Raw genomic sequence first — 115,343 nt, 5'->3', positions numbered from 1 at the left:
GCCCGCCCCCGGCAAAAACTAGCGTTGATCAATATATTTAGTAATGTGGGTTTTGTTTCATGCCCTCATTCTTATTCCCTCTAAATTCTTCAATTGGAATTGGGAAGGCATATGTAGCATCTGTTGGCTTCATGGTTACAGCGCCTAATGCATTTACTACATCGGCCGGTTCACGGGTAATGTCGAGGTTATGGCGACGTAAGTCAAAGAAGCGGTGCCCTTCAAATGCTAATTCCTTGAAGCGTTCATTCAACAAAGCCGTTATAAAATCAGGCTTGTTGTTATAGTTTATAGCTGTATAACCATTAATTCTAGCTGCGCGGAGGTTATTCAAGGTAGTATTCGCCAAATCCAATTGGTTATTTTCTGCATACGCTTCAGCCAAAATCAAATACATCTCCCCTGTGCGGAAAGTAATGATATCCGATAAGTTATAAATGCTGGAAGCATCCGTTAAATCGCCTTCGTATTTTGATACCAAGTAAGGAGCTGCTCCTGTTCCCGAATTACCACTAGGGCGGATATAGGTACTAAAGCGAACGTCGTTTGTTTTATCGAACTTATTGAGCAATTCGTACGAAGGTGTATATAATTTATATCCTTGGATTTCGCTGTAGATATTACCGATGAAATCGGGCGAGTTGGCCGTTTGTGCAATTCTCCAGAACACTTCACTATTTACACGTTCTTTGTAGCTGGTGAATATCTTCTTGAAATCTGTTTTGCTGGCTAATGGCTCTTTCCCAATGGCTTCTTTAGCGTAGGTAATTGCATCGGCCCAGTTTTTCTCATACAATGCAATACGGGCACGCATCGCACTAATAGTTGGCAAGGTTATGCGAGATTTATCAGAAAAATCTGCCGGTATTAAGTCAGCAGCTTTCTGTAAATCCTCTTTGGCGTAGGCTATAACTTGTTCAAATTTATCGCGTGCAGGGCTGCTAATTTTCGATTCAAACATATAAGGCACACCCATTTTTCCGGCAGCATATGCTTCACCGAAGTAGCGCAATAATTCGAAATGACAATAGGCTCTTAATGCATGTAATTCACCTTCATATTGTAACTTCAATTCTTGTTCATGCGCTTTTACAGGCACATTATTAATCGCTGCCAAGGTACGGTTCACACGGTCAATTACACGGTATAAATCACCCCATAAAGTAGTGATGGTGGAGGAGGTTGGATCGTACTGCCAGCGGTAAGTTGCTACATAACGACCTACCGTGTTTTCATTTGGCAATGTACATTCGTCACTCGCCAAGGAAACGGCACGTACCGTGGTAAAATTCAATTGTTCATAAGCTCCGATTACCCCCATGTTAATGTCGGGAATGTTGCGGTAAGCTTTGGAAGCATCGATGTTATCGATCGGGTTTAAGTCCAATTGTTTCGTACAAGCGCTTTGAGAAAAAAGTGCTGCTGATAATACAACCGGTAAAATATATCTATGTAAGTTTTGCGTCTTCATTGTTGTGTCGGATTAGAAGTTAATGTTTAAACCGGCTGTGTAGGTACGTGGGTTCGGGAAGTCGAACATGGCTTCACCATTATCATCTTCTGGGTCGAAACCTTTCCATTTCGTCCACGTATACAGGTTCTGACCTTGTACAAATACATGTACATCTTTCACAAACTTTAATTTCTGCACGATATGCGCTGGTAAGTGATAGCCGATATTGATGTTTCTTAAGCGGATATAAGAAGCATCTTGGATATCGCGGCTGGTGAATCTACGGGCAGCAGTAATAGCCGGTAAAATTGCGTCTTCACCTGGTTTCTTCCAACGGTTGTACAACATGCGCGTACTTTGGTTACCGGAAATGAAGCTCGGGTTTTCGTTGTAGTAATCTTCGTTGTTATAACGGTACGTTTTGTTCGCGTAAGAGAATAACGCGTTTAAATAGATGCCTTTGTAAGAAAGCCCTGTATTGAAACCACCTGTTAATGGCGGAATATAAGAACCGAAGCCTGTTGTAGCTAATGAATAGAAGGAATAGCTTTTGGTAATTGTTTTACCATCCATTTCATAGTACAATGGATCGCCGTTGTTTTTGTCTACCCCAGCCCATCTTGGTGCATAGTGTGTACCCAACGGTAAACCTACTTTTACGATTTCTGTAGTACCTCTTTCAAATTCACCCGATTCACCTAAATCAGTTACTTCGTTCTTGTTGTACGCCAGGTTGAAGCCGAGGGTCCAGGTGAAATCTTTCGTTTTGATCACATCACCTTGTACATCGGCTTCAATACCACGGTTACGTACAGCACCCGAGTTCAGCAATACAGTACCGAAACCGGATGTAAGCGAAATGGGTTGTTCTAAAAATAAACCAGACGTTGTTTTATTATATACATCCGTTACGATTCTAACGCGCGAGTTAAACGCCGCGAAATCGAAACCTATATTGAATTCTTTTGCATATTCCCAATCGTACAGGTTATTGCCCGGTTGATCCGCCCCTAAACCCGGTAAGCCATTATAACTATTCAAACCGTAAGTAGCTTGGTAACCGTAAGCCGCATTGAATGGGCTCGCAGTAGTACCATAACTTGCCCTGAAACGTAAATCATTCAACCAATCAATGTCAGCCAAAAACGCTTCACGTTTCGCTTCCCATCCTAAACCTACCGAGTAGAAAGGATGCCAACGGTTATTTGCAGGAACAGTAGAAGAACCATCATAACGGAAGCTGGCATTCAAGGTATAACGACTATCAAATGTATATCTACCCACTAACATGTAAGAAGCCAAGGCACGTTTTTCACGGGCACCCGATAAATCGGCGATGTATGGGTTATCGCTTGTACCTGGCGTAATACCAGCTGGGGTTTCTGGTAACCTTTCGTCGATACCATACCCTGTATAATTAAATGCACGGTAATTGCTTTTGTTGAACTCATAGAAACCACTTACTTCTACATCATGACGGTTAATCGTTTTCGCGTAAGTAATGCCGCTGGTAGTGATATAAGAGAAGTTCCTACGTACTCCTTCTCCAAAGCTACCTTTATTACCATTATCTACGTTATCACCGGAATAAGTGCCCGGTTTTATGAAACGTTGATCCAAATTCTCCCGGAAGTCTAAACCTAAGCGGGTTTTGATGGTGAATCCTTTTCCTAAGTTGTAAGCTAAACCACCGGCTAAAATGCCTTTTAATTGGTTGTTTGTATTCGTTCTATTCAACAAACCCTCCAAAGCTGTAGCACCCTCTTGATCACCGAAAGCACCGTAATCGCTGGCATTATTCGGTAAAATCATCGTTCCGTCGCCTGCGTATGGATATTCATATGGTAAAGCGTACATGGTAGAAGCAACGGGGTTATTGATTCTACTGCTACCTTCTCTTTCGATAAAGCTAGAAGAGGCGTAACCTAATGTCATATTAATGTTCGCAGTGAAGCGGCCATAATTGAGGTCGAGGTTATTCTTCATTGTATAGCGTTCGAGGCCGCTACGCATTACAATACCGTCTTGCTTGTAGTAATTGATAGAAGAATAGAAACGAACGTTATCGTTACCACCGCTGAGGCTAATTTGTTGTTCTGTGAACTTGCCATGGCGGAGAAGGATATCTTTCCAGTCTACATTGAGCTTGCTGATACTATCGAGCATAAAGTCGTACCGTGCCAGCTCGCTAGCGGAAAGACCTGCGTTATCGGGATTATTGCGGTTGTATTTCCAACCTGGGCCAATGGTTTGACCGGTTTCTCTACCGATTTCCTCTTCAAATTGTAAGCGTTGCGCGGTATTCATCATCGTAGTACGAGAATTGGTCATTTTCGCTACGCCGTATTGAGAATTGTATTGTACACTTAACTTACCGCTTTTACCTTTTTTTGTAGTGACTACAATTACCCCGTTCGCGCCGCGAGAGCCATATAATGCTTTAGAAGAAGCATCTTTCAGTACTGTCATGCTTTCAATATCGGCAGGGTTCAACGCTTGTAAATAGCCCGATTCAATCGGCACACCATCAATTACATACAATACGCTAGAGTTACCATTTATTGTACCTACACCGCGTAATGTAACATTGGCACTAGTACCTGGTTGACCGCTACCACTCGATACCACCAAGCCCGGTACGCGACCTTGCAAGATTTGATCGAAAGTAGCCATTGGCACTTGGGTAATTTTATCGGAGCCCACTACGGCAGCAGCGCTGGTAGAACGGTTCCTTGTATAATTTGTATAACCCGTTACCGTTACGCTGTTCAATGTTTTCACATCCAACTGTAAGGTTACGTTTACTACATTCCTATTATTAATCGCTACTTGTTGCTTTACATAGCCCACCAAGGAGAACTCCAAGCTGCTAACATTTGCCGGTACGTCGATAGTGTACTGCCCGTTTTCATCCGAAATAGTACCCACGGAAGCGCCTAGAGCACGGATAGCTACGCCCGGTAAACTTTCATTATCGGCACCGGTAACACGACCTTTCACCGTTAATGCCGCCTTTGCAGCAGCAGCTTGACCCGCGTAAATCACCACCAAATTATCGTCTTTTACCTCGTATGCTAGGTTCGTTCCTACGAACGCCTGTTCTAGCACTGCTTGTAAAGAAGCATTTTGCGCAGCAACATTTACCAATTTGCCCGCCGGTAGCGTTTCGTTATGGTATACGAAACGGTAATTCGTTTGCTTCTGCAAAGCCTTCAATACCTGCTGTATAGAAGCTTCACGGAGCGATAGGTTGATATTTTGTGCGTGGCCGGTTGTGGCATAAACCTGCATGCACATGACCAATAGCAGCAGCGATGTTAATTTCATAGTGAGAAGTAATTTCCTGGCCGGCGGAACATAAAATGCCTGGCCCAAAAACGCAATTTTTAGCATAAATTTGGACGGGTTTGGTAAATGAATATATAAGCGCATTAGGCTGAACCTAACGATAGAGCAGTGTTCGCAGCACTGCTCTTTATTTTGGTTGACTATATACCTTAATTACTTACTGATGACGATTTCGTTGTTTTTGATATTGAATGTGAACGGATACGACAATTGCAATGCTTGCAAGGCTTTCACAACAGTTTCACTTTCAAACGTGCCAGAATAACGGTATGATTTCACCGACTCGTCTTCAAACTTAACGGGGATGCCGTACCATTTTTCCAACTTCAATGCAATCTTTTCCAGTGGCTCGTTTTCGATCTCCAACCTACTGCGAAGCCAAGTTAATTCTTGCTTCTTCGTGTCGCTGTTCGATCTTTTCACTGTTTCTTCTAGTGGTTTGGTTGATGTCGAATTGCCGACGATCATACTTTGATACGGTTGGTCGAGGATTTCATGTTTTCCTTCTCCCCCGTTTAAAGTAACGCTCACCTTGCCTTTAAGCAGCATGGTTTCCGTTGATAATTCTTTTGGGTATGCCCTAATATTGAACGTGGTACCCAGCACCGTTACCCGCGTAGCAGCGGTTTGTACAACGAAAGGTTTACCCGCATCATGTTGTACATCGAAAAAAGCTTCCCCAGCCAGTGATACTTCTCGATGTTGAGCGTTAAACCCTTCGTGCAATGTTAAAGTGCTGTGATCCCTAAGTATAATCACCGACCCGTCTGGCAAAATCACTGTTTTGCGAGGCGTAATACCGGAGGCATATACTTGTGATGCAATAGCAGGTGTAATATTTTGTTGTAATGGTGTGTGACGAAAGTATTGCCAAGCAGCGATTAACAAACAAATCGAAGCGGCGATACTTGTTGTATATAAGAGGAGTTTTTTAGTAGATGGTTTGGATGGAACGGGCATGCCCGTTTCCCCGGTGGCAAATAGGCGCGATTGTAACTGTTCGTGTTCAATAATCCCATCGCGCAATTGTTGCAATTGTTCGTAACCATTCCCTTGGCGTGCACTTAAAATCAATACCAAGGCCTTCGCCTCTACCATATTCGTTTGCAGGGTTGGGTTATGGCGAGCAAGATCCTCCCAATAAGCCATCACCTCGGCGCTAGCGCCCAAACAATATTGTTGGAAAGATTCGTTACATACCAAGTCGGTTACATCGTACGACTGCAAATTCATGATCCTGGGAATAGTTTATACTATATAGACGGTGAATCCTTCCCGATTTCCTAAGAAAATGTGAAAAATATTTTATTTCAAGATTTTTCGGAGCTGCTTAATAGCGTCATACACTGTATTGTAGGCCGTTTTGATAGTTTGTGTAGTTTGTTCGGCAATTTGCTCATAGCTCATGCCTTCGAAGAATTTGAGGCGGATAAGTTCTTTTTGGCGGGGACTTAATTGCTCTAAAGCCAAGTGAAGTTTTTGTTTCAACTCTTCATCTTGCTGTACATTAATAATGATTTCTTCGTAGGAAAGTTCTTTCCGGGGAATCTCTTCCGAGAACTGTTCGTGGGCGGCATCCATTTTAGAGCGGTAAGCCAACTCATCTAGTAATTGGCGGCGGAGGCAAGTAAATAGGTAAGAACGAACTTGCTGCACATCGGGAAGGGATTGACGTTTATCCCAGAGCATGAGAAACAATTGGTTAATACAATCTTTCACCAACTCATCATCTCCACATATTTTCAGTCCAAAACGAACCAAGTGAAAATATGTATTGGAATGCAAAGCAAACAGCGCTTGTTTATCGCCGGTTCTTGCGGAATTCCAGTAAACGCGGATGTCGTCGTCATGCAACATGCCCCCAAGTTAAAAACCTTGCGTTACATTTTCAACATTGAGGGCAAAAAAACACTTATTTTATATGTTGTGCAATGGCTTGGTAGAGAGAATCATAATCGTATTCTCCCCTATAAATAGTACCATTTATGAAGAAAGTGGGTGTACCATTCACACCACTACGTACACCATTTTCAAAATCTGCTTCAATCTTCTTTCCTAAAGAAGGGTTATGTAAATCGCGTTCGAAAGCTTCTACATCTAAACCAATTTCATCGGCAAATTCGAAGAAAACATCGCGGCTAAGGCGGCTTTGGTTTTCATAGATAATATCGTGCATAGCCCAGAAACCGTTTTGCTTAGCAGCAGTCTCAGCAGCCATGGCCGCAATTACGGCAAATTCGTGGGCATTAGAGAGCGGGAAATTGCGGAAAACGAACTTTAATTGGTCATCAAATTCGGCTTGCAATTTTTTAATTATAGGGTATGCTGCACCGCAATACGGGCATTGGTAATCGCCGTATTCAACTAGTTCTACCGGCGCATTGGGGTTACCTTGGATGTGATCTCCTTTCCCTACGGGAGGTGTTAATTGGTGTGTCATGGTTTGTTGGATGGTTTATTTTGATGTTGAAACTTGTTGCAAATTCTCGAGTGCGCCGATAATACCGTCGGCACCGGGATTAATGGCCATCGGCGATTGGTAACTCCAGGCAATAACCCCTTCTTTATCAATCACGAATAAGGCGCGCTCGCACTCTCCTTCTTCCTCGTTATATACACCGTATTGTTTTGCTACGGCACCTTTCGGCTCGAAATCAGACAATAAATTAAAATGGAATTTCCGTTCTTGTGCAAAGGCCATGTGGCACCATTTACTATCTACAGAAATACCTAAAAGAATGGCATTATATTGATCGAACATATGCAGGATTTCGTTGTAGAGACTCATTTGGTCGCTACAAACAGGACTCCAATCGGCTGGATAGAAAGCAAGTATAACATTTTTGCCTTTCAGATCGCCTAGCTTTACCTTTTGATCGGGGGTAGCGTACAAAGCGAACTCGGGCGCTTTAGTGCCTTTTTCTAACATCATGATTCCAATTTTTTAAGTTAAACAAGTAAGTGTAGAACTTGGTTGTTCGGAGTCCTGTTGGGGATCAAACAAGGGATGCTGGAGAGAAAATAAGAGTCAATACTGTAGCGGGTTATAGACGACTTGTTAAAAATATTTTTCTTACAATGAAAAAAGAAAAAGATATTAGAGCCCGAAAAATAATTCAGGTTGTTTTATTTTTTTGCTAAAATTTTTAGTTTTATATTGCCAACATATTGGAAACCTAAATTATTCATCCTTGAACCTTACAGAAGAACAAGTATTAGCCTTAGCGCCCGATGAATCTTCTAAAAAATCGGGCAAAGAGTTAGCCAACGCAGCCAAGTGGGTAAGTCGAGGAACTTACCAACAAGCACTTTGGGGTGAATGTAAAGGTAGCGGCTCTAAGCCGTACCAAACGCAGATCGACACAGCACAACTTTCTTTTAAATGTTCTTGTCCTAGTCGTAAATTCCCATGTAAACATGGCTTGGGATTGATGATCTTGTATACCCGTGATCAAACGGGCTTTCAACAAGAAGTAGGTCCTGACTGGGTGCAAGCTTGGTTAGGGAAACGTGCAGAAACAGCCGAAAAGAAGGCCGCTAAAGTTGACAAACCGGTAGATGAAGCCGCGCAAGCGAAACGATTACATGCACGTCATGCCAAGGTGACCCAGGGTGCAGAAGAATTGATGTTGTGGATGAAGGATATTTTGCGCAATGGTATATTAACAGTGCCAGAAAAGCCATATACCTTTTGGGAGAATATGCGTAAACGAATGGTGGATGCACAAGCCAATGGCTTAGCCAACATGGTGCAGCAACTAGAAAATACGCCGTTTTACCAGGAAGGATGGCAAACGGTATTCTTGCAGCAAATGGTTGACATATACCTATTGCTACAAGGATACAAAAACATCGAGCAATTATCGCCGGCCTTTCAATCGGATGTATTGGCGCGCATTGGGTTTACACAATCCCAAGACGAATTAAAGAATATGCCAGGCGTGGAAGACGATTGGCTAGTATTAGCCAAAACCTGCACGGAAGATGGAAATATTACCACCGAGCGTTTTTGGTTACGGGGTGTGAATACAGGGCAATATGCCATGGTATTAAACTTCATCGTACGTGGGCAGGTTAACAGCATGTTATTAGCCCCCGGTGCCTTTATACATGCGGAATTGGTGTTCTACCCTTCTGTATTACCATTGCGGGCGATTGTTAAATCGCATACAGCCCTCCACAGAGAATTACCGATCAAAGGCGTACAAACTTGGATGGATGTAGCCATGGCACAAACACAGGCACGTGAGCAATATCCATTTAGCCAAGAAGCGGCATTTGTGGTAGAAGCACTAACGCCGTTGCAATTCAACAACGAGTGGTGGTTGCGCGATCAAAATTCGAACTTAATGCGTATTCCATCCTATTTCTCGGCACAATGGCATTTACTGGCCTTGAGTGGCGGATTGCCTTTAAAGATGGCGGTGGTAGGAAAAGAAGATACATATTTGCCCTTGGGGGTTTGGCATCAAGATAAATACATTACCGTATAATGCAACATTGGAACAACCTCGTACAAACCGCGATGTTGGGAACAGGCAAGAAAACCATTTCAGACACAGACGTTCCTTCCGCCTTACAAGCAGCCAACACGCTTGTATTGCAAACATCCTCTCTTGATAAAGAAGAACAATTCTTGCAAGTTTCAGCTTTAGCATTGAACTACAAGCAAGCCGGGGTACAGCCTCTGCATAAAGAAAATATACTCGTTACCATTGCACCTTCGGAAACATTGCCGTACAGCAATGCTGCCAGCAGCACTGCTTTAACGTATGTGCTACATGATCAAACAGTGGCTTTGCTGCGCTATTGGTTAGAGAAGTGTAAGGCTGCGAATGCCATCATTCCTTTAGTACACCTTGCAGGTGTATTAGAAGAAGGTAAACAACATAAAAGTATTCGTTCATTGGTGCGAGCCACTGCCGGTAATAGGGCGAAGTGGTTAGCGGAAATGAATACCGATTGGAGTTATATCTTGAAGGAAGAAACAACCAGTTGGGATGACGCTTCTTTAGATGACAGGGTAGCCTTAATTGCGGCCTTACATAAAGAAAAGCCGGAAGAAGCCATTCTTCTTCTACAAAGTACTTGGAAGGGAGAAGATGCCAATTCGAAATTCAACTTATTGCAAGCGCTCGATTCGTCGTTACATGCTTGCGATGTGGAGTTTATTACCGCTGCTTTGCAAGAAAAAAGTAAGAAAGTAAAAGAACTGGCATCGGAATATTTATTACGCATCCCATCTAGCCCCAATATCCAGCGCATCGTATCACTTATTACGAAATGCTTCACACTAAGCAGCGATGGTAAGAAAATAAATATCGCGCTAACAGATGAAGTAATTCAAGCACTAGTTGAAACAGGCCAAAAAGTATCTACCGATCCCAAAGATCATTTCTACATGATCGAAGCGCTCTTACGCATGACGCCACCTGTGGAATTGAGTAATTACTTACAGGTAACGCCTACCCGTTTACTAGAACTCATAGAAAAACACGCGCACAGCAGCACTTACAAGCAAGCCATCCAGGATGCACTAGATACTTTCTATGATGCTACTTGGTTCGAAGCCGTAGCAACGTTCTTCCCTCATAAGTTCTATGAAGAGATGCTCACTATATACGATAAGCCTACATTCGATGCTTATGTGCTCCCCTTCTTACGCAAGCAATTAACAAATGATATGCCTAGGCTTGTGCGCTTTATGAGTGATGTATATCCTTACGAGTGGAGCCAAGCCATGGGCGAAGAAATATTAAAATACACCAGCAAAAACGGGTATGAATACAATACTCCGTATTATGCCAACGCGATTGATAAGATCCCGGCTTCGCTGGTACCTTATATCGCGCAATTAGAACCTACAGATAATTACGGCGGCTACTACTGGAAAAATGTAGCTGTAAAACTACAGAGCCTGTTATCGCGCAAACAAAAAATTAACGAAGCTTTTCACCAATAATTCATTCATTATTATGTCAACTGTTTTACGTCAACATGCCGAAGATTTATTCGCGCAAGAATTAGAAGAATTAAGGAAACAAGATAGCGATAAACGTCCGCCTAACTGGAAATTATCGCCGCAATCCGTTGTTACTTACTTAGTGGGTGGCAAGTTGAAAAATGGATTTGAAGTAACACCTAAATATATCGGTAACAGGCGCCTAATGGAAATCGCCGTTGCCACATTAACAACCGACCGTGCCTTATTATTATATGGTTTACCGGGTACTGCTAAAAGCTGGGTAAGTGAACACTTAGCAGCAGGTATTGCCGGCGACTCGGCCATGATTGTTCAAGGTACCGCAGGTACGAGTGAAGAGGCAATTCGGTATGGCTGGAACTATGCACGTTTGCTAGCGGAAGGCCCTTCTGAAAAAGCCTTGGTTGAAACACCGGTGATGCGTGCCATGAAAGAAGGTAAAATTGTGCGTATTGAAGAATTGACGAGAATTGGTGCCGATGTACAAGATACCCTCATTACCATGTTATCTGAAAAAACATTACCGATCCCGGAATTAAATATTGAAGTTCAAGCAGTAAAAGGCTTCAACGTAATAGCTACAGCCAATAACCGCGATAAAGGTGTAAATGAATTATCCAGCGCTTTGAAACGCAGGTTCAATACCGTGATTCTTCCTGTGCCTAATAGCATGGAAGAGGAAATTGATATCGTTAAACGCCGGGTAGAAAGCTTTGAAAAAGTAATGGAATTACCGGTAGAGAAACCGGCATTGCAAGAAATTCGCCGAATTGTTACCATGTTCCGCGAATTGAGAAGCGGTGCAACCTTAGATGGTAAAACGAAAATCAAAGTACCAACCGGTACATTAAGTACAGCTGAAGCGATCTCCGTGGTGAATAACGGTTTGGCAATGGCTGCTTACTTTGGTGATGGCCAGTTAAATGCGGCTGACTTAGCAGCAGGTATCGTAGGGGCGGTTGTAAAAGATCCTATTCAAGACAAGGTAGTTTGGCAAGAATACTTAGAAACAGTGGTGAAACCACGGGAAGATTGGAAAGATATTTACAGGGCTTGCAAGGACTTAGCCATTTAAACCTTAGCCAATGATTCATATACTAGGAATAAGGCACCATGGCCCGGGATCTGCGCGGCACGTGGCGAACTTTCTATCGAAAGTGAAGCCTGATATTGTATTGGTTGAAGGCCCTCCAGAAGCGGATGAACTATTGCAATGGGTGAATCACACCGATATGCAACCACCCGTGGCATTGCTACTACACCAAAGCGATGAACCGCAGAAAGCGGTATTCTACCCTTTTGCTGAGTTCTCACCGGAATGGCAAGCCATGCGTTATGCACGCGAGCACAATATACATGTGCGCTTTATGGATTTGCCCGTTGCACATAGTTTCGCTTTAGACAACGAACCTGCAACAACCGCGCAAGAAGCTGAAGTAGAAGCAGTACATGGAGCAGCGCCCACAACAGCAATAAACGAATTACCCAACCTCGATATACCTTTCAAACGCAACCCCATGCAACACTTAGCTTCAGCCGCAGGCTTTGAAGACGAAGAAGCATGGTGGGAACACATGGTTGAATACCGCCTGGATAATACAGAAGTATTCGAAGCCATTCAAGAAGGGGTACATGCCCTACGCGAAGACCTTCCCTTACCGGAAGTAAAACGTGAACTCCTCCGCGAAGCACATATGAGAAAAGTGATTCGACAAGCAGAAAAGGAGATGTTCCAAAATATCGCCGTTATCTGCGGTGCTTGGCATGCTCCTGCACTTTCGAATATGCCCAAACAAAAAGAAGACAACGATTTGTTGAAGGGCCTTCCAAAAGTAAAAATTGAATGCACTTGGATTCCATGGACTTACGGCCGCCTTTCGTATGATAGTGGCTACGGTGCCGGTATCCCTTCGCCAGGATGGTACGAACATAATTGGAAGTACCCTACGGATGATGGCACCCGTTGGATGGCAAAAGTAGCATCGCTTTTCCGCGAAAAAGGCATGGATACTTCCGTGGCACACGTAATGGAAGCAGTACGCTTAGCCGATGCACTAGCGGCCTTACGTGGATTATCGCGTCCTGGTTTGGAAGAGTTGAACGAAGCAACGCTTAGTGTTTTGTGTAATGGCGACGATATCATGATGCAACTCTTACATAAAGAGTTAATTGTACAAGATATAATTGGTCAAGTACCCATTGATATTCCCAAACCACCTTTACAACTCGACATCGAGAAAACACAAAAACGTCTACGCCTCCCGGCATCTGCCGATTGGAAAGATTACACCTTCGATCTACGTAAAGACACGGATTTAGAACGAAGCATATTCTTACACCGTTTGTTGTTGCTCGGTATCAATTGGGCTCACCCAACAGGTGTTAACAGCAAAGGTACCTTTAAAGAATCGTGGCGTTTACAGTGGGACCCAAACATGACCATCGAGATCATCGAAAAAGGTAGTTGGGGTAATACGGTAGAAAGTGCTACCAGCAAATATGTAGTACATCTTGCCAATACGAGTGCTACCTTACCCGTTATTTGCCAGCTATTGGAAAAAGCATTACCCGCCGCGCTGCATGAAAGCGTAGACGTACTTATGCAACAACTCAATAACTTAGCAGCAGCCTCGGGCGATGTGATGCAACTGATGGAAACCATTCCAACATTGGTGAGTATTTCCCGCTACGGCAACGTTCGCAAAACCGATGCCGCGATGGTTTCCAGCTTATTGCAAGGCATGATGACCCGCATTTGCATTAGCTTACCGCAAGCTTGTACGGCATTGAATGAAGAAGCAGCCAACGCGATGATCGATTTATTCTTCGGGATGAATGATGCTGCGAATACACTACAACAAGCTGATATTCTAGCAGCATGGCAAGCTACTTTACAACAGGTAGCCCACAACCTAAATAGTTCACCGGTTATTGCTGGGTATGCTACACGCTTACTCTCCGATTATAAAATTTTGGCGGACGAAACACTCGTACAACATTTCCATTTTGCCATGAGTACAGCTACAGCACCAGCTGTTGCAGCCGCCTGGTTAGAAGGTTTCTTACGAGGCAGTGGTACGATCTTGTTGTTAGATGAAGCGTTATGGTCGGTAGTGAACAATTGGGTAGCGACCTTGGATGAAGACACCTTCTTACAAGTACTCCCCCTCCTACGCCGGAGCTTTGCCCACTATACCCAACCAGAACGCCGGAAGTTAGGAGAGAAAGCCAAAAGCGGCCCATCTACCGGTAAAACTGTGCGTATGCCATCGGAAGAAACGATTGATGAAGCCCGTGCTATGCGCGGTATTCCTGTGGTGATGCAATTATTGGGATTACCTTTAAATACCCCTGGACATGCAGAATGAACAACATCTCCGTAAATGGCGCTTGATACTCGGTGGCGATGCTAACGATGGCACAGGTGTACAATTAGCGGATACAGATACTAAGATAGATCATACATTAAGCGCCTTGTACGATTCGCAACGACAAGGTGGCTTAGGCGCTTCCTCGCCTAACGTAGCACGTTGGCTAGGTGATATTCGCCAATTTTTCCCCACTAGCGTAGTACAAGTGATGCAACAGGATGCGTTAAAACGTTTGAATTTAACGCAAATGCTGTTTGAAAAAGAAATGTTGGAAACGGTAGAAGCAGATGTACACTTAGTAGCTACTTTGATGTCGTTGAGCCGCGTAATTCCTAATAAAACAAAGGAAACGGCACGGAACGTAGTACGTAAAGTGGTAGACGAGTTGTTGAAGAAACTTTCTCAACCTACACAGCAGGCGATCACCGGTAGCTTGAATAGGTCGACTGTTAACAGGCGTCCTAAGCACAATGAAATCAACTGGCCCTTAACGATCAAGAAGAACTTAAAACACTACCAAACCGAATACAAAACCATTATCCCTGAAACTCGCTTAGGCTTTGGCCGTAAACGCAGCGCTTTAAAAGACGTTGTATTGTGCTTAGACCAAAGTGGTTCTATGGGTACTTCAGTGGTATATAGCGGTATTTTCGGGGCTGTGATGGCTTCTATCCCGGCAATTAAAACGAAAATGGTCGTGTTTGATACAGCAGTTGTTGACCTTACGGAAGACTTAACCGATCCTGTTGAGTTGCTGTTTGGTGTACAACTAGGCGGTGGTACTGATATTGATAAAGCATTGGGTTATTGCCAACAAATCATTAACCGACCTACGGATACTGTAATGGTATTGATCACGGATTTATATGAAGGTGGTAATGAATTGCAAATGCGGAAGAAATTCGTGGACCTAGTAGCAGCCGGTGTGCAAGTAGTCGTATTACTTGCCTTGAATGATGATGGCGCACCTTCGTATGATCATGACAATGCTAGGTTCTTGGCTGATTTGGGCATACCTGTGTTTGCTTGTACGCCCGATAAATTCCCCGACTTAATGGCGGCAGCTTTATCAAAGCAAGACATTGGGATGTGGGCAGCGAAAGAAGAACTTGTTGTTAAAAAATAGCGAACTAAAAGTTGCAGTGAGTGACACAAGCGGTGCCGAAAAGAGGTAATCCGCTTGTGTCGCCACTACTTCTCGCTCGTTTTCACATGTATTTTAGGCAATGAAATATTGAACTTCAACGATAAAAGGCGAATGGCGATAATGATAATGCAACAGATGATTTCCGCGAAATTCTCGAGACGATCGCTAGCGCGTAGGAAGAAGTAGATGCTGCCGCCGATAATACAAGCAAGTGCATAGATTTCTTTATGAAAGAGTAAAGGTTTGTCGCCCGCGAGTACATCCCTAATAACACCTCCGAAAGTGCCGGTAATGGTACCTAGGGCAATGCAAATCATTTCGTTGAAGTGGAATTGCATGCCTTTGTGAATGCCGATAATAGTAAAAATGGCAAGGCCAACGCTATCGAAAAATGTTACCCAACGCTCGAAGCGTTTCATGAGGTTGAAAAAAACAGTGGCTAAGAAGAAAGCTAAAAAGATGGTATAGATCACGTTATTATCTCGCATCCAAGCAACAGAACCTTGCCCAATTAATAAATCCCGGATCGTTCCCCCTCCTATGGCTGTTACGAATGCCAACACTAGTATCCCAAATAAATCATACTCTTTTTCAATCGCTTTCATCACACCCGATACAGCAAACGCAAAGGTGCCGAGTAGGTTCAGCGATTCGAACAGGCTAAATTGCATGCTTGTTTTTTTGTTATAACAACGGAAGTCGTACAGTGTTGACAAATTTTAATTGCCTAAATTGCGTGTTCAATCATGTGATATGAAAGATTTCAAACAATATTTTACTATTCCAGCACCGCCTGAAGAGTTGTATGTAGCCTTAACCAATCCTGTAACGATTCGTTTATGGTCGGGAGAAGTAGCGGAGATGAGTACAGAGCCGGGCAGCGAGTTCTCGTTATGGGAAGGCAGCATTGCCGGGGTGAATCTTGCTTTCGAAGAAAACAAGAAGATCGTGCAGGAATGGGATTTCGGGGATCAAGAAGAAGCGTCGATCGTTACATTGACCTTGCATACAGATAAAAAAGGTACTTCATTAGAAGTAAAACACACGAATATCCCGGATGAGGATTATGATGCAATTGTGTACGGCTGGAAGCATACGTATATAGCATCCTTATTGGAATTTTACCAAGATTAAGATATGTTACAAAGGCACTGGTCATGAAACTAGTGCCTTTGTTTTTTATATGATATTGATACACCGTTTCTTACCACCCCAAGGTTTCAACCCTCACTACCCCTATTACTTGTCTTCCTCTTAAAAGCTTTTTCACTTCAATAGTACATACTCATGTATTGAATGAAAGAGATATTAGCCAATAACTATAGCCAACATCAAATATCACTCCCGGGTACCTTCCAACCGGATTCTTTTGCCCAAGCGTTTGCACCTTCCATGATAATATCAAAAACAGGGTCTTTGATATCTACGTACCCATCGGGGTCATTGGGGAAGGCACGAGATAAGCGTACTTTAAACTCGCCGTAAGCATTTGCCACCCTAGGATGTTGGCGAAGGTAATCGCGGATAAGTAGCGCATATCTTTGGTTAAAGCGGCCATTTTCGCGCACATGAATGTTGGCTCTTGGTTCGGCATAGCGAAAGAACATTTTTTGTAGTTCTTCGTTAGGGATATCGGTACCAGGTGGCCGGTGATCGGATAGGTTAACCGGCGAAATAAGTGCCCCAGCTTCGGCCAGGCGTTCGGCGATATTGGGATGGAGTGTATCAACAGTTACCTGGATGTCGATAATGGCTTTGGCTTGTAAGCCTGGTATGCTAGTAGACCCAATATGGTGAATGGCCACCGCGTAGGTACCCAATGCTGCTTTTAATTGCTTACCTAATGCTTGGAATTGCAAAGGCCATTCTTCTTGGTAAGGTACTATTTCTACTTTCATACGGCGTTTACTAAGATTTAATACTGAAACCGTTAAAATTACCACAAAAAACATGCAAGTACTTGACCAATGGTTTTGTACAACAAGAAATTATTCCTAGTTTTAGGTCAACATTGTATTACAATCACTTGTAGCAATGTTTATGGTACATTCCCGTCAATTATCCGCACTTGTTATGATGTGCCTCCTAAAGCGAGGTATTTGCTTATTGTTAATAATCGTTCATTGTCTACAAACTTGGTGGCTTAAAATTTGGTGATATAAAAATAGTATCTATATTTGCACTGTAATTAAAATAATTACAGTATCCTTGTAGAAAGGGAACCTTATATCTAGCCATTGATAAGCGTTGCAGTTTTTACGAGTACAATTATTAAACTACATTATACTAATCAACAGTACATATCCAATTAAATCAGATAACAACTACAACATGAAACGTATCGCCCTTTTAGCAGCAGGCTTATTGGCATTCTCTGCAGGTGCATTTGCACAAAACTGGACTTTAGACAAAGCTCACTCAAGACTTGGCTTTAGTATCGTTCACAACTCTATCAGCAACTTTGAAGGTAACTTCAAGAAGTTCGACATCAAATTGACTTCTTCTAAAGAAGATTTCAGCGATGCGGTGGTAGAATTGAAAGCAGAAGCTGCTAGCATCAACACTGACAACGAGCGTAGAGATGGTCACTTACAAAATGCTGATTTCTTTGATGCTCCACAGTTCCCTGATGTAATTTTCAAAAGCACATCTTTCAAGAAAACTGGTAAAAACACGTACAAAATCAGTGGCGATTTAACTTTCCACGGTGTTACTAAACCAGTTACGTTGGATGGTGTTTTAAATGGTGTAATTACACCTAAACAAAAAACTTTAGCAGGTTTCACTGTAAAAGGTAAAATCAAACGTTCTGACTTTAACTTCGCTTCTGGTATGCCAGCTAACATGTTGAGCGACGAGATCGAAGTAGTAGCAAACGCAGAATTTTCTAAAGACTAATTAGTATATGAAAAAACTAACTTTCATATTAGCAACACTGCTCGCATCTGCGGCAGTGTTTGCTTTTGCTTTCACTACCGAGTGGAAAGTAGGCCCGAAATACAACATCGCGTTTTCAGCGGGCGAAGTAAGTGGTATCTTTAAAACCTTCACCGGTTCTTTATTCTTCGATGATAAAGACTTGGCAGGTTCTAAGTTCAACGTTAGTATTGATGTGAATTCCATCAATACCGGTAACGGCTTACAAAACAAGCACGCGAAAGATGTAGATTGGTTCGATGCTGCAAAATATCCTACCATTACTTTCGCTTCTAAGAAATTTGCAAAAACCGGTGCAGGTTACACCGTAACAGGTGATTTAACTTTGCACGGTGTGAAAAAAGAAATCAGCATTCCATTCACATTTGCTAACAACACGTTCGCGGGTACTTTCCAAGTTAACCGCAACGATTATAAAGTTGGTAAACCTGGTGGTGATGTTGAAGACATCGTTAAATTAACCGTTTCCGTTCCGGTGGTTAAAAAATAAGCAATATGTTCGTACGACTTTTATCGTTGGGTGCGATCTCTGGTGCATTAGCAGGTGTAGCTTCATTAGTATATCAAAAAGTATATACTGATTCTTTGGGCTACGACTTTTCAGCGATCGTTTCAACGCCTAAAATTATGATGACCTGCGTAGCAGCCGGTATCGTTGCTTCGATTGGTTTCTGGGCATTGCACAAATTATTGAAAAGTAACACTGAAATTGTTTTCAATTTAATTTTTACAATCCTTTCATTTGCAAGCATCTTAGGTCCTTTCAAAACGAAATTACCTTTAGACGTAGAAATGCCAGAGCTATTCGTAGGTTTAACTATTCCAATGCACTTCTTCCCTGTGCTGGGATGGCTCACACTAAGACCATTATTTATCAAGTCGAAGGATCTATAATCCTCGCTTGACACATTATAAAAAGGGCTTTCATTATTGGAAGCTCTTTTTTTATGCGGTTATATGACGACGATTGCGCAAATCGGTGTTTATAGATAAGACAGGAAATATCCCAGTAAGGTCACATGCCTTGAAGAATATGCATAAAAATACCCCCAATCCTTTATAACGCTATGGTTTATAATTAATTACAAGGGTCGGGCCTAGCTATTTTTTACTTAAATACTTGTATTTCAATTAATTAATATGAGGGGGGATAGGCTTAGGATAGGCTCGAGATAGGCTTAGGATAGGCTTTAGATAGGGTGGAGATAGGCTTAGGATAGGCTCAAGATAGGGTAAAGTTATAAAAAGGATAGGCTTTGGTGGAAGATGATATAACCTGGTATTATTAATGGGCCTATTTACATAGGGTAAGTCCACATATTACAAAGAATTCTACTAAAACAACAAGGGCTTCCATGGGGATGTACCCTTGAAAGCCCTATAAAACTATTTCAACGAATCGTTATTACTTCGCGATATCTACTGCGATGGCAGCATTACGCCAAACTTTTTTGTATTCTTTACCAGCGATCTCACCGGTTTCGTCGCCCATTTTAGAAGCTTCGATCATGTAAGTGCCGGCCCAAATTGGGGTGAAGGTAGCTACGCCGTTTGCATCGGTTACCACTTCCCTATTCCAACCACTGGGTGAGAATACAGCAATTTGAATACCTGCAGCCGGTTTACCTTGGAAGGTAGCTTTCAATTGCATGGGTTGGTTAGCTTTTTGCGCCACTTGTGCAGGGGCAACGGTTAACTCACCCGTAAGGTTCGCTACTGAAGGTTTGCCTACGTTTACGATCGCGTAGGTATTGAATTGATATTTTGTTTCGCCACCCAAGTCTTTTGCATCTTGGGAAATAGCTAATGTATATTGACCATCAGTTGTAGGTGTAAAAGTTGCTTCAAAATGTTCGCCCACTTGGGTTACTGTCAACTTTGTTTTTTCATTATCCGGGCCTGTTAACCACAAAGTGAACTCTTTCACGTTTGAATACCAATCCGCTACCTTCTCAGGGTTGTGCTCGGAATATTCACCATAAAATACTTTCACAGTTTGTGCTTTACCTTTTGTTCCTTGTCCCGCTGTTTCAATCCATAACATATGCGCGAAACTCGTGCTGCATGTTAGTAAGAAAGCGGCCATTAGTAATAATCTTGATTTCATGTCGTGTGTTTACGCTTTTAGATGAAAAGGATAGGCGAAATTAGCCCCACGCGACTTCAATCATTTGTGTATTCGGGAAATATATTTGTGTATTTGGGAAATAAAAAACGTGTAAACGGTACAAGTACCATTTACACGCTACACTTTACTGAACTTTATATGAAGAAGCAATTTTATGCCAGTTGCTCGAAGGCTTGTTGTAAGTCGGCTTTAATATCATCGATATGTTCGATGCCTAAAGATATCCTCAACAGCCCAGGTTCCACACCGGCCGCACGTTGTTCTGCTTCACTTAATTGCTGGTGTGTAGTAGTAGCTGGATGAATGATCAGTGTTTTAGCATCGCCTACATTGGCCAAGTGGTAGATGAGCTTTAAAGAATCGACCAACTTATCTGCCGCTTCTTTGCCGCCCTTGATTTTGAAGGAAAGCACACCGCCAAAACCTTTCTTCAGGTACTTCTTCGCTAATTCGTGGTAACGACTGCTCGGCAAGCCAGGGTAATTCACAGAGCTAACTTGTGGATGTTGCTCTAACCATTGTGCTAAGCTTAATGCGTTTTCTACGGTGCGTTGCACGCGGAGCGACAAAGTTTCCAAGCCTTGCAAGAAGTAGAATGCGTTCTGCGGTGCTAATGCTGGGCCCCAAGTTCTTAAACCCGCTACCCTCGCACGTATAATAAAGGCGATGTTGCCAAATGGGCCATCGGTACCGAAAATCTCCCAGAACTTCATGCCGTGATACGCCTCGTCTGGTTCAGTGAACTGTTTGAATTTACCATTACCCCAGTTGTAATTACCACCGTCGACAATTACACCGCCGATGCTATTCCCATGGCCACCGATCCATTTAGTAGCCGATTCTACTACAACGTTGGCGCCATGTTCTAATGGGCGGAATAAGTAACCACCCGCACCAAATGTGTTATCTACAATCAATGGCAGGTCGTGTTCCTTGGCAATAGCGGCAATTTTCTCAAAATCGGCAATGGCAAAACCTGGGTTGCCGATGGTTTCGAGATAAATTGCTTTCGTGTTCTCGTCGATTTGCGGGATAATATTCGCTGGATCGTCGAAATTCACGAAGCGGGCTTCTACGCCGATGCGTTTGAAGCTTACCTTGAATTGGTTATAGGAACCACCGTATAAGTAGGATGAAGTAACGAAGTTGTCGCCCGGCAATAAGATATTATGCAAAGCAATGAATTGTGCTGCTTGACCAGAGGCCACAGCCAACGCCCCTACGCCACCTTCAAGGGCCGCGATACGTTTTTCGAATACATCGGTGGTAGGGTTCATGATACGCGTATAGATGTTTCCGAATTGTTTCAATTGGAATAAATCCGCTGCGTGATCAGCATTATCGAAAGTATAGGATGATGTTTGATAAATGGGCACTGCTGCGGCATGGGTTGAAGAATCGGGCTCATAACCGGCGTGCACTTGCAAGGTTTCAAAATTTAAGGGCTTGTTTGACATACAGGATTCTATTTGCTTGTTATTATTACCCTACAATTTAGATAGACTTTATAGGAATACAAAATAAAAGAACGACTTTACCTGAAATTTTTACAATTACCTCCTAACCAGTTAAAATAATATTATTTAGATATATCGTATTCCGATGTAAGAAAAAATCACTAATTTGCCTCTTTGCCGCGCAGTATCTATCAACGAACGAATAAACTATAGGACGGACGACCAACTTTACGCAAACGGCAGTATTGCTTTCATTCCCAGTGTTTTTCCCAAGATTATTAAAGTATTTAGCCACGTATATGAGTATGAACTTTACATTAAATCTATGTAAACCCGTTCCTCGCATCTATTCACCAATGTACTTTTGCGCCCGGATATGGAGTTAAAGGCAGTGAATATCAATATCGAGATCAATCAACAAACATTTAAGGCTTTGTATGATGAGTATTTTACACTTTGTTGTAGATATGCTTACGCATTCCTGAATGATTATGAAGCTGCGCGAGACGTAACTTCAGAAGTATTCTGCGATATTTGGAAGCAACGCCAACAAATTAGGATTACGGAAAGCACGAAGAATTATTTACTTGTTTCCGTAAGAAGGCAATGTAAACGGCATGCCGATAAACGTGATCGCCAAGACGAACTTAAACAACACTACGACACAGGTTCATCTTCCACCCATCAACCTTTAGAGAATCTAACCAGCAAAGAGGCCACTGAAAAATTCAACCTTCTGCTGCAGAAACTCGATCCCGTTAAGAAAGAAATCATCGACGCACGCCTTCTCGGCCTTTCTTACAAGGAAATCGCAGCTTTGCTTAACATAACTGTTCGCAAAGTTGAATACAACATGAATGCCGCCATCAAAGAATTACAAGAAGAGGCCGTAAATATGAAGGTTTCTCACCACGAAATTTATATGGTCGTTAGCAGCTTCATGCTCCTACTCTCCGATCAAATTGACCTTATTACAGGTTTTTAATACCCTATTTCAACATCTCCCCCCTCGCTACGTCTCCGCTAGCCAAATGGCCTTATTATACCTGCTGCATTCCTCAAAATGGCCCTACGCCTACCTCCCACCAAAAATATTTAAATATTTTTCGCTTGTTATAACATCTTTCAACACACACCAAACCCTTACCCAATAAGGCTTACACGTATTTCACCTTTCAAAATAACACTACTTAACATTCAGATAACATTGGACAACGTGTTTTTTTCCGTGTTGCTGCCTCCTATAGTATAAAAGGCACAACAAGTGAACGCGAACATTCTATTTAAACATATCAACGGCGAATGCGATGCCGCAGAAAAAGAAATGGTGACGGCATGGCTCGACGCTTCTGCCCGTAACCGGGAAATTTACGCCACCTTGCGTGCGCGTAAACAAGCGTTAGAATTTTCGCCCGTAAGTGATTGGGAAAGAATGCAACGCATGATGCAAACCGAAGAAGAGATGGCTGCACCTGCTGAAGAATGGTTAGCAGAAACCCCGCGCCGCACAAAATTCTGGCGCGCAGCTGCCGTTGCCGCGTCGTTGGTGGGCCTCACCACTTCCGGCATGTTCTTCTGGAACCGTCAACAAGCCACCGCGTACACGCCTTCTTTTGTAACCATCAATACCGATCAATCAACCAAAAAGAAGCTCACCCTCCCGGATGGGTCTACCGTTTGGTTATTATATAATTCCACGCTCCGCTATGATAGTCTTGCGCTCAGTAAAAACGAACGTAAGATGTTTTTAGAAGGAGAAGCTTTCTTCGATGTAGTACAAGCTCCTAGCGCTCCTTTCTCGGTTCATATCCAAGATATGGACGTAAACGTACTGGGTACTTCGTTTAAGGTAAAAAGCAGGCCAGGCATGACACAAGAAGTGGCCGTTGCCAGTGGGAAAATCAGCGTTTCTACGCCAGCATTAAAAGTTCAACTTTCGCCGACTCAACGCATTCAATATGCGAACGGCCGTTCGTCCATCGACACACTTTCTATTGATGCTATTACCGCCGTGCGCGAAAACAAGTTAGTGTTTGAAAATGCTTCAATCGCTACCATTGCCAAGCACATCGCAGAGTGGTATAATATGAAAGTAGTGATAAAATCGTCCTCTTCCCGTCCACTCTCTTTTACAGGCTCTATTGCAGATGATGGTGTTTACAAAGTATTAGATGGCCTAAGCTTTTTAGCAGGGTTCGACTACAAAGTAAAAGACAGCACCATTTTCATTCTTCCAAAACCTTAATGCAACAATAAAACTAACACTGAAACAAATGAAAAAAATCGTTAGTGGATTTTGCGGCGTGTTGCTTGCCTTGCAAGTAACGGCACAATCGAACTCCCCTATTGCCACTTTCAGTAAGAAGGATCTTACGATGAAAGAAATTGTGGAAAGTTTACAACGCAAAGAGAAATTGGCTGTCATGTACGACGTGAGTGCCATTAATCCAAACGCTGTTGTGCACCTGCCTTCGCAAAAACTTTCGCTCGATCAATTAATGAAGGTCTTGGGCGACCAAACCGGCTTGGATGTAAAGTTGGTGAACAACAGTCTTTACATCAAGAAAAAAGAACAAGCTGCTCCAGTAGCTGCCGCTCAACAACAAGAAAAAATCAAGGTTAGCGGTATTGTAAAATCAAAAGACGATAACAGTACGGTACCGGGTGCCAGCATTACTGCCGATGGTAAAGTGGTGGGCGTATCTGGTCCTGACGGTTCATTTAGCGTGAACGTGTTGAAAGGTGCTACGTTAGAGTTCAAAGCTATTGGCTTGAACCCAACGAAATACCAAGTAACCGGTGCTCAAAATGATGTAAGTATCAGTCTTTCTACAAACGTAACACAATTGAACAGTGTTGTTGTTACTGCATTAGGTATTAAACGTGACGAAAAAGCTTTGGGTTATGCCGTAACGAAAATGGGTACGGAAGATTTCACCGACGCGGTTAGTAATAACTGGACGAACTCGCTTTCTGGTAAGGTAGCGGGTGTTAACATCACACGCTCTGGTGCGGGCCCTGCGGGTTCAAACAAGATCGTTTTACGTGGTGTGAACTCTTTATCTGGTACAAGTGAAGCGTTGATCGTTGTGGATGGTGTGATTTTGAACGGTGGTAGTGGTCGTTCTACCGGTACAGGTAGCGGCTCGTACTTAGATGCAGAATCACCGACCGATTTCGGTAACAGTATCAACGATTTGAATCCTGAGGATTTTGAAAACGTGACCATTTTGAAAGGTCCGGGTGCGAGTGCATTGTATGGTGCACGTGGTGCAAACGGTGCGATCATCATCACCACTAAAAATGGTAAAAACTATAAAAAAGGGTTGGGTGTAACGGTGAATTCAAACGCTGCTTTGGATATGATTAACCGTTGGCCTGATTACCAATATGAATATGGCCAAGGTGCTACCGGTCAAGATGGTTGGTACTCTTACGGTGCTACAGAAGATGGTGCCAGCACTAGAAGCACGAGCTCTGCATGGGGCCCGAAATTCGATGGTCAATCTTATTATCAATACGACCCAACTACGCGTACAGCCGGTACTAGCCGCACGCCTTGGGTGCCTTATAAAAACAACCGTAAAGACTTCTTCGAAACTGGTCAAACCTATACCAATACAGTTACTGTAGAAGGTAGCAGCGAGAAAACCAGTTCTAGGATTTCTTTCACGAACTTGAATAATACTTGGATTGTGCCAAATACGGGTTACAAACGTACAACCGTGGCATTATCGGTGAACCACAAAATTTCGGATAAGCTCCAGATCGCTACAAAGGTGAACTATGCAAATAAGAAGAGCGACAACTTGCCTTCTGTAGGTTATAATAACCAAACGATCATGTACTTCATCCGTGGTATGGTGCCGAACGCGAACATCGATTGGTTCAGGGATTATTGGGTACCGGGTAAAGAACAACAAGAACAAACCCGCCCATTCTCTAGCTTACTCGATAACCCATTCTTGCAAGCTTATGAAATGTTGAATAGCATGAATAGGCACGGTGTAGTGGGTAACGTATCTGCTACTTACAATTTCACCAAGAACTTTAGCTTGTTGGTTCGTACATCGCTCGATTTCGCTAGCGAAAGCCGCGCACAACAACGTCCTAAAGGCACACAGAAGTTCGTAGATGGTATGTACCGTACACAAAACATCAACAACCGCGAAAGCAATAGTGATTTCTTATTCCGTTATAATACGAAGTTCTTGAAAGACTTCACATTTGATGGTTCTTTCGGTGGTAGCCGTATGGCCAATAACTACGATAAGCAAGAATTAAGAGCCGATAAATTGCGTGTACCAGGTGATTACTCTTTCAGTAACGCGAAAAATGGTGTAGTTGCTTATCCTTATCTCTCTAAATATGCTGTAAACAGTGTATACGGTATGGGTGCATTTAGCTACAAAAACTGGTTGTTCTTCGATTTCACGATGCGTAACGACTGGACAAGTACCTTAGCTACTCCACAAAACAAAGACCGTGTTTCATTCTTCTATGATTCTTACAACCTAGCAGTAGCATTGAACGAGGTGATCAAAATGCCAAAAGCTATCAATTATTGGAAAGTACGTGCATCGGTAGCAACAGTAGGTAGCGGTGGTACATGGCCATATTTAACAGCGTATGTATATGATCCGCAACAAGCCTATAACTCAGGTTTAGCGAATCCTGCAAACGTAGCCAACCCGTTCCTCACACCAGAAAAAACAAGAAGTTATGAAGCCGGTACGGAATTACGCATGTTTGATAACCGCGTAACAGCCGATGTGAGTGTTTATCGCAACAACAGTACCAACCAAATTATTCCGTCTGCTCCAATCGATCCAGCTTCTGGTTATAGAGGTGCTGTATTGAACGCAGGTGAAATCCAAAACAATGGTGTGGAAGTAGCGTTGAGCGGTGTAATCATTAAAAGAAACAAACAAAACCCAGTAGGTTGGAAAACGAATGGAACATTCGCTACGAACAGGGGTAAAGTAATTTCTTTGGCAGAAGGTTTATCAACGCACGTTATGTCGAGTGGCCCACGTGGCACCATGGAAGCACGTCCAGGTGGCTATGTAGGTGATTTATACGGTATTGGTTACCAACGTAACGAAGAAGGTAAAATCATTTATGAAAATGGCTTACCGAAATGGACTGAATCGCCGATTTTGGTGGGTAATACTACTCCTAGGTACAGAGCTGGTTGGGGTAACGAAATTTCTTACAAACAGTTTAGGTTGAACTTCTTATTCGATAGCCAATTCGGCGGTGTGGGTTATTCTTTAACGCATGCAGTATTAGCAGAAGAGGGTAAGTTGAAGAAAACAATCCCAGGCCGTTACAATGGTATCATTGGTGATGGTGTGGTGGTGAATAAAGACGGTTCTTATAGCCCGAACACACAAATTGTAACCGACATTCAAAGTTTCTACAGTGCACACTACAACCGCGAAAACGTAGAAGCGAATACATTCAAAACCGACTTCATCAAATTGCGTGAGTTGAGATTGGATTATTCATTCAAACCAGCAACATTAAAAGCATTGCGTTTACAACGTGCAACGATCGGTTTGTACGGTCGTGATTTATTCATGATCACAAAATGGCCTGCATTCGATCCAGAATTCGGTTCATTAAACAGCGACAACACTGTAGTAGCAGGCTTCGAAGTAGGTCAATTCCCATCTACACGTACCCTCGGTGCTAACTTAACTGTATCATTCTAAAAATGACGTCAACAATGAAAAAACTCAGCATATTAGCACTTTCTGCATTTGCCATGACGACTATCGGCTTGGTGAGTTGCACGAAAGACTTTGTAGAAACAAATACCAATAAAAACGGGGCCTCATCGGCGCAGCCAGAGTCGTTGGTTACACCGGCCTTAATCAAAGTATTACAAGCGAATCAAACGCGTGCACTTCGATTAACAAACGAATTAATGCAAGTACACGTAACCAATATCAATACCGACGAAATTCACCGTTATATCATTCGTCCGAACGAATCGGAATACATGTGGAGCAACTGGTATACTCAACGCACGAACTTCCTCGACATCTACAAAGGTGGTGCGTTAGTGGGTAATAAAACATGGATGGGTATTGGCCGTATTTTGGACGTGTGGGTAATGAGTTTGATCACTGACTTATATGGTGATGTACCTTATACAGAAGCCAACAACGGTAAAGAAGGTAACTTCCAACCGAAATTCGATAAGCAATCAGACATCTATCCCGACCTTTTCAAGAAATTGGAAGAAGCGAACGAATTATTAACAGCGAAACAAGCCGTAACTGATAGTACATTAGAAATGCTGTACAATGGTAATGCCGATCGTTGGAGAAAATTCGGTAACAGTTTGTACTTGCGTTTATTACTTCGAGCTTCTAAGAAAGACGAGGTAGCTATTGCAGCTAAAATGCAAGAAATTGTTTCCACACCTGCTAAATACCCAATCTTCAACGATAACAGCGAGTCTGCGATCTTTAAATTCACAGTAGTAGCACCGTACGTTACGGCGTTCAATACGTACCGTGAATACGATTTCAATGGTGATAATAGCTTATGTTCTTACTTCATCAACAACTTGAAAGAATGGGAAGATCCGCGTATCGACAAGTGGGCGGTAAAAGTTAGCGGTGAGTACCAAGGTTTAGCCAGTGGTTACGAGCCTACTAACGCTCCTACTGCACGCCTTTCTTACTACAATAAAAACTTGATGAACGAGCCAATGATGGGTAACATTATTAACTACCCAGAATTGCAATTCATCTTGGCAGAAGCAGCCTTAAAAGGGTATATCACCGGCGATGCTAAATCTTACTACGAGAAAGGTGTAGCTAGCGCGATTACATTATGGGGTTTAACTGTTCCTACCAACTACTTAACGCATGAAGGTATTAACTGGACAGAAGCAACGAACGACAACGAGAAAATGGAGAAAATCCATGTACAGAAGTATTACACGTTGTTCTTCACCGACTTCCAACAATACCACGAGTACCGCAGAACTGGCTTCCCGGTTATGCCGATTGGCCCTGGTGTACAGAACAACAAAATCATGCCTACCCGTTTCCGTTACCCGATCACCGTTCAATCATTAAACGCTACTAACTACAAGAAAGCAGTAGCTGAAATGGGTGGCCCGGATGATATGTTAACGAAAGTGTGGTGGAATAAATAATCAAATTATAAAATCGATTCTCTAAATATAACTTGAGATGAAAAAGATATTTTTAGGTGCTTTAATGGCGATGACGGCTTTAACGGCTTGCTTGAAAGAAGATACCAACTTCTCGAAAGGCACCCCTAGCCCCTATATTTCAATTGAAGTATTACGCCAGCAATATAAAAACGCCGACCTCGAATTAAACTCCCAAGCCCTTATTAACGCTACGTACATCCGTGGTGTAGTAATTTCTGACACAACGGGTAAAAACTTACCGGTGGGCCAGTTCATCTTGGAAGACGATTCTAAATTAACCTTGCGTGGTATTAGCGTAGTATTGGAAAACAATGCTCCTGTAAACGTTAGCTTTGGCGACTCTGTTGTAGTGAAAGTTTTAGGCGCTAAAATGATCAACAACAAAGGTGCTTTGCAGGTGGTGAATGTGAAGAAAGAAGACGTACGTTACGTAGCAAAAGCTAGCCGTATTCCTTCTTACAGCATTTCTTTATCGGCATTGGTGAAAGACTTTGCGAAATACGAAAACACTTTGGTATCGTTGAACGCGGATATTATCCCTGGCGATAAAAATAACCCTTTGTATAGCAAACAAGGTCATTTAACCGACGGTTCCGATTCTTCCGTTGTATTGTACACCTACCCAGGTGCAACCTTCGCGGATAAAACAGTACCGGTGAGTGCTACGTTTGTAGGTATCCCGAACTTCGCCAATGCCAATAGCACTGTACGCGACAGTACAGCGACTAAGCATTTCTTATTAAGAACTTTGAATGATGTGAAATTCCCATCAGGCAAATTGTACGATAAGTTCGCGGAAGATTTTGAATCTCCAGATGCTTCTGCCAAAGGTTCTTACCCTTCTGCAGCCATTGACTTAAAAACCGGTAACTGGACATTAAACCAAGCGATTTTGGCCAATACAAAAGATCGCGACAGGTTTAACCCGGCAGGTAAACAATGTATTCGTATGCAACAGAACTTGAACTATGATGGGCATGTGCAAATGAACTTTGATTTACCAAATGGTGCCTCTAAGGTGACATTGTCGTACGGTGCATATTACACAGATGCTAGCAGCTCTTGGGTACTAGAAGCATCTACCGATAAAGGTGCAACTTGGTCACGCGTAAGCGACGTTTACAAAGATGCGAGCGCTACAGCTAAGATTGCTACCATTATGTTGAACATCCAAACACCGGTACGTTTCAGGGTAACGAAATTGGGCTTAGGTACAACAAACGGTGGTACCATTTTGAATGGTCGTTTGAGCATTGAAGACATTGCGGTATACGAAAGAATTCCAGAGTAACATTTACATAACAATATCGTAACGGGCACCTAGTTGCCCGTTATGTATTTTTACTAACACTTATAGCTGCACGAAAAACAGGATAAACCCTTTATTTATCAACATGGAAAGACGTCATTTTCTAAGAAACCTAGGCTTACTTTCAGCCGTAACCAGCCTCCCGGCTGTGCCATTATTGGCCAACGACAAAACGGGTAATACCTTCACTACAGTAGGTGTAAAAGGTAGAGTAACGGCAAAAGGCAAAGGATTGGCTAACGTTGTGATGAGCGACGGGTACAGTATTGCTATCACTGATAAAAACGGTAATTACACGATCAATACCCACCACGATGCGGAATACGTATTTATTTCATTACCTAGTGGTTATGAAATTCCGAACGAACATGGTTTGGCGCGTTTCTATACGTTGATCAATAAAAAAAGCGCTAGTCAAACTTACAATGTTGAGTTGAAAGCGATGGAGAACGGCGACCATAAACATGCGTTTGTTGTATGGGCCGATCCGCAGATTTGGGATAAAGCAGACGGTAATGAACTTGTTCGTACTTCAGCTCCAGATACACGCGAAGAAATTAAAAACCTCGGCGGCGTGCCTACCTTCGGTATCGGTTGCGGCGACTTGGTGTTCGATAAATTCGATTTATTCGACGATTACAATAAAGCGGTTGAAGTAACAGGCGTTCCCTTCTTCCAAGTAATCGGCAACCACGATATGGACGGCAAAACGGCTCGTTCAGACGATCAATCACAAAACAAATTCAAATCATTATACGGTCCTACTTACTACTCGTTCAACCGAGGTAAGGTGCATTACATTATGCTCGATGATGTGTTCTTCTTGGGCAGCAATAAGCATTATGTAGGCTACCTTAATGAACAGCAATTGGCTTGGATTGAGAAAGATTTGAGTACTGTTCCTCATGGTAGCATGGTAATTGTTTCGATGCACATTCCAACAAATACAGGAGCAGCTCGTCGTAAAGGTGCGAAAGAAGATAGCCCTGGTGGAACGGTAGCGAACCGCGAGTACTTGTACAAAATGTTGAAACCGTATAAAGTGCATATCATGAGTGGTCATACCCATTGGAATGAAAACTGGGAGAAAGACAACATCATGGAGCACAACCATGGTACGTTGTGTGGTGCGTGGTGGTGCGGCCCTTGTGGCGATGGTGCCCCTGCCGGTTACGGTGTGTACGAAGTAGATGGTGATAACATTACTTGGTACTACAAATCGGTAGGTAAAACTAAAAATCACCAAATCAAGATCCATGCAAAGGGCAGTATCCCGGAAAAACCAAATGCCGTGGTTGCCAACGTATGGAACTATGATGCGAAATGGAAGGTTGAATGGTTTGAAGATGGCGTAGCAAAAGGCGAGATGACACAATACACCGGTTTCGATCCAGAAACAGTGGCATTGTACAAAGGCGACCAATTGCCGGCGAAACACAAATGGGCTGAACCAATTAAAACGGATCACTTGTATTTGGCAGAACCAAGTGCAAATGCGAAGACTGTAAAGGTGAAAGCAACCGACCGTTTCGGTAATATTTTCGAAGAAGTATTGTCAATATAAACGAGAACTAAATACTGGATATGACGCCGTGGATGTTTATCCGCGGCTTTTTTTGGGTAGTTAAAGCCCATTTTGGGCCTGATCTAAAAGTAGCTAATATTCTGCTCATTTCCGATCGATCACATACAAACCACCTAAACAAAACTAGGGGTTATATGTTGTATAAATACGACCGCTCATTTCTTGCGGCTCTCCTTCCTTAGCATAACAATATTAGGCGCACACTCTTCACACAAATTATTGTATTCACCCATGGCAAACACTCGTTGTATTGCCCTCATTCGTTATTCTTATGAAGCAGCGTCCATTATTTGCTTGGTTGAAAGAAAATTGGTTTTCCTACCCTTGTTATGCATTAAAAATAGCCTTGTTTGTAGGTTGTTTTGTAATCGCTTGGGGCCTGCAAACCCAACATGCAAACGCACAGTTGAAAGGCACCCATGTGTTAGGCGATATGGGTTTACAATCGGGCACCCAAGCTCCACCTTCTGTGGGAGGAGCAGTAGTACTGTATGATTACCATACTTCAAAATTCATCAATGGGAACGGCGATAAAATATCGGCGGAAAGTATTAATATGTTCTTGTTGGGATTGGGTGGTAGTGTTGTTACCAATCAAAAAATACTAAGTGGCAATTACGGTGCTTCCGTGCTGGTTGGGTTTGCTTCTAGCAAGTTGGAAGGTAACCTTGTAACCACCAAATCTTCATTAGCTTTTACAGATTTGTATGTGCAGCCTATTCAATTGGGATGGAAAACCAAGCAAGCAGATTTCACAGCCGGTTACGCCCTTTACATACCCACTGGTAAATATGAACTAGGTGGCGATGATAACGCCGGTATTGGTATGTGGACCAACGAATTCTCTGCAGGTAGTACCGTTTACTTCGACAAAAAGAAAGCATGGAATTTCTCGGCTCTCTTCTCATATGCCATCAACAGCAAAAAGAAAAACACCGGCAATAACGATATCCACGCCGGTAACTTGTTTACAATAGAAGGTGGGGCCGGTAAAACATGGTACAAACCCGTACAAGGCACCCCACTTCCCATGATTATTAATGCGGGCTTAGTCTACTACATGCAATACAAAACTACGACTGATAAAATGACGATCCCAGCCATCAGCTCCAGTCAATTCGATTTAGCCAATAAAGACCATATTTACGGCTTGGGTGCAGAGGCCAACATTTTTATTCCCAAAATTCGATCTACCATAGTAGTTAGATGGATTAGCGAATTGGGTGCCAGCAACCGTACACAGGGGAATTCATTCTTCGTTACCCTAGCGCCATTTACAAAATTCTTAACGCCTAAAAAAGCTGGTTAAAAGGCATTTTACACCATCAGTCGATTAAAACATACATATTTCTCCATTTCTTTACCGCAATGGAAGAAACTTAATTGTTTACAGCCTGGCTATCTACTTAATGCTTCATATACACCATATTCAACGATATCCAAGTTTCTCCGTTCACCACAATGGTAGCCATCTTATTTGGATTGAACACAAACCCTACTTTCTCATAGCATTTAATAGCGGCGGTATTCCAATCGTATACATTTAATTCCACAGCTTGTAATTGTAAATCTTCTACCGCATAGGCTACTAATGCAGAGATAAGCGCTTGCCCAATACCTTTACCGCGTAAGGTTGTATCGCCAATTACAACACGGCATATTTTTCCTGTATTGTCTTCTGTTTTGTAGATTTCGGCATGGCCAATTACAGTATGTGAAGTAGTATCGATTACTTTAAAAGCATGGCGATTGGGGTCGGCTATGTATGTAACGAGTTGGGCTGTGTTTAATGGATGGGTGAATAGTGGGCCTGCTACTTGTACCAGTAATTCCTCGGTATCCAACCAAGCGATTAACCTATTGAAATCAATTTCTTCAAATGGTGCTAATTGTATCATGTAATTGTTTTAATATGCCAATGAGGATATGAAAGGGTATCCCCAATCCGCCACTATGCAAGTGAAAGTTGATATTAAAACAATTACATGAAATAAAATAGGGAAACTTCGCCCAGCATACATCCAAGGCGAAAGCTTAATTATCTAGTCCTCAAATTTGGGTAATCCTAATCGAATACGAAGGGCTTCCAGCATTTCTCGTTCACTTTGTAGTTTACCCGTAGGGTTCACCAACATTTTCTTGTTACTAGCTTTACGGGATAAGGCTTTCAATTCTTCTACCGTTACTTTAGGATATACTTTACAAATTTGCATGGCGTTCAATTTTCCACCATTAATGGTATACTCCCTGCCATGTTCTATCTTAAGAAATGCAATTCCGATAGATACAAACAAATGGCGCGTCTCATTGGGTGCTAGCTTTGCTTCAAATTTATAGGTATCCGTCTTTACAGTATCCATTTTTATAGCAGGAGACGTTGAAAAAAAACTAGTTGTTTGATGCCCATCAAAATCAATCGCGCACACGGCTACTAATAACTTAAAGTGCGTTGATTGTTTATGTTTATTTATTGTGTTGATGGTTAGAAAAGAAGGGATATCTACAGTTACCATTCCTTTCTTACGGTCTGCCTCAATTGTATATGGCGCTTTGCACGAACGACGTAATAATGCTTTCTCATTGAAATCGAAAGTTTCTAATAACGTTACGTCGCCTGCTTCTACTGTACGCTCGCCTGGATCATGTATTACATCGGCTTTCAACACCGCTACCAATTGACTAGAAAATCGACGGAACATCGTCGTATCTTTTACAAAGGCTATAATATCAGCGAATGCTCCGCGTACTGCTGCAGCTGTTTTGGCTACTTGGCTAAATTCTTTGCGATGAGTACGGATTTTTTCGCTGTCGGGGACCTTTTTCTTCGCGGATTTTGGAGGTTTGTTAGAGAAGGCTTCATAGTTCAATAACACCTGGGCAAGTAGCTCCCAATCGAGTTTAACAACTTTTTTCATGTGGATGAAATATTTACGGGTTTTGTAAAGGTTAACAGTTTGAAGATAAGTATTTTTCACTAAAAAAGAGCAATAAAAAGTGCTTTTTTTCACCGTTTATTTTGCCCAGGTGGCTGATTATCAATAAAGAATTTTAGGCGTATCAACAGCCTATATACAACAAAAAAAGAGCCACCCAATAAGGCAGCTCTACCATGTTATTTCGACCACCTTTCTTAGGCTGGATCTATATATTTACTCATTTCTTCATCAATTCCTTTGCGAAGGTCCATTAGGCGTTTAGCATACGCCTCCATAGCAATTTCTTCCTCGGTAACAGGACTGAATTTAGGTACATGTACCGGCTTACCCTGGTCGTCGACGGCTACAAACACGATGACACAATGCGTGGTTTTATTGCGCTGCTGTTGCTTGGGATTACCCGCGTAAACGTCGATGGCTACGTGCATGCTCGTAGTACCTGTGTAAATAACGCGCGCTTCCACATCAATAAGTTCGCCGATGGAAATAGGTTTATAGAAGCGGATACCGCCAACATATACCGTAACGGCATATTGTCCACTCCAATTTACAGCGCACACATACCCTGCTTGGTCAATCCATTTCATCACGGAACCACCGTGTACTTTACCGCCAAAATTTACATGACCCGGTTCTGCCAGGAAGCGGAGGTTAATGCCATTATCCGTTTTGTTTTCCATAGAATAAATATAATCAATCTTCTTGCTCAACCAATATGCAATCATTTGCGTATATACAAGCATAACGCTATGTAGACCATGCAGTCACTCTTTCTCTTTCATCCCGAAAGGCACTTCCCTATTTTACACTTACACCGGGTATCGGATGCTGTGCATTGGACGAGGCAAGCCATGTCGGCCATTATTTATATTAAAACGGGGCAATGTCGTTGTTTTACCCAATTCAGCGAATACCACGTTACTGCGCCTGCATTCTTGTTTTTCTCGCCTTACCAAGCGCATGAAATCATGTTACAACCACGCTGTACAGGGCAAGCTATTTACTTTCACCAAGATTTCTTTTGTATCGACGATCATGTAGATACCTATCCATGCAATGGAACGCTCTTCAATAATATCTACGATAAACCTTTGTTGCAATTGCCACAGGTTTCTGTAGGAACAGTCGATGAATATTTTCAACACCTCCGCGACGACCTTCGGCTACTAGATGAAACGCAAAAAATGCACCTCAGCTTAGAGCATTTTAAATTCCTGCTGTTGCTGCTTATCCGTGCTAAGCAAATGCAACCGGTGCATACTGTACACCCAGCTATTGAGCGTTTACACCAATTGATCGATACCCATTATTTAGAATGGCACACACCCGGCCAATACGCAGCTGCGCTTGGTTTGAATGTGAAATCGCTATCGAAATTAGTCGCCAATAAATTAGGCAAATCGCCTACATCGTTGATCAAAGAAAAGTTAGTGATGGAAGCGCAACGGGTATTAAGACATACCACCAAGCCAGTACAGGAAGTAGCGGCAATGACGGGATTCCATGGGGCAGACAGCTTTGGGAAGTTATTTAGAAAACATACGGGTATTACACCGTTGAAATACAGGCAGGCTTTAACGAAAGCATTGGCATAAAAGAAGAATACCATACTCCCGGGCTAAGTATCACAGGAGTACGGTATTCATACCTATATATCTTGATCATTAATCTTTCCGCAAATTCTGAATGGGGTTGGCCCATGCTGCTTTAATAGCTTGAAAACTCACTGTTACCAATGCAATTAACAAGGCGAATAAACCCGCGAAGAAGAAAACAGTCCAGTTGATGTGTACTTTATATTGATAATCGCTTAACCAGCGATGCATGGCAAACCAAGCAATGGGCGTTGCCACTAAGATGGCAATGAATACGAGTTTCACAAAATCTAGCGACAACAGTTTTGCAATATTCATCTCCGAAGCCCCTAATACTTTCCGTACACCAATTTCCTTCACACGGCTAGCCGCTACGAAAGCCGACAAACCAAACAAGCCTAAACAAGAAATAAAGATCGATAAGCCCGCGAAGATGGCAGCTAAGGTTTGTGTATGCTGTTCGCTATAAAACCTCCGCGCATACGCTTGGTCAACAAATTGGAATTCGAATGGATAGTCGGGGTTCACTTCACTAAAAATGGCTGCTGTTTTAGCCAAGTTAGTAGCCGTACTTTGATCGGGGTTGAAACGGATATGCATAGCACCAAAATTAGCACTAGGTCCAAACACTACTACGGGTGGTACTTTACTATAAGGCGAACCTTGGATATAATCTTTTACCACCCCTACTACTTTGTAATGTTTCGTACGATCGTAAGAAAGTATCTCTGCACCAATTGGTTGTTCAAATCCCATCACAGCGGCAGCTGTTTCATTCAGCATTACCGCTAAACTGTCGGATGGGTGAAGGTTAATGTTAATATCACGACCAGCTATTAACTTCATACCCGTGGTAGTAACCATGTCGGCTTCTGTACTGTATGTAGAGATGGCCATATTGGTATCTTGTGGCGTGGCAGAAAACCAACGTAAGCCCCATGTTTTACTGAAATCTTCCGTAATACCATAAGCGTTTTTAGAAACGGCGGTAGCAATACCACTGCTCAGTAATCGTTGTTTCAATAACGCGTACTTTTGTCCAATTTCGCCTTTAAAAGGCACGTAAATCAAATCGTTCTTCGCATACCCTAATTCGCGTTGTTGGGCGAAATTGATTTGATTTCTTACAACAATCGTAGCAATGATCAGCACCACGGCAAATGTAAATTGTGTAACCACCAAAATCTTCCGCGGTGAAAACATCGTACGGGCATTCTTAAACCTTTTTTGGAAGATAGAAATGGGTTTGAATGACGCTAAATAGAAGGCTGGGTAACTTCCTGCCAATACACCTGTAAACAAGGTAAAGGCTATGAAAAAGATATAAAACCAAAGATTATCCAGCGGAATGCTTAATTGTACGCCTACTAGGTTGTTGAAAGCCGGGAGTACAAATTGCGCTAGTATTAATGCCAAAGCACCTGCAATGGTTGCCGTAACGGTTGATTCTATGATGAATTGACCAATCAAATATTCCCTACCTGCGCCTACTACTTTTCGAACCCCCACTTCTTTCGCCCGTTTATCGCTACTAGCTGTACTGAGGTTCATAAAGTTGATGCATGCAATGAACAGGATAAACCCGGCAATGATAGCAAACAAACGTACTGTTTCGATGCGCCCACCACTGGGCTGCCCATTTTCGAACTTGGTATAGAGATGCCACTTTTTTAAAGGATATAGGAAATGCGTCCATACATCTGCCCTGTTGGCATGGCGTTGTGTGAGATCTTTAATGCGTGCATCTACTTCGGATGCCGGCACATTGGGTTTTAATAATACAAAGGTGCTAACGTTATTCGACAACCACGAATTATTACTCCAGCCAAGTTGCTGTAAGTAGGTCCATGGTAACAAGTATTCGAATTGAAAACGGGTGTTTACCGGTGGATCGTTCAATACGGCCGATACGGTGAAGATATCTGACTGGTTAAGCTTGATGTGCTTCCCAACAGCGTTTGTATTACCAAAGAGTTTCTTTGCCAATGTAGCCGTTACCACAATATTGCGACTATCCTTCAACGGTTCTAGTCCTCCCATGATAGCAGGGAAACTAAACATCGATAAGAAGCCAGGATCAACAAAACTACCATTCACATTCGTAAAACCCTTCTCACCTACAGATAATAAAATGCTGCTTACTTCTGCATAGCGAGCAGTAATTTCAACGCCGGGTACCTCCTGCTCCATAGCCGGCCCCACGTTCTCCCCCGATGCCGTTATCGTGGAAAGATTACCATCTACCTTGTTCTCACCATACACCTCGTATAAACGAGCCTGGTTAGCATGGAAACGATCGTACGACAGCTCGTTGTAAATCCATAAAAGTATGATCAATGCCCCGGCCATCCCGATCATTAAACCCAGGATGTTAATCACCGAAAACATCTTCCCCTTTACAAGGTTACGTAGCGCTATTTTGAAGTAATTTATCAGCATATCTTCCCGGCTCCAAAACAAATGCCTAAAAAATATCATTTATAAATCAAGTGATTTGATATTATCATTAGACAGTATGTGTTCGAAAACGGTCACATAATGTTCAGAAATAAAACAAAAAGGCCGTCGCTACTAAGTAGCAACGGCCTTCATATTTAATTATAAGTACAGGTTCGATTAAAACCTGGCTTACAATGGGCAATTCTGATGATAATCAATCAATTCAATAGGTGTATGCTCGATCTCGAAACCTTGGTAAGTACGAAATATTTCATCCAGTACTTCCTCTACTTCTTCCACTTCGTTTAATCTTACGAGGCGGCTTTTAAACTCTTTAATATTGGGTAATCCTTTCAAATAATTCGCATAACGGCCACGCATTTCGTTGATCCCAACACGCTGGTTTTGCCATTTAATAGCACCGTGTAAATGCTGCTTACATACAGCTACACGCTCTGCTACCGTAGGCCCGGGTAAAACTTCGCCCGTTTGTACAAAATGCTTGATTTCACGGAAAATCCATGGGTAACCAATAGCAGCACGACCAATCATTACTCCATCTACCCCGTAACGGTTCTTATACTCCAAGGCTTTTTGCGGGCTATCGATATCCCCGTTCCCGAAAATAGGTATCTTGATGCGCGGGTTGTTCTTCACCTTGCCAATCAAAGTCCAATCGGCTTCGCCTTTATACATTTGGCTGCGCGTTCTACCGTGAATAGCCAATGCTTTAATCCCAACGTCTTGTAAACGTTCGGCTACTTCTTCGATATTTTTAGAATCTTCGTCCCAACCAAGGCGGGTTTTAACGGTAACAGGGAGGTTCGTGGCTTTCACACAGGCAGCGGTTAGGCGTACCATTAAATCAATATCTTTCAACACACCTGCCCCGGCACCGGCACCGGCTACCTTTTTAACAGGGCAACCGAAGTTGATATCCAGTAAATCGGGGTTGGTTACTTCTACAATTTTCGACGCCATGGCAAGACTATCCTCGTCGCCCCCGAATATTTGAATACCCACTGGGCGTTCATATTCGAAGATATCGAGCTTCCTACGGCAGTTGATGGCATCGCGGATAAGACCTTCACTGGAAATAAACTCCGTGTACATCAAATCAGCTCCATTTTCTTTACAAATGGCACGGAATGGCGGATCACTTACATCCTCCATAGGAGCCAGCAATAAGGGGAAGTCGGGCAACGATATTTTGTCGATCTGTACCAATACGAAAATTTTAGGGGGCAAAATTACACTAAAATGGGCTTGCTTGCGTGTAAAGAATGGAAAATGACGTTTATAACATAAAAAAGCCCGCTATAGTGATGGAAGCACTTATTCGGGATATTGTACCTATATCCTGTATATAGGGGGAATATATCTAGTACATTGGGAAAACATTGGAAGAACATTAGGAGAACATTAGACTAACATTAGGAGATATTATAATTGCGCTTCACCCTACACATAAAACATATTATTTCAATCACTTACAAAAATTTATGACGCTGCAGGCGCACTTCCTTTTTTTTTCATAGTTGCCATACTGCCCATTAAGTAATAGAAAACGTTCCAGTTATAAAAAAGGGACCACCTAGCGGCAGTCCCCATCTTCCTAAAAACTACTGTAATCAACGTTTTAGAAGTACTTCTTAACCAGTGCTTTAAAACGTTTATCATCTTTAATTCCAGCAATCAATTTATCCTTACGCACAGCCGAATATTTCAATTTACCCGAAGCGAATGCTTTTTCAAACCAGGTCAACGATTGATCTGTATTGCTTTTTTGTAACAAGGCTACGGCCATGTTATATTGCATTTGTGCATTGGTGGCATCCCCGCTCAGCACCATTTCAAAACATTTAATGGCATTATCGGCGTCGCCGGTTTGTAAGTAAGCCGTACCAATTTCCTCGCGGAAAGTGCTGAAACTATCTGCTGCAGATGCGTTTTCTACGGCTAAATAATCCGCTAATGCTTCTTTGTAATTCGCTAAAGCGGCATGGTTCACTGCACGGTAATAATGTGCATTGTTGGTAACCAACTTCGTGGAATCTTTTTTCAAGGCATTGGTATACGCATTGATGGCTTTTTCGGGTTGATTTCTCAATCGGTACACATCGCCCAAGGTATAATGCCAAGTACAATTGGCGGCATTGATTTCTAGGGATTTATTGATGTCGCTTTCCGCATCACTGAGTTGCGCCAGTTTCAAGTAACTATGTCCACGGTTGAAATAGGCTTCTGCAAAAAGCTTGTCCTTTTTCAGCGATTCTTTGAAATTACTGAGCGCGGTTTCGAAGTTCCCCAAGGCGAAATAGGATTTACCCATATTGTTGTATAAGTCGGCCAGCACTTTATCGTCGAGCGTGGTTTTACTTGTTTTCGCGGTGGTTAAACATTGTGTATAGCTTGCGGCCGCAGGTTCGTACTGTTGCAAGATTAAGTGCGCATCGCCTTTTGTTTTGTAGGTGATGGCAATTGTACTATTGGCTTTGATAGCGTCTTCCAAATCTTTCACGGCCGTAGCGTGTTCCGCTTTATAGATATAGGCCCATGCACGTTTGTAACTTGCTTCGTAATACGTAGATTGATGCGCTAAGGCTTCTGTGAAGTTCTCAATAGCTTTATCGTACGATTGCAAGGCTAAATAAGCTTCGCCACGGTAATAATGATACAAAGCGGGTTGTGGGTCGATGATAATTGTTTGATTGAATTTTTCGAGCGCTTTATCGTATTGCTTCGTGGTGAAGTTTTGCACTCCCACCTCGTAATACCTAGCTGCCATGGCGGCCATATCTTTAATAGCCGCGCTATCTACTTTAAAGTACCGTGCTTTGGCAAAATCTTGCCCCGTAGCATTGATATCATTCAATTTTTCGTGTGCTAAACCGCGGTGGTAATAGCTAGGTGCTTGGGTACTATCAATTTTAAGTACGGTGGTATATTGTTCAATCGCGTCTTTATAATCGCCGAGGTTGAATTGTAATAGGCCCTTTTTGTGGTAGGCATCCGTATAATACGGGTTTACAGCAATGGCTTTGTCATAATCTTCCAATGCTGCTTTGGGTGTATTGGTGATGATGTGCAATTCTGCCACGCGGATATAAATACCTGGATCGCTTTTATCGATGGTAGTATAAATACGGTAATCGGTTAGTGCTTTGAAGTATTCTTTATTCCGGGCATATAAATCGGCACGCAAGCGAATGGCTTGCAGGTTGTTGTTATCGAGGTCGATAGATTTACTGTAATCTTTTACGGCGCTTTTATATTCGTTGAGTTTATCGTAACATTTAGCGCGCCCGAGGAAGTAATCGGAGTTTTTATCGTCTTTTTTAATAACGCGATCATAATCCCGTTGTGCTTCTTTGTACAATCCCGCGTTGTATTTTTCTTCTAACTCGGTTACTATACGGAGTTTTGCCGTAACGAGGCGGATGCGTTCTTCCAAGTTGCTTGCTTCTGTGGGTTTCTTGGCAAGCGCATTCGTATAGTATTCCTTCGCTGCTTCGTACTGGCGATTCATTTCTGCCAGTTTTGCTTTCTCTACGAATTGTTTGAACAACTCTTCATTCGTTACCGATACTTGGTCGATCAGCTTACGAATTTGGTTGAGCTTGATTTTGGGGTATAACTCATAGGGCTTTAATTCCGCGGCTTCGCTAAATGCTTTGAGGGCATTGGCATAATCCGTTTTGCTCAAATCCTGGTCACCTTTTTCGATGAGTTTATTGTATGCTTGTAATTCAGCATTGTACGCTTGAATTTGCTTTGCCCGCTCCTTCTCTTTCAATTCTTCTGCAAAGGAAACGGTGGTAGTAGCGGTAGCTTCGCCACCGGCGGTATTGTTTGTTGCTACTGCTTGCCCTCCTTCTTCCATGGCCAAAGCAATATCATTCTTTACATCATTTGCAGTGTCGTTAGGCGAATAAAACCCAATCCGCACAATGTGCAAGCTCCATTTATTATTTTCTTTATCAACGCGTACCTCTGCCATACGGTTGTTGGCAACATACGGCGCATCAATCGCATTGTTTTTATTCGAGAATTGCGCGGTGAAATACACCTTTAAATACAAGTAATCCGCCATTTTCAAGTTGGATACCCGCATGTTGGTGAAGGCAATCGACGAGGTATCGCTTTTCTTGTACAGCAAATCCAAATCGTTCAAGTATTTCTCAATACTATTCTCCTTCGCATTTTCACTACCGTGGTGATTAGGATCAATATCATCTTCTACGATGACTGTCGAACTTAAAAATATACGGTTCCGGGCACCGGAATGGGAATTGAAGATCATGTCTTTCGTTTCCTTTAAATCAGTTTCCGTATTGGTGATAACGTTCATTAAATCTTTGAACTCGTTCACCATGAGCTCGGCCTTGTACCCGATCTCTGCCGCGTCTTTGATAGTTACTTTCTCTTGCGCCGCCAAACTGATGGGTAGGCATAGCAGTAGTAGCAATCTTTTCTTCATAATCTAGTTTTAACCTTGGAAATGTATGTTCGTATGGAATGGATGTTATAATTTGAACTTGATGACTTGCTCGTGCTCTGCATCCAGGATGTACACGGCTTTTCCATATACTTCTATATTGCCATGGATTTGATCGAGCATCACGATCATTTTCCCCGACGGGCGATCACGCATTAATACGCCTCCACTCGTAGACACCAGCAAGTGCCCGTCTTCCGTTTCTGCTAAGCCATCGATTTCGAGGTTAAGGGCATAGGTATCTTTCGTTTTGTAGTTCGCATCTAAATGCAACACCATGCCGCCACCTCCTATGTACATATCGCCGCTTTGCCCGCGTGTAAAGGCTGTAATGGGATATTTAGATTGAAACACAGGACTCGAATATCCCGCGCTTTTACTGTACGACCATAAACCAAACACACCATTCTCCTCCCCGCTTAACAACCAATAGTTCGTTGAAAAATCGTACACTTTGAAGAAACGGCCGTCTAAGCTGTCAACCAAGCTAAGGTCGCCCGTAGCAATACTGAGCTTACTGAGGTACGACCGAGTTTTACTGCCCGACAATAAGGCGATACTAGAATCGGCATGACTATAACTTAACGAATGCAACCCTGTAAACACAGGTGGCACCAGCCATTCATCGAGCCCACTAATAAACACCCCGTTGTTCAAGGCTACACAAGGCACAGCATGCGGCAACAGGGTAAAACCTGTGATCCAGTTCTTCTCTTTCAGTACTTCCTTCGGGATGGGCATCGCCGTGGCGGTAATTTTTGTTTGGGCTTGCGTGTTTAGTAAGCACAAACAAAGCAGGCTAGCGATTATTATTTTGAAGGTTGTCATACCAGTTTTTTAAAGTGTAAATTTTCTTTGCCAGCTTCCCTACTACGGGTAAGTTTTGTACGAACGTTACTTCGTATTGACGGAAAGCTTCCTCCATGCGGGCCGATTTTTCTTCATCGGAATAGCTTTCGTTGAAGAACATATCGAGGTTGTACGTGGCGAGTTTGGTAACATTATCGCCGTTGTTGATAATGAATTCCAAGTTGTCGGCATATCCCTGTGCCGATGGAAAGAACCTTGTAATGCGCGAGCTCCAAGAGGTAAGCTCTGGGAACTGTTTCGTTACAATAGATTTCGCATATTCCTTTAAGAAGCCTTTCGGGTCTTGCGAGAAGCTGTATGCATCGGCAACATTAGAAGCCCGGCCACCCCATTTTTTCAAGAAGGCGTTGTCGGACTCTTTCATCTTTTCGATCATGCTGCTGTAAATATCTTTTCGATCGTAGATAGTGCTACCGAATGGTTCATCGCCTAAGCTGCGGATATCGCGGTTGGGTGGTGCTATTGATTCATAGAAGTCTTTTACCTTTTCGTAGGTTCGGCGGAAGCCATCCATAACACTGGATTCCGGATCGAAGTCGTCGGCAGAAATAGGTTTAGTACCTGTTTGTGCATAGCCGCTGCTTGGGAGGTTTTGCACGCCGCCGTTGTAGCGTGCATCGGTGGCATCGATCTGTCCTTTCATCTTAGAGATGTTATCTTTCATCCGGTTGCCTGCTTCTTGGAATTGGTTGGCGATCATACCGCCCAATTCTTGTGTACTGCGTAACATTTCTGCTTGTGCAGCACGCCGATCGGCTTCTTGCTTGGCTTTCCATTCATCAAGCAAACGTTGTTTCTCGGCTTCATCACGTTGCTTCTTCGCTTCTGCGGCTGCCGCTGCGTTAGCCAAATCTTGGTTTCTTTTATCGATCGCAGCTTGTTGATCGCGTAATTGTCGATCACGATCTTCTTGCAACTTCCTTTCGCGTTCTTTATTAGCGTTGGCAATAGAGGTATTACAACTTTCTGTTTGACTTTCTATTTGCTTTTTAAGACTGTTGTAACTATTCAAATAGGTTTGGTGTTTACGATCCATTTGTTCTTGCGAAGCAGGTACCGCCACCCCTTTTACATTGGCTAAGTGCTTGGTGAAGCCTTCTGTTTTATCTAGTTCCGTTTTACTGGAATTACATTTACTACAGTATAGCCCATTCTTCATATCTCTTTTGATCTGCTCGTAGTCGTCATTGAGATCACTGATTTTTTTACTCAGCGCATCTAACTTCGCTTGGCAATTGGCGCGAATGGTAGCTGCATCCTGTTGTGCTTGGGCAGCGAAAGCAAGTAGTAGCAGCGGGAAAAACATCCAACTAAACTTCATCTGCAATAATTTAAAAGTTAGCCTTCATTTTATCCGTTATGGCAATGCCACGGGCTTCCGAAGCAATGATTTGGGATTCCATGATGGTGACGTGTGTATAGATTTCGGAGATACTGCGTTGAACAGTGGCTTTGTCGCGTGCAGTATAGAACTTAGTTAGTAGGGCTTGCATCTTGGGTTTGTCTTTTGCAAAACGCTCCAATACCGGTTTTACCAAATGTGGTTTGAAGTACAGGTAAAACGCAATTTCCCTTCCAAGGAAAGCAGTAGCCATATCTGTTTCACCACCGTCGTTAATGGTGAAAGAACGGGTATCGATCTTATCTTCAATGCCCATGTAAGCATCGGCCAACATAGTGCTGGCGTCTTCCGCGGCGGTTAACGATTCATTCAAAGTATTCGCTGCGTTTTCAACAAAAGCCATAGAAGTAGCCCCGCCATCGTCGACACCGGCTGTAGCTACTGCACCTGCAGTATTTAATAGTGCCACGAAGAAACCGGTTCTTTTCGTAGCGCGAATTTCCCTTGCTTGGTCTTCTGCCTTCGTACTAACTGAACGAATTTGTTGGATACCCGAATAGTATTTACTCCGTTCGGTACGTGCTTCTGCAGATTGCAAGAATGCTTTATTCAAATCGGCCCCCAAACTAAACATAGCGGCTAGGTGCGGGCGATTTTGTTGTTGACTGTAAATATGATGAATACGGGTATACGCTCTTTCCTTTAACAAGCCTCTTTCGTAAGGGCTTGCCAATAACGAGCAACTACCCTGCAAGGAAGCGAAATACAAATTGAGTGCTGCACCCGTTTCTTTCTTCTCTTCGAGTTGGTAAGCACACGACAAATAAGTTAAAGGTGCCCCTAACCACCTCGAAATTGGGAACACTACTTGTCGTACCGTTTTCTTGAGGTTCCAAGGCACGTCGCTATTCCGGAAGAAGAACAAACTCTCTTCGCGGATATTTGTATAACTACCGTATACCTCTTTTGCATTGAGGTAGGCATGGTTGTCTTTGTAGAACTTCATCACGGCATAGGTTCTAAACGTATCAACCAGCATACTGTGCGGCACACGGTTTTCTACAGTGCCGGGTAACATGTTCACGATATTTCTTTCATGGAACTTGTATTGCCCACCTTCCGACACCGGTGCATTTTTGCGTTTAGGGATATATTCTTCGGTTTCAAAGTAAGCCCGTAGTTCTTTGTTCACGGCCGACCAATCGTCGTACACAACAAACTCTTTCACCTTCTTCCCGCTCTTGTATAATTTGAAACGCGATTTGGAGCCATTGAAAACACCTGTAATGGCGTAGTGATTGTTATATGGGTAATCTTGTAATACTGGCGTAAGGGTATCATCTTCATGGCGGTAACAACTGCTTTTGAGAATTTCCATGAGGGCCACGCTGCGCGATAACCCCGAAGCAGAATCAATTACAGCACCTACGGCGATGTACGTTTTCGGCTTATTGGTAATTGTTACGCCGGAAAGATTTTTCGTAGAAATGGGTTTCTCTTTCTTCGGTTCTTTTTCCTTTTTCTTCTTCTCTTCTTTCGTAGGCGTAACCGCCGCCAAGTCGCCGGTTACGGGCGCAGGAATGGGCTTCTCTTGCTTTGTAGGTTCGGCAGCTTTCGCTACCAATACAGGTGTAGGCGGCAATAAAGGATTGTATTTCTCTATATACCCGCTGGCATATTGTACTACTGAAACCGAATCGAGCAAGAACTCCGTTACGCGTTCATCTTCTCCATTATTCAACCTTGCGAGTAAGCTATTATCTAATATCTCGGCGATTTTACACGTTACTTTTCTGCCACTTACCAAAACAATGGTATCGGGTTCATCACCTTTAAACACATCGGTAAACCCGTTGGCATATGCAATGGCACGGATATCCTTGATGTTAATTAACACCAAGGTATCGTTTCCAATGGGTGGAAATGGGCGGAACAGTACATCTTCATCAGAAACTTCCAATGTTTTGCCTGTAACGAAACGACCGTTTTTCAAACGGATCGTATCTTGTGCCTGCGCCTGTACTTGTTGTACAGCTAAGCAGGCAAACAGGATCAATAAGAACTGTAGCAATATCTTTTTATAGTTCATGGTATAGTTTGCGCTTGTACGCTGCTTTTTGGGGATCATTCGCTTTTTCTAAATAACTAATCAACCAACCTGCATTATGCGAGGGGCGATCGAAATATTCCACGGTAAATAACCAGCCGGGTAATTGTAAAAAGTGATACCGCACTTTCTTCACTTGCTGTAATACGAGTTCTTTCTTTTGGGCGGCTTTCAATACACTCGTTACGATTTGTTTCTGCAAGCAGGCACTATCTACATAATCGGGCAAATACTGTGGTTCGTCGAATGCTTTAGCAATGCCAATAAAGCCGGTAGCATGACTAATAGGGTTTAGGAACTTCCTTGTGCTGCGCTTGCTATGGGTAAGCGAATCGGGCACTACGGTTACACCGGGGGCATATACATTCGTAATCATCCATTTCATACCACCTGTAGTATCTTTTTCGATATTCAACAACAGGGTAATGTCGAGCGGTTTGCCTTTATAGAGAAATTGACATTGCACATCGGCGTACCAATCTTGGCTGTCGAATGCTGCAAATTGTGGTTTGGCGGTATCGAGTACTTGTTGCATGAAGGCTTGTATGGTACTAGCTTCCCAGGTATTCCGGTTGCGGTCGAACAAGCTGGCTACAAGGGATTTCCTTGTAGGAACAATGCCCTTTTCTTTCTTGATATAATCTTTGATTAATGCATTCGGTACATCGTTAAACCGTTCGAAGAACTCGTCGATTTGTTTTACTTCGTAAGCAAAAGCGGCATCGCGGGAACTACCCGTTGCGTCGAACACCTGGCTTTTAAGCATGCCAATATTCATTAACCACATGGCGATGGTTAGCATTGCAATTTTTCTCATAGTCGAATTATCCTTTAGTCACCACTACCCCGATATCGGATAGCAATACATCCCATGCAGTAATATTTTTTCCTTCGATGCTTTTATTATAGGTTTTGAGCACTACCTCTACGTTCTTACGGGTAACATCGCTATACACCACGTTCTTATCCATGTAACCTCGGAATACTTGTTCGAACGTAATAATACCGTAGTAGTTACCGTCGGGTCCTTTCTTCAATTTGGATACGTACTGGATGTTTGTCCATTCGATATCTACTTTATCGTATTTAATAAGTTTGATACGCTTTAAATATTCGCGGATTTTATAGCGGGTGGCGCCTGCTTTTCCTTTCACGGAGGTTTCTACGGAAGCGTCTTCGTTTACAAAGAGGTTCACCGCTTGATCGATGGCTTTGTTAGCATCTTGCCAATCGGCATTTTTATCGCAGAGCATTTTGAGGTAGATATTGAGATCTTCCGTTTTTTGCAAAGCTTTGCGTTCGTATTCATTGAAGGATACTTCACCGAGGCCGTCTACGAATTCCGATGTACCTCTTTGTGCAGCAGTTGTAGGTTTGTTATTTTCTTTTTCTGCGGGTACCGGTTTGGGCACTTCGGGGCTGGGAGCTTTAGGCGCCGGTTTGGTATAGGCGATATCTAATGTTTGTGTATTGGCCGGTTGTGCCGGGGGCATGAACATTTTATCCATTAAACCACCGAGGATGTTCGCGGCCGTGGTGGCATCGGCGAAGAGTTTATGTTGACCGGATTGGAGTAATAGCAATACGGTGTTTGACTTATCAATTTTCTGGTCGCCGTTGGGGGTTTTTAGATAGATGGATTGATCATCTTCTTTGGCGAGTTGGCCTGTTAGGATTTCACCTGCTTTCGTTACTACACGATCGCTTTTAACGGGTGATGGTTTATTGCTGATGAAATCGTTTACAGCAGTTTGGTTCCCTGTTTCCAACGCGGGAACAGCAATAAAGCGCCCTGTGCTATTAAAAGCAAGGAGTACTTTATTCTTGGCGACGGTGTAAACGGGCCCGGGGTTTGCTGGATTCTTGAACTTGATTTTATCGGCCGTAATTTCGGCCACTGTACCATCTTTCACTTCTGAAGCGAAATAAATTTTGTCTTGCGCCGCTACAGAAACGGTGCTACCGATAGCCAACAGTAAAAATACAAAGGCTGTACGAGGCTTTCGCAGGTGCTTATATTCCATAATAACAGGGATCTTAGTCCGGGGATGTAAAAGTGTTTTCGTTACTGCTTAGAATTTAAAAATTGTTCAAAAATACCCGGGGTACGAGGCGGGGCAAATACCTAAAACTAGGTAATTTTAAAGGGCGTGTATGCTGTACACTTCGTTAGGACTACCCACTTTTTAATACTTTATTCACACAAATTTGTTAAACTAAAGTAAAATATAGCTTAAATACTATTCGGGTTTAATAGTTTTCCTGCCTTACCTTTGCCCCCGCATTAACAATATTGCTCATCAAACAACTAAAGAAATGTTTTCCCTGAAGGATAAACTTCTTTTTGCAGTATGCTTGTTACCGGTGCTTGCATCGGCACAAACGCAAAACAAACAATTAGATCCTGTTACCGTTACGGCAACGATACAACCTACCACCAGTTCTCGTACCGGCAGAAACTTGGTGATCATCAAAGGCGAAGAAATTGCCAAATTACCTGTTCACTCGCTCGATGAACTCTTGCGCTATGTACCGGGTTTAGAAATCCAAGCACGCGGCCCTATGGGTGCACAAAGCGATTTCGTAGTACGCGGCGGAACTTTCCAACAAGTACTCGTTATTATCGACGGTATGCGTGTAAACGACCCGAACACAGGTCACTTCAATAGCTATATTCCTGTTACACCGGGCGAAATTGAAAGAATCGAGGTATTGAAAGGTGCTTCTTCTGCTATTTATGGTTCTGAAGCTGTGGGTGGTGTTATTCATATCATTACAAAAGCATTTGCTACCAATAGCGGCAAAGCCCAACAAAGCTATAATGCCAGTCTTACGGGTGGCGCCTATGGCCTCGTGAACGGCAGTGGAAGCGCTTACTACAATAATGGCAAAACAGCGATTAGCGCCGGGGTGTTAAGCAACAATGCCGATGGTCAACCACAACGAGGTACCAATGGTTTCTTGCACTTAAACACCTTCTCATTATCCGCTTCTCACCAAATCAACGAAAACTGGCAAGTAGCGGCTCGTTCTAGCTACGATACACGCAACTTCGCGGCCCAAGGTTTCTACACAACATTTGCTTCGGATACAGCCAGCGAAAACGTAAATACTTTGTGGAACCAAGTACAAATTAGCTACGAGAAAGGTAGAGATCGTTTTAGTTTCCGTGCAGGTTACAAAACAGTAGACGATACGTACAAGTACAACCCGTCTTCTTCCGCTAACTTGTCGACCTCTAAATTATGGCAGATCCTTAGCACCTACGAACATGGTGTTACACAACGTGGTAGCATGATTGTAGGCGTTCAATATCAAAATAAAAGCATTGCTTCTAACGACCGTGGCAACCATACCCTTAACCAAGCAGCAGCTTTCGTGGGTTGGAACCAAACAATTGGTGAACACTTTACATTAAATCCTGCTTTACGCTTGGATTGGAATGAAGGAGGTGGCTATGAATTGGTACCGCAAATGAACGTTTCTTACCGCCAAGAATGGTTCCAATTGAGAGCTAGTGCCGGTAAAACGATCCGCGACGCCGATTTCACAGAGCGTTATAATAACTACAATAAGCCAACTGTTGCCAGCGGCAGAATTGGTAACCCTAACCTCACAGCCGAACATTCGTTCAGCTACGAAGGTGGTGCCGATTTCTTTATTGGTCAGCATATTAAAATCAGTACCTCCGTATTCCGTCGCCAGCAAAGCGATTTGATCGACTGGGTAACTACACCATACGCCAACATGCCACGTAAAGACAACCTCGTAGCAGGTGGTACGTATGCCTTGGCGAAAAACATTTCCAAAGTAAACACGACCGGTTTTGAAGGCGATATCCAGTACATTCACCCATTAGCGAACAAGCACAAGATTGTATTGAATGCCGGTGTGGTGTGGATGGATACTGAAAGCAGCGAAGGTGTTACTTCTTTCTACATTTCGTCGCATGCGCGTGTACTCACGAACTTCTCGGCCGAGTACCAAGCACCACGTTGGAACGTGTCGATTAACGGTTTATACAAAAAGCGTAATCCACAATCGGCGGCGGCTATTAAAGCTTACGTAAGCGACGATTACTTTGTAAGCAACGTGAAAGCATCCTACTTCATCATTAAAGATCGTTTATCGATCTTCGGAGAAGTGGATAATATATTCGATCGCAATTACCAAGATTTGTTAGGCGCACAAATGCCAGGCAGGTGGGTAATGGGTGGCGCTCGTTTCAGCTTTTCAAAATAGTAAGTAACTATATATTATTACAACACCCCATCTCGCAGGTACGCAAGATGGGGTGTTTTGTTTTTATATGATATGTAAGGACAAGCTGTTTATTTCTCCCCGAGATAGTTACCTTGCCCATCGAACAGCAAGCGTTTCGTTGCCTTATTAGCACTGGCAATTTTCACTTCCCAGCGGGAACTGATTTCTTGTGGTTCGATGATACGTTTTACTTTGTCTTTTACTGGGCGCCAGCCTTGGTAATTATCACCAATATACTTATTAATGCTTGCCGGTAGGCGCATATTGGTAGCGGTTTCATTCGCACGTACCAAGTTGCCGTTACGATCATACACTGCTTCAATATCAACGGTTTTACCCGTCATAGATAAATAGTAATAATCGTCGTTTGGCGACATGGGATTTTGTTCATCAATCTGCCAATCCTTTTTGTATACAGAGGTAGGCAGTTTCATGATTTGTTTGAGGTTTGCGGAAGGGAACTTCTTTTTGTAAGCGTCTATTACTTCCTTCGGCAATTGCTCTTTGTTAATACGTGTCGCTTCCAGGATGGTTGTTTGTTCTTGGGCGTGCAAGCTGGTGGTGCCAGCGAATAAAACAAAGAGTACAGCGGCGAGTGTGCATTTCAATAGTTTCATAACTGATAATTAAGATGTTTAACACTGAATGTTATGGGTGATTAAATAGCTATCCTACCTAGGTTTATTTCGTTTTCCCGATGGGGATGCCAACGCCTACCAGTATTTGCTGGTGTTTGCCGGTGAGCCCTGCATTGTCTTTATAAAAATTCATAAGTCCCAAATTGTACGTAGCGTTCAAGCGCATACCATGTCCTTTCATGAGGGTGTATTGTACATCAAATGAAAGGCCTACATCGATTCGCTTGATGTAGTCTTTTGTTTTCACTTGGTATGATAATGTACCGTTCTCGTCGTCTTTTTTATAGGTGTCTTTTGCTGTTGTACGAGCCGCTAATTGCGGTCCGAAGGCAATACCCCAGCTCGGCGTAATGTTATAGCGAATCATGGGCATTACATCGAGGTACGTTACTCTTCTATCGATATCTGTGCCTATTAGGTTTGAATCTAAAGGCGCGATGAGCTTGTTATCGTAATTCATTTCATTGGCGCCTTTCGGTTGTTTCATCACGATGTTCAATACCAAATCCCATTTCTCTTGCAACCTATAATTTGTGTAAGCACCAATAGCTAAGCCATAACGGGGTACTTGCCCATCTCCTTCCGTGATCCAGCTACCGGAGGCACCGAGGTAAATACCTACGCGTAAGCGTGTATTGGTAATTTTTCCACCGAAAACCAAGGCGATCAATGCTTGTGATTGTGCCGTGTATGTCAATAAACATAACAGGCAGCAACAAATAAGTTTCTTCATAATACAGCGTGTAAAATTATTTTGACCATCCATTACCGAATTGAACATAAAATGCAAATTGCTCGGGCCCACGCGCCACATCTACACCTGTATACAAGCCTAGTTTACGGGCTAGTAAATACCGAATACCAGTTCCATAATTGTACACCCATTCTGCTTCACCAAAATCGCTGTACTCGTTAAATGCCTTTGCTGTACCGCCAAAGAAAATAAGACTCCACCGGCGCCAAGCATTCCAACGTTGTTCTGTTTCTACGAGTAAGTTTGTTTTTCCTTGGTAACGGCCCTTCGGTACGCCTCTTAAATCGATGGAAGGCAGTAAATAAAAAGGTGCATCTCCAATTACTTGTTGCATATCTGCCCTAAACCCGCACACCCATTTTTTGGAAAACGGGATGTACTGATAGGCAAACGGGTTGAGATGGACGTAATTGAAATCACTACCTAAGTATTGGGTTGACCAATTGGCCAAGAAGTGGAACTTCGTGCCTTTATTGGGCGTGAATATATTATCACGTGAATCGTATTGAATAACGGCACCAATAATGCTACTGAGGTTATCGAATTCTTTGGGTGAAAACAGGGAATCGAGCTTTGTGTCGTTTCGAAGTTTTGCTTTGGTTTTCGAGAAGAAATATTGGCCACCCAGGTGCCAATTGGAATAGCCGATTCTTTTTGTACCTCTTAGAAAAACGGGGATCATTTTCAAATTCACTTCTATTTCTCTTTCCTTCTCCAGTACCGTTCGATAATAACTAATATTGATATTGGTATACCCCAATAAAACCGTATATCGCAAGTTCCATCGATCGAAGTTAGCACTACGTGCAGCACCCACTGCCCAGGAACCATTAGCGGTATACATACCCATTACGCCGGTCATATTCGGCATGGGAGGAGCCATATTTTTATGTGCAGCGTTTGCGGCTGTAGGTTTCCTAGGACTAATAAACACGGGCATCAAAGCAGCACCATAACCAATGGCCGGTTCTGTAATAGGAATTGGTACCGGCACAAAACCATGTGCATCTATCACCCAATCGCTCAAATCAAAGGCACCATCTAAGGAGTCTTTGAAACTCATTTTATGTTTTTGCGCCGACACCATTAGCCAACAAGTACATAACATTGTAATTAGGACACATCGTTTCTTCATACTGAAAGGCGAACGGATTAGTGTTTCACAACAGGCAGTAATTTCCTGCTGCTTTCTAACTCTTTAATAAATGGTAAATCATTCTGTACATACAGGCGCGAAACGCTTTCCAAGTAGTTATCTAATTGGAAGAACTTAGCGGCCCTGCTGCTGCCGAGCAATTTGGCCATACGTTTGTAGTAGCGTAATTGAATGGCGGCGTACTCTTTGTCGTTGTTCAGTAATTGTCGTGTTAAGGAAAACATCTTTTCTTCTTCAATCGAAGAATACATGTTGTTATAAAGTTTTAAAAGTGCTATTCGTTCGATCAACCACGGTCTTTTTTCTGTTTCGTAAGCAATGATTTCATCTATGAATTTGCTTTGTTCAGTAGGTGTGATGTCGAGGTAATCACTCATTAATAACTCGCGTGTTTTCCCGAAGATGGTAAAAACTAAATCAGGTTCGGGGGAAGGGGCGTATGTGCTGCCGGACGCATCTTGCGCAGAAACGGGTATAACACCGGTGAGTGCCAAGGCCATAACTAATAAGAAGCGATACTTCATACATTTTCAATTTAAAAGGTCTAACAAAACTTTACTCCAATACTTCAAAAACAGTTGACTTACGCGAGCCACACAGTTTTCTAAGGGTTATACAATATGCCTTTAAAACGATGAAAAGCTTGCAGCGTGGGAACACGCTGCAATTGCCATAATTACAATCCTATATTATGAAAAAAAATCTCCAATTATTGTAGGTCGCTCTACCTTGAAAACGATAAACAAATAAGCTACCAGCGCGCTGTTTATACGAAATCCAATTGATGAAACATACCTGTCGGAATACAAAATACTGTGTGTAAATAGTGCTTATTTACAGAGGTTGAGTGACCTATTTTGTTATACTTAGAAGTGAATGTTAGAGCAGCGATGGGGCGGCTTCTACTTTCATACAACATTCGATTGCTATAAAGGTTGACAGCTTCTTGGAAATTCATTGAAAAAAAAAAATTTCAACCTTGGTTGAACAAAATAAAACAACCCTTGTTGTTTTGATTAACGAGCACAAGATTAAAGATTTGACGCACGACTAAGACTCGACCCCCTAAGCATCTATTTCACATTTAGCATCATCAATTCATCGGTATTTATTTAACTGATAGGCTTGCCTAATAAGGTAGGTTCCGTATTACACGCCGGATTCCTTTCATAGCATATGCTTTGATTACACGGTGCGTTAACGCGAAGCATAGTATCCATTGACAATAAATATATCGCTATGAAAAGATGTACTACACTACTACTCTCCTTGTCCCTACTATTGCTGCTGGGAGCCTGTAGAAAGACGCCCGACCTCGACAAACTCTCCGGTAATTTCGTTGTACAAACGGATAAAGCGCCAGGGGTGGCTTTTACAGATTACAAGACTTATTACATCTCCGATACAATGGCGTACATCTCTACTGATCCAAAGGATTCGATTTTGGTAGATGATAATGCAAAAGCCATCGTCAGCCAAATTAAGTCGAACATGGCCGCCATGGGTTACACCTTTGTAGCGAGAGATAAAAACCCGGACCTTGGTATTAATACATTAGCCGTGAAGAACGTGAATGTAGGCGTTGTTTACCCCGGTTGGTGGTGGGGATACCCAGGATATTGGGATCCTTGGTATTGGGGATGGTATTACCCGTATTACTATCCATGGTCGGTGGCATATTCTGTTACTACAGGTAGCGTAATTGCCGAACTGATTGACTTAAAACATGTGAACGAACAACAGAAACTACAAGTTGTTTGGACCATGTCGCTCAACGGGGCATTAGGCAGTTCAGCCTCTACGAACTTACAAAGGGCACTGAATGGAATTGACCAAGCCTTTGTACAGTCACCTTATTTGAAAACGAACTAATGCTCACCTAAAAACTTTACCATGAAAAAGACGTTCCTCATAGCAGCTGTTGCTTTGTTTAGTTGGGGTGCAGCATCCGCACAAGAATATACTTCCAACTTAAACCCGCGTACGAGCGGCCTTAATAATATGTTTGGTTTATCTTGGGAGATAGCCATTCCCACTAATAACGATTTCTTAGATAAAACCAGCCTTAGGGGTGGTAAGGTAGAATACCGGCATTTTCTACCAGGCAAGCCTATTTCCTTTGGTGCTTCATTGGGATGGCAATCCTACGAGCAGTATATACCAACACAAACGATTACTTACGATAATGGCAACAAAGCAATTACAACGGATATGGATCGCGTGATTTATACTGTACCCATTGCTGCCATTGGTCACTACTACTTTAACTACGGCAAAACAGCCATGCCTTACCTTGGCGTGGGTGTGGGTGCGCAGTATAGTGAGCAAACAATTTATTACAACATTTTTGAAACGAATGAGAACACTTGGGGCTTTCTAGTACGTCCTGAAATTGGGGTACTCATTCGTCCGGGTCAAGCAAACTGGGGCATTTTAGCAGGTGCATCTTATTCATTTGCTACGAATAAAAACTCCTTGTTTGATCAAAGCAACCTTAAAAACGTGTCGTTCAATATAGGATTGTTCTTAACGAACTAACATCCACACAAGGCACAAAGATTTTGATGAGTGCTAATTTGTTTATGCTTAGGAACGCCGCCTCTTTTTCAAGATGGCGGCTTTTCTGTTCGCAAATGAGATTGTTTGATATACAACTGTACGTTTGCTAACTATGATCCATCTATTACCTATCTCATGATTTATTCTTCAAACTGCTTCACCACTTAGCTGCCAGTTCTTTACCCAGGTATGATGATTGTTTTCCATTTCAATCACCAACATTTTTTGCTTTCCCTCTTGTCGACTATTCCTTTACGCTTTCCCTTATGCTATCGCTTGTTTCTTAGCTTGCTTATCGCCTTTGTATGTTTCCATTTGTAGCGATGCCTATTGTGCATTCTTGCTCGTTTTGTATTGCTTGTATCCTTACCCCATTCGAAGGTAGGAAGCCTACCTGATGTAGCAAAATACCGTGCCGGAATATGCCGGTTTTAACCGCTTTTGACCGCTTTTTGCCGGATTGTGCCGAATAATGCCGCTTTATGCCGCTTTCTGCCGGAAAGTGCCGGAATGTGCCGGTTTTTGCCAATTACTGCAATTTTAAAGCATAATAAAGATGCAGTCCCAGTAAGGATTTCAGCAAAAAAATGTCGACAAAAGGCTTACTTACCCCTTGAAAACACTGGGAAAAGTGGTTAAAATGTCGGGAAAGTGTCGGCAAAAGGCTTACTAAATATCGACAAACACTGGGAACTTGTCGGTGAAGAGTCGGTAGAGAGTCGGTGAGTACTTGGTGAATAGTCGGTAACGCATCGGTGAAGAAGTGATAAGTAGTTGTTCATTAATGGGGATAGTGTTGCGCAAAAGAAACCCCGGTTAGGAAACTAACCGGGGTATTGTCAACCAAACTATAAATCATGCTTATTTATCGTGCAGGCAAGCTGCTCATTACTTTTGCTACTGCTTTTGGAATGGCTGTATCAGGATCTTTAACGGGGCCATCAATCTGGCTGTTGCCAATGCCTTCCCATAACAATTCTCTTTTAGCGCGATCCACTACGTCGATGATTAAGGAACCATCGATGTATTTATCTACGTTAAAAGTGGTATTGCTGCTAGCCATACCCATACCTCCACCCCAGTAATAAGGGCGATAGAAACCACCGTAACCAAAGTAGTCGGTGTTCGCGGTAACGCTTTGACCTTCTTTAGCAATGGTGTTTGCATTCACTAACAGATCGGCCGATGAAGTATCATTTACTTGGGTGTAACCTTTGGCGTTCATTTGTGCAATCACAGCATTCGTGATACGATCGCGGTTCAACTGGCTAATCATGCCTTTACCAGTGTAAATCGCGTAGGTTTTGTAGTTGCTGAAGCTGACGTTCTTATTTACATCAGACGAAACCTTCAGCGTGGGGCCGCATGCCATGATCACGAGCATAAGTCCCAAGCATAAGATCATTATACGTTTCATAAACTTTGATTTTTTAGATATGTAAATAGATATTCTCCTTTACCAAGTATAGCCTACGCCTAGCACCACTCCATAATCCAATGTTGCCGCATTCACATCGATAGGTTTGCTATCGTAGTTTGAATAAAATTGTGCTGTTATCGACAAATGCTTTACCAATTTCCAAGTAGCGCTTAGGGTTAAATCGTCGCGGATACGACCAGCAATAGCTGTACTGAAATACAAGGAATTGGAAGCCGATATACGCAAGCTGGGTGTACCTAATTGTAAATAATAGTATTGCAAGTAAACCGGTATTTCTAAGCCATTCTTTTGCCGCGTAGTAACCGTATCGGATGTCGAAGATTCCAACTGGTAGTTCACGCCAACCGCTCCCCGGAAATCGTTGCGTCGGTTCTTGATCAAAATAGGCCCCACTCCTGTAGCAGCTTGCACACGCGCAGATACACCGAGTTCTGTGATACGTTGGTATTGTACTTGTGTAACACTAAACCACTTTCTCAAAAATTCAATATAACCACCCAATGCAGCGTCTGCTTTTTCGATGCCCTTGAATTCTTGATCGATCGTGTAGATGATTTCACCAGATAATGCGTATGTCCATAACCGGGTATTGTAGCGAATATCATGACTTCCATTTACACGACCTATATCACTGCTTTTTGTGTAGCTGTAACCGAGACTCACTGTTCCTGTTAAGCGTCTCCAGAAGCGATGATCGAGATCGCGTAGATTGTCGATATCTTTAATCAGCATGTTAAAAGAACTATCGGCGGTATGTACGGTTACCATGCCGGGTTCATCACTGAAATCCAACACGCCGTAAAACCTATTATTGTATACATCTTCTATTGCGTAAAGTTTCCGCCTTACCCGGAGCTGCTTGATGTTCCGTAGTTTGATCGTTATATCATCACTAATCGCATCTGCATCAATCTCCAATTCCCCCATTTGCACATTCTTTACATGGCCTACGAGTTTATCATCATTGTAAAAGATCACCACGTCGGGCTCTCCCGGGAAAGTTTGCTGCGCTTGGGTTTGCGAATACGTAATACACAGCATTAACAGGAGTAATGCCAGGTATTTTACCATCGCCAACGGTAGTTCGTGGATAATAAACCCGACTTTCGACCGCCTAGGAAACCAAACTCCGCACGTATTTGCCAACGTTGATTAAATTGAAATTGTCCGCCTACCAATAAACTCCATTTGGAGGTCGCTTCTTTCTTCAACGAATAGTTCACTGTTAAGTCGGTTGCAACACCATTAAATCGATCGTACAAAGCTTGCGCGATTTGCTTGGTAACTACTTTTTGTGCCGGTGTTAAATCTTGATACCAATCTTCTACCTCATCTTTAATCGCTTGTAATTTATCTTCAGGAATATTGTGTTTTAAATCTCCGATATAAATAGAACCCTCTGTTGTTCTGTTTACAAAGAACCCAGTTGTGCCCACCCATACAGTAATGGTTTGATCTTTCTTATTAGGGAACATAAAATTGTATCCCAAACGGGGCGTAATCATCCATGTTTTTACTTTGCCTTCAATTTTGTCCATGGATGTCCAAGTGTGGTTAATATCGTTAATAGATACAATACCGTGGTAACCGCCTGCAATTGTGGTACCGAGGCCATATGTATATCCTTTAAAATCGGCAGTTGTACTAAATTGTATAGGCTCTACTACATTCACATGGGTTTTCGCCCATACACCGCCCAATATGCCATATACATTCAAAAAAGGTAATACCCATAAATCTAGCCGTGTATTAACAGATTGCAGGGTGGCTTTTACTTCACCAAATTTGATAAAATCGAATGGTACGGGTTCTTGGTCATTGAATCCAACTTTTAGGTCGGAAATATTGATCAACTGGGAACCGATGTATGGATTCAAGCCTACGCCTACTGGGTAAGGAATATTGAAACCACGTTTTTTCACCTTATCTCCCCAAATAGGAAAGCGCCATGGGTACCCCGAATTTTTCACACTATCCAGGTAGACGGAATCCTTGCGGGGCAGCTTGTTACCGGCACCGGCTTGGGCGTGTACATCCATCGAAAAAACGATGCAGAGAAGCGATATAAAGAATACCTGTTTAACCATTTTCGTAATTGAATAGTGAAATAGAGGTAGGGTGTGAACACCCTACCGATCATAACTATTTGCCAACTATAAAACCAATGCTTATGGTAAAAAGGATTAAGCGTTGATGCTAAAATTGTAAAAAATGCAGGGCGAGAACGCCCCGCAGTATTCATCGCCTATAGATTACACGCCTATAGTATTGTAAAGGCGGTGATGCTTACAGGTAATGAATCACGACAGCGGGTAAAACGTTTCACTGTTTCACTTTGTCCAAATTATGGCTGTACAATTCTAGCATATATAAACTTTAATATTTTTTATCAACAAGCGTGTAAATGCGTGTAATGATCTGTGAAATCAATCACTCCTTATTCAATGGCAGAAAAACGGCCCGGCCTGCATGATACAGCCATTACTGTCATTGATTCTCCGAACCGCTTCTGCCGTAATCTAAGCGTTGTATCTATGAAAGGCGATGCAATTGATGCTGTTTGCTCAATTGAAAACGTCACTGTGTATGAACAATGCTTAGGTGTACAGTGAAGCAACGTAATGTTTATTAATTAGCGTTTATTAATTAGCCGAAGCAGTTTGTTGGGTTTTACTTAATTCGTCGATGAAGGGTAATTGATTTTGAATAGAAGATTTTACTTCGTTTTGGATATAGCTTTCCAATTGTAAAAACTTCGCTGCATTCCTTGCTCCTACAGCTTTTGCTATTTTATGGAAATACTTTTTATGCAGCATATCGTATTCCACATCGTTATTAATCGTACGCTCTGCCAAATCGGTAATGCGATCGTCGTTTAGGTCGTTATAATTTTGCGCATACTCTTGTAAGATCTTGATGCGGTTACCGGCTAGCTTTTGACGATCTTTCTCGTAGGCATCGTATACGGGCCAGAAAGCTTTGCTTTGATTATCATCTAGGGCCATGTATTTCGTGATAATTTCTTTCTTGTCTTTCCCCCACACAGCTTGTACGATTTTTAGATCGTCATTATTCACTTGTGCATGTAGTGCCGAAGGAAGGAGCCATAATAGGAAGAGGCCTGCGAGCGTCATCTTTTTCATAGTAGATATTTGAGATTATCGTGTTTCGAATTAGAAAAGATGATGTGCGGCTAATTGATGTGCTTATGCGAAGGAGTGGGTTTTATGGCGGGGCTTATGTTACCCGGCTTGCAAATACTAACAAGGTTGACCAATGATTGTTGCGAAAAATGAAAATATTTTTTTGCCAACTATGAAACACTTAATTTGCATATAGCATCATTCCTAAGCATAATCGAGCATCTCATCGCACCCAGCGAATATTATTACCATGTAAACATCTCGATTATGCAATACATACAACACTTTCCCCTATTGCTTTTCAGCTAGTATTCAGTTTGTGCTTGCACAAATGATTTCACCATTTTCTCATCCTACAAAAAACTCTTCGCATATGAAATGGAACATCTATGTATTACTACTCATATTGTTGGTAGCCTGTAAAAATAATCCCAGTCCCAAAGGCACTACCGTACTAGAAGAAAATGAAGCGTTGGCAAATATTGATACAGTATTATCTGGCTGGAATGAAAGTACTGCCCGCACAAAAATTATGCAGTTTATTGATGCCGTAACCGATCCTAATGATCCCAATTATGTGAAACCTGCCGATCGCATTGCCGTATTCGATAATGATGGTACACTATGGTCGGAACACCCGTTTTACTTCCAAGGTTATTTCGCTTTAGATCGTATTAAATCGCTCGCCCCGCAAAACCCCAACTGGCAAAACGAACAGCCATTTAAAGGTATCTTAACAGGCGATATGGCCGCTGTACAAGCCGCCGGGGAAAAGGGTATTGTAGAAGTAATGATGGCTTCTCATGCCGGTATGACCACCGACCAGTTCGAACAAATTGTTACCCAATGGATCGACACAGCGAAACATCCTACCAAGCAAGTACCGTATACACAACTCACCTTCAAACCCATGAAAGAACTGGTGAAGTATTTACAGCAACACCAATTCAAATGCTACATTGTTTCGGGTGGTGGCATTGATTTTATGCGGCCGTGGACATATAAAACATACGGTATTCCCAAATCAAACGTAGTAGGCAGTTCTCTCAAACTAGTTTTCGAAATGCGGAATGACACACCGGTATTGATTCGCCAAGCCGCGGTCGATTTTATTGATGATGGACCCGGTAAACCGGTAGGCATTGCGAAATTCATTGGGAAGAAGCCTATTGCAGCCTTTGGTAATTCCGATGGCGATTTACAAATGTTACAATATACTACTGTTGGCGAACCAGGCTTGCGTTTAGGTGTTATTATCCATCATACAGATGCAGAACGAGAATGGGCATACGATCGCAACACCGCTGTAGGCAAGTTAGATAAAGCATTAGACGAAGCTCCTAAGCGTGGTTGGGTTGTGGTAGATATGAAAAACGATTGGAAAACTATTTACTAAAAAAGTATTGCCATGTTTAAAATCACCGCGCTACTGGCTATATGCACAGTAGCTTTACACGCCTGTCAAACAAATGCAACGACCAAACAAGCACCCGTAGACGCCGCGGCTGCGGCTGTTGCGCCTACTCCACCTCCGAATGCTACGCAAAACATGGCATGGATTGAAGGGGGTGAATTTACAATGGGCACAGATGATAAATCTTCTTACGAACCCGAAAGGCCCGCACATCCTGTTAAAGTACATGGCTTTTACATGGACACGACAGAGGTGACCAACAAACAATTCAAAACATTCGTAGAAGCAACCGGTTACGTCACTATTGCGGAACGCAAGCCCGATTGGGAAGAATTGAAAAAGCAATTACCTCCTGGTACACCCAAACCAGCCGATGAATTGCTAGTACCGGGTTCACTCGTTTTCTCTCCCCCCTCCACCCCCGTTTCCACCGACGATATTTCACAATGGTGGCAATGGACGCCGGGGGCAGATTGGCAACATCCTAAAGGCCCCGGTAGTACACTCGACGGGCTATGGGATCACCCGGTAGTACATGTTGCCTACGACGATGCTATGGCGTATGCTAAATGGGCCGGTAAACGCTTACCTACAGAAGCTGAATGGGAATTTGCTGCGCGAGGCGGTTTAGTAGAGAAACGGTATGCTTGGGGCGATCAATTCAAACCACACAATCGCTTTATGGCCAATACATACCAAGGTAGTTTCCCTTATAGAAATACGGCCGACGATGGTTACAAAGGCACTGCCCCTGTAGCGATTTATCCACCTAATAACTACGGTTTATACGATATGATTGGCAATGTATGGGAATGGACATCGGATTATTTTGATGCGGATGCATATAAGCATATTGATAAAAAAGTAATGCAAGACAACCCGCAAGGTCCTTCAGCCACCCATACCGCTAATATGTACGCGATTGAACGGGTAACAAAAGGTGGCTCGTTTTTATGCGCGGAAGATTATTGTGTAAACTACCGACCTAGCGCCAGGCGAGGCACGGCCTACGATTCGGGGGCTTCGCATATTGGGTTTAGATGTGTAAAAGATAAAGAATAGACATAAAAAAACGTCCCTAGTAAATAGGGACGTTTTTCTTTACCGAAATATAATTGATACATCAACTATGCTAAAAAACGAAGATCAACACACCTCTCAATCCAAAATCAGCCTTCGACTCGCGCGGTCCTAATACCGGTATCCTAGGGCCTACTGCAAACTGGATGGGTTGCTTTCCCAACTTTGTAACACCCGAAGCAGTAGGATTTAAGAAGGCGGTGGTGTTTTTATGTTGCCAATCGAACGTCATTTCTGCATTTACACCTACCCCTGCTCCTGTTGGCCAGTTATGCGTATAAAAAGGTTGAGCGAATAACTGGTTTACGGCGCTACGATTTTCATCACCGGCATACGACCAAATTTGGTTTGCTAAAAAGCCAACTGTATTAGCTTTTCCTTGTTTGAGCAATAACACGGTAGGACCAGCACCCCATTTCTTCGTGGAGAGGGCGGCTTGGGTTCCTGTAGGAATCAACAATGCCGGGCCAACACCCCAGATGAAACCGTTTTTCGGGTTAGCGGGTGCAAAGAATGCACTCACCGTGGCGTCACTGAGCCCGAATTGGTGTTCTCCTTGTCCTGTAATGTTATATTGATCGATGATCGGTAAAATATACCGGGTGATTAAATTCAGTGATTTGGATAATTTGATGGGAATGACCGGCTGAAAATTAAGCGTGTATTTAGAGCCTTCTAGTGGACCGATTCCCCAATCGACGTTGTTCTGAAAAGGGACGCTAATTAAGCTAGCGACCGGGTTGGCGAGTTTATTCGCCAGTTCTTGTGCACTACTCTTACTTTGTTCTTGTTGTGCAAATACATGCTGCGATGCTAGTAGAACTAATCCGCTAGTGAATAATCTTAGGACTTTCATACAAAGGATTTTAATCGAATAAAACCAAGGTTTTTGAAGGTCCTAATTTGTGCTAGTGCTTAGATATGGCGTATGATTGAATTGTATAACGAGGGAATGGTTCAAAAAGTTCACCGTATGTGCAGTTAAAAATTCATTATTTTCATCGCTCGAAAATATTTTGCGAGGAATTTGTTATGTCGACTGTACAATTTAGAAGCATAGAACCTGCCGACAATCCGGCGTTGGCGCACATTATCCGGTCTGTTTTAATAGAGCACAACGCCGCCAAACAGGGTACGGCCTTTTCCGACCCGGAAACGGATTTTATTTATGAGCAATACCAATCGCCGGGGGCACATTATTTTGTTGCCGTTGTAGGAGGCCAGGTTGCCGGTGGTGCCGGTATAAACGTGTTGCAGGGTGAAGGTGATGGCAAAGTATGTGAATTGCAGAAAGTGTTTTTGCTGCCCACTTACCGGGGCATGGGTATAGCACGGCAAGCGATTGAGCGCTGTTTAGCCTTTGCAAAAGCGCAGGGGTATACACATTGTTATTTAGAAACTTTACCGGAATTGGCGAATGCCATTGGTATATATGAGAAGTTTGGGTTTGCCTATTTACCCGGGCCTATGGGCAACACCGGGCATAATGGCTGTGATATTTGGATGATCAAGGAATTGTAGCAATACTACCGTTGCGTGAGCTCTACTTGGCGGCCGTCGAGATCTTCTACGATGGCCGAATAGCCCCAAGGAAGGTGTTTGGGACCTTGCACAATGGTGCGTCCTTTTATGACCAGCTGTTTCACGAGTTCATCGAGATTGGAGACAAAGAACCCCAACCGTGTAGACTTATCGACTTGCATATTGGGCAACAAAGGGTGAATTTGGAAGAATGGGTTTGACTTGGAAGCGTAATGAAGCGCTCCATTCCCATGTTGACGATATTCAAGTTGCAACCCAAGCTGCGTATAAAACGTAGCTTGTGCATGCAGTTGATTCGTTCGAAGTACAATGTACTGTAATTGGATCATAAAGGTTATTGCAAGCGGTTAACAACGAGCGTGAATTCGGATAATTCCTCCATTGGATATTCGCCATCTAAAGCAAAAATCTCCAACATATCAATTATTCCATCTGTAATAAATAAAATCGCGCTCGCCCCCATTGGCAATAATGGCGACGTAATTGTTACCCCTTCCAACGCTCCACTCTCCGCCTTAAACGCTTCGGCCTCTTCTTCATGCGAAAAGTTTACGAATACGCCTACGCCTGTATAATCTGTTTCTTCTTCCGTAATAAAAGGCAATTGCGCCTTTAATAAATCCTTGTCGGCACTTTCAGCAATCAATGCATCTAAAACCTTGGCTATAAAAATTGAATTGACCATAAGTATACTTAATCCATCCTTTAAATTGCCTGCAAAATACAACGCAACCTCGTTACCCACAAATTACCATAAAAATTTCCGTTTCACCATGTGATAATTGCCGGCGGCGGTGTTTTATTAAGAGTTAACATCCTATTGTGTTACTTTCTTTGCTTCTCCAAAGAAAGTAACCAAAGAAAGGAGGACCAACGGCCAATTCACTTCGTGGCCGTTGGATCGGGGCTGTGATTTGGCTTTAGTGCTACTGTGGTGAAGGACGGTGGTTCTTTGTTTGGCGCGTTATGTTTGGGTATATTTTGTTGCAACGCTATGTTTAATGTTGCAAATAACCCAAGTATGCGTACCCATCAAAACAAGCTGTAGCAGTACAATGCCCGGCAGCACAGTACCCCCACCGCCCCATCAAAGAACCGATAAAACGCGCACGCAGTTCACTGCGCGTTTTTCGCCTTTCTTTGGTTACTTTCTTTGGCGAGCAAAGAAAGTAACACCATGTGGTACACCACATCTGTAAAAAATACCATTGAAGAGTTATATAACACAATTATAATTATGTTAATCACTGTACCTTTGTTCTATCATGCAAAAAGGAAAAAAGACCATACCTGTATACGATATCTGCGCTTTAAATGGTGCTGATTACTTACTGGGTTCTGTAGCGGCGGAGCCGTTTGCTAAATATGTGGCGGATCATCCTACTTTGCATTGGCCGCATCGGCATTCTTTTTACCATATGGTACTTTTTACCGAGGGTAAAGGACACTTTACGATCGACTTTGAACGATTTGAAGTGAAACCGGGTACCATATATTGTATGGCGCCGGCACAGGTGCATGGATGGGAATTTGAAGGGAACGTGGATGGATACGTGGTGAATTTTTCGGAAGACTTCTTTCGTCATTACTTAGTAGATGCAGATTATTTGGAAAGGTTTCCTTTTTTTAATGGGAATGCACAAGATGGTGTTTTGCAACTTTCAGTTGCGGGAGCTAAACAAATAGCGCAGGTGTTTGAACAAGTGATAGCAGAAGTACATAGCAAAAATGTGCTGGGAATCGATTTGATCAGGAGTTACTTGCAAACGTTGTTTGCTTTGTTAGGGAGAGAAGCTTTTACAGTGAAAGGTTATCATCCCCTACAACATCAAAACCAAGTGGTGGTAGAAAACTTTAGGAAGTTGGTGAACAGGCATTACCAGCAATACAAATTGCCGAAAGATTATGCTTCCTTGTTGTATATCACGCCAAACCATTTGAATGCATTGTGCAAAGAAGCATTAGGCAAATCGGCCGGCGAGGTAATTCGTGACCGTGTATTGATTGAAGCAAAACGATTATTGGTGAATGCAGATGAAAGTATTTCGGAGATCGCCTACCAATTGAATTTTATTGACAATTCGTACTTTACGAAGTTCTTCAAGAAATATACCGGCATCACACCGGAAACATTTAAAAAACAATTCGACACAAAAAAATAACAAGATATGGCTACGCCTAAGGAAGATAGAAAGCCCAGCTTTTTATATGTATTCAAGAATAAATGTCCCCGCTGTCGCCGTGGTGACATGTTCAAAAATAAGAACCCTTACAACCTGCGTAAAATGATGCAGATGAATGATAAGTGTGAAGTGTGTAAGCAACCGTTTGATATTGAAGTAGGATTTTACTTTGGCGCCAGTTACGTAGCATACGCGATGACGGTGGCCATGAGTGTGGCAACGTTTATTGCATACTGGGTGTTCTTTGGATTCGACTTATACGATAACAGCATTATTTACTGGTTAATCGTGAACGCAGTGGTATTGCTTATTATGCAACCACTATTTATGCGTTTAGCACGAGCTATATGGTTGAGCTTTTTCGTACGCTACAACAAGAACTACAAAACAGAACCTCCGAAAGATACAGGTAGAACGAATGCAGATTTACAGAATGCTTGGTAACAAGCGCGGAGCTATGTAAAAGCATCTCTTACGGGATGCTTTTTTATGTGCATGAAACATGTAAGCATAAAGGGTGTAACAAAAAGTAACAAGCAAAAAAAAGGCCTTTGAAAATTGCTTCTCAAAGGCCTTTTATAATATTAAGATGGGTTAGTAAGCTGAAGAAAAAAGAACAAAAATAATTAGGTCATTTTTCTCAAACGCTAAGTTACCAAAATAAAATTGAAAACAAAGTGTTTTTTTATAATGATTTTTTTTCGTGTGATCTGTATGCGTTAAAGTATACTTGCATTGTTACCAACGATTGTATTCATTCCACCAATTATCAACCATACACTACCAACTATTTCCTCCATCATCTAACATCATCATCAAGAAAAAATATTTAAAATAACGTTCGCTTTACTTTGAATTTACCAGTGACTCCACTCGTTCCAATTTGTTGACCAACCATGTTGAACTGCCCGCTGGGCGCCACTGTAAAGGTACCTTCCACATAACCACTTACCTCTCCCATATCAGTAACTGTTACGCCACCACCACTTGCTTTCACTTCATTATCTTTCGGATTTTCGAGATAGAAAGAACCATACACCGAACTTCTTCCGGCAGGGAAATATTCAAACATCGTATTAAACCCGCCGTTGCCTTTTAATTGGTAAGCATGTGTACCTACACCTCCATTCCAATGTAAATTGATTTGCTCTCCTGTTTCATCTACTATATGCGCCACTGCATAATGCCCTTCTTTCAATTTTCCAACGTGGCATTCTAATAAGCGTTTTGACCCGTTAACGGTGAACTCGATATAATTCTCGTTCAACACGGTTATATGCGATAATAAAAACACTTGTGCGCTTGTAACATTCAACTGTAAACTAACTGTTACCGGGTTTTGATTCGGTGGGTTGTTGGGTGCTAAGTAAGTAGCATTCGAACTACCGGGCGCCGATTCTAATACACCAGCACCATTGAGGTCCCATTTCTTGATGTACTTGCTTTCGAGTGGCTTCTGTTTACCTACAGGAATACCCGGTTTGCCTGGTGGCACTAATGGTACTAATAATCCACTGGCGTCGATAGCTACGGGTAAAACTCGTACGGCTTTAATGGCAGCTTGTTCCTTTACACCAATTGTTTTTTGTTGAGGCGTTAGGTACATCCACAGCATCAGGGTCCAATCGGAGAAATGCGTGGTTTGTACTTGTATCGTTTTATTGGTGGTGTTGATTTGTGAAGCGCCTACATATTGCCAAATGTTACGGTCGTCCTGGTAAGCTACACCCAAAGCTTTCGTATAAGTACCAGCGTTTACTATGTTCTCATATTTGAACGATACCGTAACCGGTTGTTTAAATACTTCGCCGTGTGGTAATAAACGGTAAGCAGTACCTAAGCCGCCGGGATTTGTATTTTGAATGGGGGTTATTGAAACTTCCGTTGCTGCTGTAAGGGCACCTGCCGGGATATTGATATTAACGAGGCCATCGGTAGTAGATAGTGTACCACCTGCAGGGCCTATCACCTTGGAAATTTTATCCCCGGTAGTGGCGCCTTTGGTTGTTACCAAGGAATCTTCTACAGTGGGAAAATTGGGTGTATTGGGATCGGCCGGGGTTTTAGTACAGGCAGTGAGTAAGTAGGTAGTAAATAGTATGATATATTTCAGCATATCAAAAACACGACTTTGCATGGCGATAGAATTTTTATTGCAAAGTTATGAGGAGGCAAAGGGCTGGAGGTCAGTACGTAACGGGATTTATTATAGTCAGTAGAAACACGTAATAAAAAATCCACCGCAGCTACTACACCACGATGGATTTTATTGATCTATCAACTAAAACAACATTTATTATTCACCGCCCATGCCGCCACCATTGCCAAAGCCGCTATCTTCATGTCCTTTCTTAAACTCCAGTTTACCGAACTTGTAACTGAAGCTAATACCGAACGAGTTATATGGCACTTCCCGGGTATTGATGGCAACGTAGTTCGTTGTACGAACGGTAGACGTTTGTTTGTAATACGGTGTGAACGGGTTAGTGGCCGTTAAACCAATACTCGCTTTTTTATCCCAGAACTGTTTGCGCATACCAAAGGTGTAGGATAAATATTGCGGCTGGCGACCTTGTACATTTTGCGATGCAGCACGGTAGAACCCAAAGGCTTCGAAAATCAAATCTTTCGGCAATTGGTACGAAGCGTTCATATTGAAGCGCGTGTCGATACCCGTTGTTACCTGTGATGCTTCCAAGATATTTACTGATCTACGGCTGGAAACGAAAACATTCGAGCGGAGGTTCAACTTACCAATTGGTACATTACCCGATAAAGTAAGCCCTACTCTCCTTTCTTCCCCAATATTCAAACGAGTGGAAACAGATACATCGTGGTAGGTACTATCGCCCACGGTATAGGTAGCATAGAAGTTCGTGTAATCCTTCATATCGTCCTGGTTGAAACGGGCAAATACGCCCACGTAAACGTTGCCACCTTTATTGAAGGAACGATTGTACCCCAATTCCATATTATTGCCAATTTCAGGTTTTAATAAAGGATTACCGGTAGAAAAGTTGTACGGGTCGCGCATATTCACGAAAGGATTGATTTCGCGGTAATCGGGTCTTTCAATTCTACGGCTATATGCGAGTTTCACACCTTGGGTTTCATTGATCTTGTACGCGAATACGATCGATGGTACCAACGAGTTATAGGCAGGAATACTTGTATTCGGGAAATCGATTTTCGTATCGGTATGTTCGAAACGGGCACCGGCTTTAACATCCAAGAAATTAAACAAGTTGAATGCACCTGATACATAACCGGCGTAGATATTGCGTTTATAATGAATATTGTACGATTGGGTGTTATCGAGTACATAATCGTTGCTGGTTGTATTGAGCGTGAATACATCTGCTTCGGAATTGATCGATTGTAAGATTGTTTTCACACCAGTTTCGAGAACGAACTTTTCGCCGATGGGTTGCGTGTAATCGATACTTATATTATGTTCGAGATCGATACCGGGGTTTTCGCTGCGTGAACCAATGTATGGATTGGCAGCATTGTTATAGGTTTGTTGTTGCGCATAGTTGCTGAACGGGGTGCCGTAGCTGGCGCTATAGATCACATTTAACTCTTGGTCTTTCTTCTCGAAGGTTTTCTTATAATTCAAATTCCAGTCTAACGATTGCATCCTGAATTTACTACGGCTATTGCGTTCGCTACCTTGTTCTGATAGTAAATCGCCCTTGGCATCGTAGAGGGATTGTAACTGCTTGGTGATGCCTTCGTTATTGCTACCGAAGGAATTATAGCCAATGTTACCGTTGATGTTATCGTGCTTCGTCATACTCCAATCGAAACCTAGTCCTCCTTGGTATCCACTGCGCTGCATATTGCTATAGCCATCTTGCACCAAGCGTGTAGCAGTTTGATCGTTGGGATTTGTAGTAGTACGATCGTTCTTAGAAGGTGTACGAGACGTTAATTGGGCATTACCACTAAAGTAAGCGTTCATACCAAAATCGCCTTTGCGCATATTCAAATTCACAGAACCATTTTCTAACCTTGTACCGGCAGAAAGATTCACAGAGCCATTCACCCCTTGCAAACGGTTATCTTTTAAAATGATATTGATAATACCGCCAGTACCTTGTGCATCGTACTTCGCACCGGGATTGGTAATGGCTTCAATACTTTTAATTTGGCTAGCAGGAATGGCTGCGAGTGCATCGGCGAGGCTGTTACCGAAAATACTGGAAGGTTTACCGTTAATTAAGAAGCGAACATTGCTGTTGCCTTGTAACTCTACGTTACCATCGGCATCTACGGTTACTTGTGGTACTTTCTTCAATACATCAATCGCTACCCCACCTTGGGCGGTGATATCGTTTTGTGCGTTATATACAATTTTATCAATCTTATTTTCTACGATCGGCGCTTTCCCTGTAATGGTCACGGACTGTAATTGTTGTTGCGATGAATGCATGAATATATTATTCAAATTCACCGCTTTGACGGTAGCACTTACGACTACATTAGTAACAATTTCTTTTTTATATCCCATGAAATCGACATTGATTTCATATGTACCGAAAGGAATGTTCTTCACTTCGAACGCACCTTTTTCATCGGCAATGGCGCCATTTACAATCTTTTGCGTGGCCTTATCTTTCACCGTAACAGTTGCATACGGAACGGCAGCCTTTGTAACGCCGTCTACGATTTTACCCCAAATTCTTGTATTGTTCGCTTGCCCGAAACCCGCAAGTGTACACAATACAAGTAATGTTGCACATAATATTCCTTTCATGTGCACAATATTGTGATTCGAAAGGTAAGATCAAATGCAGCATTTATAAGCGGTCATATTCATCGATTAACAAATACTCTACTAAAAAACTAGACTTTTACAAATAGTGTTGTATGTTTGCAAGGTTTTTTTGTTACAACAAAAGTGCATTACAAACGTAATTATAACTGTGATCCCGCCCTATAGCGGGTTAAGGCCATTAAGAAAAAGCTCATATGCTAAAAAAATCCATCGCGCTACTACAACAAGAAGCGGCCGAACAAGGCGGATCTTCTTTGAAACGGAGTTTAGGTGCCATTAACTTGATTGCCATAGGCATTGGGGTAATTATTGGTGCCGGCTTATTCTCTTTAACAGGCATTGCCGCGGCGAATAATGCCGGGCCTGCTGTTACCTTATCTTTTATTATTGCTGCCGTGGGATGTGCCTTTAGTGCACTTTGTTATGCTGAATTTGCATCGATGGTGCCGGTAGCGGGTAGTGCATATACGTATGCGTATGCCACGCTGGGCGAGTTATTTGCATGGATCATCGGTTGGGATTTAGTATTGGAATACTCTGTTGGTGCTGCTACTGTGGGCATTAGTTGGAGTCAATACCTGGTTAAGTTCCTCGACAAATTCAACATTCACCTACCTCCACAAATTATTCAATCGCCGTTCGAGAGTATGAATATGGCAGATGGTTCCGTGGTACATGGTATTATTAATTTACCGGCGGTATTAATTATTGCTTGTATTACTTCTATTATCATTCGCGGCACGAAAGGCTCTGCTTTCTTCAATATGATTGTGGTGATGTTGAAGGTAGGCGTTGTGTTGGTGTTTATTGCATTGGGTTGGAATTATATTAACCCCGAGAACTATCACCCATACATTCCTGCTAATACAGGTACATTCGGCGAGTTTGGTTGGAGTGGTATTTTCCGTGGTGCAGGGGTTATTTTCTTTGTGTTTATCGGTTTCGACATTGTAGCTACCATGGCACAAGAAACGAAGAACCCGCAACGGAATATGCCTATCGGCATTTTGGGTAGCTTAATAATTTGTACGATCTTATTCGTTTTATTCGGCTATGTGATGACGGGCCTCGCTAATTATACCGAGTTCAAAAATAGTGCAGCACCAGTGGCCGTAGCGATTGCAAATACGCCTTATGAATGGCTGGCACAAGCGGTAATTATTGCCATTTTAATAGGTTATACCAGCGTTATTCTAGTAGATTTACTTGGTCAATCCCGCGTATTCTATAGCATGAGTAAAGACGGTTTATTACCGAAAATCTTCTCGCAACTGCACCCTACCTTCAATACACCTTCCAAATCGAACATGGTACTATGTATTTTCATTAGTCTATTCGCCGGCTTGGTTCCCATTAGCGTGGTAGGTGAAATGACGAGCATTGGTACCCTTTTAGCTTTCGTGATGGTATGTTTGGGTGTACTTATTCTCCGCAAACAACAACCGAACACCCCTCGCCCATTTAAAACGCCCTTTGTACCAGTTGTTCCTATTCTAGGTATTGTTACCTGCCTCATTATGATGGTTTCGCTGCCTTTGGATACCTGGATTCGACTGTTCGTATGGTTGGCTTTGGGATTTATTATCTACTTCTGCTACGGTAAAAAGCATAGCCGCTTGCGGAAATCGCTAGAGAAGAAATAGGTCATTTTGCTGTAATGGACTGATATTCACGTTCGTAGACAGCATCCACTCTGTAACGCAAAGTATCAAAAGCTTGTAAGTGATTGAAATTGATGTGATTGAATAGTGCGGAGATAGGCCTGGGATAGGCTTAGGATAGGGTCGAGATAGGCTTTAGATAGGCTCGAGATAGGGTGAGGATAGGCTGGAGATAGGGTGAGGATAGGAAATGATATGTATACCATATAGCAAAGAGGCTTCTCTCTACGTGTAGAGAGAAGCCTCTTTTATTGTACTTTATTGTGAACTAAATGAATAAGACTTTAATAAGGGTGAATAAAATGAATTAATTTTATTAACTTATTGATCTTAAATATATTTACAGTTAACTAATATTTAGGAGATTAATCAAACCTCATATTGAGCCCGATGGAACAGCTTAGCATTCAGAATTTTGGAGGAATAAAGTCGATGACTTTTGAATTTAAGTCAATTAATATTCTAATTGGGCCACAAGGTTCGGGGAAGAGTATCACTGCTAAATTGTTCTATTTTTTTAAGTCAACCTTCACTGATATTTCTACAAACATTCTATTTGAGAATAATATAGAAGAATTTAAGAAGCTCCAGACCCAAAAGTTTATTCAATATTTCCCAAAAGATACTTGGCCAAAGGATAGTTTTAAAATTACCTATACTTTAAACGATATCATAATTATTGTTGAAAATAATGATGGAGGATTTTTAATCAGTTATTCTAATAAAATTGATATTATATATGCCAAGTATTACAACGCGTTTAAAGAGCAATTTGATAATGATATAATTCCAAGAACCATAAAATGGAGACAACAAATAGCCGCACAAGTTAATCGTGATATAAAACGTGAACTATCATGCAATTATTTATTTAATCAATATTTCATTCCTGCTGGAAGAAGCTTCTTCTCAAACTTACAGCATAGTATGTTTTCATTTATAAAGAGCAATTCCTCAATAGATCCTTTTTTAGTTGAATTTGGAGCTGTTTATGAAGGTATCAAAGAAACGTTTAGAATGGATCCAAGTCCAGGTACACCTGATTCAAGATTTATAGAGATTTGTACAAGTATATTAAATGGTGAGTACTCTAGAGCAGATGATAAAGACTATTTAGTACATAAAGACAATAGACGTGTTAATCTCCTAAATGCTTCTTCTGGTCAGCAAGAAACACTTCCTTTGCTAATATTTATAAATGCACTTTATCATTGGCCCATTGAATCGACAACCTTATATATAGAAGAACCTGAAGCACATTTACCACCAATGGCCCAAAAAGCTATTGTGCAATTATTAGCAAGAACTTACAATAATTTTGATAATGAATTCCAAATTATCATTACCACTCATAGCCCATACATCCTGGCTTCCTTTAACAACTTATTAGAAGCTGGACGTTTAACCAAAGATAAACCAGGACAGGCTGCATCCATTGCAGCTATTGTTCCTACAGATGAACAGCTAGATCCTGCCCTAGTTGCGGCTTACTCATTGCAAAATGGGGAAATGGAATCATTAATCGACCCAGATTCCCAATTAATCAAACAAACCATTTTAGATGATGTCTCCAACGAGATAGCCAACGAATTTGGGAAACTTTTGGATATAGAATTCAATGATGAAAAATTGTAAGGAAACCTCAAACAACAAAGTTTTTACCTTTACCGAACGCCAAAGCAAGTTAACACTACTCAACAAAGACGAGGTATCCTCTACGAAGGTCCATGTCGATGGCTGTGCAATTAGTGATAACGGGGTAAAATGTGATTATCTACACCTTGTAGAAGATAAAAACCTGGAGATTTACATAGAATTGAAGGGGCAAGATCTACGGCAAGCTATGAAGCAAATTGAAAGAACCATTAGCATACTGGGGAGTAAAAAGCAGCAGCAAAAGCTGAAAAGCTATATTATTTGCTCTAGAAGCCCTTTGGCTTCTACTGAAATCCAACAGTACGACCGTACTTTCAGAAAGCATTATAATTGCCAGTTGATTATTAAGTCTAGTCCATTTACAGATTCATACTAGCTACCATATTCCATATAGCAAACAGGCTTCTACCACGGTAGAAGCCTGTTTTATTGTACTTATATCTCATTACCGATCTCTATTCCTACCCAATTCATTCGGGTAGTACGTATGTACTGGTTCACTTTGCCAGAACTGTTTGGAATTTATATCCAATGCCGAAATCTTTCCCCGGAAAGCGGCGCCGGTATCTACGTTCCATACGATATTGGCGTTCATGGGTTCGTTTACATCGTAGTTGGTGGTGGGGGTATGACCAATGAAGATTTCTTTGTACAGTTTTAAGCGTTTGGGATAGAATACGCTGTCTTCCGGGATGTTTCGATCGAACGACAAGGCCAATTCCCATAAGGTGCGATCCCAGCTGTAGTTGCTGCTGTAATGCTCTTTATGTGGGCCGTGCATGGAGGAAAAACCGGCATGTATGAATAAACGGTTCTCGTCGTCGATGTAGAAATTGCGCATGTGTTGGAAAAACGCTAGGTGCTCTTGTCTTTCTTCCGTGGAGATGTACATATAGCTTTGCAGGGTTTCTGCGCCGCCGTTGAAGGTCCAAATTTCGTTGGGCAATTCGCCGTTTAGCCATCCTAAGCACCAGGTATCGTGGTTGCCGCGGATGAAAATACTGTTGTATTGCTTTTCAAAGGCAATTAAATAGCGAATTACTTGCGCGGATTGTGACCAACCATCCACATAATCTCCTAAGAAAATAAACTTATCATCTATTGTAGGTTGTACTTTTTTCATTAAGTCTTCTAGCGCTTTCAACCCGCCGTGTATATCTCCGAAAACGATTGTTCTTCCCATATGCTACTAATGTAAATAATGATCGGCAATTTTCATACCTAATCGATATAAGTGCTGGGTACAGCATCGGTAAGCCATACGCCGTTGGCCGACAAATAAAATGCATGCCCATCGCGGAACATATCGCCGCTACGGATGCTTAACACTACCGGTGCTCCCCTACGCGAGCCTACGTTGGTGGCAGTTTGGCGATCAACGCTGAGATGCACGTGTTGACGGTTGCCTTTGATCAAACCTTGTGCTCGAATGGATGCCATGAATTTATCTACGGTGCCATGATAGAGGAATTCGGGTGGTGTTACGGGTACGAGTTGGAGATCGATCTCGATACTGTGGCCTTGGCTGGCACGGATTTTTGATTTGTCGTCGTTAAATGCGAAACGCTTTTTGTCGTTCGTGTCTACAATTTCTACCAGGTCATCAAACGTGAAGGGATTTTCGTTGGCGGACTTTTGTAGGAGTTCTTGTACATCGGCCCAGCCTGCTTCGTCGAGTTGTAATCCTATGGCGCCGGGGTTGTGCCGTAGGATATAACTGAGGAACTTGCTAGTGCCTTTCGTTCTGTTCTTGTCCATAATACTTGCAAAAGTACGAGAAAAATCATTGTTATGTCAAATATCCGCACATTCCGACATTGGTAAGCCATTCTCCCGTTTGGGTGAGATGGGCTGCTGATATTTGTATTGTGAACAATCAAACGAATATGATGTGCGAGTTTAATCATTGGTATTATGAAGATGACGGTTACGTAGTACAGTGCATTCATTGCGGTACCTTTCAAATTGGTTTTGAGAGTACCTTGTTAACCTTATCACACAGCGAGTATGCGGCCTTCAAGCGAATGGTCGACGCAAATGTATTGAATTTGAAACCTGCTTGCGAAGCGCATAGGAAATCTATTGTATTGCCTACACCTTCGTACCATGTACACCTAATGCTCAGCGAAAATGAATTATTGTCGTTGCATAACATGTTAGAACTAACTGACACGGCTATGCAAACAGTAGCAATGCTTAAATTATTCTATCCATAAAACCCTATCTCCCGCCCTGTATTTTGGCAGGGCGGTACGGTACAGTACATCACGCAAAATATATAAATTGATTCCCCCGTTAACCCCAATTTAACTTCACCTTAAGAGGTGGATGTTTGTAGCGCCTTTACAAGTTTACAAGGAACTGCATAAAAAAATACGGCCACAAATAGAGAAATAATTTCGCCTGCTGGTGATAATTGGATAAATTTATCATCGTTATTCTAAAGCAAGGTGTTATGTTAATTCTGGAAGTATTATTCATCGTTTTCGGTATGTGCCTCTTAGTTACGGCAGTAGGATTTCGAAAAACGGTATGGTTTGTTAGCGTAGGGTATGCTTTCTCTTTTGTAGCTGTAAGCGCGGCCTTCTGCCTAAGTTTTTACCAGCAATTACATTGGTACAATTGGTTTCAAATAGCAGGTATTCTCGCTTGGGGACTACGGTTAGGACTCTTTATTGTTCGACGGGAGCGGAATGAAAGTTACCATCAACTTGTATCAGACCTTACTTCCAAAGCGCAAAACATTCCTTTACAAGCGAAGATCGGGGTTTGGGTAAGTGTAAGTGTTACTTATACTTGTATGTTTGCCCCCGTTGTATTTGCTACGCAAACGAAGTTTACACTGGGCATGTGGCTAAGCCCGGTTGTGTATACGGGGTTATTTATCATGTACCTCGGTTTATTTATTGAAAGCATTGCCGATTTCCAGAAGTCGTATTATAAACGCAGCAACCCGGAAGAGTTTGTGCAAAAGGGCTTGTTTAGCTGGGTGCGTTACCCGAATTACTTTGGTGAATTATTGGTATGGGTGGGTAGTTTTATTGTAGGCTTTCCATTCTATCAAACATGGTGGCAATGGCTTATTGTGGCTTTTGGAATGATCAGTATTTTCGGGGTGATGATTAGTAGTACGGTTCGGTTGGAGCGGAAGCAATTTATTCGTCACCGTGGGAAGAAGTCATACCAAGACTATATAAAATCTGTTCCTATATTATTTCCCGGCTTACCTATTTACTCGTTACAGCATTTGAAAGAAGAACCAGAAGTATAAAAATAAGGCACCATGCAAATCATTATCCGAGAAGAAACACCGCAGGATGTAAGCGAGATATACAAAATCAATGAAATAGCATTCGGGCAACCCAATGAAGCGAAGCTGGTAGATAAACTCCGGCAATCTGATGCTTGGATACCCGGCTTATCGTTGGTAGCGCAAATTGGCGATCAAGTTGTTGGTCATATATTATTCACCCGCATCCAGATAAAAGATGGCGATGCTTCGCATGAAAGCCTGGCATTAGCGCCCATGGCTGTGTTACCCACGCATCAATTACAAGGTGTAGGTGGTGCATTAATTAAAGAAGGTACAAGGAAAGCGCGTCAACTAGGCTTTCAAAGTATCGTGGTAGTAGGCCATGCAAATTATTACCCGAAATATGGGTTTGCACCTGCAGCCAATTGGCATATAGATACCCATTATAAAGTTCCGTCGGAAGCATTTATGGCTTTGGCTTTACAACCAAATGGCTTAAATAATGTTAGAGGTACTGTGGTATATCCCGCCGCATTCGACGAAGTGTAAAAACAAGAACCATGCAATACATTGCCCCGCGATTTATATTACGGTATATCTTGTTGACCGTACTCTTTATGTTGATCTTTTACTACATCAAGCCCTTATACTTGGTGAATGGAGGTCCTTGCACCGGCCCGATCGACGTACATCCAAGCGAAAGTTATGGTCATTTCTTTGATGCAGCCTATGTTATCAAAGCCAAAAACGCGTGTTATATACTCCCCCGTTTTTACTATACTTACTTCATCGTAGACCTAATATTCCCTTTACTGTATACAGCCCTATTTGCCAGCGCTGTAAAAACATTAGAACACCCGGGTGTACAGAAAACCTTGTTCTTTTTCTTACTTATAGGCATGGGATTCGATTATTTGGAGAACTTCAGCTTTGCTATTTTCTTACAACTACGTAGTAATAGCTTAGCGGGATTCGTAGCAGCCTGTTCTACGTTCAAAACGGTTTTCTATGTAATGAACAGCCTTGTGTGCATGGTATTAATCCTCCGTTATTTTGCGACCCGTATCTTTGGGAAAAGACAAACGAATTCCCGACATTTGCGCCGTTAAAACATTCTGTGCAAGAAATTATATATTGATATGGGTTGGAAGTTCCATGTAGTGGTTATAGAGAAAAAAGACAACATCACAATAGCTGCTGTTGCCGAGGTTTTGGGATGGACATTAGTAGAATCAGCACCTCCTACTCCGTTCCTCGACACCCTTTTTTCCAAAGACAAATACATCGGCGAATGGAATAACTACATCTACATCGTGCATAACGAACTTCCTGTTGCCTTCTTTCAAGCCCATCCTTCAAGTATAGAAACCACCTTTCAACAGCAGTTCCCCCATACGGAAATAGCTGCCCTTGCCCTTAATAGCACCATTGACTTATACGGTTTCCACCTCAGTAAAATGGGCCGCCGCCTGCGTGTAAAACACGGGGCCGACTTACAAGTATTCATCAACGAAGGCGCTTTATTATTAGAAGAAATGGAAGTCATGAACACCCACATCCTCTCCCCTGAAGAACTGGAAGAAATGCAAGAAGACTGGTCGAGAGAAGAACTCGCTCATATCATTGACCAAGAACGCAGCATTAAAACGGTGATGCAACTAACGAAACGTTACTTCGAAAAACCCATAGATACATTGGGTAGCTTGGTGGAGAAGATTAGCATGCAAGCGCATCAATAAATCTAGCTAGATCGAATACTTTATTCATCCATCCCTTCCAGGTTGGATTTACCATCTTGTGTTTTACTGCTGGTAGCTACCATTTTATTAATTGTATCGATTTCATCTTTGGTGAAGAAACGCCATTTACCCACCGGGAGGTCTTTCAAAGTCATATTCATTATACGCGTGCGTTTTAAGGTTTCTACTTTGTAGCCGAGGGCCTCGCACATTCTTCTAATTTGGCGGTTAAGGCCTTGCGTGAGGATAATGCGGAAGCGCCTGTCGCCTTCTTGTTGCACGAAGCATTTTTGGGTAACGGTACCTAGAATTTTCACGCCGCTGCGCATGGCTTTGATAAATTCTAGCGTAATGGGTTGGTCTACGGTAACAATATATTCCTTCTCGTGCTGGTTACCGGCGCGGAGAATTTTATTAACGATATCGCCATCATTCGTGAGGAAAATCAAACCTTCAGATAGCTTATCGAGGCGGCCGATGGGGAAGATCCTTGTTTTGAAGTTGACGTAATCGATGATATTGGTTTTATCTTTTAGATCCGTTGTACAAGTGATGCCTTTCGGTTTATTGAGGGCGATATAGGTAGATTCTTTTCTCTTTTTCTTTAAAGGCTCTCCATCTATTTCTACCACGTCGCCAGGCCCCACACGGTTTCCTTTCAAAGCCACGTTATCGTTAATAGTAACACGACCTTGATCGATATACTTATCAGCTTCTCTCCTGCTGCAAAATCCTGTTTCGCTAATATATTTATTGATACTGATATCCATATTTCCGCAATTCCTTGCAAAACTACTTCAATTACAAATGCTTTCAAAACAGGCGATTGTCGGGATAATCTTTTACTTTTGCCAGGCTAACTAACTCATACGAATTTTTATTAATATTTCAAAATGGATCAACACGCTGTTTATTGGTCGAGTAATATTAAGTTCTTGCGGAAGCGGAAGAATTTAACACAACTCCAATTAGCGAGCTTACTGGGTTTCACCCGTACAAAAATCTCGGCCCATGAAGGCGGCAAAACGAAAAACCCACGACTGGAAGACATCGTAGCCGTATCAAAAAGTTTCAACATCAGCATCGACCACCTATTGCTTACCGATTTATCGGCTTTACCGGCAGAAGAAGTGTTCAAAATCGAAACAGCCACTACAATTGACATTAGCGGCCAGAAAATCCGCGTGTTGCCCATTACGGTAAATGATGCGAACGAGGAGAACATGGAATTTGTACCTGCGAAAGCTAAAGCCGGTTACCGTACTGGGTTTAGTGACCCGGAATTTATTACCAACTTGCCGAAGTTTTCACTCCCTGGTTTACCGAAAGATAAAACCATCCGTATGTTCCCCGTGAGCGGCGATTCTATGTTGCCGATACCGGATGGTAGTCATGTAATTGGACAATATGTGGATGATTGGTTGCATTTGAAGAACAACACTGCGTGTATTCTTGTACTGAAAGGTGGTGAAGAGGATATTATCTTCAAATTGGTGGAGAATAGGGTGAAGAAAGACGGTACGCTTGTATTATCGTCGTTGAATGAATTATACGAACCCTATGCCGTGAATGTGCACGAGGTGCTGGAAATTTGGAAATTTATTGGTTATGTAAGTCGTGAAATGCCTGCACTAAGTGCTTAATACGTAGAAGTACCGGCTATGTAAAGTCCATGTAAACACTGGTTCATGGAAGATTATAGCGAAATATATTTGTGTATCGAACTATGCATTCAGCATACAGTACGAATTACACATAACAGCAAGATGAACATCAAAACGGGCTATTTTTCAATGGCCCGTCTTATTTTACAAGGAAATCGTCGATTGGGTTTGACATTTACAAAGGCGTTGTGTATTTTGTAGCACGCTCCACCACCTGACAGTAAATTGCCATCCCAACCATATGAATAGAATTGTAGGCATATTATTTAGTATGCTGTTGTTATGTCAACAGTTGAACGCCCAATTACAAACTCCTTATATCCTTAACGGTACTGCTACGCAGAATACGTGTAATTGTTATACCCTTACCCAGGATCAATCCAATTCCAGCGGCACGGTATGGAACAAAACGAAGATCGACCTTACGCAATCATTCAATTATGTATTTGAAGTGAACCTTGGTTGTAAGGATGAAAGTGGTGCTGATGGTATTGGTTTCATTCTTCAAACACAAGGCACTAACCTTGGGGCTACTGGGCAGGGTTTGGGTTTTAAGGGTATTAGTCCTTCTTTGGGTGTGTTGATAGATACTTGGCAAAACTCGGACGAGTCGGACCCTTCGTACGATCATTTGGCGATACAGCAGAATGGGTTATCGAACCATTCGGATGTGAATGGCAATTTAGCAGGGCCGGTACAAGTGATAGATGGGGTGGATAATATTGAAGATTGTAAATGGCATTTGCTACGCGTGGAATGGGATGCACCTACTACTACGTTAATTGTAAGTGTTGACCAAGTAGAAAGATTGCGGATTCAAAAAGATCTTGTTACGGATATATTTTACGGAGATCCTAACGTGTATTGGGGTTTTGGTGGATCAACCGGAGGTTCATCTAACAAACAACAATTTTGCGCGGCTTTACATCCGGCCTTTAGTTTTAACAGCGCACAAATTTTATGTGAGGGTACACCTGTGCAATTCTATAATGCCAGCAGTTCTTTTGGATCTATTACCCGTTATTGGTGGGATTTGGGAGATGGTACCATTACTACTGATCCTGTTCCTGCTTTGCATCAATACCCGGGCGCCGGTAAATACCCAGTGAAAATGGTGATTGAAGACAATAGTGGATGCGTGTCGGATACCATGCGTACAGATGTAACTATTAGTTCCTACCCTGTTGTAGACTTCGGGCCGAGTGTTTTATGTGAAGGCACCTTGTTCCAAATGCAAGATTTAACGAAAGTGGCCGTAGGTGATTTGGGTACCTACCATTGGGATTTTAATAATGGAGAAACAGCGCTGAGTAGAAACGCGGTGGCACCCTATACGGCATTAGGATTTTACCAAATCAACTTACAAGTAACTACGTTACAGGGCTGTACGAGTCAAACAACCAAAACAGTACAAGTAGCCCCTACACCAGTTATACAAGCATTAGCAAGGAATACTTGTTTTGGTGACCAGAGTGAATTTACCGGTGTGAATTTAACGCCAACTATTCCCATTAGTAGCTGGAATTGGGAATTAGGGAACGGCGCTTCCATAATGGGGCAACATATGAATTACACGTATCCAGCCTATGGAAAATACACCGCTACCTTACGTGCTGCCAGTGATTTGGGTTGTGCTGCAAAACCTGTTACATCTACCTTCGACATTATCTCGCTTCGTTTAACCGCCACTAGTGACACAACGGTGGCCATGTTCCAACCCTTACAATTACAATCACATGCTTTTGGTAATAATGTACAATATACGTGGCAACCATCGATGGGGCTTAATGACGCTACTATTCCCAACCCAGTAGCGAGTTTGCAAGCCGATCAAATTTACCGCATCATCGTTACCACACCAGAGGGTTGTCGTGAAGAAGACGAAATAAAAGTGAAAGTATATGCTGGACCGGAGTTTTATGTGCCTAATGCTTTTACACCCAATAATGATGGTAGGAATGATATTTTCAAAGTAATTGCACCCGGGGTACCAGCCTTAGATTATTTCAGAATTTGGAATCGTTGGGGACAGGAAATTTTCTATACGAAAGATTTACGTGTTGGCTGGGACGGCACCATTAAAGGTATGCCTGCAGATGCGGGGAATTACATTTGGATGGTACAAGGGAAAGACTACACAGGGCGTACATTTTCGAGAAAGGGCACCATTTTGCTGTTACGTTAGTTGATGGGAACGATTGCGTAAATAAATCCTTCATCAACCACAAATATCCACTTCATTCATGGTAAATTGTTCTCGTTCCACGAAACGCTTGCTATGAAAATTCTCATCGCGCTTATATGCTGCTTATTGCCTTTTGCGGGCATGAGTCAAACGACCTACCCTGCCACCATTACTGTTGCGCAGGATGGCTCGGGTGATTATACAAGTATTCAATCAGCCATCAATAGTATGCGCGCTTATTCACCAACACCGGTGCAAGTATTTATAAAAAATGGTGTGTATACAGAAAAGATAATTGTGCATGCCTGGGTAACGAATGTGACATTTATTGGTGAAAACAGCGATAGCACTATCATTTCTTTCAGCGATCATACAGGTAAGCAATATGGACAAGATTCAGCAGTGATGCATACCTTTCTTACCGCTACTTGTTGGGTACAAGGGAATGATATTCGCATGGAAAACTTATGTATTGAAAATACAGCCGGGCGAGTTGGACAAGCAGTGGCGTTGCAAGTAGACGGAGATCGATTTGTAATGCACAATTGTCGACTACTGGGTAACCAAGATACGCTGTTAACCGCTAACGATCGAAGTCGCCAGTACTTCAAAAACTGCTATATCACAGGTACTACAGATTTTATATTTGGGCCGGCTACCGTTGTTTTCCAATCCTGCACTATTCACAGTAAGAACGATTCTTACATAACGGCAGCATCGGGCCTAGCGAACCAACGATTTGGGATGGTATTTTTCGATTGCCGGTTTACAGCCGATGAGCAAGTAAAGAAGGTATACCTTGGCAGGCCGTGGCGGGCCTATGCAAAAGTGGCGATTATTCGTTGCCATTTGGGTGCACATATAAGGCAGGAAGGTTGGCATAATTGGAATAATGTAGGCAATGAACGAACTGCCTATTATGCCGAATATGGTAATACTGGACCAGGTGCCGCCGTAGATAAGCGTGTAAGATGGAGTAAGCAATTGAATAAGCGTGCATTGCGCAATTACACATTGACTCGAATTTTTGAAAATTGGATACCATGAGAAACTGGATATATATCATATGCTTGTTTAGCTGTACGAACCAACTTCAAGCACAAATCTACCCTCGCGATACATCCTTTACTATCGCTGCTACATTACAGAAGGAATTAAAGAAATTTCCATTTATCAGCGTAGCAACAGAAAAGCTGGCTGCTAACATTGTTTGCTATCCAAATTTAACATACGCTACAACACAACATCGTTCTTTAACAGCCGATATATTTGCCCCAACGCTAAGATCGGAATACCCAGCAGTTGTACTCATTCACGGAGGTGGCTGGCGATCGGGCGATAAAACACAAATGCATACAATGGCAACTACATTGGCGAAGAATGGGTTTGTGGGGATTTGCGTGGAATACCGGTTATCGCCGGAGGCAGCATTTCCTGCCGGTGTGCGTGATATTAAACGTTGTATTCGTTGGGTAAAAAGCAGGGCTAAGGAATTCCGTATTGATACAAGCAAGATGACAGTATTGGGCTGCTCATCGGGTGGTCAAATGGCAGCATTAATAGCGACGACCAATTTTGACCCATTCTTTGATGATCGTTTGTTGCTTGGTATGCCTTCGTCTCATATACAGGCGGCGATTGATATAGATGGCATATTGGCGTTTAAACATCCTCTTTCTGCTGAAGGAGCTGTTGCGGCGCAATGGTTGGGTGGAACTTACGAGGAGAAGCCGGCGAATTGGGTACTAGCATCCCCCCTTACACATGTCAATCAACATACAGCTCCTACCCTTTTCATCAACAGTGATATGCCCCGCTTTCATGCCGGGCGAGATGAGTACATGGATACGCTACACCGTTACCATATTCCCACGGAAGCAATTACTTTAAATGGAACGCCCCATACATTTTGGTTTTTCCATCCTTGGTACAACGATGTAATGCAGTATGTGATGCGATTCTTACGCAACACATTCCAGTTAAAAAACTAATCTAACCATCCACATAACACGGAAAGCACTGCCACGCGACAAATCGTGGTTGCGCCGTATACCGTATAATCCTTCTAAGCCTGTCGTGAAATACTTATTAATGGCATAAATACCATTTAAACTTACATAGTGACTTAGCTTAAAGGCGGTAGCCACTTCTGTTGGCTGGCGTAGGCCTAAATAGCTATATACCACGGTCGACGACCACCTGCGATCCCAAATTACGCTTCCAGCCAAATATCCACCGTAATACATCACGCGCTCTAATGTGGAATCATTCACAGGTAACGCTTCTAAACCTAGGCCAGAAAAATCGTTGATAGCGCCTTGCGTTCCTTTACCAATAGTAGCAAAAAGGTTTAAGGTGCCTTTTTTCTCAAACTTCTGGTAAAAAGATGTAGCTAATCCCCAACCATAGAGCGATTTGGAGAAGGAGTAGGCAGAATCGGTGTACTTAATTTTCTTATAGATTAGCGAGGCTACTAGGTAACCATTGTTGATTTTATATTTCGGTTTTAACACGAATTCCGGCAAACCTGGATTTACCACTTTAGCGCCGGGCAAGGGTGTGTAATCGGGTTTGGGCTCTTCGGCAGCAAGAATCAATTGCCAGCGGCGGTTGATATTTTTCGTCCACCTTACCTGGGCCACCCGGGAAGCTGGCATTGAATTAGGGCCTTCTAAATCGATGGTATTGGGGGCCGAGGCAACATCCCCGAAATTGGTCCATGTTTGACCGAAAAGCCAGTCGCCCCAATTCACATACGCGTGCCGCAGGCGGAAATTCGGGCGTTCGTCGCCATTGGCGAAAAAGTCGCCTTCAATGAAGGCCGTTAGGGGCTTTTTCGTGTGTGGATATTTCAGGTTGAAAGCGATCCTGGATTGGTTGGCCGAAAAGTGGGTACGGCTAAAACGTGCTGTTCCTTTTGTTTCGGTGGGAATGGCGGAAGTGATGAAGAGGTCGTTATCGAAAACCGAGTTATAATCGAAATAGAGTACGGATTGTACGAAGCCTTGGATTTTCAGTTCAACGAAATCTGTTACTACGGTAGGTTTGGCAGATGGTTGATAACTGGAATCGAACATACTATTACGTTTCAGTGAATCGAATTCACTTTGCGCTTGTGTTTGTAATGACCATAGTAATCCCATCAGCAATAAAATCCGGCGTATAATCATGCATTCAAAAGGTTCATAGCAATTAATCCTAGCACAACAAAATAAGTATGGGGAAAGTTGTGGGTCATAAAACGGGGCTATTCGGCAGCAAAATAGGCCGTCCAAGGCAATATGTTCTTTGTACACAATAGGACTCATTTTTTGCGTAAAAAACTTAACCTTTTCTTCATTTAAATGTTTATAAAAAGGGAGTTAAAAGATCAGCATATGCCCACTGACCGGTTGCTTGTTTTCCGGCAGGATATTTAAGATTTATGAAAACATATTTCCGTTTATTATCGTTTGCCAAGCCAATAACACGCTATGCCATACCGTATATAATTTTCACCTTGTTTTCCATCTTATTCGGAGCGTTAAATCTTGCTTTACTGGCGCCTTTGCTAACAACTTTATTCCAGTCGCAAGAAACGCAAGCAGTATTGGTAAAACCGGCGAATTCGTTCGATTTATTTCGAACTATGCAGTATTACAGTAGTGTATCGATGGCCAAGTTTGGGCTACAGCGCACGTTGGAGTATGTGTGCCTAACTATTTTATGCTCGGTATTATTGGGGAATATTTTCCGCTATTTATCGGAACGTACGATGGAGAATTTGCGTATTCAAACCTTGTTGAATTTACGTAGAACGGTATTTAATAACGTAATGGATCTTCCACTCTCCTATTTCAACAACGAACGAAAAGGCGATATCATGGCGAAGATTTCTTCGGACGTGCAGGTGGTGCAATATACCGTGACGGGTACTTTACAAGTAATTTTTAAGGAACCGGTTACACTGCTTACTTATTTGGTTATGCTGTTTATTATTTCCTATAAACTCACCTTGGTGTCGATGTTGATTATTCCATTATCGGCCTTTGTAATTAGTAGAATTGTAAAGAAATTGAAGAAACAGGCCATGGAATCGCATTGGTCGTATGGAAATATGTTGAGTTACTTGGAGGAAGCGCTATCTGGGATAAAAATTATCAAAGCATTTAATGCTACTACCTTCATCAAGCAGCGGTTTAATAAAGAGAACGAAACGTATTCTAATATTATTCGGAACATGGCAAAGCGGCAGCAATTGGCATCGCCGGTATCGGAGTTTCTAGGGATTGCCATGGTATCGGGCATAGTGCTGTATGGAGGGTCGTTGGTGGTGGCGAAAGATGGCGGCTTGAGTGCTGCGGCATTTATTGCATATATCGCCTTGTTTAGTCAAATTATGCGGCCGGCCAAAGCAATTTCCGATTCGTTTAGCAATATCCATAACGGGATTGCGGCGGGAGAAAGAGTATTGGATTTAATTGACGAAAAACCGGGTATTGTTGATCGCCCGGGTGCTGCTACTAAAACTTCGTTTGAAGAAGAGATGCAGCTTGAAAACGTTAGTTTCCAGTATAAGGAGAAATGGGTATTACAGCGGGTAAACCTTTCCATTGTAAAGGGGCAAACCGTGGCGTTAGTGGGCCCTTCTGGAGCTGGAAAATCTACCTTAATGGATTTACTACCCCGTTTTATTGAGCCCCAGGAAGGGCGTATTACCATTGATGGGCAGGATATTCAAACCGTGACCATGGAATCGTTACGATCGCTGATGGGGATTGTTACCCAAGATGCCATCTTGTTCAACGATACGATATTCAACAATATCGCTTTCGGCAAAACGGGTATATCGCGTGAAAGTGTAGAAGCGGCGGCGCGGATTGCCAATGCACACGAGTTTATAATGGCAACGGAAAAAGGATACGACACGAATATTGGAGATAAAGGCGGCAAACTATCTGGGGGCCAGCGCCAACGTATTTGTATTGCCCGGGCTGTATTAAACAATCCACCCATTATGCTTTTAGATGAAGCAACGAGTGCTTTGGATACAGAATCGGAAAAGATGGTGCAAGATGCCCTTAACAATTTAATGAAAAACCGTACGTCGTTGGTAATTGCGCATCGCTTGAGTACTGTACAAAGTGCAGACGTAATTATTGTATTGGATAATGGAAGAATTGTGGAACAGGGTACGCATCAATCGTTATTACTATCCAATGGTTTGTATAAGAAATTAATTGATATGCAAACCTTCCAAATCGCTACTGTAGATGCATAGACCTAGTACAGTGAACAAAAAGAACGGAAAATAATTAATAATAGTAGGCAGTAATCGTAACCATATTTATTGAACTAAGGAAAAAAACGGAAGCATGGGAAAAGCTCCATTCAAAGTAGGCTTATTAATTTCGACCTATAATTGGCCGGCAGCACTGGATTTAATATTCAAAAGTATCAGGATGCAATCGTATTTACCCGATGAAATATTGATTGCAGACGATGGTTCCGGTGTTGAAACGCAACAGCTCATTCGTTTACATCAACAAACGAGCCGTATTCCCATTAAGCATGCTTGGCACGAAGATGAAGGATTTAGAAAAAGTTTGATCCTAAACAAAGCCATTAAGCAGGCAGAGGCAGATTATATTATTGAAATAGATGGCGATATTTTACTCCATCGGCATTTTATAGCCGACCATATTCGCCACGCGCAAAGAGGTATTTTCATACAAGGAGCACGGGCTATGGTAAACGAAGCAAGAACTAAAGCATTGCTGCATGGAGCATCCAAGCAGCCATCCTTCTACAGCAATGGCATTAGTAACCGTTTTAACGCCTTTCGCTTGCCCATTTTCTCTAGCATATTCCCTTCCAACCCAGGTAGCTCCAATAACATTAAAGGCTGCAATATTGCCTTTTGGCGCGAAGATTTCATTGCCATTAATGGCTACAACAATACATTTTTTGGCTGGGGATCAGAGGACAACGAGTTCGCTGCCCGGCTGATCAACGCAGGTATAGCTAAAAAGCGATTGAAATTTGCAGCCATTTGTTTCCATCTTCACCACCCATTAAACGCACAAGATCAATCCGCGGTGAATCGTTCCCGGTATCAATATACAATGATTAATAAAGTGGTGAGCTGTGAAAATGGTTACGCCGAAGTGTAATAATTTTAGCAGCACATTTGATATATCAATATTCCTAATACAAGATAGCAAACCCATTTCACGATCTTGAAGGTATTGGTACGGTGAATATGAATTTTAGTTACTTTACCATTATCATGGAAGCGGCGACCCAATGTATACCATTTCCCTTGGGCTATTTTTCCTTTTAATACGCCCCAATCATTCGCAAATCGCAACATAGTCATGTAATACCCATCTACCAAATTGCCACTTTTGGCACGTTTACGGTATTGTACATAATTGGCGATATAATCAGTAAAGATCATGCCCACCATAAACAACAGTATAGGTATATGCCATTGTTGGAAGGTAAACATGGTTACAATTAATGCAATAAAGGCAACCACCAAGCTTTCTAATGTATTTAGCAAATCCCAATAAGCATATTGTGGCATTCTATCCATGAGAATAGCCGTTCCCGTACCATACCGAATAGGGCGGGTATATCCTACGCTTTCATTGGTCCACCAAGGATGTTCAACAGCAGCTTCAGGAAGTGTTTTCAATTGTTTATTTGTGCTATCGCAGATATGCATAAAAAAGTCAACGTCTTCACCGCCTCCAGCCTTCGGATACTCATTTGCAAACCTATGATTACCTACGGCAGCACGTTTCACCATAATATTAGCGGTTGCGCCCCATTTGAAATATGGTTTATGCTTGGCGATGGTGAAAATATCCATTCCACCGTTTGTTATAACAGCACGGGTAAAAGGTTTACTGGGTGTAGGCAAATTAACAAGACCGATAAACCCAATTTCGCCGGGATTTTCTTGAATGGCATTGGCATATACTTGCAGCAAGTCTTGCGGCACTGTAATATCATCATCGAGGAACAAAATCCAGTCGCCTTTTCCCAATTCTATACCACGGTTACGAGTGGCTCCAGCGCCAAGGTTCTCCGGGTTTTTATGTAGATGGATATGCGGTTGTTGCGCTAGCACTTCCAGTTGTGGGGGAATAGTGGCAGCCGGGTTATCTACAATTACGAAAATATTAATGGTGGTGTTTTTCGGTGCAGGTAACAAAAGGATTGGTAATAAATACTTTTCTTCTAAACGGAATGACGGAATAATGATATCAATACTATACATACTATATTTTAAGAATGTCGCAAGATAATCATATTAAAGAACAGGCTCCCAGAAATTCTTTTCCCCTTGGTACCTTTTCTTCCAATTCTTAAACAACAAGCGCCAATACATCCACCAGCCCATACTTTGCTTAATGAGCATCAATTTATCGCGCCTAAAAACGGGATCGTTATGAGAGGAAGAAAACCCCATCATGTTGTAACGCGCGATTAAAACGGGTATGTATTGCTGGCGAAAGCGGCGGTCGCCCCATGCTTGGATATTGAGGGCATAATCGGCGTATATCTTGTATTTTAGTTGGTATTTGTACAATTGGAATACGGTAGCGGGGTAAAAGATGGTTTGGTGATTCATGCAGTGCTTGGCGAGGCGATAGGATGAAAATTCACCTCCTAGTAACTCCATACCGGGTGTTGCATCGCCGTAATAAGGAACGCTATCACCGTAGTAAATGGTCCGCGGATCTTTTAATTGCTTGGCGAGATCGGAGAACCCGGGTAATAAGCGATCATCGGCTCCTAAGAAATATATCCATTTACCGTTTGCTTCGTTCACTCCTTTATTGAAGGCGTCGTATATCCCTTTATCTGCTGCTTGGTGGAATTTAATACGTGGGTCGTTGAAAGCAGCAGCAATGTCAGCAGTTCGATCTTTGCTGCCTGCATCCATCAACAGTACTTCAAATTGTTGGAAATGCTGTTGTACAATACTTTGTAAACAATCCTGCACATCCTTTTCTGCATTATACGTTGCGATGATAATGCTTACTATAGGCGTGGCATTGGCACTAATCTCCATAACGTTTCTTGTTCGGCGTGAATAATGGGTTATTTATTATTGATAACAAGTTTTTGCAGAAATGGATTAATGGCATGTGCATTTTCTTTCGCCGTATTTGTACAATTGTATGATTACATTCTACATTGTTTTCCATTTACAAGTACGCTATTTTACTATTTTTCTACCACAACAAATTTCCACCAAACTACCTACCAGTATACATTTCAAAGAAATACCGACCACCTCATTTGCAGTGAAAAAAATATACAACAGTTCGTTCTGTTTGTCAATTGATCGCCGTCATGAACGCTACTAATTTTGCATCATTATCAACTTAATACACAACCCATATGAAAAAAATCTGCATGTCGCTTTTCGCGGTATCCATGTTATGCATTTCATTTGTTGCGAACGCACAAAAGCCAGCTGATGCATTGTTATCTCCTACCAACCACGCTTTGGTAATGATCGACCATGAAAGTCAAATGGCTTTTGCTGTAGAAAACATTACTACGCCTGAATTGCGTCAGAACACGGCGATTGTTGCAGGTGCCAGCAAAATTTTTAAAGTGCCAACGATTGTTACTACGGTAGCAGAAAAATCTTTCTCTGGTCCTGTATTCCCAGAAATCATGGAGTTCTATCCTCCTAGCACTACAAAATATTACGATCGTACAACGATGAATACTTGGGAAGATGTGCCTACGTATAAAGCCATTACTGCTACTAATAAAAAGAAATTGGTATTAGCTGGTTTATGGACAGGTGTTTGTATTGTTGGCCCAGCATTATCGGCCCGCGCAGAAGGTTACGAAGTATATGTAATTACGGATGCTTGTGGTGATGTATCTGAAGAAGCACACAAAATGGCCATCGACCGTATGGTACAAGCTGGTTGTGTGCCGATTACTTCTGTTCAATACATTTTGGAATTACAACGCGATTGGTCACGCCAAGAAACGTACAAACCTGTTACCGACTTAATGAAACGTTTTGGTGGTAGCTACGGTCTTGGTATCCAATACGCACACGAAATGTTGAAACACTAGTTTGTTTCGCTAGCCATGAAATTTTATTAGCAACACAAAAAGGCAGTGTCGTGCTGCCTTTTTCTTTCCCCCTGGCACCCATTATGAAACAATTATTATTTGCCTTTTGCCTGTTGGCCGGGATTTCTAGTGTACACGCACAAGGAACCCTAAAAGCCAGCATTATCATTATCAACGGCAACATCCATACACTCGACCCGAATGCACCGAAAGCAGATGCTATCGCCATTAACGATAACAAAATCATTGCTACCGGTTCTAATAAACAAATCCTTTCGCTCAAGAACAAAACTACCCGCATCATCGATGCACAAGGTAAAACGGTGATTCCCGGTTTGTTCGATAGCCATTTACATGTTATCCGCGGTGGCCGATTCTACAATTCGGAGCTTCGTTGGGATGGCGTTCGCAGTTTAAAACGTGCGTTAGAGATGTTGAAAGAACAAGCGCAACGTACACCACCGGGGCAATGGGTACGCGTTGTAGGCGGTTGGAATGAATTTCAATTTGAGGAGAAACGCTTACCTACCTTAGCAGAGATTAACGAAGCAACAGGTAACACACCTGCCTTTATCCTTTACTTATACAGTAAAGCATGGTTAAACAAAGCCGGCCTCGCCGCTTTGAAAATGGATGAAAACAGCCCAAACCCAATGGGTGGCCTTATCGAAAAAGATAACCAAGGAAAACCCACCGGTTTGCTTGTGGCCGAACCCAATGCCTTTATCTTGTACAGCACGCTCGCGAAATTACCCGAGCTAAGTACAGAAGAACGTGTGAACTCTACCCTACAATTCATGCGCGAATTGAACCGCTTAGGCGTTACTGCTGTGATGGACGCAGGTGGAGGATTCCAAAATTTCCCGGATGATTACACTATCACGGATCAATTAAACAAAGAAGGAAAAATTACCTTACGACTCCCCTATTATCTTTTCGCACAAAAGAAAGGAACCGAGTTACAAGATTATAATAAATGGATTGGGATGGTAGATATCGACCACCAAGGTCATAATGATATCAACCACATCGAGTATAAAGTAGCCGGCGGTGGCGAAAACCTTGTAGCCGATGCAGCCGACTTCGAAAATTTCTTGTTCCCACGCCCAGAACTACCTACCAGCATGGAAAGCAGCTTAACGCCTGTGTTAACACAATTGGTAAAAAATCGTTGGCCTTTCCGTATTCACGCAACGTATAATGAGAGTATTGGTCGTGATTTAGACGTGATAGAACAAGTAAACAAAACCATCAGCGTACAAAACGCGCCTTGGTTCTTCGATCATGCTGAAACGATTAGTGATGAAAACATTGCGCGTATTAAAGCATTAGGTGGTGGTGTAGCCATTCAACACAGGATGGCTTACCAAGGAGAATTGTTTGTACACCGCTATGGCATTCAACAAGCCTTGCATGCACCGCCAGTAGCCAAATTATTAAAAGCAGGCATCCCGGTAGGATTAGGTACCGATGGTACGCGTGTAGCATCTTACAATCCTTGGGTAGCCTTGTACTGGTTGGTAACAGGTAAAACGTTAGGAGGCAACACAATTCTTTCGCCGGATAATCAACTCGATCGTACCACGGCTTTGCAATTATTGACAACAGGTAGTTATAGCCTTATCAAACAACAAGAAGATAAAGGCATGTTGAAGAAAGGTTACTTGGCAGATGTAGTGATTCTCGACCGTGATTATTTTAACATTCCCGGCGATGAGATTTTACAAATACAAGCCGTATTAACTATCGTAGATGGTAAAATCGTGTACGGCGCTGCACCCTACGCACAAATTGCACCTGCACCATTGCCGGTTATTCCTGCATGGTCGCCTGTAAAATATTTTGGAGGATATCAATACAAATAAGATGCGTGAAATCATAGAAAATATGACCAACACATCGAGCCGCACACACATATTAAACGTAGCATTACTGGTATTTAGAATTGTTTTATCGCTACAGTTAATGATTGTGCATGGTTTGAAGAAGATTGGCATAGGCGTAGAAGTAGCCGAGCAAGTGCCCAATCCATTGCACTTGCCGGAAGTATTGAATAGTGCATTTGCTATTGCGGGCAACCTCGTGTTTCCTGTATTTATCATTTTCGGCCTATTCACCCGTTTAGCCATCTTGCCCGTGTTGGCCATTACATTAACCGGCTATTTTGTGTTGCATGCTCACGACCCACTTTTAGTAAAGGATGTGCCGTTCATGTATAGTCTTTCATTTTTATTCTTGCTAGTGGTGGGTCCAGGTGGATACTCGGTTGACTGCTGGCTTAATAGGCGGATGCTTGCAAAATGGGGTGTATGAAAAAGATATTAATCAGCACATATTTGATTGCACAAGTTTTCGTAGGTAGTGCCTTGCACGCACAAACACAACCCAAGTTCGCCAGCTTGTACTATAATGAAGATTATAGCTATCTACGAAAAGACTCCGCATTGGACATGTACGGAAAAATGAAGTACACCAAGCTACATCCCAAAGGCACTAGCTATGTTACCTTTGGGGCCGATGTGCGGTTCCAATACTTCTACGTGAACAACGAAGCTTGGGGACTTGAACCGAAAGATAGCACAGGCTATGTATTATCGCGCTTTCTTGTACATGCCGATATGCATTTGGGTAAACACTTCCGGGTGTTTGCACAACTACAGAGCAGCCAAGCCGGGGACAGAATGAACCCCAGCGGCGTAGAGGAAAATATATTGGATGGTCATCAATTCTTCTTTGATGTACAACATGCCTTCAACCCGCAAACAGCTATTACTTTACGGGTAGGTCGACAAGAATTACAATATGGTTCGCAACGACTTATCGCTGTTCGGGAAGCCCCTAACAACCGCCAATCATTCGATGCAGCGAGGGTGTTACTTTCCATGAAGAATCAAACGTTGGATGCATGGTACAGTCATGCCGTACCATCTAAGCACGGGATATTTGATGATCGATTTAACCGGGATAACAAATTCTGGGGCGTGTATTACACGCATGCAAAAGTGCCTGTTTTAAAGCATGTAGAATTTTACTACTTGGGCTTATGGAAAGCCAATAACAAATACGATCAACTAAGCGGCGAAGAAACTCGACATTCCGTGGGTACAAGAATTTGGCATACGTCCAACACTTGGCGTTACGATTGGGAAGCTTTATACCAATTCGGCAAAGTGGGTACAACGAATATCCGGGCATGGACAGTTTCCAGCAACACGAGTTATGTATTTGACCAACTAAAGGTGAAGGCGGAATTGGGATTGAAATCCGAACTCATCAGCGGTAACCGCTCTTACACCGACAACACCGTAGAAACCTTCAACCCGTTATACCCAAGAGGCGCGTACTTCGGTTTAGCACCGGCATTAGGTCCTGCTAACCTGATCGATGTGCACCCTTACGTTAACGTGCCCTTGCACAAGAAGTTAACTGCCACCGGGGAATTCGCTTGGTTTTGGCGCTACAGCGAGCAAGATGGTATGTATGGCCCTAATGGCGCCTTCATGTTAACAGGTAAAAACGTAGCGGGTAAATCTATTGGCCAGCAGCTTTCGGGCAGTTTGGGTTATCGCCCTAACCCTTTTACCCTTTTCAGGTTAGAATCTGCTTATTTCAGGGCAGGAGAATATTTAAAAAATGCCACGCCAGGCAAAAACATATTCTTCACCTGTATAACAGCTCAATTGAAATTATAAAATCGACAATAAAGAAGATTGTTACTGTCGAAGTGACAGTTATAGGTTTAAACATATCACCAGGGCATTCTTGTCCTGGTTTTTGCTTTATATATGCTCCATTCAATTGCATCAAGCTTTCAACCCTTCCAGTGCTTTAAAAAAATGATCAATATAAGTTAGCCCTATTGGAATCACCTTATCCTTAATATGGATCTGTTGTTTCTCTACTGAAATGATTTTATCGAGCGCCACGAAGTAACTTTTATGGGCGCGAATGAAGCGATTAGGGGGAAGCACATCTTCTAACTGTTTCATTGTTTGGAGGGTAACAATGCGTTGGGTTTTGGTGAAGATGGAAACATAATTCTTTAGCCCCATGATGTAGCAGATATCATCGAGTTCGATACGCACCATTTTGGTTTCTACCTTTACGAAGATATAGCCACCGGTAGATGGATAAACATCGGCGATAGGCTTGGCGGGAACTGTCATGGGAAACTTTAACTTGTACGCTTTATCAACGGCACGGTAGAAGCGTTCCAGCGAAATGGGTTTGAGTAAGTAATCTACCACGTTGTGTTCAAAAGCATTGATCGCGTATTCCTGGTAAGCGGAGGTAATAATTACCATCGCCCGGTTACGCAATACTTCCATAAATTGTACACCGCTTAGTTGCGGCATTTGGATGTCGAGGAAGATAAGATCGACTTCTGTTTGGTTAAGTGATACCATTACATTTAATGGGTTGGTATAGGCACCTACTAACTCTAAAAAAGGCATTTTCTTGATGTGGTCTTCGATCAATTTAATGGCCAAAGGTTCATCATCAATGATTAAACATTTCAACATACGCCCGCGATTTTGGTTTTTCTCTTAAAAAGGAATGCTTAGTTCGACTGTAAATGCTTCGGCGTCATTGGTTACATGCATCACGTGTTTATTCGGGTAGAGCAATTGCAAACGTTTTTTGATATTGTCGAGCCCGATACCACCGCTTTTATCTTTTAGATAATTGTTGATTTTATTGCTAACGGTAAAATACAATTCTTTTTGTGTGATTTCCAAGGATATTTTTACCGGGTGTTGCGGATCATCGAGCACCCCATGCTTGCAGGCATTTTCCACTAAAGGGAAGAGTAATAATGGGCTAATGCGGTGACTATCCATATCGCCTTCAATACTAAAGTGAATATTAATCCCATCTTCATAGCGCAGCTTCACTAAATCGATAAAACTATTTAGATAGGCTACCTCTTTGTGCAGGCTCACCTTATTTTGGGAGTCTTCTTTTTCGTACAACATGTGCCGGATCATATCCGACAATTTCATTATACCATGAGCAGTTTTATTGCTTTTCTCAAGCGTAGCAAGGGAATAGAGATTATTGAGGGCATTGAATAAGAAATGCGGGTTGACTTGCATTTTCAAGAAAGCCATTTCGGCGGTGTGCTTTTGTTTCTCGAGTTCCCGGCGCGTTTTCTCGGCGGCAATCCAATCGATAAAACTACGATGCGCCAAACCTATCAACAAAGAGCAGGCCGTGTTCCGCACAGAAATCAAAATAAAGTTCACAGCATTCACGTATTCCGGTACGCCGGGGAGTTTATATTGCGCCAGCACTATATCATAGAAGATTCTACCCACGAAATACTTAAAAATCCCGAACAGTATAATAGATGCGAAACAAACCAATAGAAAGGAAATAAACCGTTTGGTTTGGAAGAACTTGGGCGTAAAATAGAAAGAGGAAATGCAGAAAATGATGAAATTAATGAACCCAAACAAGCCGTATTGTATGGCGAATGTTTTCGTTACCAAGTAGCCACGGTTTACCACGAGTACTTCGGGTGTCATCAATAAAAAAATCAGCATCATCCAGCCGATAAATAAAGCGATAAAACTCTTTACCTCTTTTCTACCCATAAACTCGGTATATATACTTGTAATACTATCTAGCGCCACAATGTACAAATTAAAACATGAAAGTAAAATCCCGTAGGGTTGAAAAAACGGCCCCTCTCTACTGGGTAGAGAGAGACCGTTTAGTGTTGAATAGGACGTATAGATTAGAATTTAGCGATCTGCACCTCTCCTACTTTGCCGTCGATATTGAAACGGAGTAAATAGTTACCGGCTGTTAAGTTCGCTGCATTTATTTGAATGGTTTGATAACCAGCTTGTACTGTTCCTTCGAACAACACACCTTGTAGCTTACCGTTCATGCTTACCACGTCGATGCGTACCTTTTTAGCGGTACCTAGTTGCATCGTAATATTCGCATTTGCGCGGATTGGGTTAGGAGCCACTTTGATGTGTAAATCATCTACCACATTGCCTTTATTACCCAGTACATTCAGCAAGAAGGTATTTTTAGTTATACCACCATTTCCATCGTTCGCCGTTACTGTTACGAGTGTATTACCAACTGTAATACCTGCTACGTTTACATCTGCGCCCGTGATGGTAGCTGTACCAATAGCTGGGTTATCGGTGCTTACCGTGTACGTTAATGCATCATTATCAGCATCGGTGAAGTAATTGGCAATATTCAGCACTCTTTGGCTGCCTATTTCCACCACTACGCTTGGCATATTACTAGCTGCCGGCGGTGTATTGGCTTTGATGTTGAGTGTTAAAGTATCGACTGTTGATGCACCATATACATCTGTGGCTGTAAACGGTACTTTAATGTTACCAACTGCTTGCGGAATAATGCTGGCATTACCATTTGCATCTACAAATACTTTAGCATTAGTAGGTTGTGCCGCCTCGAAACTATAAGTAATAGCATCGCCATCTGGATCGGTAAATACCGTATCGAGTTTCAACGCCAAACTAGGCAGATCGTTCGAGATGGTTTTCGTACCCAGAGGTTTTGTAACTACCGGTGCACGGTTTGTATTGTACACGCGGATGTAAATAGAATCGGTACGCTCGTTATTGAAATTATCTTTCAATGTTAACCTTACCACGTGTAAACCAGATTCTTCGTACGTAGGCGTGAATTGCAAGGTATGTGTTGTACCCGTTTTACTGATACTTACGCCTGCTTTTGGTGTTGCTAAGCTAACGGCAATGGTGCCATTCTCTTCGTCTTTTACCGGTATAGTGTAACGTAACGTATCGGCTTCGTTTATAATAACCGTATCGTGTTTCGTTAAATACGGCGCTTGGTCGATACGTACGTTTAAGGTTACACTTGGAGCTGGTTTAAGCGGGTCGTTGTTGTTGATGATAATCTTCGCCGCTTGGTCGGTTGGCAACACTTTGTTACCGTCGACTTTGAGTTGAAGTGTTTGCGAAGTACCGCCGTTCACATTGGCCGTAACAGGCGTTAATGTTAACCAGCCACCATCGGCTGTTGCGGCAGCGAAGGCATTGATAGCATAATGGAAAGGATAGTATTCTTCAAAGAACGATTCATCTGGGCTAAACCTTCTATAGAATAAGCCTTTTTTGATATTGTCGTTTGCTTGCCATTGTACGCCTTGTGGGTAACGCATACCTGGGGCAAATTGCCATTCGATAAAGAACTCTTCGTATGGATTGAAGTTGATCGCTGAGTCCAATTTCGCTACTACGTTTCTACCCAAGGTATCTTCGGCCAAGGTAATGCTTTGCGAATAGATGGCCGTAGCGGTGTTAATGTTAGAGCCGATGAGTACACGCACTTTCACCGTAGCCGGCATCATAGCATCGGTGCGGTAGTAGTTGCCGACATGACTTAATTTGAAGCCTTTTTCACCGGCATTGAACCTAGCAGCTGCGAGAATGGGGTTACTATCATCGCCAGTACCTAAGAAGGTTAACAGTTTATTTGTTGGATCGATATAAGAAATCGAGTCCACAAAAGTACCGGCAGCCATAGGCACCATTTTCATGGCTACTTTGCCGGCTGTATGTACACTCTTTAAGGTAGCACTGTCTACTACGGCAGCTTTTTCAATGCCATTATAGCTTATACCAGGACGGTTATAATTAACCGCTACTTTGTATTGTAATGCACCTTCCCCGTTATTGGCAATAACGATGCTGGTATCGGCCATTTGCTTTTGTTGGATCGTCATTTTCACTTGCGTGGTATTAACACTCACCACAGGTGGCAATGCCACTTGGGCCATCACTGGCACCACTACATTCCCTACACTGCTTTCGATGTTAACTTGCTCCTTCAAGCTAGCGGCTACTTCGCCTGGATGTAATACTACATTGTAACGTACTTCTTCACCCGGCGCCAAAATAAGCGGCAAGGCAGGTACTTCTTCGAAGCCCAGTTGGTTATCGTCGCTGAAAGTAACATTATTGATGGTTACATCCTTTGTTCCGGTGTTGACAATCGTTAACAATTTGGTTAAACCGGTAGTATTGCCAATGGTAAGGTTACCATAGTGCAAAGTATCGGTTGTATGCAAGCTATCTGTACCAATCACCGTTAATGAGAACGGAATTTGGATCGACGGTTGTTGCGGGTCATTTGTAGAGATTTGTAGGTAATCATTGAAAGTACCGTCGGTCATACTGCGGGTAGTCCATGTTAATGGTACATCTACCGATTCGCCGGCTTTTACTTTCAAGCTGGAAGATGGCACGAATTCAATTACACCACGGTCTTTATAGAAAATAGATTGGTTGTAAGCCATGATACCATCTGTACCGGCTTCATTTTCTATACCCACTTTGAAGTTATGCAAGAAGTTAGCGGTTAGCTCTCCTTCTTTCATTTGTAATTTAATACGACCATCTTTATAGAAGATGATTTCGTAGGTAGCATCGCCACTAGAGAAGAAGTTGTAATACCATACTTTCTTGAACTCTACCACCAGTTTTTCATTATCGGCATACTTGTAAATCTCACCGGTGTACTTCCTCTCCCATTGGTCGAATTGGCGTGACAAAGGCACATCTGCCGTAGTAATTACCCCGTTTGGTTCCAAGGTTGAAGGGAACGATGTTGTTACATTCAGCAAAGCTGTTGGTTCTTTCACGAAGAAGCTACCCAATGCGTTCAAGTATAACTTATTATACGTTTTACCATAATATGGGAAGGCGAATGGAATACTAATTTCTTCTACTGGAACCGTGCCTATATCTACAATGGTAGGCGAGCCCTTGCCATTATCTAGCTCAATCCAATTGTAAGCCGCCGTTGTGCTGTCGATATTTTTATGGATAGAGTATGATTGTGCATGGGTTAAACCGTTACTTACTCCTTTCGAAGTAATATCGCTCACTAACCATTGTGGCGTTTCCAACATCACATCTAAATCACCATCACCTGTATTGATAATGCGTACACTACCTGGTGCTGTTTCATCGATTTGCAATGTTTTATGCTGACCACCATTCAAGGAATAGCTTACACTTGGAGTAGCCTTACCTGCACCACTTACGCTAAGAGTATAAGTAGTAGTGGTCGCATTATCCGTTACAACCGTTACTGTACCTGTGTAGTTCGAAACAGCAGTAGGTGTGAACGTAATTGGAATACGAACTTCCGATAAAGCGGGCACTACGGTAGATGTAGTGGTAGTTGTGAAGGCAGGGTTACTGATGCTAACACTCGCGATGTTCACCGGTTTTTTACCTGTATTCATAAATACCGCTTCCAAGGTGGCTGATCCTTGTTTGTATACATTACCGAAGCTAAGGCTGCTTGTTTTTTGCAAGAAACCTTGCTCACCCGTTACAGTTAAGTGTACAGGTACTGCCACGCTTTCTTGGCTCGGATCGTTCGTTGTAAGCTGTACAATATTTTCGTAGGTGCTATCTACGAGGTCTTTTGCAGTCGCTACAAATTCTACATTTACTACTTCACCGGGTGCTATAGCACCTGCAGAAGGTTTAATTGACGTAACGAATTGCTTGGCATTCGGTACAATCCATAAAGAGGTATTATCATCCGGCACCCATGGGTTCTCTAACATGTAATCTTGTACGTTGAAGCCTTTCGATTCTTGCTTGTTTTCAAGACCTGTTAAGGCGTAGCCTGTCCACATGGCATTTATTACATCTTTGAAGTTCATTTCAACGATGCCATTGCTATGTAATACCATTTGATACGTAGCCTTACCCATGCTTGTAGAGCCACCGCCCCAGAAGCTACCGGTGAAGTACTCCATATCGTTGTATTGTACAATCACTTTACCGGGTTCATACTTCAAATAAATCTTAAAGTTCACCGGGATGAATGGATCACGGTTATTCATGTAAAACCCGTAGATACCACCGGTGAGGCCATCATCTTCAATAGGCAAGCTGCCACTGCTGATATTCATCGCACCTGGATAGCTGAATGATAACACGCCGTAGCTTGTTACGTACAGTTGGTGGATGGTATCGCCATACACGTTCATCGGGAACCCTAATTGTATTAGCTTCGCACGTTTCGGATCGGCGTTTAATTCGCGGGTAATGTCGGTAGCGCTGGAAGCAATATCGTTCCAATGGTATACGGGACCTCCCGGTTCTTTACTATCGATGTAGGTATATTGACCATATGGCTCGCTTCCTTGCTGCATTGTTTTCGGCATTTTTGCCAACGCTGCGATAGCAGGGAAAGAATAGCTTAATGGGTATTTACCATCTACGTTTGATATCTTCAAGGTGTTCTTACCTGTTGAATCTGCTTTCGCAACAATCTGTACAGGAAGCGTTTCTAGGCTCATTTTAGGCGGTTCTACCCCAAAACCACTTGCAGTTAAAGCTAATGACCCTCCATTACTATTGAGCGTAATTTTAGCTTGTTGTAAGCCTGCTGTAGTAGGAATGAATTTAATACTGAACACGCCAGAATCGCCGGGATACAAAGTATCTGGAGCAGCTACTTTCGTGAATAAAGCATTGTCGGAAGCAAACGTGATATTGTGCAATTTTGCCAAACCGGCATTGTACAATTTAATCTTCGCGGTACCTTCTTTACCGATGAACACTTGCTTACAATCCAAGATACCTTCTTTACTAGTTAAAGCCGCTTTTTGGCCTGTTACGTTCACAATCAACGGCACATCCGCACTTGGGTTGTTTAAGTCGTTAGAGCTAATATTCACTCTAAAGTTATAAGTACCATTACGAATGGTATTGGCATCACCTGTTAAAGTAATCGTACCATTTGCATTGGAAGCTACAGTACCGGTGCTAGGCAACAAAGAAACAAAACCTCCGAAATTACCTTCATTGCTTAAGGCCATCATGCTGTAACGGATCGCTTGGAATTGACTTTGTACATTTTTCCATGTTTTACCGAGGTTACTGCTCGTGAGGAAGTTATTGGCCAAAGAATCTGGGGCACCGTATTCGTACCCTTGCGAGTAAGCATATTCGGGATCATACGCATATACAATCCAGAACACTTCGCCAGGTTGGAAGGTATACATGCCGTTTAGTTTCGTTACCATTAATTGCCCCCAAGTAGAGCGTGTTGGCATGTTTTGGGAATGAATGAGCGTTCCTTTCGACGGGTCATCGCCACCTTTATAGATTTGAATGGTAATGGGTTTGTCGATGGATTGGGTTTGCACATAGTTACCTACGTGGGTTAAGTTGAATGGTTTTTGTTTTACTACGAAACGGGTAGCAGCAGCAAAAGGGACTAATTCATCATCACCCAAATAGCCGCTGGCATATGTTTGTGTAGCATAACGCAAGGTATCTTTATATCCTCGTGGCATAGCCCATGAGGAAGAAACAGGAATCGTGTTGCCTGTCCAAGTAAGCGGGCCTTTACCCGTATTTCCTAAGGTTACTGTTGCAGTACCTTTAGGATTAGTAGCGACATTGATGTTCATGGTTAACGTAGTACTTGGTACGTTAATGATGGGGCCATCTAAGGTAGTTACCTGTACTTGGTTAGATAGTGAGCTTTCATTCCCCCACATATCACGTGAAGAAATACTTACATAATAAGCCGTTGAAGGAGCAAGACCACTTAATACAAACGTTTCAGCTGTACCTGCGGCATTTGCTTTCTCGATATTTACTTTTGTAACGGCATCCTTTTGCGCATCACTAAAAGATGATTTGGAATAATACACAATGTAGTTTGCTGCATTGGCATTATCGACATCTACTGGGGCCGTCCAGTTGAGGTCGATGCTATTTTGGGCTTTGCTGATACCGGTTACATTAGTAATGGCATTCGGCGCAATTCCTTTATCGGGTTGCAGGGCTTTTGTAGCGTTCAATCTACCGATACCCATTAAACCGGCATACGCAGGATTCATAGCTAAGAACTTATCTGTTGTATTTAACAAACGGTTTCTTAAATCCGTATTCGAGAAGCCCATTTTGCCAAACTGGGAAACCACTAAAGCAGCCACACCAGACACGTGCGGGCAAGCCATAGAAGTACCTGCAATATAACCGTATTTATTCCCCACCACGGTGCTTAATACCATTTCATCGGCATCGCCTGTAATATCGCCACCGGGAGCAGAAATATCTACATACGCACCGTAGTTAGAATAGGATGCTTTATTATCGAACATTGTAGTAGCACTAACCGCTAATGTAGGCGCATAATAACCGGGATAAGCATCATCACCAATATTGCTATTACCTGATGCAAAAATTACTAAACCACCATTCATGGGGCCTACTTGTTTACCATCGGCATCTCTACCGGCTTCCTTCGTGAAGTAATCAATCGCATCTAAAATCAAAGGATCGTACACACCGGGTGTTTCATACCCCCAAGAGTTTTGAGAAATCACAGCGCCGTTATTTGCGCCATATACAATGGCCGCCGCTGTTGCTGCACCACCTGCTGTAGTTGCACCGAAAATTTCGGACGACATTACTCTTACACCATCACCTTTACCAGAACCACCGGCAATACCGGCTACCCCTTTACCATTGTTGTTAACAGCTGCTACCGTACCCGCTACGTGCGTACCGTGGTCGCCCGGCGTAATACGGCCCATACTTTCTGCGAAATTATAACCATACACATCATCAACATACCCATTCCCATCATCATCCACACCTTCCACACCGTTTAATTCCGCTTGGTTTACCCACATATTCGCTTGTAAATCTTCGTGGGAAAAATCTACACCTTCATCCACGATATCGACAATTACACTGGGGTTACCCATGCTTACTTTCCAAGCACCGGGCAATTTAATATCGGCACCTACGTAACCACCGGTTTGACCGGTATTTTCGTAATGCCATTGGTACGGAAACCCAGGATCGTTTACCGGTGCCGTACTCAGCGGTTTAATTCCTTTAGCGGAAAACTTCTTGATGCTGGCATTTACAACCGACTTTACTGCGTATACAGGTTGAGCGATTTCCACTTCGTCTACCCGCTTAAAATTCGCCAATAAAGTATTCACATCTGTATTGCCATCGAGCTTGATCACGTACCAACGATCGAGCCCATATTTTTGCATTTTAGCTTCCATTTTACCGGCATACGGGAATACGCGTTGCATAGTTGTAGCGCTGTATTTACGAGCCACCGCATCTAGCGGGGTAATACCAGAAGAGAAAGTAGCAGCACTGGTATTGGTTGCCAAGCGTTTCGCGTTGACAGCCACCCGTTGTGCCGCGGTTGTTTTAATTTTCACGATCACTTGCCCTGCGTGAACTCCTTTTTGCTGACCGAAGGTTACAACGGCACATAATAGAGCTATAACGAGGCATGTGAAACGTAGCATATTTGCGTAACGATTTCTCATGTTGTTGATCATTAGTAGAGTTAATCGGATAGTTTACTGGATGAGGAATGAGAACCCAAATTTGAAAGTATTCGAGATCGTTGCGTTGGCACCATCTTGCGTAGGAATTAAATAAGCAAGGTCGAACCGGAGGATTTTATAATACACCCCTAGCCCGGTTGTTACATACCTTAAACCGCCTACGGCCGTGTTTTCATAATTATACCCGGCACGTAAAGCCAACATTTTACGGTAAGCATATTCGCCCCCTACGTTGTACACGATGTTTTTACCAAAGCCATCCACGTAAGATTTCACGAGTGGTTTGTTCACCTCGGTTGTTAGGATCACTTGGTGCAGTTCTTCCCATTTCTGTTGAAAGGCTACGCCTAACGCGAAGTTGGAAGGCAGCTTGTAACTACTGTTGTCTTCGCCGTATTTGATTTTTGTACCTACATTGGTAAGGGCGGCACCTGCGTGCCAGCTTTGCCCCTGTGCATTTTCTTTGGATTGATAATACACACCCAAATCGGCCGCAACAGCATTTCCATTCTTATACCCTGCATAGCTGTTATTGGCAATATGCGAGTTGATATACCGGAAAGCAGCACCGATACTGAAACGGTTGGACAATTTCCTTGCATACGATACATCCACAGCCAAATCATAGGGATTCGATTCTCCTACGCTTTGCCCGTATTCATCGGTTTGCAATAATTTACCTTGTTTGAAATAGCGCAACGAAGCAGAAAATACTTCACGCTCGTTGAATTTGTAGTGACCGGAAGCGGCATAGAGTGCAATGTTCTTAGCAAGGTTACTCATCCACGGCGTGTAAGCTACTGCCACGGCTCCTTTACTTTCTATTTGTGCCATGCGTGCCGCGTTGGCGTAATGGGTAACATTGTCGCCCGGCAAAGCAACACCACTTTCGCCGATACCGGCAGAGCGGATGTCCGTATTCATACGTAAGAATGGTACAGCAGTAGGACTCGCCTTACCATTCCAAGTCACGGAATCGGTGTTGTTTTGCGCATTGGCAGTCGACATAATAAACATGCACGCGAGTGCACTTATTAAGCGGGAAAACTTCTTCATGCGGGAGTAGATTTTGGTTGATTAATATCCTTCCAAAAGTACCGCGTAAATGGGTTGTTAGGTAGTGAAGCGGAGAAAGTGACGATTTGTATTTTTTCAAACAATCACATCATTAACAATATTTACATTCAACAAAATGCATTTATTTTACAATTTCATTCAAATAACAACAACTAAAACCCATCATTTCATAACGACATAAAATGCATATTTTGTACGAACTGGGAAAAGTAATTGACGAACTAAAGGGTTTAGCATGCTTGGGTAATAATTCGAATTACAATATTTACTAATACTAATTCACTGCTAAAAATGAATGTTGTATAGAAACAAACAGTGCAAGCTGGAGGGCTTGCACTGTATTTATAGTATGATGTAGTTATTTTATACGCCTTTTACCACGCCTTCGAGCCATTTCCGTTCATCTACCATATTATCTTTCATTCCCAATTGTTCTATTAAACTAAGGCAATTCGTAGCTGCTTCTTTACACCAAGGCATTTCTTTCACGAGGGTGAAAAGTTTCGCCAAAGCAGGCATATGTTCACCACGATCTAATAACCAATAAGCGTGTTGTGATCGGAAGTATGGGCTGTAATAAAATTCATCATTCGCCCAATCCCAAATCTCTTGGGGCATGCTTGGCGAATTGCTTAACCACGAGAAAGCATATACTGGAGAATTGACAATGTCGCCATCAAAACCTAGTAAATGCTGAATGGGTAATGACATTTCCTTATCCTTCGGCAGTTTGGCGGATAATATTTCTTCATAGAGTGCATGCGCTTGTTCATGCATATTGGTGCAGTGGAGTACATCGGCATAGATACGTTTTGTTCTTATATGCGCGGCATCGATCGCCAAGCCCATTAAGCAATGTTTTTCTGCTAAGGCAAATTCTTGCAAGATGAAATAACTCCTAGCAAATGCCGCGTGAAAATCGGCTTGTTGTTCCGCTGTTTCATCGGCATGTTCGATGGCAATCTTCAGGGCTTCTTGTGGATAGCGATCATCGTTATATCTTTCCATTACTTGCCATAGGGCTAAATGACCACCCATTTGTTCATCTAGTATTCCGTATATAATTCCCCGTTTATCGGCTCCCGACTTTACCTTTTTCCAATTGTTGAATTGTTCTGGGTAAGCGGCGGCGAAAGTCATGATTTCATTCGTTTCACGGTTCTTTAGCTTGAGATCTATTACCGCTCCGGGTTTGCATATATACCGGGCAACAGTATTGAACACTTGTTCGTCGAATTGCGCAATAGCAGGATCTATAGTTGAATTGGCAGATATAGTAGCTGGCTGGGGAGCAGCATTTTTCTTCTTTAGAAAATCGAATAAGCCCATATGAAGCAGGATATTGGTTTAGAGATCATTGTTTCCGTAAGGTAAGAAAGCTTTTGATAGCGTTCAATCTCTTTTTGTTACATAAGCGTTGTATTTTCTTACCAAAGCCTAGGAACAAAAAAGCGCCTCCTGCATAGTAGAAGGCGCTTTCGCAAATATTATCAATATAATTACAAGTTCTCTGTAGTAGATTTCGTTTTCACATCTACCGGGAAGGTGCCTTGCCAAGTACCTGTTATGGTTTTGGTAACACCCGTTCTAGTATGTTTCAATGTAGCTTCAAAGGGTAAATTGATTTGCCTATGCGTTACGTTTACTTCCATCGTTAGTTTCGACATAGAAGGAACGATGTATTTTTCATTGACTGTAAAAATAGCGGGCTGTGTAGTAAGTGTTTTAGGAACGAAGGCCCAAGTGAGTTTACTATACGTGAAGCTACCGTTTTCATCATAGTAGGTAGGCACCTGTATAAATAACTGTTGCGTGTTCACGATAGTATCCATCTCTTCCAATTCATAATTAAAATAGGAACGCTCTAATTGTGGGCTTACTTCTACTGTACCACCTTGTTGCAGGCTTGTATTATTCAAATACGTGAATCTTCTTTCCAATAACTGCATTTCGTAATAGTTGCTGGAAGCGTTGACGATGAACTTCACCGACTTCACTTCATACGTGTTCTTTGAAAAATCTTCGTCTTGCTTCTTATTGGATTTCTTACAGGCTGAAAATGTTGCTAGCGCTAGCAAGCAATACAATAGCGGGCGTAATCTCATAACATGGGTTTAAAAGGTTCTCTGCAAATATTAGCTAATAGGGTTGTTTTTTCTCTTAAGCCCAAAATACATGCTTCTACCGGGTTTTCCAAACCACAAGATAAGATGTTCCAAAATGACAACGCGCAGGTCCTAAACATAGCACCTGCGCGTTGAATAAATAAAAAGTATGATTAAACTATCCCACCCATATAAGGATCGGTAAAGCTTTCGGCCATTACTTCAACGTGCCCAGCATAGCGTTTCTCGTAAACAGCAGCACCATTTACTTTCACGGTAAAATCGTACCAATGTTTGCTTTTCTCCAAATTCAGCAACACCACAACACGCGCACCTGCTTCTACTGTGCGAGCTACGCCGGTGTTCTTGTAAGCATTATCCGTTATCACAATGGTTTGAGCTTGCGCGCCTTTGTTTTCAATCACCAACTCTACATTCCCCGTTAAGCGGTGCTTCCCGGTTCTAGCGGCTTGGTATTGCAAGGCTACCTGTAAAGAGGGGTCGTTTTGATTGCCTTGGAACTGGCGGAAGAACCCATTCGGCCCGTATACCCTTACCAAGTAATTATTATTTTCGAACGATTTCACCTCCCAAGTATCTTGCAAAGTATCACCGGCTTTTACGGTGTAAGAGCGTAAAGCACATACTTCCCCTTCATATTTACCAGGTGTATATACGCTGAACGGCGCACCTACCGAGGCTTTTCCAAAGGCTTTATTGGCGGCTGTTAACTGCATGTTTAGTTGCCCATTCTCCATGTTTGCTTCAGCATACAATTCGTACGGGATGGCATTAGCCGGTTTAATCCCTTTTTCTTGCTGTGGCAATAAAGGATGTAAATGCGGTGCTTTGTTGATGGCGGCGATCTCCGTTTCGCTGAGTTTACGTTGGCCGGCCGGCAATGCTTTAAATTTAGCGTTGTAGATCTGCTCAATCATGGCATCTTTCTCGTGGAAAGGCAATGCAGGCACCGAGGTGTTATACGGGGTGAATACGCTCGATAAATCGCCGCAAATGGTTCTTCTCCAATCGCTGATATTCGGGGTATGTACGTTTTTCTTCAATTTGTGCGACAACCACTTTTCTAAGAATTGCAGGGAAGAGGTATGGTCGAACACTTGTGAATTTACCTTGCCTCCTCTACTCCATGGCGAAGCAATGACCATGGGTACACGGTAACCTAAACCTATAGGCGATTGGCGTGCACGGCGTTTCGAACGTCCATCTCTTTCTTCTTGTGCCATTGTAACATACTCCAATCCTGTATCGATTCCGGCAGAAGATTTACCGCTTTTCGGGTTCGATGGATCGTTAGCTACGAAGGGCGATAAGTGATCGAAGTAACCATCGTTCTCATCGTAGGTAAGAATAAAGATTGTTTTCTTCCATACTTCCGGGTTCTTGGTGAGAATATCGAGTACTTCCGATAAATACCAAGCGCCGTACCAAGGCGAACCCGGGTGATCGGAGTAGGCAGCCGGGGGTACCAACCATGATACGGTAGGTAATTTACCGGCTTTTACATCTTTACGGAATTGGTAGAGCAAATCGCCTTTTGGGATGTTGATGGTTCTATCTTCATCACCGTCTTTATAGTTAAGTGTTTCCAAAGAATGGTAATCCTTATCGCCGGTATTGGTAGAGAAAGCGCGTTCGTGCAAACTTTTCTCGCGGGCCGATAGTTTTTGATAGGCTTCTTCTGTGAAAACTTTGATTTCTTCTTCGTATTGTTTCAAGGTTTCGCGGGCATCTTTGAGCATGTCGGCGAGTTTCTCGTCGTTGGGATTTTTAGACAAGGTATTTTCCCAGTCCGCAATCTTCTCCTTTAGTACAGGAATAGCTTTCGCTACGTGTACACGGTGCGCTTTGTGCATGCGTACATTAAAGGCACTAAACCATTCGATAGGGTTATCGGTGAAGTTTGCCAACCACGCATCTTCTTCATCGTTCAAACCGCAACCTACACTTAATTCATTCTGGTAAATCCGCCAGTTCACACCATGATCTTCTAACACTTCAGGGAAGGTTTTCCAATCTGCCCAGTTATTATAATCCACATCGTCGTTCCACACGTTAGCGCGGGCTTCCGTGCTTTGTTTACCACGGATGGTGCCTGTCCAGAAGTGTAAGCGGTTAGGTGTGGTACCTGTGAGGGAAGAACAGAAGTTATGATCGCACACGGTGAAGGCATCGGCGAGGGCGTAGTAGAAAGGAATATCGTTCCTATCGTAGTAGCCCATCGTTAAAGGTAAATGCTTGTAAGCACGTACAGGCGATTGTTTATGAATCAACCAACCATCGTATTTACCATTATTACGTGCGTCGGCTTGATCGCTCCAGCCATGTGGCAGGGCGCTCATCCAAGTCGCTTTCGTGTCTTTGATATTTAGGCGGTACGGTGCATAGGTATCGCCGTTATGATCGGTTTGTAACCAGGCTAGGTTTTTATTTGGTAAAGTGATGGCACGCGGATCATTAAAGCCACGTACCCCTTTCAAGGTACCAAAAGTATGATCGAATGAGCGGTTCTCTTGCATGAGGAAAACCACGTGCTCAGCATCTAAAAAGTTAGAACCCGGTGCCGGGTTAATAGCCATCGCGCGTTGAATAGATGCGGGAATGACATTCACCAGGCCTGCACCGCCGGACAACATCGCGGCTTTCTTTAAAAAATCTCTCCTGTTATTCATCTCGAAAGTTTAACTGCGCTTGCTGGAAACGCGATTAGTGTTTAGTCTGTTTGTGGCATATGCTACGTGCGACGAATAGCGTATATCAATTCATCTTCGTATTGATCATTCTTATAAAACGTACCTTTTAGGCGCGCTTCTAATAAAAAACCGGCTCTTTCCAAGGCCTTCTGCGAACTTATGTTCGAACCAAAAGGCCGCGCAAATACACGGTTAATTTCGAATGTAGCAAACCCATACTCCACCATTAAGCGAATAGCGGCCGTCATGATTCCCTTCCCCCAATGCGCTTCACCTAACCAATATCCCAGTTCTGCATTTTTGGCTTCAATATCCTCTTTCGGGTGAATACCAATAGCGCCAACCGGTGTACCGTTCACCAAAATAGCAAATATGCGGGCAGGTTCCATGCTGCCGTAATGTGCAATAAATTTATCCGCTACCTCCCCCGTGAAAGGATGTGGAAATTGATTCGTCATGTTCTTTGCGATCTGCGGGTTATTGGCATTTTCTACCAAAGCTGCTTTGAAAGCCGGTTCCCAACGTGCTAATACTACCTCCATGTCCCTACTATTTTCTTGGAAAATACTACATTCTATGCTATTGATACGCTTGAGAAAGAAAGAAGTACGATCGTGGGGACAAAAAAAATTAACAAAAAGGTCATATAAAAATAGTTCGTATATAACGATACCTAGATTTGGGTATTGCTTCTCCCCCGCTATCAACCTACTTTTGCCGCTTACTTAATACACCTTATGCTGAAGAAAATTTCCTTTGCCTTACTACTTACCTGTGCTGCTTTTCAATCCCAAGCACAGCAACAATTCGATCAATTCGATGCCATATACGATGACAGGGAAGGTTTTGTACCTGTATCATTAAACAATAAATATGGCTTTGCCGACATGCAAGGCAAGGTGATTATACCCCTTATTTTCGACGATCTACCTGCTTACCGCGAAGGCGTAATTGTGGTAAAGAAAAACGGGAAGTATGGTATGTACAGTTCGCAAGGTAAAGAACTCATTCCACCCCAGTACGACGATACCTTCTATTTCTGGAACGAAGATTTGGCCATTGTAAAACGTGACGGTAAATACGGGTTTGTTGATAAGAAGCTGGGCGAAGTCATTCCATGTAAATACGAACGTGCTTACGTGTTCACCAATGGTTATGCACCTGTAAAATTGAATAATAAATGGGGGCACATAGATAAGAAAGGGCAAGTTGTGGTCCCCATTGAATATGATTACGTGAGTGGTATTCAAAATGGTATTGTGGGTGTAGGGAAAGATAAAAAGTATGGCTTCGTGAATTTGAAGAATGAAACCGTTATCCCGTTCCGCTACGATAATGTAAGTTCCTTTTCTGAAGGATTGGCGACTGTTTCCAAGAACGGAAAATGGGGCTATGTAAACTTGCAGGGAGAGGAAGTGATTCCTATCACGTACGACAATGCTACCCCCCTGAGAGATGGCTACGGCAAAGTGGTTAACAATGGCCTTATGGGGCTGATTGATCGCAACGGTAAATTGTTGGTACCTTGTAAATACGATAACATAGAGTATAAAAGAAACTTCATTTGGTCGGTTAAACGAAACGGTAAATTTGGTTTAATGAATAAATCGGGCATAGAAATCACCCCTCTTGAATATTCTTATATCGGCGATTTCAACAATGTAGGTTTAGCAGCTGCTAAGAAAAATGACAAATATGGTTACATCGATCAAACCGGTCAAGTAGTACTAGATATGTTGTATGATGATATTGGCAGTTCGAAAGACAATTATTCCATTACGGAGCGAGGCGAATTAAAAGGGTTATTCCATGCTACGCAAGGCCTTATTTTACCGGCAGAATACGAGGTAGTAGTACAATTAACGTCGAAATTGTATGGCTTCAAGAAAGATAAAAAAGTGGGTATTCACCGTGTAACCGACAAACGAACAACACCACTCAATTATACCAGTATATCTGCACCGAATGAACAAGGCGTTATGTCATTCAACCGTAATGACATGGTAGGTTATATGGATTCGACAGGTATAGAATTCATTGCACCTACCTACCAGCGTGGCGAAAATTTTTCAGAAGGCTTGGCAGCTGTTAAGCAAGATGGCAAAGTGGGCTTTATCAATATGAAGAACGAATTTGTGATTCAACCCCAATACACATATGCTACA

The 115,343-nt window shown here is 42.5% G+C and carries 93 protein-coding genes (1 of these 93 cut by a window edge); 45 read left to right on the top strand and 48 right to left on the bottom strand.

The window, feature by feature from the left end:
• Positions 1-37: 37 nt before the first annotated feature.
• The 6 genes from LX64_RS08620 to LX64_RS08595 form a co-directional block, all read right to left on the bottom strand.
• Positions 38-1,471: a RagB/SusD family nutrient uptake outer membrane protein gene (locus tag LX64_RS08620; RefSeq protein WP_111597240.1), complete on the bottom strand. Its 1,434-nt coding sequence runs from the start codon at positions 1,469-1,471 to the stop codon at positions 38-40.
• 12 nt (positions 1,472-1,483) lie between these two features.
• Positions 1,484-4,780 carry a SusC/RagA family TonB-linked outer membrane protein gene (locus tag LX64_RS08615; RefSeq protein WP_111597239.1) on the bottom strand — a complete coding sequence of 1,099 codons (3,297 nt, stop codon included), beginning with the start codon at positions 4,778-4,780 and terminating at the stop codon, positions 1,484-1,486.
• Between the two features lie 174 nt (positions 4,781-4,954).
• On the bottom strand, positions 4,955-6,034 hold the full coding sequence (locus tag LX64_RS08610; protein WP_111597238.1) for a FecR family protein: 1,080 nt from the start codon (positions 6,032-6,034) through the stop codon (positions 4,955-4,957).
• Positions 6,035-6,106: 72 nt separating this feature from the next.
• Positions 6,107-6,658: an RNA polymerase sigma factor gene (locus tag LX64_RS08605; RefSeq protein WP_111597237.1), complete on the bottom strand. Its 552-nt coding sequence runs from the start codon at positions 6,656-6,658 to the stop codon at positions 6,107-6,109.
• 55 nt (positions 6,659-6,713) lie between these two features.
• Positions 6,714-7,241 carry a DsbA family protein gene (locus LX64_RS08600; protein WP_111597236.1) on the bottom strand — a complete coding sequence of 176 codons (528 nt, stop codon included), beginning with the start codon at positions 7,239-7,241 and terminating at the stop codon, positions 6,714-6,716.
• 15 nt (positions 7,242-7,256) lie between these two features.
• A complete protein-coding gene (locus tag LX64_RS08595; protein ID WP_245952593.1) occupies positions 7,257-7,733 on the bottom strand; it encodes a redoxin domain-containing protein in 477 nt (158 codons plus the stop codon).
• A 259-nt stretch (positions 7,734-7,992) separates the two neighbouring features.
• Here LX64_RS08595 and LX64_RS08590 point away from each other — a divergent pair, with 259 nt between their 5' ends.
• Genes LX64_RS08590 through LX64_RS08570 form a run of 5 tightly spaced genes read left to right on the top strand, consistent with a single transcriptional unit; the run spans position 7,993 to position 15,281 of the window.
• Positions 7,993-9,294: an SWIM zinc finger family protein gene (locus LX64_RS08590; RefSeq protein ID WP_111597235.1), complete on the top strand. Its 1,302-nt coding sequence runs from the start codon at positions 7,993-7,995 to the stop codon at positions 9,292-9,294.
• Positions 9,294-10,763 carry a DUF5691 domain-containing protein gene (locus tag LX64_RS08585; protein ID WP_111597234.1) on the top strand — a complete coding sequence of 490 codons (1,470 nt, stop codon included), beginning with the start codon at positions 9,294-9,296 and terminating at the stop codon, positions 10,761-10,763. Before LX64_RS08590 ends, LX64_RS08585 begins: the two co-directional genes overlap by 1 nt.
• Positions 10,764-10,776: 13 nt before the next feature.
• On the top strand, positions 10,777-11,859 hold the full coding sequence (locus tag LX64_RS08580; RefSeq protein ID WP_111597233.1) for an ATP-binding protein: 1,083 nt from the start codon (positions 10,777-10,779) through the stop codon (positions 11,857-11,859).
• Between the two features lie 10 nt (positions 11,860-11,869).
• Positions 11,870-14,152, top strand: a complete 2,283-nt coding sequence (locus LX64_RS08575) for a DUF5682 family protein (RefSeq protein WP_111597232.1) — start codon at positions 11,870-11,872, stop codon at positions 14,150-14,152.
• Positions 14,142-15,281, top strand: coding sequence for a vWA domain-containing protein (locus LX64_RS08570; RefSeq protein ID WP_111597231.1), 1,140 nt, complete (start codon positions 14,142-14,144; stop codon positions 15,279-15,281). Before LX64_RS08575 ends, LX64_RS08570 begins: the two co-directional genes overlap by 11 nt.
• Before the next feature lie 65 nt (positions 15,282-15,346).
• On the opposite strand, the gene LX64_RS08565 is transcribed toward LX64_RS08570, so the two are convergent.
• Positions 15,347-15,973: a trimeric intracellular cation channel family protein gene (locus LX64_RS08565; protein WP_111597230.1), complete on the bottom strand. Its 627-nt coding sequence runs from the start codon at positions 15,971-15,973 to the stop codon at positions 15,347-15,349.
• An 82-nt stretch (positions 15,974-16,055) separates the two neighbouring features.
• Here LX64_RS08565 and LX64_RS08560 point away from each other — a divergent pair, with 82 nt between their 5' ends.
• Positions 16,056-16,436: an SRPBCC domain-containing protein gene (locus LX64_RS08560; RefSeq protein WP_111597229.1), complete on the top strand. Its 381-nt coding sequence runs from the start codon at positions 16,056-16,058 to the stop codon at positions 16,434-16,436.
• Between the two features lie 197 nt (positions 16,437-16,633).
• Here LX64_RS08560 and LX64_RS08555 read toward each other — a convergent pair whose 3' ends face one another.
• Positions 16,634-17,200 carry a GrpB family protein gene (locus tag LX64_RS08555; protein WP_111597602.1) on the bottom strand — a complete coding sequence of 189 codons (567 nt, stop codon included), beginning with the start codon at positions 17,198-17,200 and terminating at the stop codon, positions 16,634-16,636.
• A gap of 433 nt (positions 17,201-17,633) precedes the next feature.
• Here LX64_RS08555 and LX64_RS08550 point away from each other — a divergent pair, with 433 nt between their 5' ends.
• The 3 genes from LX64_RS08550 to LX64_RS08540 are packed head-to-tail and all read left to right on the top strand — an operon-like array spanning position 17,634 to position 19,133.
• A complete protein-coding gene (locus LX64_RS08550) occupies positions 17,634-18,200 on the top strand; it encodes a YceI family protein (RefSeq protein WP_111597228.1) in 567 nt (188 codons plus the stop codon).
• A gap of 7 nt (positions 18,201-18,207) precedes the next feature.
• Entirely contained in the window at positions 18,208-18,729 is a 522-nt protein-coding gene (locus tag LX64_RS08545; RefSeq protein ID WP_111597227.1) for a YceI family protein, read from the top strand.
• Positions 18,730-18,734: 5 nt separating this feature from the next.
• Positions 18,735-19,133: a hypothetical protein gene (locus tag LX64_RS08540; protein ID WP_111597226.1), complete on the top strand. Its 399-nt coding sequence runs from the start codon at positions 18,735-18,737 to the stop codon at positions 19,131-19,133.
• Positions 19,134-19,644: 511 nt separating this feature from the next.
• Here LX64_RS08540 and LX64_RS08535 read toward each other — a convergent pair.
• Positions 19,645-20,346, bottom strand: a complete 702-nt coding sequence (locus LX64_RS08535; RefSeq protein ID WP_111597225.1) for a DUF4198 domain-containing protein — start codon at positions 20,344-20,346, stop codon at positions 19,645-19,647.
• A 173-nt stretch (positions 20,347-20,519) separates the two neighbouring features.
• Complete coding sequence (locus LX64_RS08530; protein ID WP_111597224.1) at positions 20,520-21,824, bottom strand: O-acetylhomoserine aminocarboxypropyltransferase/cysteine synthase family protein; 1,305 nt, start codon at positions 21,822-21,824, stop codon at positions 20,520-20,522.
• A 376-nt stretch (positions 21,825-22,200) separates the two neighbouring features.
• Here LX64_RS08530 and LX64_RS08525 point away from each other — a divergent pair, with 376 nt between their 5' ends.
• From LX64_RS08525 to LX64_RS08495, 7 genes are all read left to right on the top strand, one after another.
• Positions 22,201-22,809, top strand: coding sequence for a sigma-70 family RNA polymerase sigma factor (locus tag LX64_RS08525; RefSeq protein ID WP_111597223.1), 609 nt, complete (start codon positions 22,201-22,203; stop codon positions 22,807-22,809).
• A 279-nt stretch (positions 22,810-23,088) separates the two neighbouring features.
• A complete protein-coding gene (locus LX64_RS08520; RefSeq protein WP_111597222.1) occupies positions 23,089-24,069 on the top strand; it encodes a FecR domain-containing protein in 981 nt (326 codons plus the stop codon).
• Between the two features lie 28 nt (positions 24,070-24,097).
• Positions 24,098-27,541, top strand: a complete 3,444-nt coding sequence (locus LX64_RS08515; RefSeq protein ID WP_211324774.1) for a SusC/RagA family TonB-linked outer membrane protein — start codon at positions 24,098-24,100, stop codon at positions 27,539-27,541.
• A gap of 14 nt (positions 27,542-27,555) precedes the next feature.
• The gene (locus LX64_RS08510; protein ID WP_111597221.1) at positions 27,556-29,001 is read left to right on the top strand and encodes a SusD/RagB family nutrient-binding outer membrane lipoprotein; all 1,446 of its coding nucleotides are present in this window, start codon (positions 27,556-27,558) and stop codon (positions 28,999-29,001) included.
• A 37-nt stretch (positions 29,002-29,038) separates the two neighbouring features.
• Positions 29,039-30,313, top strand: a complete 1,275-nt coding sequence (locus tag LX64_RS08505; protein WP_111597220.1) for a DUF5689 domain-containing protein — start codon at positions 29,039-29,041, stop codon at positions 30,311-30,313.
• Between the two features lie 103 nt (positions 30,314-30,416).
• The gene (locus LX64_RS08500) at positions 30,417-31,895 is read left to right on the top strand and encodes a calcineurin-like phosphoesterase C-terminal domain-containing protein (RefSeq protein ID WP_111597219.1); all 1,479 of its coding nucleotides are present in this window, start codon (positions 30,417-30,419) and stop codon (positions 31,893-31,895) included.
• A 292-nt stretch (positions 31,896-32,187) separates the two neighbouring features.
• The gene (locus tag LX64_RS08495; protein ID WP_111597218.1) at positions 32,188-33,225 is read left to right on the top strand and encodes a SphA family protein; all 1,038 of its coding nucleotides are present in this window, start codon (positions 32,188-32,190) and stop codon (positions 33,223-33,225) included.
• Positions 33,226-33,322: 97 nt separating this feature from the next.
• Here the strand turns inward: LX64_RS08495 and LX64_RS08490 are convergent, their stop codons facing one another.
• The 3 genes from LX64_RS08490 to LX64_RS08480 all read right to left on the bottom strand — a co-directional run bounded on the left by LX64_RS08490 (position 33,323) and on the right by LX64_RS08480 (position 35,532).
• Positions 33,323-33,814: a GNAT family N-acetyltransferase gene (locus tag LX64_RS08490; RefSeq protein WP_111597217.1), complete on the bottom strand. Its 492-nt coding sequence runs from the start codon at positions 33,812-33,814 to the stop codon at positions 33,323-33,325.
• Between the two features lie 144 nt (positions 33,815-33,958).
• Positions 33,959-34,831 (bottom strand): hypothetical protein, encoded by an 873-nt coding sequence (locus LX64_RS08485; protein WP_148707253.1) that lies wholly within the window; start codon positions 34,829-34,831, stop codon positions 33,959-33,961.
• A gap of 215 nt (positions 34,832-35,046) precedes the next feature.
• A complete protein-coding gene (locus LX64_RS08480) occupies positions 35,047-35,532 on the bottom strand; it encodes an acyl-CoA thioesterase (protein ID WP_111597600.1) in 486 nt (161 codons plus the stop codon).
• Between the two features lie 78 nt (positions 35,533-35,610).
• Between LX64_RS08480 and LX64_RS08475 the strand changes: the two genes are divergently transcribed.
• Positions 35,611-36,447 carry an AraC family transcriptional regulator gene (locus LX64_RS08475; RefSeq protein ID WP_111597215.1) on the top strand — a complete coding sequence of 279 codons (837 nt, stop codon included), beginning with the start codon at positions 35,611-35,613 and terminating at the stop codon, positions 36,445-36,447.
• Positions 36,448-36,516: 69 nt separating this feature from the next.
• Here LX64_RS08475 and LX64_RS08470 read toward each other — a convergent pair whose 3' ends face one another.
• From LX64_RS08470 to LX64_RS08435, 8 genes are all read right to left on the bottom strand, one after another.
• Positions 36,517-38,925 carry an ABC transporter permease gene (locus tag LX64_RS08470; RefSeq protein WP_245952591.1) on the bottom strand — a complete coding sequence of 803 codons (2,409 nt, stop codon included), beginning with the start codon at positions 38,923-38,925 and terminating at the stop codon, positions 36,517-36,519.
• A 150-nt stretch (positions 38,926-39,075) separates the two neighbouring features.
• Entirely contained in the window at positions 39,076-40,113 is a 1,038-nt protein-coding gene (gene dusB / locus LX64_RS08465) for a tRNA dihydrouridine synthase DusB (RefSeq protein ID WP_111597599.1), read from the bottom strand.
• A gap of 412 nt (positions 40,114-40,525) precedes the next feature.
• Entirely contained in the window at positions 40,526-43,366 is a 2,841-nt protein-coding gene (locus tag LX64_RS08460; RefSeq protein WP_111597213.1) for a tetratricopeptide repeat protein, read from the bottom strand.
• A 45-nt stretch (positions 43,367-43,411) separates the two neighbouring features.
• Entirely contained in the window at positions 43,412-44,212 is an 801-nt protein-coding gene (locus LX64_RS08455) for a hypothetical protein (RefSeq protein ID WP_111597212.1), read from the bottom strand.
• Positions 44,184-45,575 (bottom strand): coiled-coil domain-containing protein, encoded by a 1,392-nt coding sequence (locus tag LX64_RS08450; protein ID WP_148707252.1) that lies wholly within the window; start codon positions 45,573-45,575, stop codon positions 44,184-44,186. The genes LX64_RS08455 and LX64_RS08450 overlap by 29 nt, the downstream gene beginning before the upstream one ends.
• Positions 45,576-45,585: 10 nt before the next feature.
• Positions 45,586-47,685, bottom strand: coding sequence for a hypothetical protein (locus LX64_RS08445; RefSeq protein WP_148707251.1), 2,100 nt, complete (start codon positions 47,683-47,685; stop codon positions 45,586-45,588).
• The gene (locus LX64_RS08440) at positions 47,675-48,520 is read right to left on the bottom strand and encodes a hypothetical protein (RefSeq protein ID WP_148707250.1); all 846 of its coding nucleotides are present in this window, start codon (positions 48,518-48,520) and stop codon (positions 47,675-47,677) included. Before LX64_RS08440 ends, LX64_RS08445 begins: the two co-directional genes overlap by 11 nt.
• 7 nt (positions 48,521-48,527) lie before the next feature.
• The gene (locus LX64_RS08435) at positions 48,528-49,727 is read right to left on the bottom strand and encodes a hypothetical protein (protein ID WP_111597208.1); all 1,200 of its coding nucleotides are present in this window, start codon (positions 49,725-49,727) and stop codon (positions 48,528-48,530) included.
• A 292-nt stretch (positions 49,728-50,019) separates the two neighbouring features.
• On the opposite strand from LX64_RS08435, the gene LX64_RS08430 reads away from it, so the two are divergent.
• The gene (locus tag LX64_RS08430; RefSeq protein WP_111597207.1) at positions 50,020-51,945 is read left to right on the top strand and encodes a TonB-dependent receptor plug domain-containing protein; all 1,926 of its coding nucleotides are present in this window, start codon (positions 50,020-50,022) and stop codon (positions 51,943-51,945) included.
• An 89-nt stretch (positions 51,946-52,034) separates the two neighbouring features.
• Here the strand turns inward: LX64_RS08430 and LX64_RS08425 are convergent, their stop codons facing one another.
• The 4 genes from LX64_RS08425 to LX64_RS08410 all read right to left on the bottom strand — a co-directional run bounded on the left by LX64_RS08425 (position 52,035) and on the right by LX64_RS08410 (position 55,038).
• Positions 52,035-52,583 carry a PepSY-like domain-containing protein gene (locus LX64_RS08425; RefSeq protein ID WP_111597206.1) on the bottom strand — a complete coding sequence of 183 codons (549 nt, stop codon included), beginning with the start codon at positions 52,581-52,583 and terminating at the stop codon, positions 52,035-52,037.
• Positions 52,584-52,647: 64 nt separating this feature from the next.
• Entirely contained in the window at positions 52,648-53,337 is a 690-nt protein-coding gene (locus LX64_RS08420) for a porin family protein (protein ID WP_158538581.1), read from the bottom strand.
• Between the two features lie 16 nt (positions 53,338-53,353).
• Positions 53,354-54,421, bottom strand: a complete 1,068-nt coding sequence (locus LX64_RS08415; protein ID WP_158538580.1) for a BamA/TamA family outer membrane protein — start codon at positions 54,419-54,421, stop codon at positions 53,354-53,356.
• An 89-nt stretch (positions 54,422-54,510) separates the two neighbouring features.
• Positions 54,511-55,038, bottom strand: coding sequence for a hypothetical protein (locus LX64_RS08410; protein WP_111597203.1), 528 nt, complete (start codon positions 55,036-55,038; stop codon positions 54,511-54,513).
• A 715-nt stretch (positions 55,039-55,753) separates the two neighbouring features.
• Between LX64_RS08410 and LX64_RS08405 the strand changes: the two genes are divergently transcribed.
• Both LX64_RS08405 and LX64_RS08400 read left to right on the top strand, forming a co-directional pair.
• Positions 55,754-56,386, top strand: a complete 633-nt coding sequence (locus LX64_RS08405) for a DUF4136 domain-containing protein (RefSeq protein ID WP_111597202.1) — start codon at positions 55,754-55,756, stop codon at positions 56,384-56,386.
• A gap of 21 nt (positions 56,387-56,407) precedes the next feature.
• Positions 56,408-57,052 (top strand): outer membrane beta-barrel protein, encoded by a 645-nt coding sequence (locus tag LX64_RS08400; RefSeq protein ID WP_111597201.1) that lies wholly within the window; start codon positions 56,408-56,410, stop codon positions 57,050-57,052.
• An 886-nt stretch (positions 57,053-57,938) separates the two neighbouring features.
• On the opposite strand, the gene LX64_RS08395 is transcribed toward LX64_RS08400, so the two are convergent.
• The 3 genes from LX64_RS08395 to LX64_RS08385 are packed head-to-tail and all read right to left on the bottom strand — an operon-like array spanning position 57,939 to position 60,601.
• Complete coding sequence (locus tag LX64_RS08395; protein ID WP_111597200.1) at positions 57,939-58,490, bottom strand: DUF4136 domain-containing protein; 552 nt, start codon at positions 58,488-58,490, stop codon at positions 57,939-57,941.
• A 39-nt stretch (positions 58,491-58,529) separates the two neighbouring features.
• The gene (locus LX64_RS08390) at positions 58,530-59,585 is read right to left on the bottom strand and encodes a DUF481 domain-containing protein (protein WP_111597199.1); all 1,056 of its coding nucleotides are present in this window, start codon (positions 59,583-59,585) and stop codon (positions 58,530-58,532) included.
• Positions 59,579-60,601, bottom strand: coding sequence for a hypothetical protein (locus tag LX64_RS08385; protein WP_148707249.1), 1,023 nt, complete (start codon positions 60,599-60,601; stop codon positions 59,579-59,581). The genes LX64_RS08390 and LX64_RS08385 overlap by 7 nt, the downstream gene beginning before the upstream one ends.
• 357 nt (positions 60,602-60,958) lie before the next feature.
• Here LX64_RS08385 and LX64_RS26000 point away from each other — a divergent pair, with 357 nt between their 5' ends.
• The gene (locus tag LX64_RS26000) at positions 60,959-61,126 is read left to right on the top strand and encodes a hypothetical protein (RefSeq protein WP_158538579.1); all 168 of its coding nucleotides are present in this window, start codon (positions 60,959-60,961) and stop codon (positions 61,124-61,126) included.
• A gap of 30 nt (positions 61,127-61,156) precedes the next feature.
• Here LX64_RS26000 and LX64_RS08380 read toward each other — a convergent pair whose 3' ends face one another.
• Positions 61,157-61,657 (bottom strand): hypothetical protein, encoded by a 501-nt coding sequence (locus LX64_RS08380; protein ID WP_111597197.1) that lies wholly within the window; start codon positions 61,655-61,657, stop codon positions 61,157-61,159.
• Between the two features lie 373 nt (positions 61,658-62,030).
• On the opposite strand from LX64_RS08380, the gene LX64_RS08375 reads away from it, so the two are divergent.
• Entirely contained in the window at positions 62,031-63,053 is a 1,023-nt protein-coding gene (locus LX64_RS08375; protein ID WP_111597196.1) for an HAD family hydrolase, read from the top strand.
• Between the two features lie 12 nt (positions 63,054-63,065).
• The gene (locus LX64_RS08370) at positions 63,066-64,133 is read left to right on the top strand and encodes a formylglycine-generating enzyme family protein (protein ID WP_111597195.1); all 1,068 of its coding nucleotides are present in this window, start codon (positions 63,066-63,068) and stop codon (positions 64,131-64,133) included.
• 70 nt (positions 64,134-64,203) lie between these two features.
• On the opposite strand, the gene LX64_RS08365 is transcribed toward LX64_RS08370, so the two are convergent.
• Entirely contained in the window at positions 64,204-65,007 is an 804-nt protein-coding gene (locus LX64_RS08365; RefSeq protein WP_111597194.1) for a hypothetical protein, read from the bottom strand.
• Between the two features lie 176 nt (positions 65,008-65,183).
• Between LX64_RS08365 and LX64_RS08360 the strand changes: the two genes are divergently transcribed.
• Positions 65,184-65,672 carry a GNAT family N-acetyltransferase gene (locus LX64_RS08360; RefSeq protein WP_111597193.1) on the top strand — a complete coding sequence of 163 codons (489 nt, stop codon included), beginning with the start codon at positions 65,184-65,186 and terminating at the stop codon, positions 65,670-65,672.
• A 5-nt stretch (positions 65,673-65,677) separates the two neighbouring features.
• On the opposite strand, the gene LX64_RS08355 is transcribed toward LX64_RS08360, so the two are convergent.
• Entirely contained in the window at positions 65,678-66,022 is a 345-nt protein-coding gene (locus LX64_RS08355; RefSeq protein WP_111597192.1) for a VOC family protein, read from the bottom strand.
• A gap of 5 nt (positions 66,023-66,027) precedes the next feature.
• Positions 66,028-66,378 carry a hypothetical protein gene (locus LX64_RS08350; protein WP_111597191.1) on the bottom strand — a complete coding sequence of 117 codons (351 nt, stop codon included), beginning with the start codon at positions 66,376-66,378 and terminating at the stop codon, positions 66,028-66,030.
• 580 nt (positions 66,379-66,958) lie between these two features.
• Between LX64_RS08350 and LX64_RS08345 the strand changes: the two genes are divergently transcribed.
• Both LX64_RS08345 and LX64_RS08340 read left to right on the top strand, forming a co-directional pair.
• Entirely contained in the window at positions 66,959-67,855 is an 897-nt protein-coding gene (locus LX64_RS08345; RefSeq protein ID WP_111597190.1) for an AraC family transcriptional regulator, read from the top strand.
• A 6-nt stretch (positions 67,856-67,861) separates the two neighbouring features.
• Positions 67,862-68,320: a DUF983 domain-containing protein gene (locus tag LX64_RS08340; RefSeq protein ID WP_111597189.1), complete on the top strand. Its 459-nt coding sequence runs from the start codon at positions 67,862-67,864 to the stop codon at positions 68,318-68,320.
• 385 nt (positions 68,321-68,705) lie between these two features.
• Here the strand turns inward: LX64_RS08340 and LX64_RS08335 are convergent, their stop codons facing one another.
• Both LX64_RS08335 and LX64_RS08330 read right to left on the bottom strand, forming a co-directional pair.
• Positions 68,706-70,013 (bottom strand): hypothetical protein, encoded by a 1,308-nt coding sequence (locus LX64_RS08335; RefSeq protein ID WP_111597188.1) that lies wholly within the window; start codon positions 70,011-70,013, stop codon positions 68,706-68,708.
• A gap of 159 nt (positions 70,014-70,172) precedes the next feature.
• On the bottom strand, positions 70,173-72,635 hold the full coding sequence (locus LX64_RS08330) for a TonB-dependent receptor domain-containing protein (RefSeq protein ID WP_111597187.1): 2,463 nt from the start codon (positions 72,633-72,635) through the stop codon (positions 70,173-70,175).
• A 215-nt stretch (positions 72,636-72,850) separates the two neighbouring features.
• On the opposite strand from LX64_RS08330, the gene LX64_RS08325 reads away from it, so the two are divergent.
• The 3 genes from LX64_RS08325 to LX64_RS08315 all read left to right on the top strand — a co-directional run bounded on the left by LX64_RS08325 (position 72,851) and on the right by LX64_RS08315 (position 76,349).
• Complete coding sequence (locus LX64_RS08325) at positions 72,851-74,299, top strand: amino acid permease (RefSeq protein ID WP_111597186.1); 1,449 nt, start codon at positions 72,851-72,853, stop codon at positions 74,297-74,299.
• 408 nt (positions 74,300-74,707) lie between these two features.
• Positions 74,708-75,952 (top strand): ATP-binding protein, encoded by a 1,245-nt coding sequence (locus LX64_RS08320; RefSeq protein WP_111597185.1) that lies wholly within the window; start codon positions 74,708-74,710, stop codon positions 75,950-75,952.
• On the top strand, positions 75,936-76,349 hold the full coding sequence (locus LX64_RS08315; protein ID WP_111597184.1) for a hypothetical protein: 414 nt from the start codon (positions 75,936-75,938) through the stop codon (positions 76,347-76,349). The genes LX64_RS08320 and LX64_RS08315 overlap by 17 nt, the downstream gene beginning before the upstream one ends.
• Before the next feature lie 69 nt (positions 76,350-76,418).
• Here LX64_RS08315 and LX64_RS08310 read toward each other — a convergent pair whose 3' ends face one another.
• Positions 76,419-77,156, bottom strand: a complete 738-nt coding sequence (locus LX64_RS08310) for a metallophosphoesterase family protein (protein ID WP_111597183.1) — start codon at positions 77,154-77,156, stop codon at positions 76,419-76,421.
• Positions 77,157-77,194: 38 nt separating this feature from the next.
• The gene (locus LX64_RS08305) at positions 77,195-77,731 is read right to left on the bottom strand and encodes an RNA 2'-phosphotransferase (protein ID WP_111597182.1); all 537 of its coding nucleotides are present in this window, start codon (positions 77,729-77,731) and stop codon (positions 77,195-77,197) included.
• 110 nt (positions 77,732-77,841) lie between these two features.
• Between LX64_RS08305 and LX64_RS08300 the strand changes: the two genes are divergently transcribed.
• The 5 genes from LX64_RS08300 to LX64_RS08280 all read left to right on the top strand — a co-directional run bounded on the left by LX64_RS08300 (position 77,842) and on the right by LX64_RS08280 (position 80,965).
• The gene (locus LX64_RS08300; protein ID WP_148707248.1) at positions 77,842-78,189 is read left to right on the top strand and encodes a DUF6686 family protein; all 348 of its coding nucleotides are present in this window, start codon (positions 77,842-77,844) and stop codon (positions 78,187-78,189) included.
• 239 nt (positions 78,190-78,428) lie between these two features.
• The gene (locus LX64_RS08295) at positions 78,429-79,244 is read left to right on the top strand and encodes a DUF1295 domain-containing protein (RefSeq protein ID WP_148707247.1); all 816 of its coding nucleotides are present in this window, start codon (positions 78,429-78,431) and stop codon (positions 79,242-79,244) included.
• 12 nt (positions 79,245-79,256) lie between these two features.
• Positions 79,257-79,775: a GNAT family N-acetyltransferase gene (locus LX64_RS08290; protein ID WP_111597179.1), complete on the top strand. Its 519-nt coding sequence runs from the start codon at positions 79,257-79,259 to the stop codon at positions 79,773-79,775.
• 11 nt (positions 79,776-79,786) lie between these two features.
• Entirely contained in the window at positions 79,787-80,335 is a 549-nt protein-coding gene (locus LX64_RS08285; protein ID WP_148707246.1) for a hypothetical protein, read from the top strand.
• Positions 80,336-80,365: 30 nt separating this feature from the next.
• Complete coding sequence (locus LX64_RS08280; RefSeq protein ID WP_111597177.1) at positions 80,366-80,965, top strand: hypothetical protein; 600 nt, start codon at positions 80,366-80,368, stop codon at positions 80,963-80,965.
• A gap of 20 nt (positions 80,966-80,985) precedes the next feature.
• On the opposite strand, the gene rluF is transcribed toward LX64_RS08280, so the two are convergent.
• A complete protein-coding gene (gene rluF, locus LX64_RS08275; RefSeq protein WP_111597176.1) occupies positions 80,986-81,735 on the bottom strand; it encodes a 23S rRNA pseudouridine(2604) synthase RluF in 750 nt (249 codons plus the stop codon).
• Between the two features lie 123 nt (positions 81,736-81,858).
• Here rluF and LX64_RS08270 point away from each other — a divergent pair, with 123 nt between their 5' ends.
• The 4 genes from LX64_RS08270 to LX64_RS08255 all read left to right on the top strand — a co-directional run bounded on the left by LX64_RS08270 (position 81,859) and on the right by LX64_RS08255 (position 86,805).
• A complete protein-coding gene (locus tag LX64_RS08270) occupies positions 81,859-82,608 on the top strand; it encodes an XRE family transcriptional regulator (RefSeq protein WP_111597175.1) in 750 nt (249 codons plus the stop codon).
• A gap of 262 nt (positions 82,609-82,870) precedes the next feature.
• Positions 82,871-84,814, top strand: a complete 1,944-nt coding sequence (locus LX64_RS08265) for a lectin-like domain-containing protein (RefSeq protein ID WP_111597174.1) — start codon at positions 82,871-82,873, stop codon at positions 84,812-84,814.
• Between the two features lie 93 nt (positions 84,815-84,907).
• The gene (locus LX64_RS08260) at positions 84,908-85,861 is read left to right on the top strand and encodes a pectinesterase family protein (protein ID WP_111597173.1); all 954 of its coding nucleotides are present in this window, start codon (positions 84,908-84,910) and stop codon (positions 85,859-85,861) included.
• Entirely contained in the window at positions 85,858-86,805 is a 948-nt protein-coding gene (locus LX64_RS08255) for an alpha/beta hydrolase (RefSeq protein ID WP_111597172.1), read from the top strand. The genes LX64_RS08260 and LX64_RS08255 overlap by 4 nt, the downstream gene beginning before the upstream one ends.
• Here LX64_RS08255 and LX64_RS08250 read toward each other — a convergent pair.
• Complete coding sequence (locus LX64_RS08250) at positions 86,794-87,984, bottom strand: DcaP family trimeric outer membrane transporter (protein WP_111597171.1); 1,191 nt, start codon at positions 87,982-87,984, stop codon at positions 86,794-86,796. The genes LX64_RS08255 and LX64_RS08250 overlap by 12 nt on opposite strands.
• A gap of 254 nt (positions 87,985-88,238) precedes the next feature.
• Between LX64_RS08250 and LX64_RS08245 the strand changes: the two genes are divergently transcribed.
• Both LX64_RS08245 and LX64_RS08240 read left to right on the top strand, forming a co-directional pair.
• Positions 88,239-90,074 (top strand): ABC transporter ATP-binding protein, encoded by a 1,836-nt coding sequence (locus LX64_RS08245; protein WP_111597170.1) that lies wholly within the window; start codon positions 88,239-88,241, stop codon positions 90,072-90,074.
• 94 nt (positions 90,075-90,168) lie between these two features.
• Entirely contained in the window at positions 90,169-90,966 is a 798-nt protein-coding gene (locus tag LX64_RS08240) for a glycosyltransferase family 2 protein (RefSeq protein ID WP_211324773.1), read from the top strand.
• A 5-nt stretch (positions 90,967-90,971) separates the two neighbouring features.
• On the opposite strand, the gene LX64_RS08235 is transcribed toward LX64_RS08240, so the two are convergent.
• Together LX64_RS08235 and LX64_RS08230 are read right to left on the bottom strand one after the other, a co-directional pair.
• A complete protein-coding gene (locus tag LX64_RS08235; protein WP_111597169.1) occupies positions 90,972-92,081 on the bottom strand; it encodes a glycosyltransferase in 1,110 nt (369 codons plus the stop codon).
• Positions 92,082-92,114: 33 nt separating this feature from the next.
• Complete coding sequence (locus LX64_RS08230; RefSeq protein ID WP_111597168.1) at positions 92,115-92,879, bottom strand: glycosyltransferase; 765 nt, start codon at positions 92,877-92,879, stop codon at positions 92,115-92,117.
• Positions 92,880-93,211: 332 nt separating this feature from the next.
• On the opposite strand from LX64_RS08230, the gene LX64_RS08225 reads away from it, so the two are divergent.
• From LX64_RS08225 to LX64_RS08210, 4 genes are all read left to right on the top strand, one after another.
• Positions 93,212-93,910: a hydrolase gene (locus LX64_RS08225; protein WP_111597167.1), complete on the top strand. Its 699-nt coding sequence runs from the start codon at positions 93,212-93,214 to the stop codon at positions 93,908-93,910.
• A gap of 83 nt (positions 93,911-93,993) precedes the next feature.
• Positions 93,994-95,775, top strand: coding sequence for an amidohydrolase (locus LX64_RS08220; protein ID WP_111597166.1), 1,782 nt, complete (start codon positions 93,994-93,996; stop codon positions 95,773-95,775).
• Between the two features lies 1 nt (position 95,776).
• Positions 95,777-96,223 carry a DoxX family protein gene (locus LX64_RS08215; protein ID WP_111597165.1) on the top strand — a complete coding sequence of 149 codons (447 nt, stop codon included), beginning with the start codon at positions 95,777-95,779 and terminating at the stop codon, positions 96,221-96,223.
• On the top strand, positions 96,220-97,602 hold the full coding sequence (locus LX64_RS08210) for an alginate export family protein (RefSeq protein ID WP_111597164.1): 1,383 nt from the start codon (positions 96,220-96,222) through the stop codon (positions 97,600-97,602). The genes LX64_RS08215 and LX64_RS08210 overlap by 4 nt, the downstream gene beginning before the upstream one ends.
• 111 nt (positions 97,603-97,713) lie before the next feature.
• On the opposite strand, the gene LX64_RS08205 is transcribed toward LX64_RS08210, so the two are convergent.
• The 8 genes from LX64_RS08205 to LX64_RS08170 form a co-directional block, all read right to left on the bottom strand.
• Positions 97,714-98,433: a LytR/AlgR family response regulator transcription factor gene (locus LX64_RS08205; RefSeq protein ID WP_111597163.1), complete on the bottom strand. Its 720-nt coding sequence runs from the start codon at positions 98,431-98,433 to the stop codon at positions 97,714-97,716.
• Between the two features lie 24 nt (positions 98,434-98,457).
• Positions 98,458-99,507 carry a sensor histidine kinase gene (locus LX64_RS08200; protein ID WP_148707245.1) on the bottom strand — a complete coding sequence of 350 codons (1,050 nt, stop codon included), beginning with the start codon at positions 99,505-99,507 and terminating at the stop codon, positions 98,458-98,460.
• Between the two features lie 143 nt (positions 99,508-99,650).
• Complete coding sequence (locus LX64_RS08195; RefSeq protein ID WP_158538578.1) at positions 99,651-107,243, bottom strand: S8 family serine peptidase; 7,593 nt, start codon at positions 107,241-107,243, stop codon at positions 99,651-99,653.
• A gap of 54 nt (positions 107,244-107,297) precedes the next feature.
• Positions 107,298-108,341, bottom strand: coding sequence for a PorV/PorQ family protein (locus LX64_RS08190; RefSeq protein WP_148707244.1), 1,044 nt, complete (start codon positions 108,339-108,341; stop codon positions 107,298-107,300).
• Positions 108,342-108,725: 384 nt separating this feature from the next.
• On the bottom strand, positions 108,726-109,691 hold the full coding sequence (locus LX64_RS08185) for a tetratricopeptide repeat protein (protein ID WP_111597159.1): 966 nt from the start codon (positions 109,689-109,691) through the stop codon (positions 108,726-108,728).
• A 170-nt stretch (positions 109,692-109,861) separates the two neighbouring features.
• Positions 109,862-110,467 (bottom strand): hypothetical protein, encoded by a 606-nt coding sequence (locus LX64_RS08180; protein ID WP_111597158.1) that lies wholly within the window; start codon positions 110,465-110,467, stop codon positions 109,862-109,864.
• 173 nt (positions 110,468-110,640) lie between these two features.
• The gene (locus tag LX64_RS08175) at positions 110,641-113,157 is read right to left on the bottom strand and encodes a phosphocholine-specific phospholipase C (RefSeq protein ID WP_111597157.1); all 2,517 of its coding nucleotides are present in this window, start codon (positions 113,155-113,157) and stop codon (positions 110,641-110,643) included.
• 62 nt (positions 113,158-113,219) lie between these two features.
• Positions 113,220-113,720 carry a GNAT family N-acetyltransferase gene (locus LX64_RS08170; protein ID WP_111597156.1) on the bottom strand — a complete coding sequence of 167 codons (501 nt, stop codon included), beginning with the start codon at positions 113,718-113,720 and terminating at the stop codon, positions 113,220-113,222.
• Between the two features lie 195 nt (positions 113,721-113,915).
• Here LX64_RS08170 and LX64_RS08165 point away from each other — a divergent pair, with 195 nt between their 5' ends.
• On the top strand, positions 113,916-115,343 hold the 5' portion of the coding sequence (locus LX64_RS08165) for a WG repeat-containing protein (protein ID WP_111597155.1). Its footprint extends 396 nt past the window's final position; 1,428 of the gene's 1,824 nt are visible here — the first part of the coding sequence; its start codon is at positions 113,916-113,918; its stop codon lies beyond the right edge, outside the window.

This window comes from Chitinophaga skermanii (genome assembly GCF_003259335.1).
In the GTDB taxonomy this organism is placed as follows: Bacteria; Bacteroidota; Bacteroidia; order Chitinophagales; family Chitinophagaceae; genus Chitinophaga; species Chitinophaga skermanii.
This window is presented reverse-complemented; position numbering and strand designations above follow the sequence as displayed.

What these genes read in the sequence shown, in the direction of transcription:
- LX64_RS08620 (WP_111597240.1), bottom strand. Translation starts at nt 1,471, where the DNA reads ATGAAGACGCAAAACTTACATAGATATATTTTACCGGTTGTATTATCA.
- LX64_RS08615 (WP_111597239.1), bottom strand. Translation starts at nt 4,780, where the DNA reads ATGAAATTAACATCGCTGCTGCTATTGGTCATGTGCATGCAGGTTTAT.
- LX64_RS08610 (WP_111597238.1), bottom strand. Translation starts at nt 6,034, where the DNA reads ATGAATTTGCAGTCGTACGATGTAACCGACTTGGTATGTAACGAATCT.
- LX64_RS08605 (WP_111597237.1), bottom strand. Translation starts at nt 6,658, where the DNA reads ATGTTGCATGACGACGACATCCGCGTTTACTGGAATTCCGCAAGAACC.
- LX64_RS08600 (WP_111597236.1), bottom strand. Translation starts at nt 7,241, where the DNA reads ATGACACACCAATTAACACCTCCCGTAGGGAAAGGAGATCACATCCAA.
- LX64_RS08595 (WP_245952593.1), bottom strand. Translation starts at nt 7,733, where the DNA reads ATGATGTTAGAAAAAGGCACTAAAGCGCCCGAGTTCGCTTTGTACGCT.
- LX64_RS08585 (WP_111597234.1), top strand. Translation starts at nt 9,294, where the DNA reads ATGCAACATTGGAACAACCTCGTACAAACCGCGATGTTGGGAACAGGC.
- LX64_RS08580 (WP_111597233.1), top strand. Translation starts at nt 10,777, where the DNA reads ATGTCAACTGTTTTACGTCAACATGCCGAAGATTTATTCGCGCAAGAA.
- LX64_RS08575 (WP_111597232.1), top strand. Translation starts at nt 11,870, where the DNA reads ATGATTCATATACTAGGAATAAGGCACCATGGCCCGGGATCTGCGCGG.
- LX64_RS08570 (WP_111597231.1), top strand. Translation starts at nt 14,142, where the DNA reads ATGCAGAATGAACAACATCTCCGTAAATGGCGCTTGATACTCGGTGGC.
- LX64_RS08565 (WP_111597230.1), bottom strand. Translation starts at nt 15,973, where the DNA reads ATGCAATTTAGCCTGTTCGAATCGCTGAACCTACTCGGCACCTTTGCG.
- LX64_RS08560 (WP_111597229.1), top strand. Translation starts at nt 16,056, where the DNA reads ATGAAAGATTTCAAACAATATTTTACTATTCCAGCACCGCCTGAAGAG.
- LX64_RS08555 (WP_111597602.1), bottom strand. Translation starts at nt 17,200, where the DNA reads ATGAAAGTAGAAATAGTACCTTACCAAGAAGAATGGCCTTTGCAATTC.
- LX64_RS08550 (WP_111597228.1), top strand. Translation starts at nt 17,634, where the DNA reads ATGAAACGTATCGCCCTTTTAGCAGCAGGCTTATTGGCATTCTCTGCA.
- LX64_RS08545 (WP_111597227.1), top strand. Translation starts at nt 18,208, where the DNA reads ATGAAAAAACTAACTTTCATATTAGCAACACTGCTCGCATCTGCGGCA.
- LX64_RS08540 (WP_111597226.1), top strand. Translation starts at nt 18,735, where the DNA reads ATGTTCGTACGACTTTTATCGTTGGGTGCGATCTCTGGTGCATTAGCA.
- LX64_RS08535 (WP_111597225.1), bottom strand. Translation starts at nt 20,346, where the DNA reads ATGAAATCAAGATTATTACTAATGGCCGCTTTCTTACTAACATGCAGC.
- LX64_RS08530 (WP_111597224.1), bottom strand. Translation starts at nt 21,824, where the DNA reads ATGTCAAACAAGCCCTTAAATTTTGAAACCTTGCAAGTGCACGCCGGT.
- LX64_RS08525 (WP_111597223.1), top strand. Translation starts at nt 22,201, where the DNA reads ATGGAGTTAAAGGCAGTGAATATCAATATCGAGATCAATCAACAAACA.
- LX64_RS08515 (WP_211324774.1), top strand. Translation starts at nt 24,098, where the DNA reads ATGAAAAAAATCGTTAGTGGATTTTGCGGCGTGTTGCTTGCCTTGCAA.
- LX64_RS08510 (WP_111597221.1), top strand. Translation starts at nt 27,556, where the DNA reads ATGAAAAAACTCAGCATATTAGCACTTTCTGCATTTGCCATGACGACT.
- LX64_RS08505 (WP_111597220.1), top strand. Translation starts at nt 29,039, where the DNA reads ATGAAAAAGATATTTTTAGGTGCTTTAATGGCGATGACGGCTTTAACG.
- LX64_RS08500 (WP_111597219.1), top strand. Translation starts at nt 30,417, where the DNA reads ATGGAAAGACGTCATTTTCTAAGAAACCTAGGCTTACTTTCAGCCGTA.
- LX64_RS08495 (WP_111597218.1), top strand. Translation starts at nt 32,188, where the DNA reads ATGAAGCAGCGTCCATTATTTGCTTGGTTGAAAGAAAATTGGTTTTCC.
- LX64_RS08490 (WP_111597217.1), bottom strand. Translation starts at nt 33,814, where the DNA reads ATGATACAATTAGCACCATTTGAAGAAATTGATTTCAATAGGTTAATC.
- LX64_RS08485 (WP_148707253.1), bottom strand. Translation starts at nt 34,831, where the DNA reads ATGAAAAAAGTTGTTAAACTCGATTGGGAGCTACTTGCCCAGGTGTTA.
- LX64_RS08480 (WP_111597600.1), bottom strand. Translation starts at nt 35,532, where the DNA reads ATGGAAAACAAAACGGATAATGGCATTAACCTCCGCTTCCTGGCAGAA.
- LX64_RS08475 (WP_111597215.1), top strand. Translation starts at nt 35,611, where the DNA reads ATGCAGTCACTCTTTCTCTTTCATCCCGAAAGGCACTTCCCTATTTTA.
- LX64_RS08470 (WP_245952591.1), bottom strand. Translation starts at nt 38,925, where the DNA reads ATGATATTTTTTAGGCATTTGTTTTGGAGCCGGGAAGATATGCTGATA.
- LX64_RS08460 (WP_111597213.1), bottom strand. Translation starts at nt 43,366, where the DNA reads ATGAAGAAAAGATTGCTACTACTGCTATGCCTACCCATCAGTTTGGCG.
- LX64_RS08455 (WP_111597212.1), bottom strand. Translation starts at nt 44,212, where the DNA reads ATGACAACCTTCAAAATAATAATCGCTAGCCTGCTTTGTTTGTGCTTA.
- LX64_RS08450 (WP_148707252.1), bottom strand. Translation starts at nt 45,575, where the DNA reads ATGAAGTTTAGTTGGATGTTTTTCCCGCTGCTACTACTTGCTTTCGCT.
- LX64_RS08445 (WP_148707251.1), bottom strand. Translation starts at nt 47,685, where the DNA reads ATGAACTATAAAAAGATATTGCTACAGTTCTTATTGATCCTGTTTGCC.
- LX64_RS08440 (WP_148707250.1), bottom strand. Translation starts at nt 48,520, where the DNA reads ATGAGAAAAATTGCAATGCTAACCATCGCCATGTGGTTAATGAATATT.
- LX64_RS08435 (WP_111597208.1), bottom strand. Translation starts at nt 49,727, where the DNA reads ATGGAATATAAGCACCTGCGAAAGCCTCGTACAGCCTTTGTATTTTTA.
- LX64_RS08430 (WP_111597207.1), top strand. Translation starts at nt 50,020, where the DNA reads ATGTTTTCCCTGAAGGATAAACTTCTTTTTGCAGTATGCTTGTTACCG.
- LX64_RS08425 (WP_111597206.1), bottom strand. Translation starts at nt 52,583, where the DNA reads ATGAAACTATTGAAATGCACACTCGCCGCTGTACTCTTTGTTTTATTC.
- LX64_RS08420 (WP_158538581.1), bottom strand. Translation starts at nt 53,337, where the DNA reads ATGAAGAAACTTATTTGTTGCTGCCTGTTATGTTTATTGACATACACG.
- LX64_RS08415 (WP_158538580.1), bottom strand. Translation starts at nt 54,421, where the DNA reads ATGAGTTTCAAAGACTCCTTAGATGGTGCCTTTGATTTGAGCGATTGG.
- LX64_RS08410 (WP_111597203.1), bottom strand. Translation starts at nt 55,038, where the DNA reads ATGAAGTATCGCTTCTTATTAGTTATGGCCTTGGCACTCACCGGTGTT.
- LX64_RS08405 (WP_111597202.1), top strand. Translation starts at nt 55,754, where the DNA reads ATGAAAAGATGTACTACACTACTACTCTCCTTGTCCCTACTATTGCTG.
- LX64_RS08400 (WP_111597201.1), top strand. Translation starts at nt 56,408, where the DNA reads ATGAAAAAGACGTTCCTCATAGCAGCTGTTGCTTTGTTTAGTTGGGGT.
- LX64_RS08395 (WP_111597200.1), bottom strand. Translation starts at nt 58,490, where the DNA reads ATGAAACGTATAATGATCTTATGCTTGGGACTTATGCTCGTGATCATG.
- LX64_RS08390 (WP_111597199.1), bottom strand. Translation starts at nt 59,585, where the DNA reads ATGGTAAAATACCTGGCATTACTCCTGTTAATGCTGTGTATTACGTAT.
- LX64_RS08385 (WP_148707249.1), bottom strand. Translation starts at nt 60,601, where the DNA reads ATGGTTAAACAGGTATTCTTTATATCGCTTCTCTGCATCGTTTTTTCG.
- LX64_RS26000 (WP_158538579.1), top strand. Translation starts at nt 60,959, where the DNA reads ATGGCAGAAAAACGGCCCGGCCTGCATGATACAGCCATTACTGTCATT.
- LX64_RS08380 (WP_111597197.1), bottom strand. Translation starts at nt 61,657, where the DNA reads ATGAAAAAGATGACGCTCGCAGGCCTCTTCCTATTATGGCTCCTTCCT.
- LX64_RS08375 (WP_111597196.1), top strand. Translation starts at nt 62,031, where the DNA reads ATGAAATGGAACATCTATGTATTACTACTCATATTGTTGGTAGCCTGT.
- LX64_RS08370 (WP_111597195.1), top strand. Translation starts at nt 63,066, where the DNA reads ATGTTTAAAATCACCGCGCTACTGGCTATATGCACAGTAGCTTTACAC.
- LX64_RS08365 (WP_111597194.1), bottom strand. Translation starts at nt 65,007, where the DNA reads ATGAAAGTCCTAAGATTATTCACTAGCGGATTAGTTCTACTAGCATCG.
- LX64_RS08360 (WP_111597193.1), top strand. Translation starts at nt 65,184, where the DNA reads ATGTCGACTGTACAATTTAGAAGCATAGAACCTGCCGACAATCCGGCG.
- LX64_RS08355 (WP_111597192.1), bottom strand. Translation starts at nt 66,022, where the DNA reads ATGATCCAATTACAGTACATTGTACTTCGAACGAATCAACTGCATGCA.
- LX64_RS08350 (WP_111597191.1), bottom strand. Translation starts at nt 66,378, where the DNA reads ATGGTCAATTCAATTTTTATAGCCAAGGTTTTAGATGCATTGATTGCT.
- LX64_RS08345 (WP_111597190.1), top strand. Translation starts at nt 66,959, where the DNA reads ATGCAAAAAGGAAAAAAGACCATACCTGTATACGATATCTGCGCTTTA.
- LX64_RS08340 (WP_111597189.1), top strand. Translation starts at nt 67,862, where the DNA reads ATGGCTACGCCTAAGGAAGATAGAAAGCCCAGCTTTTTATATGTATTC.
- LX64_RS08335 (WP_111597188.1), bottom strand. Translation starts at nt 70,013, where the DNA reads ATGCAAAGTCGTGTTTTTGATATGCTGAAATATATCATACTATTTACT.
- LX64_RS08330 (WP_111597187.1), bottom strand. Translation starts at nt 72,635, where the DNA reads ATGAAAGGAATATTATGTGCAACATTACTTGTATTGTGTACACTTGCG.
- LX64_RS08325 (WP_111597186.1), top strand. Translation starts at nt 72,851, where the DNA reads ATGCTAAAAAAATCCATCGCGCTACTACAACAAGAAGCGGCCGAACAA.
- LX64_RS08320 (WP_111597185.1), top strand. Translation starts at nt 74,708, where the DNA reads ATGGAACAGCTTAGCATTCAGAATTTTGGAGGAATAAAGTCGATGACT.
- LX64_RS08315 (WP_111597184.1), top strand. Translation starts at nt 75,936, where the DNA reads ATGATGAAAAATTGTAAGGAAACCTCAAACAACAAAGTTTTTACCTTT.
- LX64_RS08310 (WP_111597183.1), bottom strand. Translation starts at nt 77,156, where the DNA reads ATGGGAAGAACAATCGTTTTCGGAGATATACACGGCGGGTTGAAAGCG.
- LX64_RS08305 (WP_111597182.1), bottom strand. Translation starts at nt 77,731, where the DNA reads ATGGACAAGAACAGAACGAAAGGCACTAGCAAGTTCCTCAGTTATATC.
- LX64_RS08295 (WP_148707247.1), top strand. Translation starts at nt 78,429, where the DNA reads ATGTTAATTCTGGAAGTATTATTCATCGTTTTCGGTATGTGCCTCTTA.
- LX64_RS08290 (WP_111597179.1), top strand. Translation starts at nt 79,257, where the DNA reads ATGCAAATCATTATCCGAGAAGAAACACCGCAGGATGTAAGCGAGATA.
- LX64_RS08285 (WP_148707246.1), top strand. Translation starts at nt 79,787, where the DNA reads ATGCAATACATTGCCCCGCGATTTATATTACGGTATATCTTGTTGACC.
- LX64_RS08280 (WP_111597177.1), top strand. Translation starts at nt 80,366, where the DNA reads ATGGGTTGGAAGTTCCATGTAGTGGTTATAGAGAAAAAAGACAACATC.
- rluF (WP_111597176.1), bottom strand. Translation starts at nt 81,735, where the DNA reads ATGGATATCAGTATCAATAAATATATTAGCGAAACAGGATTTTGCAGC.
- LX64_RS08270 (WP_111597175.1), top strand. Translation starts at nt 81,859, where the DNA reads ATGGATCAACACGCTGTTTATTGGTCGAGTAATATTAAGTTCTTGCGG.
- LX64_RS08265 (WP_111597174.1), top strand. Translation starts at nt 82,871, where the DNA reads ATGAATAGAATTGTAGGCATATTATTTAGTATGCTGTTGTTATGTCAA.
- LX64_RS08260 (WP_111597173.1), top strand. Translation starts at nt 84,908, where the DNA reads ATGAAAATTCTCATCGCGCTTATATGCTGCTTATTGCCTTTTGCGGGC.
- LX64_RS08255 (WP_111597172.1), top strand. Translation starts at nt 85,858, where the DNA reads ATGAGAAACTGGATATATATCATATGCTTGTTTAGCTGTACGAACCAA.
- LX64_RS08250 (WP_111597171.1), bottom strand. Translation starts at nt 87,984, where the DNA reads ATGATTATACGCCGGATTTTATTGCTGATGGGATTACTATGGTCATTA.
- LX64_RS08245 (WP_111597170.1), top strand. Translation starts at nt 88,239, where the DNA reads ATGAAAACATATTTCCGTTTATTATCGTTTGCCAAGCCAATAACACGC.
- LX64_RS08240 (WP_211324773.1), top strand. Translation starts at nt 90,169, where the DNA reads ATGGGAAAAGCTCCATTCAAAGTAGGCTTATTAATTTCGACCTATAAT.
- LX64_RS08235 (WP_111597169.1), bottom strand. Translation starts at nt 92,081, where the DNA reads ATGTATAGTATTGATATCATTATTCCGTCATTCCGTTTAGAAGAAAAG.
- LX64_RS08230 (WP_111597168.1), bottom strand. Translation starts at nt 92,879, where the DNA reads ATGGAGATTAGTGCCAATGCCACGCCTATAGTAAGCATTATCATCGCA.
- LX64_RS08225 (WP_111597167.1), top strand. Translation starts at nt 93,212, where the DNA reads ATGAAAAAAATCTGCATGTCGCTTTTCGCGGTATCCATGTTATGCATT.
- LX64_RS08220 (WP_111597166.1), top strand. Translation starts at nt 93,994, where the DNA reads ATGAAACAATTATTATTTGCCTTTTGCCTGTTGGCCGGGATTTCTAGT.
- LX64_RS08215 (WP_111597165.1), top strand. Translation starts at nt 95,777, where the DNA reads ATGCGTGAAATCATAGAAAATATGACCAACACATCGAGCCGCACACAC.
- LX64_RS08210 (WP_111597164.1), top strand. Translation starts at nt 96,220, where the DNA reads ATGAAAAAGATATTAATCAGCACATATTTGATTGCACAAGTTTTCGTA.
- LX64_RS08205 (WP_111597163.1), bottom strand. Translation starts at nt 98,433, where the DNA reads ATGTTGAAATGTTTAATCATTGATGATGAACCTTTGGCCATTAAATTG.
- LX64_RS08200 (WP_148707245.1), bottom strand. Translation starts at nt 99,507, where the DNA reads ATGGGTAGAAAAGAGGTAAAGAGTTTTATCGCTTTATTTATCGGCTGG.
- LX64_RS08195 (WP_158538578.1), bottom strand. Translation starts at nt 107,243, where the DNA reads ATGCTACGTTTCACATGCCTCGTTATAGCTCTATTATGTGCCGTTGTA.
- LX64_RS08190 (WP_148707244.1), bottom strand. Translation starts at nt 108,341, where the DNA reads ATGAAGAAGTTTTCCCGCTTAATAAGTGCACTCGCGTGCATGTTTATT.
- LX64_RS08185 (WP_111597159.1), bottom strand. Translation starts at nt 109,691, where the DNA reads ATGGGCTTATTCGATTTTCTAAAGAAGAAAAATGCTGCTCCCCAGCCA.
- LX64_RS08180 (WP_111597158.1), bottom strand. Translation starts at nt 110,467, where the DNA reads ATGAGATTACGCCCGCTATTGTATTGCTTGCTAGCGCTAGCAACATTT.
- LX64_RS08175 (WP_111597157.1), bottom strand. Translation starts at nt 113,157, where the DNA reads ATGAATAACAGGAGAGATTTTTTAAAGAAAGCCGCGATGTTGTCCGGC.
- LX64_RS08170 (WP_111597156.1), bottom strand. Translation starts at nt 113,720, where the DNA reads ATGGAGGTAGTATTAGCACGTTGGGAACCGGCTTTCAAAGCAGCTTTG.